The organism is Thermohalobacter berrensis, assembly GCF_003609645.1.
Lineage (GTDB): Bacteria > Bacillota > Clostridia > Tissierellales > Thermohalobacteraceae > Thermohalobacter > Thermohalobacter berrensis.
Window position 1 is genome coordinate 1 of sequence record NZ_MCIB01000005.1, and the last position, 83,093, is coordinate 83,093.

At 32.4% G+C, this 83,093-nt stretch carries 54 protein-coding genes; 45 read left to right on the forward strand and 9 right to left on the reverse strand.

Translation table 11 applies throughout. The features are described 5' to 3' along the window. Nucleotides 1-389: 389 nt before the first annotated feature. The 7 genes from spoIIR to kamA all read left to right on the forward strand — a co-directional run bounded on the left by spoIIR (nt 390) and on the right by kamA (nt 7,383). Nucleotides 390-1,058: a stage II sporulation protein R gene (spoIIR, locus tag BET03_RS04165; RefSeq protein WP_120167612.1), complete on the forward strand. Its 669-nt coding sequence runs from the start codon at nt 390-392 to the stop codon at nt 1,056-1,058. A 190-nt stretch (nt 1,059-1,248) separates the two neighbouring features. Then, nucleotides 1,249-1,971 (forward strand): spore cortex-lytic enzyme, encoded by a 723-nt coding sequence (gene sleB / locus BET03_RS04170; protein ID WP_243096855.1) that lies wholly within the window; start codon nt 1,249-1,251, stop codon nt 1,969-1,971. A gap of 17 nt (nt 1,972-1,988) precedes the next feature. Then, nucleotides 1,989-3,359, forward strand: a complete 1,371-nt coding sequence (ypeB, locus tag BET03_RS04175) for a germination protein YpeB (RefSeq protein WP_120167614.1) — start codon at nt 1,989-1,991, stop codon at nt 3,357-3,359. A 179-nt stretch (nt 3,360-3,538) separates the two neighbouring features. Next, nucleotides 3,539-4,351 carry a glutamate racemase gene (gene murI / locus BET03_RS04180; protein ID WP_120167616.1) on the forward strand — a complete coding sequence of 271 codons (813 nt, stop codon included), beginning with the start codon at nt 3,539-3,541 and terminating at the stop codon, nt 4,349-4,351. 16 nt (nt 4,352-4,367) lie between these two features. Next, a complete protein-coding gene (locus BET03_RS04185) occupies nt 4,368-4,784 on the forward strand; it encodes a YwiB family protein (protein WP_120167618.1) in 417 nt (138 codons plus the stop codon). Between the two features lie 10 nt (nt 4,785-4,794). Continuing rightward, nucleotides 4,795-5,865: a DALR anticodon-binding domain-containing protein gene (locus BET03_RS04190; protein WP_120167620.1), complete on the forward strand. Its 1,071-nt coding sequence runs from the start codon at nt 4,795-4,797 to the stop codon at nt 5,863-5,865. A gap of 291 nt (nt 5,866-6,156) precedes the next feature. After that, a complete protein-coding gene (gene kamA, locus BET03_RS04195; RefSeq protein WP_279230336.1) occupies nt 6,157-7,383 on the forward strand; it encodes a lysine 2,3-aminomutase in 1,227 nt (408 codons plus the stop codon). A gap of 114 nt (nt 7,384-7,497) precedes the next feature. On the opposite strand, the gene BET03_RS04200 is transcribed toward kamA, so the two are convergent. The 4 genes from BET03_RS04200 to tpx form a co-directional block, all read right to left on the reverse strand. Then, entirely contained in the window at nt 7,498-8,745 is a 1,248-nt protein-coding gene (locus BET03_RS04200) for a glutamate-5-semialdehyde dehydrogenase (protein ID WP_120167624.1), read from the reverse strand. Nucleotides 8,746-9,147: 402 nt separating this feature from the next. Further along, entirely contained in the window at nt 9,148-9,948 is an 801-nt protein-coding gene (gene proB, locus BET03_RS04205) for a glutamate 5-kinase (protein WP_120167626.1), read from the reverse strand. 150 nt (nt 9,949-10,098) lie between these two features. Beyond that, nucleotides 10,099-10,653 carry a DUF5610 domain-containing protein gene (locus BET03_RS04210; protein WP_120167628.1) on the reverse strand — a complete coding sequence of 185 codons (555 nt, stop codon included), beginning with the start codon at nt 10,651-10,653 and terminating at the stop codon, nt 10,099-10,101. 101 nt (nt 10,654-10,754) lie between these two features. Beyond that, nucleotides 10,755-11,267, reverse strand: coding sequence for a thiol peroxidase (tpx, locus tag BET03_RS04215; protein ID WP_120167630.1), 513 nt, complete (start codon nt 11,265-11,267; stop codon nt 10,755-10,757). Nucleotides 11,268-11,455: 188 nt separating this feature from the next. Here tpx and ppdK point away from each other — a divergent pair, with 188 nt between their 5' ends. Beyond that, nucleotides 11,456-14,092 (forward strand): pyruvate, phosphate dikinase, encoded by a 2,637-nt coding sequence (gene ppdK / locus BET03_RS04220; RefSeq protein ID WP_120167632.1) that lies wholly within the window; start codon nt 11,456-11,458, stop codon nt 14,090-14,092. 94 nt (nt 14,093-14,186) lie between these two features. On the opposite strand, the gene BET03_RS04225 is transcribed toward ppdK, so the two are convergent. From BET03_RS04225 to BET03_RS04240, 4 genes are all read right to left on the reverse strand, one after another. Then, complete coding sequence (locus tag BET03_RS04225; protein ID WP_183108714.1) at nt 14,187-14,759, reverse strand: S-layer homology domain-containing protein; 573 nt, start codon at nt 14,757-14,759, stop codon at nt 14,187-14,189. A gap of 69 nt (nt 14,760-14,828) precedes the next feature. Then, entirely contained in the window at nt 14,829-16,196 is a 1,368-nt protein-coding gene (locus BET03_RS04230) for an S-layer homology domain-containing protein (RefSeq protein WP_120167636.1), read from the reverse strand. 15 nt (nt 16,197-16,211) lie between these two features. Beyond that, nucleotides 16,212-17,129: a carboxypeptidase regulatory-like domain-containing protein gene (locus BET03_RS04235; RefSeq protein ID WP_120167638.1), complete on the reverse strand. Its 918-nt coding sequence runs from the start codon at nt 17,127-17,129 to the stop codon at nt 16,212-16,214. Further along, entirely contained in the window at nt 17,130-18,482 is a 1,353-nt protein-coding gene (locus BET03_RS04240) for a carboxypeptidase-like regulatory domain-containing protein (protein WP_183108715.1), read from the reverse strand. 317 nt (nt 18,483-18,799) lie between these two features. Between BET03_RS04240 and BET03_RS04245 the strand changes: the two genes are divergently transcribed. The 15 genes from BET03_RS04245 to BET03_RS04315 all read left to right on the forward strand — a co-directional run bounded on the left by BET03_RS04245 (nt 18,800) and on the right by BET03_RS04315 (nt 48,664). Further along, nucleotides 18,800-20,008: an efflux RND transporter periplasmic adaptor subunit gene (locus tag BET03_RS04245; RefSeq protein ID WP_120167642.1), complete on the forward strand. Its 1,209-nt coding sequence runs from the start codon at nt 18,800-18,802 to the stop codon at nt 20,006-20,008. Between the two features lie 5 nt (nt 20,009-20,013). Then, nucleotides 20,014-21,237 carry an ABC transporter permease gene (locus BET03_RS04250; RefSeq protein WP_120167644.1) on the forward strand — a complete coding sequence of 408 codons (1,224 nt, stop codon included), beginning with the start codon at nt 20,014-20,016 and terminating at the stop codon, nt 21,235-21,237. Further along, nucleotides 21,230-21,985 carry an ABC transporter ATP-binding protein gene (locus BET03_RS04255; RefSeq protein ID WP_120167646.1) on the forward strand — a complete coding sequence of 252 codons (756 nt, stop codon included), beginning with the start codon at nt 21,230-21,232 and terminating at the stop codon, nt 21,983-21,985. Before BET03_RS04250 ends, BET03_RS04255 begins: the two co-directional genes overlap by 8 nt. Nucleotides 21,986-22,239: 254 nt before the next feature. Then, entirely contained in the window at nt 22,240-23,040 is an 801-nt protein-coding gene (locus BET03_RS04260; protein WP_120167648.1) for a transposase, read from the forward strand. 141 nt (nt 23,041-23,181) lie between these two features. Then, nucleotides 23,182-29,379 carry an IPT/TIG domain-containing protein gene (locus BET03_RS04265; protein WP_120167650.1) on the forward strand — a complete coding sequence of 2,066 codons (6,198 nt, stop codon included), beginning with the start codon at nt 23,182-23,184 and terminating at the stop codon, nt 29,377-29,379. A gap of 71 nt (nt 29,380-29,450) precedes the next feature. After that, nucleotides 29,451-32,135: an S-layer homology domain-containing protein gene (locus BET03_RS04270; RefSeq protein WP_120167652.1), complete on the forward strand. Its 2,685-nt coding sequence runs from the start codon at nt 29,451-29,453 to the stop codon at nt 32,133-32,135. A gap of 587 nt (nt 32,136-32,722) precedes the next feature. Continuing rightward, nucleotides 32,723-34,213 (forward strand): S-layer homology domain-containing protein, encoded by a 1,491-nt coding sequence (locus BET03_RS04275; RefSeq protein WP_120167654.1) that lies wholly within the window; start codon nt 32,723-32,725, stop codon nt 34,211-34,213. Nucleotides 34,214-35,077: 864 nt separating this feature from the next. Continuing rightward, a complete protein-coding gene (locus tag BET03_RS04280) occupies nt 35,078-36,493 on the forward strand; it encodes a S41 family peptidase (RefSeq protein ID WP_120167656.1) in 1,416 nt (471 codons plus the stop codon). A 346-nt stretch (nt 36,494-36,839) separates the two neighbouring features. After that, the gene (locus tag BET03_RS04285) at nt 36,840-38,444 is read left to right on the forward strand and encodes a CTP synthase (protein WP_120167658.1); all 1,605 of its coding nucleotides are present in this window, start codon (nt 36,840-36,842) and stop codon (nt 38,442-38,444) included. 538 nt (nt 38,445-38,982) lie between these two features. After that, nucleotides 38,983-41,547, forward strand: coding sequence for an S-layer homology domain-containing protein (locus tag BET03_RS04290; protein WP_120167660.1), 2,565 nt, complete (start codon nt 38,983-38,985; stop codon nt 41,545-41,547). Nucleotides 41,548-41,722: 175 nt separating this feature from the next. Further along, nucleotides 41,723-42,928: a TolC family protein gene (locus BET03_RS04295; RefSeq protein ID WP_183108716.1), complete on the forward strand. Its 1,206-nt coding sequence runs from the start codon at nt 41,723-41,725 to the stop codon at nt 42,926-42,928. 633 nt (nt 42,929-43,561) lie between these two features. Then, nucleotides 43,562-43,672, forward strand: a complete 111-nt coding sequence (locus BET03_RS13785) for an ATP-binding protein (RefSeq protein WP_279230335.1) — start codon at nt 43,562-43,564, stop codon at nt 43,670-43,672. Between the two features lie 536 nt (nt 43,673-44,208). After that, on the forward strand, nt 44,209-45,786 hold the full coding sequence (locus tag BET03_RS04305) for a sodium:neurotransmitter symporter family protein (RefSeq protein WP_120167664.1): 1,578 nt from the start codon (nt 44,209-44,211) through the stop codon (nt 45,784-45,786). A 373-nt stretch (nt 45,787-46,159) separates the two neighbouring features. Further along, complete coding sequence (locus BET03_RS04310; RefSeq protein WP_120167666.1) at nt 46,160-46,861, forward strand: hypothetical protein; 702 nt, start codon at nt 46,160-46,162, stop codon at nt 46,859-46,861. Between the two features lie 390 nt (nt 46,862-47,251). Next, entirely contained in the window at nt 47,252-48,664 is a 1,413-nt protein-coding gene (locus tag BET03_RS04315; protein ID WP_120167668.1) for a copper amine oxidase N-terminal domain-containing protein, read from the forward strand. A gap of 47 nt (nt 48,665-48,711) precedes the next feature. Here BET03_RS04315 and BET03_RS04320 read toward each other — a convergent pair whose 3' ends face one another. Then, nucleotides 48,712-49,533, reverse strand: coding sequence for a polysaccharide deacetylase family protein (locus BET03_RS04320; protein ID WP_183108717.1), 822 nt, complete (start codon nt 49,531-49,533; stop codon nt 48,712-48,714). A gap of 1,097 nt (nt 49,534-50,630) precedes the next feature. Between BET03_RS04320 and iadA the strand changes: the two genes are divergently transcribed. The 22 genes from iadA (at nt 50,631) to BET03_RS04430 (ending at nt 82,575) form a co-directional block, all read left to right on the forward strand. After that, complete coding sequence (gene iadA / locus BET03_RS04325; RefSeq protein WP_120167673.1) at nt 50,631-51,806, forward strand: beta-aspartyl-peptidase; 1,176 nt, start codon at nt 50,631-50,633, stop codon at nt 51,804-51,806. Between the two features lie 68 nt (nt 51,807-51,874). Then, nucleotides 51,875-53,911 carry a sigma 54-interacting transcriptional regulator gene (locus tag BET03_RS04330; protein WP_120167675.1) on the forward strand — a complete coding sequence of 679 codons (2,037 nt, stop codon included), beginning with the start codon at nt 51,875-51,877 and terminating at the stop codon, nt 53,909-53,911. A 122-nt stretch (nt 53,912-54,033) separates the two neighbouring features. After that, a complete protein-coding gene (yfcC, locus tag BET03_RS04335) occupies nt 54,034-55,704 on the forward strand; it encodes a putative basic amino acid antiporter YfcC (RefSeq protein ID WP_120167677.1) in 1,671 nt (556 codons plus the stop codon). Between the two features lie 1,091 nt (nt 55,705-56,795). Continuing rightward, nucleotides 56,796-58,373 carry a sodium-dependent transporter gene (locus BET03_RS04340; protein WP_120167679.1) on the forward strand — a complete coding sequence of 526 codons (1,578 nt, stop codon included), beginning with the start codon at nt 56,796-56,798 and terminating at the stop codon, nt 58,371-58,373. 742 nt (nt 58,374-59,115) lie between these two features. After that, entirely contained in the window at nt 59,116-60,723 is a 1,608-nt protein-coding gene (locus BET03_RS04345) for a Na+/H+ antiporter NhaC family protein (RefSeq protein WP_120167681.1), read from the forward strand. 389 nt (nt 60,724-61,112) lie between these two features. Next, the gene (gene cls, locus BET03_RS04350) at nt 61,113-62,672 is read left to right on the forward strand and encodes a cardiolipin synthase (protein WP_120167683.1); all 1,560 of its coding nucleotides are present in this window, start codon (nt 61,113-61,115) and stop codon (nt 62,670-62,672) included. A gap of 90 nt (nt 62,673-62,762) precedes the next feature. Then, nucleotides 62,763-63,770 carry a MotA/TolQ/ExbB proton channel family protein gene (locus BET03_RS04355; protein WP_120167685.1) on the forward strand — a complete coding sequence of 336 codons (1,008 nt, stop codon included), beginning with the start codon at nt 62,763-62,765 and terminating at the stop codon, nt 63,768-63,770. Between the two features lie 15 nt (nt 63,771-63,785). Further along, a complete protein-coding gene (locus tag BET03_RS04360) occupies nt 63,786-64,724 on the forward strand; it encodes an OmpA family protein (protein WP_120167686.1) in 939 nt (312 codons plus the stop codon). A gap of 146 nt (nt 64,725-64,870) precedes the next feature. Continuing rightward, complete coding sequence (locus BET03_RS04365) at nt 64,871-66,757, forward strand: S-layer homology domain-containing protein (protein WP_120167688.1); 1,887 nt, start codon at nt 64,871-64,873, stop codon at nt 66,755-66,757. 770 nt (nt 66,758-67,527) lie between these two features. Continuing rightward, nucleotides 67,528-68,655 (forward strand): efflux RND transporter periplasmic adaptor subunit, encoded by a 1,128-nt coding sequence (locus BET03_RS04370; RefSeq protein WP_120167690.1) that lies wholly within the window; start codon nt 67,528-67,530, stop codon nt 68,653-68,655. A 2-nt stretch (nt 68,656-68,657) separates the two neighbouring features. Beyond that, a complete protein-coding gene (locus tag BET03_RS04375; RefSeq protein WP_120167692.1) occupies nt 68,658-71,774 on the forward strand; it encodes an efflux RND transporter permease subunit in 3,117 nt (1,038 codons plus the stop codon). A gap of 106 nt (nt 71,775-71,880) precedes the next feature. Beyond that, entirely contained in the window at nt 71,881-72,459 is a 579-nt protein-coding gene (locus BET03_RS04380; RefSeq protein ID WP_120167694.1) for a TetR/AcrR family transcriptional regulator, read from the forward strand. A 50-nt stretch (nt 72,460-72,509) separates the two neighbouring features. After that, a complete protein-coding gene (locus BET03_RS04385) occupies nt 72,510-73,133 on the forward strand; it encodes a cyclase family protein (RefSeq protein ID WP_120167696.1) in 624 nt (207 codons plus the stop codon). A 589-nt stretch (nt 73,134-73,722) separates the two neighbouring features. Further along, nucleotides 73,723-74,106, forward strand: a complete 384-nt coding sequence (locus BET03_RS04390) for a response regulator (RefSeq protein WP_120167698.1) — start codon at nt 73,723-73,725, stop codon at nt 74,104-74,106. 193 nt (nt 74,107-74,299) lie between these two features. Further along, nucleotides 74,300-74,956 carry a hypothetical protein gene (locus BET03_RS04395; RefSeq protein WP_120167700.1) on the forward strand — a complete coding sequence of 219 codons (657 nt, stop codon included), beginning with the start codon at nt 74,300-74,302 and terminating at the stop codon, nt 74,954-74,956. Nucleotides 74,957-75,037: 81 nt separating this feature from the next. After that, nucleotides 75,038-75,889 (forward strand): class II fructose-1,6-bisphosphate aldolase, encoded by an 852-nt coding sequence (locus BET03_RS04400; RefSeq protein ID WP_120167702.1) that lies wholly within the window; start codon nt 75,038-75,040, stop codon nt 75,887-75,889. Nucleotides 75,890-75,912: 23 nt separating this feature from the next. Beyond that, nucleotides 75,913-76,563, forward strand: coding sequence for a fructose-6-phosphate aldolase (fsa, locus tag BET03_RS04405; RefSeq protein ID WP_120167704.1), 651 nt, complete (start codon nt 75,913-75,915; stop codon nt 76,561-76,563). A gap of 182 nt (nt 76,564-76,745) precedes the next feature. After that, nucleotides 76,746-77,741 carry a class II fructose-bisphosphatase gene (gene glpX, locus BET03_RS04410; protein WP_120167714.1) on the forward strand — a complete coding sequence of 332 codons (996 nt, stop codon included), beginning with the start codon at nt 76,746-76,748 and terminating at the stop codon, nt 77,739-77,741. 732 nt (nt 77,742-78,473) lie between these two features. Beyond that, nucleotides 78,474-79,445 (forward strand): class II fructose-bisphosphatase, encoded by a 972-nt coding sequence (glpX, locus tag BET03_RS04415; RefSeq protein WP_120167706.1) that lies wholly within the window; start codon nt 78,474-78,476, stop codon nt 79,443-79,445. A 740-nt stretch (nt 79,446-80,185) separates the two neighbouring features. Continuing rightward, nucleotides 80,186-81,529: a transcription termination factor Rho gene (rho, locus tag BET03_RS04420; RefSeq protein WP_120167708.1), complete on the forward strand. Its 1,344-nt coding sequence runs from the start codon at nt 80,186-80,188 to the stop codon at nt 81,527-81,529. Nucleotides 81,530-81,637: 108 nt separating this feature from the next. After that, nucleotides 81,638-81,838 carry a 50S ribosomal protein L31 gene (gene rpmE, locus BET03_RS04425; RefSeq protein ID WP_120167716.1) on the forward strand — a complete coding sequence of 67 codons (201 nt, stop codon included), beginning with the start codon at nt 81,638-81,640 and terminating at the stop codon, nt 81,836-81,838. Nucleotides 81,839-81,996: 158 nt separating this feature from the next. Beyond that, complete coding sequence (locus tag BET03_RS04430; RefSeq protein WP_120167710.1) at nt 81,997-82,575, forward strand: thymidine kinase; 579 nt, start codon at nt 81,997-81,999, stop codon at nt 82,573-82,575. Nucleotides 82,576-83,093 lie beyond the last annotated feature (518 nt).

Below are 83,093 nucleotides of genomic sequence, written 5' to 3' on the forward strand. Positions count from 1 at the left end.
CATGTAGTTAGTAAATACAGTTGCTAGCTTTTGGTTTCTAGTTCTTAGACAAAAAATTTTAGTTTTGCTAAGAGCTGAGAGCAAAGAGCTAGGAACTGCTTTTAATAGCAAGAACTTAGTACGATTGTTTTCTAATCAATAATCTTCATAGCATTACCAAAAACCAACCACTAACCACTAATAACCAAAAACTGCTTTTTAAGTAACGGACATCTTAGGACTTACTTCCATAGCATAGTAACAGACCACAAAGCATTACTACTTAGGTCAAGTAACAATCTTTCAACTGACAATAACAATTTAACAATTTTATGTAATAATGTTTAAAAAGTACCCTTTCTGTTAATACTATAGTGTGAAGTCATAACTTACTATAAGGAGGAATTAATGTGAAAATAAAAAGGGTACTTCCTATTTTAGCACTTATATTATTTATTACTTCTGTAATTGGTTATTTTTCATTAAAAGATATATATGAAAACAGAGAAAGCTATAAAGAAAAGCTTATTCGTTTTCATGTAATTGCAAATAGTGATTCTCCTAATGATCAAGCCTTAAAGAGAAGTGTAAGGGATAGAATATTAAAAAAAATAAAGGATAAGTTTAATAAAGTATCATCTATAAATGAAAGTAGAGAAATAATACTAAATAGTCTAGATGATATAGAGTACATAGCAGAAAATGAGGTTAAAAGCTGGGGAAAGAATTACGATGTAAATGTATACTTTGGAGATTATAATTTCCCAACAAAAAGTTATGGGAATTTCACATTACCAGCAGGCAAATATGAAGCTGTCAGGGTAGTTATTGGAGAAGGCAAAGGTGAAAATTGGTGGTGTGTCATGTTTCCTCCCCTTTGTTTCATAGATGTTACCCATGGAATTACTAATCCAAAAGTAAAGAAAGAGCTTAAAGGCCTACTAACAGATGATGAATATAGGATGATAGTAAACGCAAAACAAGGAAAGGACGTACCATTAAAATTAAGATTTAAGGTTGTAGAGATAATAGAAAAAAGTAAAATGAAGCTTGCAAATATGTTTGTAAGTAAAAACTAAATATTCAAATTAAAATAAAAAAAGTTGAGGTTTTAAAACCTCAACTTTTTTGTACTTTTATCCTTATAATCCAATAAATTACAACATCTTATTAGTTGTATATTTACATAATTACTTACAGAAAATATAAAAAAGTTCCTTTTTAAAAATTAATTTGTTAAACACACATAAGAGGGGAGGACATATAAAGTTGAGAAAAATAGTCTTATTTACAAGTGTTTTTGTATTAATAGCTCTTTCTATCATGACATTTTATATAAATAATACTACTATAGATACAAGTTCAGAAAAAGTAGCTCAGATGCCTCAAGATTTAACTAGAGTTTTATACTGGGGTACAAGGGGTGAAGATGTAAAGAGAGTTCAATGGACACTACTTAAATGGGGATATTATGATGGAAGAGTAGATGGAATATATGGAGCCAGAACATATAGAGCAGTAAGAAGATTTCAAAGAAAGAACGGTTTAGCTGTAGATGGAGTTGTAGGACCGAATACAGCAGCTGCAATGGGATTAAGCTTTGGTCAAAGAAATACTACTGCAGCTAGGGGTGTAAATCGTAATGATAATGTTTACTTATTAGCAAGGGCTATATATGGAGAAGCAAGAGGGGAACCCTATATAGGTCAAGTGGCAGTAGGAGCAGTTATATTAAATAGGGTTCAAAATCCTAAATTCCCTAACTCAATTGCCAGTGTAGTCTATCAACCAGGTGCCTTTACTGCGGTAAGTGATGGGCAGATTAATCTCTCACCAGATGACACTGCTTTAAGGGCAGCAAGGGATGCATTAAATGGATGGGATCCAACTTATGGCTGTCTTTATTACTGGAATCCGGCTAAAGCTAGGAGTCCGTGGATATGGACAAGAAAAGTTGTCTTAAAAATAGGTAAACACTGGTTTGGAATATAGGCTTGGAGGTGAAAAAAATGGAAAACAATAGATGGATATTACCTATAGTACTTGCAGTTGCATTAGTTTTTGCAGGAGTTTGGGGATACAATGAGTATCAACAGAAAAATGATTATAAGGTAATGCTTAATAACGAATATCAAAGGTTATTCTATGATATGAAGGATAATATTGAAAATGTGCAGGTTTCTCTTTCAAAGGCCCTTTTATCAAAATCTAGAGAGCAGAATGTAGTTTTATTATCACAGATATGGCAACAATCTATGGAAGCACAGGAGAAACTTTCACAATTACCCATAAGACATAAGGATTTATCAAAAACACAGAAATTTTTAAACCAAGTAGGTGATTATGCCTTTGCCCTATTACAGGAACATTTAGATGGAAAGTCTTTAAGTAGTAAACAAAGGCAATCTCTGTTTCAGCTACAGGATTATACTGCATATTTATCTAAGGAATTAACTAATATCCATAATAAGCTTATGACGGGAAAACTTAATTTTAACGCTGTAAGAAGGAGAGAAGATAAGGAATTAGATAAGACAAATGAAAAAATGCTAGATGCAGACCTTACAAAATTTGAAGAAAAGATATCTAATAATTATCCTGAACTAATATATGATGGACCCTTTGCTGATCAAGTATTAAAGGTAAAACCGAGGGGTTTAGGAAAAGGAAAAGTTAATGCTAACCAAGCAAAAGAAATAGCTTCAAATTTTATTGGAAGTAAAAAAACTAGAAAAATTACATCTTTTGAAGAAGGTCAAAATATGAAAGCGGCTGATATACAGTCTTATACATTCAGTATAGCACCAGAGAATGAAGAAAAAGAAAGGGCAATATATATATCTGTAAGTAAAACAGGTGGCAAAGTTGTATGGATGGTAAATCCAAGGCCTGTAAATAATCCTAAAATCTCTGTTAAAGAGGCAGAAAAAAATGCTAAGAAATTTTTAGATGAAAAAGGATACAAAAACATGGAACCAAATTACTCTCTTAAATATGATGGAATTGCATTATTTAACTTTGCTTATAAAGAAGATGATGTAACTGTTTATGCTGATAATATAAAAGTAAAGGTTGCTTTAGATAATGGAGAAATTGTGGGTTTTGATGCTGCTGCATATCTAAAGAGTCATTATGATAGAGATATTCCAGAACCTAAAATAACAGAAGAAGAAGCAAGGGAAAAGGTAAGGGATGGATTTAATATTGAAAACATAAGGTTAGCAATGATACCTCTAGAAGGTATAAAAGAGGTCTTATGTTATGAATTTAAAGGAAAATATAAAGGAGCAGATTTTATAATTTACATTAATGCCTTAAATGGAGAAGAGGAAAAGATATTAAAAGTTATTAGAAATGAAAATGGAACACTTATGATATAAAGAAATTTACAATTAATGATTTGTAATAAACAATTAACAATTACAAAAAAATTGAGAATTGGAAGGCCAACGGGATTGGCCTTCCAATTTTTTTTATTTCCAAATTTCGCTATTGGATATTTATATTTGTTTTCATATAATATAAAATAGGATTAGTATGTAAAGAGGAGGCTAAATTAATGGATAATAGGCCTATAGGAGTATTTGATTCAGGTATAGGAGGACTTACAGTTTTAAAGGAAATAATGGAGCAATTACCAGATGAAGATATAATATATTTTGGAGACACTGCAAGAATACCATATGGAACAAGATCAAAGGAAACTGTTATAAAATATTCCTTTCAGTGTATAAAATTTTTATTAAGTAAGAATATAAAGGCTATTGTAGTAGCATGTAATACTGCAAGTGCCATAGCGTTAGATGAGGCTGTTAAAGCCTTTGATATACCTATTATAGGAGTTATAGAGCCAGGTGCAAAGGCTGCCCTTTCTTCCACAAAGAATAAAAAAATAGGTGTAATAGGAACATCAGGAACAATTAATAGTGAGGCATATCAAACAAGAATAAGAAATATGGATAAGTCTATGGAGGTAATAGGTGTTTCATGTCCCCTTTTTGTTCAGATTGTAGAAGAAGGATGGGAAGATACTGATATAGCTAAGATGACAGCAGAAAAATATCTTTTAGATTTAAAGGAGCATAATGTAGATACTCTAGTTTTAGGATGTACCCATTATCCTATATTAAGGTATACCTTAAGTAAGGTTATGGGAGACAATGTAACCTTAGTTAATCCTGCCTTTGAGACTGCAAAGGCTGTAAAGGAGATGCTAAGAGAGAAAAATCTATTAAATAATAAAAAAATAGAAGAAAAACCAACATATAGTTTTTATGTTAGTGATGATCCTGAAAAATTTAGAAGGATTGGTGGAAACTTTCTAAGAAAAGAAATAAGAAACATACAAAAAGTCGATATAGAAAACTTATAGAGAAAAGGGTGATAATATGAAGGAAGTTACTCTAAAGATAAAGGGAACACAGACTAATTCTGAAGGAGAAGAAAATACCATAGAACTGGTTACAGAAGGGAAATTTTATAAAAAAAATGATACCTATTATATTATATATGATGAGTCTGAAATATCTGGCATGGAAGGCTCTACAACTACTCTAAAGATTGAAGATGATAAAGTTCTAATGCAAAGATTTGGAACTAGCAAATCTAAGTTGGTATTTGAAAAGGGAAAAAAGCATAAATCTCAATACCATACTGCCTATGGAAATATGGATATAGAGGTTATAACAAATAGTATGGATATAAAGATATCTGATTCTGGTAAAGGAAAAATTGATTTATCATATAGAATAAATCTATCTAATCTGGTTGAGAGTTTAAATGAGTTAAAGATTAGTATAATGTAGGTGTTAAAGAATGAAGGATTTAATTGAAATTTTTAAGAAATCTATAAAAAAGCAATTAGAAACAAAGGGAATATATACAAATATAGATTTTGATATTACAGTTCCAGATAATAAGAAACATGGCAACTTAACTACTAATATAGCCTTTAAACTTGCTCCCTATGAAAAAAAGGCACCTATGGATATAGCATCTCTTCTTGTGGAGAACATTAAAAGGGATAATTTAAAAGTTTCAAAGATAGATATAGTAAAACCGGGGTTTATTAATTTCTTTTTAGAGGAAAAATGGATTATTGAAATTGGTAATATTATTCTGGAGAAAGGTGTAAATGTCTTAAGTAGACAAGGAGATAGTTATTTAATAGATGTTAAGTTAGATAATAGTGTTAACAATAATAGAAAAACTAGGGCTAAATCCTTTGCTAATATATTAAAGACAATCTTAGAAATTAAAGGGAATAGGGTTGTATTTAATAAAGAAGAGGAAAAAGATATTGAAAAGATTACAGTAACTACCCATATAAATAAAGATTATATAGACCCAGAGAAGAAAGTCATAAATATAGCTGATATGATATTAACCAAAGATGATAGTATAGTAGATAAAGACGTTGAGGAACTATTTACTAAATCAGAGATAAACCTTTGGGCCCTTTCCAAAACATATTCAACAGATGTACAGATTCCCCTAGGTTCAGCCTTTATAAATAATACTGACAATCTATTTTTCTTTATAGAATATCCATATAAAAGGGCTTTAGACGTTTTAAATATTATGGAAAGGGAAGGCTATTCAGTTGAAAAGTTTAAAACAGATGAAATGATATTTAATTTGCCACAAGGTAAAGACCTTATATTTAAAATATTAGGGTTTGAGGAAAGTGTAGATAAAGCTATTGAATTTAGAGAACCATATAAAGTATTTAATTTTATTTATGAAATGGCCTGCCTTTTTTACAATTATAATAATTTACTTCAGCTAAAAAGTTATTCAGAAAAAGAGATTATGGGTAATCTTTATATACTAAAAGTATTTAGTAAATTTTACGGTGAACTTATTAAAAGCATAATTGATGGATAAAATATTAATAATTTTGTTACGAATTTGCAAATAAATCTAATTAATGTTAACATAATATTGTACGAAGATTAACATAGTTGATTAAAAGGGAACAGAAATATTTCTGTTCCCTTTTTATATAAATTGAAACGGGAACCGGTTCGTGTTTCGTATTTGGAAAATTATTACATAACAATATTTACACATTAGGGATTAAATAAATGCATTTTAATGTATAGTTAATAGCTATATGTAAAAAATAAAAACAAAAAGTTTGGGGAGTGATTTAACATAGAAAGGTTATATAAAGATATTGAATTATGGAAAAATGTCAGTGAAGATGAATGGAATGATTGGAAATGGCAACTTAGGAATAGAATTACTGATGTTGAAGCTTTAAAAAAGATTGTAAACTTAACTGAAAGGGAAGAAAAAGAAATAAAGGAAACACTTCAAGTATTTAGAATGGGTATTACTCCTTATTATGCAAGCCTTATGGATAAAGATGAGCCTAATTGTCCTATAAGAAAACAGGCAGTTCCAACCATTATGGAAACATATGAAAAGAAGATGGATATGGAAGACCCCCTTTACGAAGAAAAGGACTCACCAGTAGAAGGACTAACCCACAGATATCCAGATAGAGTATTACTACTTATAACAGACCAATGTTCCATGTATTGTAGACACTGTACAAGAAGAAGATTTGCTGGACAAAATGATGCTTCAGTGCCAATGGAAAGAATTGAAAAGGCAATAGATTATATAAGAAATACACCAAAGGTTAGGGATGTACTTCTTTCAGGTGGAGATGCCCTTTTAATTTCAGACGAAAGGCTTGAAGCAATCATTAAGAAGTTAAAGGAAATACCTCATGTTGAAGTTATAAGAATAGGAACACGTACACCAGTTGTACTTCCTCAAAGAATTACAGAAAATCTGGTAAACATGCTTAAAAAATATCATCCAATATGGTTAAATACACATTTTAATCACCCTAAGGAATTAACTAAAGAATCCAAGAGAGCAATAAAGATGCTAGCTGATGCAGGTATACCGCTGGGCAATCAATCTGTTTTATTAAGGGGAATAAATGATTCTGTTCACATAATGAGGGACCTAGTCCATAAGTTGGTCCAAATAAGGGTTAGACCATACTATATATATCAATGTGATTTATCAGTTGGATTAGAGCATTTTAGAACACCTGTGTCAAAGGGAATAGAAATAATAGAAGGATTAAGGGGACATACATCAGGTTTTGCAGTGCCAACCTTTGTTGTTGACGCACCAGGTGGTGGAGGTAAGATACCTGTAATGCCTAACTATGTTTTATCTATGTCTCCTAATAAAGTGGTATTAAGAAACTATGAAGGAGTAATTACAACATATACGGAACCAAAAGAATATAAACCTGAACAGCACGTAGTAGATCAAAATAAAGAAAAGCTAACTGGTGTAGCAGGATTATTGCAAGGTAATAATAGATCACTAAAACCAACAAAGCTTAAAAGAAGAGAAAGAAGGGAAAACTATTAAAAAGCGAGGAAAACTCGCTTTCGCCTTTACTATATATAATAGATTAATACTATAACAAATATACTTTCTTACGCAATAAATAAAGGACAAAGGGTAAAAACTTTGTCCTTATATTTATTCTCTAATTTGGCCATCACCGTATATTACATATTTAGTTGAAGTTAATTCCTTTAATCCCATAGGTCCCCTTGCATGAAGCTTTTGTGTACTTATACCTATTTCAGCACCAAAACCAAACTCAAAACCATCTGTAAATCTTGTTGAAGCATTTACATAAACAGCTGCTGCATCTACTTCATCTAAGAATTTCTGAGCATTTGAATAATTCTCAGTTACAATAGCCTCTGAATGCTTAGTACCATATGTGTTTATATGGGAAATGGCTTCATCTACAGAATCTACAACCTTTACAGCTATAATATAATCTAGATATTCTGTAGACCAGTCATCATCAGTAGCGTTTATAACTTCAGGGATAATTTCCTTAACCCTTTCATCTCCTCGAACCTCTACATTCATTTCTTTGAATTTTTCATACATTTTTGGCAGGAACTTATCTGCTATATCTTTATGAACTAGTAAACTTTCTGCTGCATTACATACACCAGGTCTTGAAGTTTTAGCATTAAGTGTAATAGCTACAGCCTTATTAATATCTCCACTTTCATCTACATAGATATGGCAATTTCCAACACCAGTCTCTATTACTGGTACAGTACTATTTTGAATTACTGCTTGAATTAGTCCTGCACCACCCCTTGGAATAAGGAGATCAAGATATTTGTTTAACTTCATTAATTTTACTGCTGTTTCTCTATTAGTATCCTTTATAAGCTGAATAGCTTCCTTTGGAACTTCACACTCTTTTAATACATCTTGAAGAATCTCTACAAGGGCAATATTAGAATTTATGGCTTCCTTTCCACCCCTTAAAATTGATGCATTTCCTGATTTTAAACATAGACCAAAAACATCAACTGTTACATTAGGTCTTGCTTCATATATAATTCCAATAACTCCAATAGGTACTCTCTTTTTACCTATAGTAATTCCATTAGGTCTTTTCCACATAGATATTACTTCTCCAATGGGATCTTCTAATTGAGCAATCTGTTCTAAGCCTTCAGCTATAGATTTTATTCTTTTTTCGTTAAGGGTTAATCTATCTAAAAGGGCTCCTTTTATCCCATTTTCCTTAGCTTTAGCTAAATCCTCCTCATTTGCTTTTATTATTTTATCCTTATTTTCTACTAAAGCCTTTGCAGCTTTTTTTAATACTTTATTTTTATCATCAGCAGATAGTTTTGCTAAAGCATAACTTGCCTCTTTGGCATTTTGACCTATAATTTCAAGATTATCCATATTAACTCCCCCATTTCTAATTTTAAAAGTCTTGTATCGTGTTTTGTGATTACTTCTAAGAAGTCTAGCCTTTGATGTCCGTTACCCAAAACTCAGTTTTTGGTGGTTAGTGGTTGGTGGTTGGATAGCGTTGTTGAGGGATTCGTAATCCCTCAACCTAAGGGCAACCCATTAAAATGTACCTACTTTTTATTGCTCTTCATTCACTTTTATTTTCTATTACTAACTACTAACAAATTCAATTTTTAATTTCTTTTCGTCTTTTCCCCGTGCAACTTGGGGACAGGTCTTAGTTTCACTACGTTCAACGATAAATCTGTCCCCCTCTTTCACTTCAATTTTCCATTTTACATTTTTAATTTCTTTAATTGTCCATTGTCAATTGTAAATTCTCAATTGTCTTTATTGGTCTTTAGATAAAAATAAAGTTCCAACTTCTTTACCTTCTAAAATATCATAAATAATGTTAGGATTTTTTCCATTAGTTATTACTGTATTAATATTAGATCTGTAGCAAATTTTTGCAGCTAAAATTTTAGTTATCATACCACCTGTTCCAAAGGCTGTACCCGCACCACTAGCACTCTTTTCAATATCTTCTGTTATGCTGTCAACCACATGAATTATTTGAGCCGATGGGTCTTTTCTTGGATCATCAGTATATAATCCATCAATATCTGATAGTAAAATTAAAATATCTGCACCTATTAGGGTTGCAACAGTTGCAGAAAGGGTATCGTTATCTCCAAATTCAATTTCATCTGTTGCAACAGTGTCATTTTCATTAACTATTGGAATTATTCCCATATTTAAAAGGGTATTAAAAGTGTTTATTGCATTTTTCTTAGTAAGTGGATTGTCTGTAACTGCTTTAGTTATAAGGATCTGCCCAACTCTCTGATTATATTCTCCGAAAAACTTTTGGTATATTCTCATTAATATAGCTTGACCTATGGAAGCTGCTGCTTGCTTATCAGGTAAATTTTCTGGTCTTTTTGCAAGCCCAAGATTTTCTGAGCCCACTGCTATAGCACCAGATGACACTAAAACTACATCTTTCCCTTGGTTTCTAAGGGTTGATATAACCCTTGTAAGCTTATCAATCCTAAAAAAATTAAGTTTTCCATTTGGATAAGTAAGTAAAGATGTTCCTACTTTTATTACTATAGTATTAGCTTTTTTAAGATGCTGTCTATAATCCATAAACCTTCCCTTTCCTTTAAATATTAAAACTACTTAAAAAATATTAAAATTTATTAATAATTATAACTGTTTTGTATCTATAATACAAGGAAAAATAAAAAGTTGATGGATTACGAATCCATCAACAACATTTTCACATTTTCAATTGTTTTAATGTGTCTCTTCCCATTTATCTAATTTTTCCATTACAAGATCATATGTTTTATTACAGACTTCTGGTAGTCCACCTAATATTTTCTTTGCTTCATTAAATCCCTTATCAATTGCTGCTTTTAACTCTGGAATCTTATCTTTATTTCCTCCAGATAAGGCCATTGCAAAATCAACAATTCTATCACTTACAGCCTCTGGACTTAATGGTCCATCTTTTGATATTAATTTAGCCGCATCTTCCTGAGTATTTTTATTAATTATTACTTCTTTTTCAATATTTATTACGAAGTCTATACTATATCCTTGGCGCACTATTAAATTTTCAACAGCCTTTCTTAATGCTGAATATGCTCTATTACTTTCCTCTTTTAATTTTTTTATTAGCTTTTCATTATAATAGAATTTTGGATTAGAATATGTTGCTTTTTTAAAATTATCTCCTTTTTCATATCTATCTTTTTTCTCTTTAGGATTATTTTTTGATTTAGGACTTTTCATTGGTTTTTTTATTCTGCTTATCATTGGGGTATTTTGGTTAGATTGTATTCTCATAAAATCCCCTCCTATAATACATATCGTCACAAAATTCAGAAAACTTGAATTTGTTGTTTTATATAAAATTTATTATAGGAGAAATTTACATATTCACTAATCTATATAAGCTTATTAACCTCTTCTAATGCTTTATCATAATCAGGATGTTTTGTTATTTCATCTACATACTCTACATATCTTACAATATTATTTTCATCTATAACTACAACTCCCCTACTTAACAATCTTAACTCTTCAATTAAAAATCCATAGGCTATACCAAAGGATGCTTCTCTATGGTCAGATAAAGTTATAGCATTATCTATTCCCTTTGATGCACAGTATCTATCTAATGCAAAGGGTAAATCCATACTTATAGTAATAACTACAGTATCCTTAAGCTTTGAAGCCTCTTCATTAAATCTCATAGTCTGTAAATCACAGACTTTAGTGTCTATAGATGGTACAACACTTATAAGTTTTATTTTACCTTCCATATCTCCTAAACCAAAGGGTTTTAGGTCTTTAGTTAAAGCCTTAAAATCAGAGGCTTTATCCCCTACTTTTATTTCCTTTCCAACTAAGGTTAATGGGTTACCATTCATGGTTATTACACCTTTTCTCTTTTCCATATATATTCCTCCCTATTAAATATTTGCCTTTAACATGACAAAATTGTATTCATCTGGTTACTTTACAATATACCCCTTTTACAAAAGAGTAAACCAAATATTGGATTTTACTTTAAAAAGCGTAACCTAAACAATTTTGGGTAAATTTATTTATATATAATATCTACAAAGGCTAAGGGGGAGTTTGTATGGGAAAATACGTATATCAATTTGAAGAAGGAAAAAAGGAGATGAAGAACCTTTTAGGTGGTAAGGGGGCAAATCTTGCTGAGATGACAAATATAGGACTACCAGTACCTCCTGGGTTTACTATCACTACTGAAGCCTGCAAATACTTTTTTGAAAATAATGAACAAATAACTGATGAATTAGAAAAGGAGATACTTAAAAATATTGCTAAAATTGAAAAGAAGACAGGAAAGAAATTTGGAAATAGCAAAAACCCACTATTAGTTTCTGTAAGGTCTGGAGCACCTGTATCTATGCCTGGAATGATGGATACAATACTTAACCTAGGACTTAATGATGATTCTATTAAAGGTATGGCAAAACTAACAAACAATCCTAGATTGGTTTATGATAGCTATAGAAGGCTTATACAAATGTTTGGAGATGTAGTAATGAAAGTACCTAAAGAAGAGTTTGATAATATCTTAGAAAGTATAAAGAAAAGGGAAGGCTTTAAAAGCGATATTGAGTTAAATGTAGACCATCTTAAGGAGATAATTTCAGAATATAAGAGGATTTTTAAGAAATTTTCAGGTATTGATTTTCCACAGGAGCCTAAAGTTCAACTTCTTATGGCAGTTAATGCAGTATTTAAGTCATGGCAAAACCCAAGAGCAATATCCTATAGAAACATTAGTAAAATTCCACATGATTTAGGTACTGCAGTAAATATTCAGACAATGGTATTTGGCAATATGGGGGATAACTCTGCAACAGGTGTTATGTTTACTAGAAACCCTTCTACTGGTGAGAAAAAATTATATGGGGAATTTTTAATAAATGCCCAAGGGGAAGATGTAGTTGCTGGAATAAGAACACCTCAGCATATAGATGAAATGAAGAATGTCCTACCAGAAAATTATAATGACCTTAAAAAGATATCGAATACTTTAGAAAGTCATTATAAGGATATGCAGGATATAGAGTTTACTATAGAAAATGGGAAGACCTTTATACTTCAGACAAGAACAGGTAAAAGGACAGCAGAGGCAGCAGTAAATATTGCTGTAGATATGGTTAATGAAGGGCTAATTGATAAAAAAACAGCTATAATGCGAATAGACCCAAAGGCTATAGAACAGCTTTTACATCCAATATTTGATAGTAAAGAACTAGAAAAGTCTAAGGTGATTGCTAAAGGATTAGCAGCATCACCAGGGGCAGCTACAGGAAGGGTATATTTTACCTCAGTTGATGCAGTTGGAGCTGCTAAAAAAGGAGAAAGGGTAATATTAGTTAGAAAGGAAACATCCCCTGAAGATATTGATGGTATGGCAAAGGCAGAAGGATTTTTAACATCTAGAGGAGGAATGACTTCCCATGCTGCAGTTGTTGCAAGACAGATGGGAAAATGCTGTATTGCAGGCTGTGGTGATATAGAGGTTGAAGAGCATAATAATAGATTTATTGCAGGAGAAGAAATAATTAAAGAAGGGGATTATATTTCTCTAGATGGAAATACAGGAAAAGTGTATAAGGGAAAAATAAAGACTACAATACCTGGCCTTAGTGGTAACTTTAATACACTTTTAGAATGGACAGATAACTTTAGAAGGTTAGGTGTTTGGGCTAATGCAGATAAGGCAGCAGATGCTAAAAAGGCCTTAGACTTTGGGGCTGAAGGAATTGGTCTTTGTAGAACTGAGCATATGTTTTTTGATGATGAAAGGATAAACTATGTAAGAAGAATGATAATAGCTAAGGATACAAACGAAAGAATTAAAGCCCTAGACAAACTATTTACATTCCAAAAAGATGATTTTAAAAGCTTATTTGAAACTATGAAGGACAAGCCTGTTATCATAAGATTATTAGATCCACCTTTACACGAGTTTTTACCACAGGATGAAAAGGGAATAAAAGAGCTTTCTAAAGAGCTTAATGTGGATTTTAGTAAATTAAAGTATACAGTTGAAAAACTAAAAGAGTTTAATCCTATGTTAGGCCATAGGGGTTGTAGGCTAGGAATAACCTATCCTGAAATATATGAAATGCAGACTAAGGCAATTATAGCTGCAGCAGTTGAAGTTAAAAGGGGAAAAGATGTAGATGTAAAACCGGAGATAATGATACCGCTAGTTGGGATAGATAAAGAGATTAAAGAAATTAGAGATAGGGTAACAGAGATAGCAGATACTATCATATCAGAATCAGGTATTAGATTAAAATATAAAGTAGGTACTATGATAGAGGTACCTAGAGCTAGCCTAGTAGCTGATAAAATAGCAGAATATGCTGACTTTTTCTCCTTTGGAACTAATGATTTAACTCAGATGACCTTTGGCTTCTCTAGGGATGATGCAGGAAAATTCCTTACTATATATAGAGAAAATGGAATATTAGAAGAAGATCCATTTACAACTATAGATGAAAATGGTGTAGGGAAACTTGTAAAAATGGGAGTAGAACTTGGTAGAAGTGTAAAACCTGATATAGTAGTTGGAATATGTGGAGAACACGGTGGAGACCCTAAGTCTATAGAATTGTGTAATAGAATAGGATTAAATTATGTATCCTGCTCACCATATAGAGTTCCTGTAGCAAGATTAGCTGCAGCACAAGCTGCTATAATGGAAGATATTGAAATTGAAAATTAAAAATAAAAAATGGAAAAAACTGGTGAAAAACGGGGACGGTTCTGTTTTTCACAAATGTAAAAAAATTGAAACGCGAACCCGGTTCGCGTTTCAATTAATATTTTTTATTTAATTTAATTAGTAAGCTATTATCCACTAATACAAAGACATCTCCTCTTGGGATTTTGGCTTCAGCTGGGATAACCATATTATCTACAATCCCCAATTCTGTAGCTTTATCTATATAGTTTAAAGGCCATTCTTTATCTTTATCCAGTGATTTATCATATCCTAATATTCTAACTAATACTGCTAATACTTCATCATAAGAAATTTTTCTGTCAGGTTTGAAGGTTCCATCTCCATACCCGTTTAACAATCCTTCTTCTACAGCAATATTTATATATTTTGAAGCCCAATGCTCTTTAGTTACATCACTAAATATTGTATCTTTTTCATAGCTTTCTATATCATACTGTTTAGGTAAAAGTCTAACTATTAATGCTGTAAACTCAGCCCTTGTTATTAAATTTTCAAGTTTTAATGAACCATCTTCATAGCCTGTAACTATTCCTAATGCTAATAGTTTTTCAGCAGATTCCAGTTGTTGAGCATTTTCTACAGCCAAAACTGTACTAGTAAAAATAAGTAGCAAAATCAGTAGAACACTAAAAAGCTTTTTATGCAAAATTTCCACCTCCGACATTTTTAATTATATCAGAGGTGGAAAAACAATAATATTTCAATTTAATTACAATTAGATTACTTCCATAATCTTCAACATATCAATAATAATTTTACACATTTCAGCCCTTGTTACATAGTTATTAGGTCTAAAGGTATTATCTTTATAACCTTTTATTAAACCTAGGGAAGAAAGCTTGTCTACACTTTCTCTACCCCATTTAGGTATATTTTCGTAATCTGAGAAAACTTTACTGTTTTTATTTGAATCATAGTCTTTAAGTATTTTATTTAGCATGGAAGCCAATTCTAATCTTGTAATATATCTATTTGGCTTAAATGTATTGTCACTATATCCTTTTATAATCCCTTCAGCTACCAACTTATTTATATGACTCTTACACCAATGGGGAATGGAAGTTTTATCTTTAAAAGACTTAAGGTTATCTTCTTTATCTAAACTAAGGGCTAGAGAAAACACCTTAGCCACTTCACCTCTAGTTATAGGTCTATTGGGTTCAAAGTTAGTCTTATTTACACCATTTACATAACCTAAAGAAGTTATATATTGGATATAATCCTTTGCCCAGTTATCTTTAATATCTGTGTAATCTTTATAGTTTTTATTTTCCAGAATTGCAAACATATCATAGGGTTTTACCGAGCCTGTAATAAGTTCACCTTCAATTTTCCCTCCAAGGTAAATCCATTCTTCTCTATCATCATTATAGTAATAGATACCTAAGGGCTTACTTTTCATATTTTCTTTAATTTTAAATGAAAGCTTTAATTTTTCATTAATCTTATTATTGTATTCTATTTTGTATATGTTGTATGGTGTGTCTTTAGTTTCAGTAATCATACTAACTGTTAAATCTGACCTGTTCATGTCTTTAGGTAATTGTAATGTCATGTCTTTTACTTTTATAACATCATTTTTTCTCTTTGAAGAGGTGGAAAAATCTCTAATTTTAATAGAGGTATCTTTTATATTATGTTTTAGCTTTGCACCATCCCTTTTAAGTAGAAGGCTTTTTTCTATTGTTATATTCGTAAGGCCCTTTTTTATAGACTTAAAATTTACTGTGCCAATTATTGTGTCTTTATTTAAGGTATTCTCATCACCTACAAGGGTATATAGAATTTCTATTATCCCATTATCGTTATCTATAGTATTCCTTGCCTGAAAGTGTTCTTTATTAAGGAGTTGTTCTCCAATTTTAACCTCTTTGGTATTAGCATTAATATATTTAGGGTCAAACCTTAACTTAATGTGGATACCATATATATTAGATATATTTTCTGTTTCTATTTGTAGGTTAAAATTATGATTAATTTTTAAGGTAGAATTCTGTACATTAAGTTTTAATATTCCTGTATCAGAAGCATAGGCAATATTACATGTAAGTACTAATATTAATATAATCAGAATCTTTTTCATTTTTAAATCCCCTAGCTATTCAGTTAATCTTCTGTTAATAAATATTAGATCAAGTATATCTATTATACCGTCTTTATTTACGTCAAAACTATTGTTTCCAGTATTTCCATATTCATTTGCAGTAAGGACTAAGTCTTCGAGGCTTACAATACAATCATTATTAACATCACCTTCAACTGTAAGCTCTGATATTACATTTTCAGTCTGTCCATCTATAATAGTAATATCTTGACTATACTCATAGTATCCATCACATTTAATATTTAAAGTATAATTTCCTTCTACCAAGTTGTTTATATTAAAGACTCCATTAGAGTCAGCTGTGGTAGTAACAATACTCTCTCCTTTAACTACCTCTACTGTTGCATTACTAATAGGGCTATTATTACTATCGGTTATTGTTCCAGATACACCACCAGTTCCGAGAACTGTATAATTAATACTATTTGAAGTAAATGTAACTTCATTAAGGGTCATATTTAAATCTTCAGTGACTAATATACTTTCACTTCCTATTGATATAGTGCTACTTCCCTTTTTAAGGGCTTTAAAAGTTATAGTTCCAATAGTTTGACTACCAGATAAGGGGGCTATGTTTTTATCTAAACCAAAAACTAATAAAACACTGCCTTCACTATCTTTTAGACTAGTGTTAGTTATACCTTCTAAACTAGTAAAATCGGTTGTATCCTGAAGGTTTAATGTCTTCCCTTCTACCTGTAACAAAGTACTATCATAATTTATTACTATATAACCACCAACAAGGTTATCTATATTATCAACAGTAATATCAACTGTAAAAGTTTCCTGAGGCTTTAAAGATGATAGGTCACCTGATGATAATTGGACAGAAGCTTCTTGTGCATAAGTTAAAGCAGGAAAACAAAATGTTAGTGAAATTAGAATAAAAAAGTAAATAAATTTTTTAGCCATCTATTCATCCTCCCTAAATCTTAAAATAATAAGAATATCCAATAAATCAATTTTGCCATTTCTATTAAAGTCATATTTATCTCTCCAGTTAACATCTGTACTATCTAACCCAAATGCATTAGATACCTCTGATATATCTAAATTATCTACATTAGCATCATTATTAACATCAAGCAAATTAGAGTTGTATTTAAGCTCAGTATTAATGTTAATATCTTCATTATGTATATATACTTCCTTTGCTACAGTATTGTAGCCATTGTTTTGAAAGGTTAAAGTATAGTTGTTAGGGCCTAAATTATTAAAGGAGAAAAGCCCATCCCTGTCAGTATATGTACTGTCAATCCTACTCCCATCCAAAAAAAGATTTACATCAATTCCTCCATGGTTAAAGGAATTCTTTAAAGATACTTGCCCTTCTATAATGTTTCCACCAGAAAAATGGATAAAGTTTTCATCTAAAGCCCATTTATCATAGATAATGTTACCATTAAAGACTGAGCTACCATCTATAGAAGGACCATCCTCACTATTCCACCAATTATAGTTAAGGTTAAGGGTATTTTGTGTATCTCTATTGTAGATATAATAAGTTGGTGCAAGGAATTTATTGTGTGAAATGTTGAGATTTGATGTAGAAAAGTCATTAAAATCAAAAATAACCTTGTTTCCATCAAAGATGTTATCCTTTACTTCTATTTGGCTATCTGAAGCCCCTTGAATCTCTATACCACTATCATTAAAAACATTGCCATTGATATATAAATTGCTTCCATTAGAATTTCTTACTTCTATACCTTCAACGGAAAATGAAGAATTAACAAAGGATATAGAGCCATTAGCATTATATGAAAAATCTATAACAGGTCCTTTAGGATTAAAGGAACAATTAGTAACTGTTATATCTACATCTTCATTAGCTTGTGAGTTTTTTATAACAAGGGGGTCAGAGTAAGAAAAGGATACATCTTTTAGATTAAGATATGGTGAATAGCTTTCTATAATCCTTTTATCAATACTAGATTTAAAGTGGATATTTTCTATGGTAAGGGATGAATTGGACAGTACTTCTATTAAAAGGTAGGTATCATTTTTGCATCCAATAACAGGAGTTCCATCTATTCCAATAATACTTACAGATTTATCTATTTGAGCTTTTTCAAAAGCGTAAAATCCACCACTATCTCTAATATAGATAGTTCCTCCATCTGCTACAGCATTTAAGGCATCATTTAATGTTTGATAATCATCGGGTATAGTTACGTAGTTATTGGCAGAATAGCCTATGTTAAAGGTGATAACTATTAGTAAAATTGATATAAAAATAAGTAATATCCTTTTTGAACCTATCAACTTCACCTCCTTTTAACAAATATAGAAATATTATACTAAATATTGCCAATATTTTGAATACTTTCGACAAACTTTTTAACTTATGCAAACCGGGACGGTTCTCTTTTTCACCAATTATTCCCAAAACTGAAAAAGAGAACCGTCCCCGTTTTTCAGAAATGTAAAAATTAGGAATCAAACATTTCATTTTGTGAACTATATCACTAATTTTAAAACCATATAAAGGGTTTATATACAATTTTTATTTCATTTTGTTTTATTTTCCTATTTACAGGGTATCAATACTAAACAATATATTACTCTGAAAGGAGATTACTATGAAATTAAATACTAAAGTGTTAATTATAACTATAGTACTTGGCATAACAATATTTTTATCATTCCTATTTATAAATGGTTTTGCTTTTACTAAATCTGTAGAAGCATATGAAGTTACTAAAAAGGATGTTTTAAATACTATAATTACAAATGGCAAGATTGTACCAAAGAAAACTATAGACATTAAATCACCTATATCAGGACATATAAAAAATGTATTTGTCAAAGAGGGAGATTTAGTTACTAAAGAAGATACTATTATTACCTTTGATAAGAGAGAAATAACAAGGAAAGTAGAAGAAGCCAGAGTATCTAAGGAATTATTTGAAATCTCATTAGAGAAGTTGCTTGAATATAGCTATAAATCTGCATTAGAGGAGTTAAAGATAGTAGAATTAAATAAAAAAGAACAGGAAAATGAAATAGAAAGATTATCAGTACTTTTTGAAAATGGTGCTATTTCATCTAAGGAATACGAAAAATTTCTAAACCAGTATGAGCAAATTAAGGCAAAATATAACTTAGCAAAAATGAAGGTTGAAAATTTGCAAAGTAATGGAATACAAGCTAAGGAGCTTAGGGCAAAAATAAAACAGGCAAATACTATCTTAGAAAGTACTAAATTATTAAAGGCTAAATATGACATCAAAGTTCCATTTAAAGGAAATATATCTAAACTTTATTCTAAAGAAGGCCTATTTGTAACTGTTGGAGAAAGTCTCGTGACATTAGAAGATTTAAGGGAATTATATGTAGATATTCAATTGGATGAAAGGGAAATTTCATCTCTAAAAATAGGGCAAAAAGCCTTAATTTCAAGCCAAGCTTATCCTCAACAGAAAATTAATGGTGTTGTAGATTATATCTCCCCTTCAGTAGATGAAAATAGGGGAACTGTGGATGTAAAAATAAAGCTAGAAAACCCACCAAATAACTTGAAAACAGGCCTTACAGTTTCAGCAGAAATAATAACTGATAGCATAAAATCTGCTCTAGTAATCCCTAAGGACTTTATAGAAAGAGAAGATAATAGTCTCTATGTTTGGACCGTTGATAATATGGATTATGCCATTAAGAAAAAAATTAATGCTAAATTTGAAACTATTGATGCTGTAATAGTAGATAAAGGTGTTACAGAAGGTGATATTGTATTAAGACCAAATAATCTTGAAGAAGGACAAAAAGTTAAGGCATTAATAAAGGAGTGATATAGATGCCTATTGAGTTTATGCTTTCTTGGAAATTCCTTAAGTCTGGGAAGTTTCAAACAATATTAATACTGTTAGGTATAACTGTAGGTGTTTCAATATTGGTTTTTATAGGCTCTTTAATTGATGGGTTGCAAAAGGATCTAATTAATAGAACTATAGGAAACTCTCCACATATTGTAATAACATCTAAGACAGACATTCCTAGGGCACAAATTGAAGGTAATAACATATATAAAAATGTAAAATTATTAAAAGCAAATAATCAAGATAATAATATATCTTCATTTCAGGACTATAACCAATTAATTATTAAAAATCAAAATGTTAATGTTATTTCTCCTACAGTAACAGCCTCTGGATTCATTAACAAATCAAAAAGTAATAGCCCAATTACAATTAAGGGGATCAATTTAGATAAGGCAGATAAAATATACAATGTAAAGGATAGAATTATATCGGGATTACCAATTATATCAGGGAATAATATTTTAATTGGGAAATCAATAGCAAATGACTTAGAAATTAAAGTTAATGATATAGTAACTGTAACAACCCCAAATGGAAATAGAGATTTATTTACTGTTAGTGGTATTTTTGACTTAGAAAACGAATCAATAAATAAAACCTGGGCATTAATCGAAATCAATAGAGCTCAGAAGCTATTAAGATTAGATGGTGACATATCATCCATTGAAATTCAAGTAAATGAAGTCTTTTCTGCAGAAGATACCTCAAAAAGTCTTGAAAGAGTTTTAAATGAGGATTTCAATGTTGAAAGTTGGCAAGAAACTAATGCTCAAATTTTGACAGCTTTAAATAGTCAATCAAGTTCAACCTTATTAATTCAAGTTTTTGTTGTTATAGCTGTAACTTTAGGTATAGCAAGTGTTTTAGCTATTTCAGTTATACAAAAATCTAGACAAATAGGTATATTAAAGGCAATGGGGATAAAGACAAAAAGTGCCAGTTTTATATTCTTGATTCAAGGTTTTTTGTTAGGGTTTGTTGGCTCAATTATAGGAAGTGGATTTGGAATGTTATTATCAAAGCTATTTGTAACCTTTGTCAGACAAGATAACGGTGAACCACTATTCCCTATAGATATAGACTTAAAACAAATTTTAGTTGTAATATTAATATCTACATTAGCCTCAACCTTTGCAGCAATTGTACCAGCAAGGCGTTCAGCTAGGCTTAACCCCATTGAGGTGATAAGAAATGGATAATTTACTCCAATTAAAAAATATTAAAAAGGTATATGGAACTAAAATAAAAACAGAAGTACTGCATGGTTTAAATATATCATTCAAAAAAGGTGAGTTTGTATCTATAATAGGTCAGTCAGGGTCAGGTAAAAGTACACTTTTAAACATAATAGGCACATTAGATAAGCCTACAGAAGGAGAAATATTATTTAAGGAAAAAAGATTAAACCACATGAATGGAAAGGAGCTATCAACATTTAGAAATGATAATGTAGGTTTTATTTTTCAATTTCATTATTTATTACCAGAAGTAAATGTATTAGAGAATGTGTTAATGCCTGCCTGGATTTCTAAAGGTAGAACTCCATCTAAAGATGTTATAAAAAGGGCTAAAAGACTTATAGAAATTGTAGGTGTAAAGGATAGAATGTACAATAAACCAAATGAACTTTCTGGGGGACAAAGACAAAGAATTGCAATTGCAAGGGCTCTAATAAATAATCCAGCATTAGTCTTGGCAGATGAACCTACTGGAAATTTAGATAGTGATTCTACCGATAAAGTATATGAACTTTTAAGGGATATAAATAAGGAATTTAAATCAACATTTATTATAGTAACCCATGATATGCATATAGCTGCAAAAGCAGATAGGGTTATTGAAATTAAAGATGGTAATGTAATTAGAGATGTAAATAACATAGGAAAGAATGAAATTGAATCATTTAAGGATTTTACACCAACCTCATGCTTCTTATGTGAAAAATAGTATATCAATTAGGTAAAAAACCTCTAACTTTATTTGTTAGAGGTTTTTTTATTCGACAAACTTTTTAACTTATGCAAACAGGGACGGTTCTCTTTTTCACCAATTATTCCCAAAACTGAAAAAGAGAACCGTCCTCGTTTTTCACAAATGTAAAAAATAGGAATTCTTATGTTTTGTTTAGAAGAAGTAAAGGGTATAAAATAAAGGAAATTGTCTTTTGTTGTTGAATTATAAAAAGAATAGGAAGTGATTTTATGCCTAGAAGGCCTAGAAAAAGAAGCTCTACAGGTATATACCATGTAATGGAGAGGGGTAATCAAAAAAAGAATATTTTTCATGACTATGAAGATAGGCAAATGTTTATTGACATATTAAAGATAAAAAAGATAAAACTTAAATTTACCCTTTATGCCTATTGTCTAATGAATAATCACATACATTTACTTATAAACGAAAATTCTGAGGATATATCATATATAATGAAATCTATTAATGTCAGCTATGTTAAATACTACAATAAAAAATACAAAAGATGTGGACATCTTTTTCAAGGTAGATTTAAAAGTGAATGTGTGGATAATGAAAGTTATCTTTTATCTGTTTTAAGATATATTCACCAAAATCCTGTAGATGCTAGAATAGCTTTAAAGTGTATTGATTATGATTGGAGTAGTTATAAAGAATATATCTATCCTAATAAAAAATCTTATAGTCTAATAGACAGAAATTTTATATTAAAGCAGTTTTCCACAGATCCATATAAGGCTGTGGATTATTTTAGAGATTTTCACGATCAATCTTCAAATAATCCACATCTAGATATTACAGAAAATAAAAATTTATTTATACAAAGCTTAAAAGATGCAGAAGAGTTTCTAGAGAATTATTGTAATGAAAATAATGTAACCCTTAAATGGCTAAAAGAACAAGGGAAAAGGGGTAATAGACTTTTATATAATGCTATTTTATTTTTAAAAAACAATTCTTGTCTTACATATGAAGAAATATCAAAAATTGTAGGTGTAAGTATATCAACCGTTAGTAGGGTTAAGTAGAAAATGGAAAATAATGGTGAAAAAGAGAACCGTCCCGGTTTTTCAGAAATGTAATATATTGGAATTTAAGTTTTTATAGTTTTTTGTCGATTTATATTAATGGAAAAGGAATATAATTACCTCAGGTGGTGATTTACAGTTATGAAATTCTCAATAAAGAAAATAGTAAGTTATATTATAGTGTTTATGATGATATTTAATCTTTTTCCATGGCAGAATATAGACATATCACTTGCATTAGATGTTGGTGATGCTGAACTAGGGAAAATTGTTGTTGGTAGAACCTATGATGAAGAATTAAACTTTGACACAATGTATGTAGAATTACATAGGGATGATACTGATACAGGTGATATTTCGGATGTAAGTGTTTTATATAAAACTGGTGAAGGGGATTTTGAAGAGCTTTCCAACAAAGTTATAGCTATGGAATACTACGTTAAATATGAGCTAACACAAGAAGAGTTGGCAAACTATGGTGGCTCATTAATGATTAATGGTAAAGAAATTACTGCTAACTTCAGTGGTGTACCAACTGTAAACCAACTTAAAAGGACAATTAATGAAGATATAGATGAGGATGAAACTACTCTAAATACTACTGAGTACTATTTTGAAATAACAGATGGAAATAATTTATCTAATCTCTTCCAAGACGATGGTGAAGGATTTCACTATACTGTACTATTTGAAAAGTATGGTGCAGGTGTAGATATTGAAGGAGAGGACCCAAGCATAATAGTTGAACATACAAATAACACTTTTAAACTAGAAAATCCTCCAAGACCAGGAGATTATGGTTCATATAATCTAGTATTTCAGAAAACAAATGAATCAAGTGGTCAAGACCCAATAGTTGAAGTAAGACATACATATGTTAAAGCTTTTAGTTTTGTTAAAAATCTAGATATTACTAATCTAAAGATGTATCCTAATATTGGAACTAGAGGAGATACAGTAAGCTTTACAGGTAATGGTCTTCAATCAGATTATGAGGTATATTTCTTAAAGGAACTGGATGGTACAGATACATATAATGAGAACAATAAAGCACAGTTTGTAAATTTTGTTAATAATGATGATGGAACATCTACATTAATAGTAGAAGTTCCTCAAAGCCTAGAACTAACTGAGTATTTTGTAATTATAACAGATACTCAAAATGGTGAGATAATCGGTGAATACACTGTAGAAGATAAATACATTGTAATAGATAGTCAAAAGAAGGCAAGTATCCTTTCTGTAACCCCTATAAGTGGTCCAGATACTGGGCAATCTGTTGTAATAGAGGGTAAGAATATTAGTACTTTAAACTTTTATGATTTACAATTGGCAGATGGTTATAGTGACTACAGTTATACTATTGACCGTTCAGATCCAAATTACTTGGTCATAAAGTATCACGCTCCTGGGGATGAAAATAATACAGAAATATGGGAATACAAAGGTGAAAACTACTCTATTGAAAAAAGAATATGGGTTAATATAGGACAGCTTCAAGACTTTGAAGATGATCCAGAGTTTTCGGATAACCTAGATAGGCTATTTGTTAATGTTAAGCTAGATGAAGTAATTACTGAAGAAACTTTAAAGGATGTAATCGTAGGAACAGAAACTAAGTTTATCAATTCAAGTGGTGAAGATGATTATTCATTCTTTGAAGATGCAAAGCCAGTAGACGGGCAAAAATATACATTTGAACCTAGTAAGAAACAGCCTACAATAACAGAGATAGTTCCTGACAAAGTGCAAGTTGAAAATGGACAGATTAAACAGGATACCCTTTTTGCTATATATGGTGAAGATTTTACTATCTATAGAAATACTGATGAGTCAGGTAACGTGGTTATATCATATCCTATTGTAAAAATATATGATGATGCCAGCTTAGAATTGGAGATAAATCCTAATGAAGGTACGGTAAGGGATAAAAACGGTAATATTGTACTTGACAGTGATGGAGCTCCAGTACAACCAGAGATGATTATACTAGAAGGAGATAACATCTTAGATGGTTCATATGGAAATCAGATAGGGTCAAAAATTATTGTTACCATTCCACAAGGTGTTATAGTATCGGGACCTGGACCAAAGGATGTTGAGGTTATAAACCCTATAAAAAATAGTACTTCACCAGGTCTTTCATCTAGAGAAGATGATATTATTCAGTTTACTGAACCTTTAGAGAGTCCTGTTATCTCAAGTGTTGAACCAAGTGTAATTACAGTGGATGGCGGAGAAGAAATAGAAATAATAGGTAGTAACTTCCAAGAGGGTGTAAAGGTATATATAGATGGCAATGAGATACCAAATATTGAACGTCAAGGTGATGGTAAGTCTATTACATTTACAGCACCACCAAACAGGGAAGCTATTACTCAACTGCAAGTTATCAACCCCGATGGAGGTATGGCTGTACATGAATTTATATATGTAAAGACTTATACTGACCCACAAATTACTAGCATTTCCCCAGATGAAGGTATGCTAGAGACATTAGTAATGGCTAAGGGTAATAACTTCTTAAAACCAGACCCTACAGCAACCCATACCACAGAACTTGGAATGTATAGGTTAATAGGAAGTAGGATTTTAGTTGATGGTAAAGAGGTAAATGAGTATAACAAAGAAAATGGGAAAATAAAACTGCAATATTATAAACCTGAAACTGGAAATGAAATTCTAAAAATTAATAGTAATGAAACATTACAAGTAGCCGATTACTACTATAGTGTTCTTCTTCAAGAATATGATAGCATTAATGACGAATTAATAGATAATTTTTATACATTAGATATTAGGCCAAATGGAACTATCATATTATCAGATGGAGTTGATGATGAATATACCTTAATTGCAACATCAAGCGAAATTAAAGCTGTAAAAAATGGTGGAACTGAAACCTATACTTTAATAGTAGATGAAAGTAATCAGGATTATTCAGAAATTCAATTTAAGGATAGTTCAGATACTATTGTTAAGAGGTTAAGACTAAGAACTCCATATAAAATAGAAACTGATGAAAATGGAAACAGTAGAATTACAGGTAATAGAGTAAGGGTAATATCTAAAGAGGAAATTCACTTCTATTTTTACGTTGATGATTTAGCACCAGATGGATACTATGATATTACAGTAGTTAATCCAGATACTAAAAGTTTTACAGTTGAAGATGGATTTAAGTTTTATAGATCACCTGGAAGTAAACCAGAGATTCAAAGTATTGAACCAGACCAAGGTTCTGTAGATGGTGGTTACTTTATAGAGATTAAAGGAGAAAACTTTAAGGGAGACGGAGATTCAAAGATTAAGGTTTATATAGGAAGTGTTAAGGTAGATAATGAAGATATTGAGTTAAGTCCAGACAATAAAGTTATAAAGGTAAAGGTCCCAGCCTATCCTGGAGATATAAGGGAAGAGTTGGGAGTAGATAGAAAAACTGTACCAGTTGTGGTTGTAAACTATGATGGAGGTAGTGACTATTTAGAAGAAGGTTTTACCTATATTACACCAACTAGTTATCCTTACATAGAAAGGTTAAGCCAATCTGAAGGTAAGGCAGCTGGTGGTGACTATATACAAATATTTGGTAGGGACTTTAGATTTTATGAACCATATGCAGATACAAATGGAAATGCTAAATGGGATATAGGTGAAGACTTTACAGACCTAAATGGTAATGGACAATTCGATAATATAATTTCTATAGGTACAGTTGAAAATCTAAGTGAGGATGATAAGAATATACTACCTAAGGTATATTTTGGAGATACTCAAACAGAGATAATTGATTATGCAGATGGATATCTTTTAATAGAAACTCCCCCTGGAGAAGAGGGAAATGTAGATGTATATATTGTAAATAATGACCATGGTATTTCAAATACTGTACAATTCACATATAGATTTACTAATCCTCAAATTACTGATGTAGTTCCAAATGAAGGATCAATATTAGGTGGAGATATTATTAACATACATGGTGATGAGTTTGTAGAAAGTAATATAGAGGTTTTAACTGAAGATGAAAATGGAAATGACATAGTTGAACAAAAAACAATGATGCTTGTACGATTTGCAGACATAGAAGAGGATACAAACCTTGAAGATGAAACTTCAGGAACTATAATAAGTGGTAAAACTAATGTAGAATTACCAGGTGGACTTAATGTAGACTATGATGCTGTTAATGACACTCTTACAGTAGAAATTGAAGAGGGAGATAACTTATATACTAAAACCTATACAGGATATGATGATACAGAAAAATTTATTGATGTAAGTAAATTAAAGGATACTGAAGATTCTTCATATTACGATAAACATGAGTATATCCGTGTTAAAGTTGAAGATAGAAGATTAATAGTTGAAAGGGGTTACTCACCCCATGCAATAATCGAATATGAAGGGAAATTACAAGTTGAAATACCTTCATATCACAGTGTTAAAACAGTACCATTAGTAATAATTAATCCTGATGGACAGCAGGCAGAGGATGAATTTATTTATAAGAGCCCAGATAGTGAGCCATTTATTGAAGATATAACACCTAGAACTGAAGACCCTATAACTGACGATTCCGGAGAAACTTATTATGCTGTTGAGTCTGTTGTAGATGGTGGCTTGGTTTTTACAATAGAGGGTGGAGACTTTAGAAAAGGTGTTAAAGTAATGGTTGGAACACAGGAAGCAGAAATATTAAGTAAAAGCTATAATGATGATGAATTAATTGTTAGGGCTCCTGAGGGACGAGAAGAAGATATAGATAAAAAGTTTCGTATTATAGTTATAAATGAAGATGGAGGGACTATAGATTCAACAGAAGTCTCAGGATTAAGCTATCCAATATATTATATCTATAGGGCAAAACAAACTAACCCAATTATAGAATCTATAACTCCAAACGAGGGAAGTGTATCAGGTGGAGACAGAATTATTATTACTGGTGAAGACTTTAGAGCATATCCCGATGAAATAGAGGTAAGGATTGGAACTGAAAAAGCAGATATTGACTTTGATGAATCAAGATATGATAAGCTTGTAGTTATCACACCACCTAGTGACATGTTAGGACCTGTAGATGTTATGGTAAAAAATACAAAGGAGCTAGGAGAAGCAGTACTTAAAAATGGCTTTACCTATTATTCTGACCCAGAAATAGATAATATATCACCTGATGAAGTAAGCACTAAAGGTGGAGAAAGGGTAACAATAACAGGTGATATGTTTATGGAAGGACTTAGGGTATTTATTGACGATGAATTGGTTGATGTAACATTTATTGATGAAAACACTATAGAAATAATTACACCTGAAGGAGAAGTGGGAGATAAAGTAGTAAGGATAGAAAATCCAGATGGAGGTATAGCTACTGGAAACATTAAATATATACTTCCTATACCAGATAAACCAACAGGCTTTAGGGCATATCCTGGACATGAGAGATCTGTTGTACTTAAGTGGGATGAAGTACCTGAAGCTGAAAGGTATAAGATATACGGGAGAGAAAAGGGCGAAGATGACTATAAGTTTATTGCAGAAACAGATAAGTTAGAATATCATCTAAAGGATTTAAAGGAAGATACAAGATACTACTTTAGATTATGGGCAGTTAATGACTATGGTGAGTCACCTGATTATGATTATGAAGCTGTTACTACTCTAGAGGAAGACGAAGATGAAGGTGATGATAAATACGAAGAATATAAAGAAGAAATAGATGAAACAGTAATTAAATATACTATAAACGGAGCAGTAATAGATCTACCTTCAGAATATAGATATAATGAGTATAATATAAACCTATCAGACTTAGGCAATAGGAATATTAATAAGATTCAAATCAATATACCTATTAAGGCTATTGACGAAGCTAAAGGGTCAGTTAATTTTAAAGATAAAAATGTTAGACTTTATGTTTCACTATACAGTTTAAAGCTTGGTATTCTAAAGTTCCATATAAATGATAAAGAAGATGCAAATGTAATTGTAGAAATAACTAAATTAAGCAATAGAGAAAAGGATAGAATTACTAAAAACCTTACTAGAAAAGAAAAGGTAATATCAGAGGCCTATAGTATTAACTTTAGCCTTCAAGATGGAAGAGAGAGGATAAACTTAGAAACAATTGAAACAGCAACATTTGGAATTATGATAGATAAAGATGAAGTTAATGATGATAGTATTTATTTAGGAAAGTACAACCCAGAAAAAAATAGAATAGAAAAATATGATTACTCAGTTTCTTCAGACTTTGACTATGACAGAAGAGAGTTTATACATCTAGTATATGGTGAGATAGATGGAAATGGAAAATTTATAGTTATATATAATAAGTAGAAAAACGGGGAAATTTTTCCCCGTTTCACTTAGAGTAATTTAATGCCTTAGGCTAAAAGGAAGGTGTCCAGATGAAAAAAATAATATCTACAGTTCTTGCTATAACCTTAATATTTACAATAGTACCTTTAAGCTATAGTATAAGCCTTAATGATGAAAACACCTATGAAGGAATATCAACATATAAAGCACTCTATAATAACATAAACTTCCAAGATATAGATGAGCACTGGGCAAAGGACTCTATATATAGAATGAGTAGTTTTTCTATAATAAAGGGTATGGGAAATAGTAGGTTTAACCCTGGTGACTATCTTACTAGAGAAGAGGCTATAGCACTTTTAGTAAGACTTATTGGACTAGAGGATGAAGCCCAAAGGCTTGGAGAGGAATCTATAAATAACCTAGATACAGGTGGATATACAATACTTACACCTGGCGACTACTGGGCTAGGGGTTATATAGAAGCTGCCATAAACAATAACATTATTACAGATGAAGAGGTAGATAAAATAACTACATTAACAGATGAAGAGGAAAATAACACTGAGATAGAGATAGAAGAAAGAATCATAGACTATGAAATAGACCCAAACCTTACTGATGAACAGCTTACAAACATTGAAGACCAATTAAGGGAAAGGGTAGAAAATAGGTATACATGGAAGGAACCAGTAGATAGAGAACAGGTTGCAGTGTGGGTAGCAAGGGTTTTAGATTTAGAGCCTGTCTATGGACAAGCCCAGCAAAAAATATATAACCTAAATGATTGGGAAGAAATAAATACATTAAATTTACCTATAATTGAAGCACTCCTGCAACAGGGAATAATGCAAGGGGATGATAATGGATATTTTAGACCAAAATCTAGCCTAACTAGGGCAGAAATGGCAAAGTTATTAGACAATATATATGAGGATTTCCTTATAGAGAGAGGATATAGTATAAAATCAGGTATTGTAGAAAGAATAGATACTATTTTCCAGTCTGAAGAAAACACAAATTTAATTAAGAAGATAATTAGGACTAACAATGATGATAATACCCTTTCGTATCTGGTATTTCAAGACGCATCAGATGATACGAAAGATAAAGGGTTTATAGTATACAAAAACGGAAAACTAACCTTTCCAGATGATATTAAAGAGTATGATTATATAAAGTACTATATAAATCAAAATGGAGAAATAGTATTTGCAGAGGTTTTAAACAATAGATCCTTTGAGATAGAAGGCTTTATAGAAGAAATAGATGCTGATAAAAACACTATTACAATTAAAAACTATGATGATCAAATATTTAATTTTGAGATTGTTCCTGGAGCTAATGTTAGAATTAATAACCAAGGGGCAAAACTAAAGGATTTACTTTATGGGCAAGAGGTTACAATCAGAGTTAGTAATGGAAAGGTAACAGATATTGTAGGATATTTAGATACAGGAGAAGAAGGATATATACATCCTGGAGAAAGGATACATATAGGAAAGGTACTTTATGTTGATACAGAAGATAATGAAATAACTTTAATGGAAGATAATCAAGAATTAGATTTTACCATAGAACCCTTCACATCAGTATATAAAGATGGAGTTAATGTAGGTATAGGAGGAGTAAAGGAAGGAGATATAGTAAGATTAGAGTTTGATGAATACAGAGGCAACAGACCAACTAAGGTATATATATCACAACCAGATAGACAGATTAAGAATCTTTATAAGGCTACCTTAAGCTACTTTAACCCTAACAGAAATGAACTAATATTAAAGGATATAAAGTACTATGACCATACAGAATGGAAAGATAAAGGAGAGAATATGAGGCTTTCACTAGGGTATAATACTGAGATTTATGCTGATGGTATGAAGGTATCTAATAAAAACTTATCAAACCACTTAGGTAAAGAGGTATATATAGCAACTAGGGATAACTATGGTAAGGAAGAGGCAATGAAGGTTGTTATGAAAAATGGTTATGAAAGAAAATACTATAACACCCTTCAAGATATAGCCTTTGGTGATAGAAGGCTTAAAGTAGATTATAACGAGGTTTATTTTGATTATAACAGTACTATTATTGTTAAAGACGGAAAACTAGTACACCCGTATAACCTAAGGGAAGATGATGAAATATTTGTTGTATCATATGGTAAAGACAATTATACCGCTGCATTTATATCTATAGAAGATATTCAGCCTACTGAGTTAACTGTATATAGGGGTAGAATAGATGAAATAACACAATATGGATTAGAAATGGATAATTATGATATCCTTGAAGGAACTGAATGGGATTACTCATCTAAGCAAATACCTTTTAATATTAGTGAAGATACAGAAATAATCGATACAAGGGGCCAAGAGGTTAACAAGGTTACAGTTGATGAGTTTACCAACAGTAGATTCTTAAAGGACGATGATAAAAGTAATTACTATAAAGAATATGCCTATGCTATTGCCTATGATGATATGATCCTTGCATTAAATATTATAGATAATGATGATGAGGCTCAAGTATTAACAACAGGCATAGTAAAGGAAATTGACAGGACAAACTATACCTTAACTATTGAAGATGTGAAGGATTGGAGTAGCTTTAATAACAAATGGAATATAAATAGTTCAGATATTAACATAAATGTATCTGAAGCACTATTTATTAAGAATAACAAAACAGTAAGTATAAACGATATTCAGGAAAACGACAGCCTATATATACTAAGGGAAAATAGTAAAGGGTATGTTATTGTAGTGAGGTAGTACAATTAAAAGAAATTGAGAATTAGAAAATACAGTTGTCAGCTCTTAGTTCTTAGATCTTAGCAAAAAAGTTTATCGTTGTTCAGGGACGCCCACGTCCCTCAACAACGCTATCCAACCACTAACCACTAATAACCAAAAACTTTTTTTCTAGTAACGGTCCACGAAGTCTTACTTCTAAGGTTAAGTAACGGACCTCAACGTTCTAACATCCTAGGTCAAGTAACGGACCGTAAAGGATGTCTATCAGGTCAAGTAACGGACATCATAGGCTAGACATCTCTGACTAAGTAACGGACCACAAAGGCTAGACCCATGAGTAAAGTAACGGTCATCGTAGGCTAGACATCCTTGGCAAAGTAACGGACAACAGAGGCTATCTTCTTAGGTCAAAGTAACGGTCCCCGGAGGCTAGACATCTCTGACTAAGTAACGGACCTCAACGCATCACTACTGAGGTTAAGTAACGGACATCTAGGACTTATCTTCTCAAGCATAGTAACGGTCCTCAAAGCATTACTACCTAGGTCAAATAACGGATATCTTCTCTGGTCTAAGAGTAACTAAAAAACACTGGAGGTTTTGACATGCATAAGGTAATAACCCTACTTATAGCAATTACATTATTACTTCAACCATTATTTATATATGCACAGATAAATAATGCAGGGTTTGAAGGTGGAATACACAAAAACGAGATGGATAACAAAGATACTAAAAAATATAAAGAGGTAATATTCTTAACAGGAGAGCCTATATTATTAGAAGGAACTGTTGAAATGGATATAGATGATGATACCCTTGAATATGAATATGAGCTAACTAATAGTGATGGAACAGTAACCCTTGAAAGGGAGATAGAATTAGAGAGAATAATTGAAGAGGATTCTAAACAAAGACAGGTAGTTGAAGTAAACAATATAACAGACTATGATGAAGAAATTACTATAACTGATGGTGATGAAGAAACAATATATACCCTTGTTGACTATCAATTCCATAATTCCACAATAGATGATAAACAGCCAGTTATTGATTTTTACAAAGGTGACTGGCTAGGAACAAAAACATACTCAATAAATGAAAATGAAGGACAGGTTACAGTAGAAATAACAGGTAACATATATGGCTATGGTCAATATTGGGGAGCTACAGAAACCCAAAAAATACATAAAGATATAAACTATAGCTTTGATACAGATGATAGTTCTATTGAATGGTATGGTTATGCAGATATAGATGTATCCTTTAACAGAACAAAGGAGATGGAATATTTTAAAAATCTCCCTTATCAGACAAGCTTTCGAGATGGATATACCCTTACAGAACAAGAAGAAACAATAATGAAATACTCATATAACCTTCCAGTTATAAACAATGGAGAAGTAGAGGAACAAATTAGAAATCAGGGAGAAGGAGTAGAAAGGTTTGAAACCCTACCTACTAGAAAAAAACTGTATATACCTAGATATCAAGATATAAAAGGACATTGGGCAGAATGGGATATAAAGCGTTTAGCAGGTCTTAAAGTAGTAGATGGAAGTGTAAAATTCTATGGGCCAGGACTTCACACAAAGAGAATAGATTTTGCTAAATGGATAGTAAAGGCAATGAATTTAATTGAAGAAGAACAGGTTGAAAGGTCATATGTAAAACCAGAGGCTAAGCCAGAGTTTTTTAAAGATATACCAAGGGAACACCCAGACTATGACTATATAAGGGCAATAAAGGAAAAGGGTATAATGAACGGAGTCGGTGATAATAAGTTTTTACCTGAGGGAAATCTTACAAGGGCTCAAGCAATCACTATAGTAATTAGAACATTAGGACTTGAAAGATTAGCACCAAATCTTCCTTTTAATACTAGGTTTAAAGATGACCAAGATATACCACTATGGGCTAAAAAGGCAATTTATGTTGCAGACCAAATAGGCTTAGCAGAAGGGACACCAGAAGGATATATATATCCTAATGAATATATGACAAAGGCAGAGGCTGCAGCCTTTTTAAATAGATTCATAACCTACCTTCAAGAAAACCTAAAGAAGGATTATAGGGAAAACATTCTAAATTTTTAATTTTAATTAAAAATTTAGAATGGAAAATTGAAAATGTAAAATTTAAAATTAGTGAAACGGGGGACAGATCTACCGTTAAACGAAGTGAAACAGGAGACCTGTCCCCAAGCTTTTAAAAGCAATTGACAATGGACAATTTACAATTGACAATTAAAAGAAAAAAACTAAAAAAAGACCGCATAGCGTTACTTACTAGGTTAAATAACAGACCATAAAGTCTAACATCTATGATCAAGTAACGGACACCGAAGGCTAGACATCTCTGACTTAGTAACGGACATCGAAGCATAACTTCTTAGGTTTAAGTAACGGACATCAATGTTTTAACATCTTAGGCTAAGTAACAGTCCTCGAAGTTCGGCTTCTTTGGTCAAGTAACGGACAACGGAGCCTTACTTCTTAGGCATAGTAACGGACCACAGAGTCTCACTACTTAGGCTAAGTAACGGTCATCGTAGATTCTCTTCTAAGGCACAGTAACGGACATCATGGGCTTGACCTCATTGACAAAGTAACGGACCTCAACGTTCTAACATCCTAGGTCAAGTAACGGACCATAAAGCATTACTTCATAGGAATAGTAACGGACAACAGAGGCTAGACATCATCGGTCAAGTAACGGACAACAAAGCATTACTTCTTAGGCAAAGTAACGGTCCTCGTAGGCTAGACGTCTCTGGCAAAGTAACGGACACCGGAGGCTAGACATCTCTGACTTAGTAACGGACATCGAAGCATAACTTCTTAGGTCTAAGTAACGGACCTCAACGCCTTACTCCCTAGGTCAAGTAACGGTCCTCATAGGCTAGACGGCTTTGGCAAAGTAACGATTAACTTCTTCGGCATAGAAAGGAGCTGAAATTAATGAAAAATATTACTAAAAAGCTAAGTATCATGTTATTAATTACTCTTCTTATAGCATCAACACCTTTTACCACAGTATACAGTGAAGACAACACAACCGCTAATGAACCAGAATTCATAAATAAAAATTTAGATTATATTGAAACAATGATACAAATAATTAAATCTACTTATGCAGGTGAAGTAACGGAAGAGGAATTAATAGAGGGTGCTGTCAATGGTATGTTCGATACCCTTGATGAATACAGTGACTACTATACACCTGAAGAGTTCGACCAATTACAGGAAAGCACATCTGGAACATATGTAGGAATAGGAGTACATATAACACAGAGGGACGGATATTTAACTATAATAGTCCCATTTGAAGGATCACCTGGTGAGAGGGCAGGCTTAAAACCAGGAGACAAAATTGTTACAGTTGATGGACAAGATATAACAGGAATGTCAACAAAAAAGGCAGCTAGTTTAATAAAGGGTGAGGCAGGAACAAAGGTGACATTAGGTATTTTAAGGGAAGGAAATGCAGAAATACTATACATTGATGTAGTTCGAGAGGTTATAAAAGTAAATCCTATTAAATATGAAGTTTTAGAAGATAATATAGGATATATAAGAATAAGCCAATTTAATGAAAATACCCTTGAGAATATTACAAAAACATTAGAAGAATTTGATAAAGAAGACATTGAAAGATTGATAGTCGATTTAAGAAATAATCCTGGTGGATACCTAAATGAAGTAGTTGAGGTTTTAAGGTATTTTGTTCCTGAAGGGCCTATTGTTCATGTAAAGGAGCCAGGAGGGAAAATTCAAACAATAAAGTCAAACTTAAAAGGGCCAAAATATAAGATAGTTGTTTTAGTTAATGAAGGTAGTGCAAGTGCATCAGAGATATTTGCAGGTGCTATTAAAGATACAGGTGTAGGTAAAGTTGTAGGAACTGCAACATATGGTAAAGGTACTGTTCAAAGAATTTATCCTCTAGTTGATGGTGGAGCTATTAAAATGACAATAGCAGAATATTTTACTCCAAACATGAACAAGGTAAATGGTAAGGGAATTCAACCTGATGTTGTTATTGAGAACAATCCTGTAACTACTATAGATATACCAGAATTAAAGTACTTAAATAAGGAAAGGAAACTATCAATTCAAACTGTTGGATTAGATGTACTAGCAGCAGAAAAGGCATTAGATCTATTAGGCTATAACTTAGAAAAAGTTGACGGAGTTTTTGATAAAGAAACATATAATATAGTAAAGAAATTCCAAGCTGATAAAGGGCTATATTCATATGGTGTATTAGATTTTACAACACAAGATGCTTTAATCAACTCCTTATATGAATACGAACAAGCTAAAGATGTTGATGAGCAACTCCAAAAGGCAATAGAAGTTGTAAAAAGCTTATAGCTAATAGTCGATAGTCAATAGTTTTTAGATAATATTAAGGAGGTATTTTTTAGGTGCTTCCTGAAAAATACCTTACACAAAACACGATACACGAAACACGGCTTTATTTACTAATGACTAATAGCTAGTGACTAGCGACTACCAAATAATTAGCGCAGACTTTAGTCTGTGCTAATTATTTGGTAAAAATAGTATACTACTCTACAAATATTGACATACTTCTATTATTAAGATACAATACTATAGTTATGGAAAATGAAACGGCTTTTTACCACATTTAACTAACGACTAATAGCTAATGACTAGCGACTAACAACTAATGACTATTAAAAAGGAGGTATCCTAAGTGCCAACCAAATATATCTTTATTACGGGTGGTGTAGTTTCTTCACTAGGAAAAGGTATAACTGCTGCTTCCTTAGGCCGTCTACTTAAAAGTAGAGGACTTAAAGTAACTATTCAAAAATTTGACCCATATATTAATGTAGACCCAGGAACAATGAGTCCATATCAGCACGGAGAAGTGTTTGTAACAGATGATGGAGCAGAAACAGACCTTGACTTAGGTCACTATGAGAGATTCATAGATATCAACTTAAGTAAATATAGTAACGTTACAACAGGAAAAATATATTGGTCAGTAATATCTAAGGAGAGAAAAGGGGACTACTTAGGGGCAACAGTTCAGGTTATTCCACATATTACAAATGCTATAAAGGATAAAGTATTTAGAGTAGGAAAAGAAAATAACGTAGATGTAGTTATTACAGAAATCGGTGGAACAGTAGGAGATATAGAGAGTCTTCCATTTTTAGAGGCAATAAGACAGATTAAGTTTGATGCAGGTAGAGAAAATGTAATGTACATTCATGTAACTTTAATTCCATACCTAAAAAAGGCTGGAGAGCTTAAGACTAAACCAACTCAGCATAGCGTTAAAGAGCTTAGAAGTATAGGAATACAGCCTGATATGTTAGTATGTAGAGCAGAATACCCATTATCTGATGAAATTAAGGAAAAAATAGCCCTATTCTGTGATATAGATAAAAAGAATGTAGTTCAAAACCTTGATGCAGAAACATTATATGAAATTCCTCTATTATTAGAAGAGGAAGGACTTCCTCAACTAGTAATAGATCGACTAGGATTAAAATGTAAAGATCCTGAGCTTTCAGAGTGGAAGGAAATTGTTGATAAGCTTAAGAATCCAAAGGGTAAAGTAAAAATTGCTTTAGTTGGAAAATACGTAGAACTTAAAGACGCCTATATTTCAGTGGCAGAGGCCTTAAGACATGCAGGAATAGCAAATGAAGTAGATGTGGATATAGATTGGATTCATTCAGAAGAGATTGATGAAGATAACTGTGACGAATTACTTAAAGATGCAGACGGTATCCTTGTACCAGGAGGATTTGGAGATAGAGGTATAGAAGGAAAACTATGTGCTATTAGATATGCAAGGGAAAATAAAGTTCCTTACCTTGGAATATGCTTAGGTATGCAGATGGCTGTTGTAGAATTTGCAAGAAACGTTCTAGGCTTTAAAGATGCCCATAGTTCAGAGCTTAACCCAGAAACTCAATATCCTGTTATAGATATAATGCCAGAACAGAAGGATATAGAAGAAATGGGTGGAACAATGAGATTAGGATTATATCCATGTAAACTGGCTGAAGGTACAAAGGCTAGAGAGGCCTATGATGATGAATTAGTATATGAAAGACATAGACATAGATATGAGTTTAATAATGAATATAGAGAAAAATTAACAGAAAAGGGACTAGTAATAAGTGGTGTATCTCCAGATGAAAGACTAGTAGAAATTATTGAGTTAAAGGATCATCCTTGGTTTGTTGCAAGCCAATTCCATCCAGAGTTCAAGTCAAGACCTACAACAAGCCATCCATTATTTAGAGACTTCATAAAGGCAGCAAAGGAAAATAAAAATTAATAAAATTTAATTGTAAAAGAAGGAATTTTAATTTTTTTAGAGAATAATATATTATATGTGTAAAAAAGGACACTAATTAGTGTCCTTTTAATTTTCCTTGTACATAACAGGTAAGGGGTTAAACGAATATCCGTTGTTGACGGACGCCTGCGTCCATCAACCAGCGACTAACAACTAATGACTAGCGACTAACGACTAAAGACTGATGACTAATCAAATTGTAATTAACTTGTAATACAAATGTAATGGTAATTACTATTAATATCCTATATAATTAGTATTAAGAACAGCAAAATAAAACCTTTATTACAAGTTATTATTCAATGTTACAGTTATGTTACAAAACATTTTACCTCATTGACTTAAGTATTTCTGCAATGCTATAATTAGGTTTAGAATGCAGGTTTTGTCATCAAAACCTGCTTCTATAAATTCTTAGTTAGGCTGGTTTCGAAGAAGTTACAGCCTGACTACATATTTAACTTCTTCATAAAATTATAAGTAAAAATAAAATTAACAAAAAAGGAGGACATTGATAATGAGAAAGGTATTATCAGTATTACTAGTACTTTCACTAGTATTTGGAAGCTTTAGTTTCGCATTTGCTGCATCAGACATTGAAGGTCACAAGTATGAAGATGCAGTTAAGAGACTAAACGCTTTAGGACTAGTGCAAGGTGATGACAGAGGATTTGCTCCAGACGATACAATTACAAGAGCAGAATTCGCAACACTTGTAGTAAGAGCACTAGGATATGAAGAGGTAGCAGAAGTATCAAAAGGTGCTACAAACTTTACAGATGTACCAGCAACTCACTGGGCATCAGGTTATATTAACATTGCTAGCAGTATGGGGTTAATAAATGGATATGGAGATGGCCAATTTGGACCAGAGGACCAAATCACTTATGAGCAAGCTATAACACTAATGGTAAGAGCATTAGGATATAAGCAAGATGCTCTAGATAAAGGTGGATATCCAGTAGGATATATGTTAGTAGCTAAAGATTTAGATATAACTGATGGAATTGATGATGGTGTAGTAGGAGTTCCAGCTACAAGAGGTATAGTATTTAAGTTAATGGATAACTCATTAACTGTAGACATGATGGTTAAAGAAGGAACTGGTGAAGACGCTACTTGGAAAGTAGAAGAAGGAAAAACTATATTAGGTGAACTTGGAAATGAAAAAGTAACAGCAAGAGTAGTAGATTTCAATGCTGATGACAATGAAATAACTCTTGAAGGTGAAAAAGATGCTTTCATAGTTCCAGAAGGATTTGACTATGAAGCTAACTTTGGATTAGAATTAACTGTATGGGCTAATGGAGATAATGAAGTTCAATTATATGAAGTTGAAGATGAGCCATTATTTGACGCTGTAGAAATAGATGGAGAAGATGTAGAACTAGTTGCTGCAGAAGAAACTTATGAAGTTGCTGACGATGCTTTAATCTACGTTAATGGTGAAGAAAAAGATGCACCTGAAGCTGTAGATTATGCAAAAGTAGTATTAAATGATGATGATGAAGTTGTATTCTTTGACGGATATAACTGGGATGATACTATGGTAGTAGAAGATGTTGATGATGATGTAGTTTATAGCTACAATGATGATGAATTAGATCTTGAAGATTATACTTTAGTTAAAGATGGAAAAACTGTAGCAGGCGACGAATTAGAAGAAGGAGACATCTTATTCTTTAATGAAGATGCAGAATATGTTGTGGTTTACAATGAAAGTGAAGAAGGAGAACTTGAAAGAGTATATACTAACTCATTCAAGTTTGAAGGAGAAGTTTATGACAATTCAAATACAAATTATGATGTAAAATATTTAGATGGTGATGAGCTAGGTAAAGTAGATGAAGAAGTTCTTGATGCAATGAAAGATGAAGGAGAAGTTGAAATATTCTTCGATTTTGCAGGAAATGCAGTACTAGTAGTTGGTGACCAAGGCGAAGCAGATACTAGTTCATTCTATGGAGTAGTAAACTATTTTAATGATTACACTGATGATAAATATGACGAAGATTATTATGTATTAGAAGTTTTAAATGAAGAAGGCGACTTAGTAGAGTATGATTTACTAGCAGATGACTTCACAAATCTTGATAGTTATACTACTGGAGATACTTCTAACTTAATAGAGAAAGTAGTAAAAGTAACGGTAGATGAAGACGGAGATGTTACAGAAGTTGATGTATTAGCTGATGACGGAACTATTTCAGGTGATGGAATAGAAATAGATGCTGTTTATGCAGATGGATTTAGACTGAAAGATGATACTATTGTATTCTGGTCTGAAGGAGAAACTAATGTAGAAGATTATGCAGTTATGACTTGGGAAGAAGCTGCAGATGAATTTAGTAAAGTATTAGCTGCAGACGTATATGCAGAAAACGGTAGAGCAAAAGTATTATTTGTTAGTGATTCAGATGCAGATACTGAAGACACTGACTACACTGGTTTAGTAACTAATGTAAGAGAATTAAAATCTGGAGACGTTTGGGAAGTAACTATTGAGATAAATGGAGAAGAATTAGAATATCTAACTGATGAAGATGAAGTGACTTCTGTAGGTGACATTGAAGATACAATAGTAACTATTACTGTAGGAAATAAATCAGGTGAAATAAAGAATATAGATGAATCACCGAGATCAGCTTCAATAGAAATTGCTGAGTTAAGTACTGCAGATGATACTATAACAGCTACAGTGACAGATGATGTATACGAATTAGTTGATAATACAGTAATCTATGATAAAACAGATGAATTTGCTGAGCTTTCATTAAGAGACTTAGAAGAAGGAGATATTGTATCTGTATACTTCGTTAACGATGATACTGACAGATTCGTTAACTATGTAGTAAGAACTGATTTAGCTCCAGAAACTCCAGAAGATGGAGATACTGTAGACGGAAAAACTTTAGAAGCTATTTATGAAGCAACTAACACATTAAAAATAGATGGAGAATTATATGAATATGCTGGAGATGTTTCTGAACTTTCAGGTCTTGTAGATTCAGAAATTACATTTAAAACTCAAGAAGTAAACGGAAAAGTTTACGCATATGATATAGAAGAAGTAACTGAGTAAAAGTGAGAAGCGGTGTGGTTTTAACCACGCCGCTTTTTTTAGTTTAACCAACTACAAGTTTACTTTATATATTAAAAGTTTTTTACAATTAATAAAACCTTATTGACATTATATGGGGATTACTATAACATTATATTATACCGACCAGTCAGTCAACCCCCAAGGAGGTATTATTATGAAGAGAATATTTTCTTTTTTACTTATCTGTACAATGGTCTTATCACTAGTAGCTTCAGGTTATGCTATAGATAATAGCAGTGAACAGACTACTGAAACTGAAAAAGAAACAACTGTAAATCAGGAGGAAAAGTCTTTACAAGTAAGACAATTTACTTTAGAGGAAGCTATAAATCATGCTTTAGAGCATAATAGAGATTTAAGAATATCAGATATAAGTATAAAAAAAGCAGAAGTTTCATATGATGATGCTATTAGAGTTGTTAAAGATTACAATAAAAATAAAGATGAATTAGATAAATATCCTATACCAGCCGAAATGTTAGTTGATAGAAAACTTTTAGAATTAGGCGTTATTGAACGTTCATTGGAATTGAGTGTAAACTTAGCAAAGTGGAATAAACAGATAAGAGAAAATGAAATAAAGTATAATGTTCAAAAGGCGTATTATGATCTTTTACTTGCTAGAAAGGGTATGGAAATAGCTAAGGAAAGCTTAGCCCTTGCTAAAGACCAGTATAACAAAGGTAAAACTATGTATGAACTGGGTACTATATCTAGTCAACAGTTATTAGAAATGGAATTAGCGGTATCACAGGCCCAATCAGGATACGATGCTTCAAAAATGGGTTATGAGATGCAGAAAATGAATTTTAATAATACACTAGGATTACCATTAGACCAAGATGTAGAGTTAATTGATGATATTAAGTATAAAGAGTATGAAGCTATTGATTTAGAAAAATCAATAGAAGATGCGTTTAAAAATAATGCAGGGTTAAAGGTAGCTAAGGAAAACTATGAGCTTGCAAAACTAACACTAGAAGCTATAAAAGCAAGGTATCCAGAAATCACATACAAGTATAGAGAGCAGCAAATAAAAGTAGAAGAGGCTGCAAAAAATCTAGAAAATACTAAGGCTATGATTGAAATGGGAGTAAGAAGTGCTTACCTACAGCTTATTACTGCAGAGAAGCAGATAAAGACATATGAAAAGGCTGTTGAGAAGGCTGAGAGAGCCTTAGAATTGGCTCAGATAAGCTTTGAGTTAGGGCAGAGTACATCTACAGAGGTTACACAGGCTAGGATAGCTCTAATGGATGCTAAAAAGAAATTAACAGAGCAAATCCATGCATACAACATGGCATTATTAGACTTTAAATATAGTACAGGGTTAGGAAAAACGGAAATACCAACATATTAATTTATTTAATTGACAATTTATGAAAGGCCAAATTATTTGCTTTTCATAATGTTAAATTTTAAATTGTGAATGTTGAATTAAAGGAAGTTAATGGGAACGATGAACCGGGTTTAGTGTTCCTTATAAATAATTAAAGTAGTGCAGACTTTAGTCTGCGCTTTAATGTTGAGAGCTAGCAACTGATAGTTAATCCACCCGTTAATGATATCGAGGGACGCCCACGTCCCTCGATTAGTATTACCTAAAACTAAAGGCTAAGAATTTTTTTGCTAAGAACCATGAACTAATAACCAACAACTGAGAACTAAGCACTAGGAACTGTATTTCCAACCGTTGCTGATGGATTCATAATCCATCAGCTTTTTTAATATAATAAATGATAAAACTATATATCAGCTAAAAAACATTAAGCACAAAGGGCGAAAACTTGCCACAACTAAACATTAAATTATTGTTAAAAAACTAATAATAAATGGAAACGGTGAATACAACTTACAATTAACAATTTACAATGGACAATAAATCAAATGCGAAAGACTTCGCATTTGATAATGTTAATTTTTAAATTATGAATGTTGAATTAGGTTGAGGGATTACGAATCCCTCAACAACGACAAGCAGAAAGACCCAGTCATGACAGCTGCAATGATAGACAGACTTACTCATAAATCTTATATAGTAAATATGAATGGTAACTCTTATCGAATGAAAGAAACAAAAAGATGGCTTAAAAATCAGCAATAATATTTTCCTATACTAGGGGAAGTTTCAATTAAATTTTGGGGGATTTTTCACTTGACAAATACAGTAACGGTCATCGTAGGCTGACGTCCTAGATTAAGTAACGGACATCAGAGCATATCTTCACTGGTCAAGTAACGGACCTCAACGCATAACTTCTCAGGTTTAAGTAACGGACAGCAAAGGCTAGACATCATTGGCATAGTAACGGACCACAAAGCCTTACCTCTCACGCTAACCACCCAATGTAAAAAAATATAAAATAAAGTATTAAAAATCTGCATAAATATAAGAAAAGCATATTAAATATAAAACGATTTTAAATAATTTTAAAAGTTTAAAACAATGTAAAAAACAAAAAAGATGACACATTCGACTAATTTCTATTATAAAGTATAAATTATTTATATAAAGATTGTTAAAATAGTATCATATTTTCGGAAAAGTTATACTTGAAAAAAAATTCAGAAAATTATATAATATATTTAAATTAATTTTTTTTAACATTTTAACTTTCTAACAATGGAGGGAGGACTAATATGTCAAATCAAAGAGAAAATTGGGGGTCTAAGATAGGTCTTATCCTGGCTATGGCAGGTAATGCTATCGGTCTAGGTAACTTCTGGAGATTCCCGTATCAGGCTGCGTCAAATGGTGGCGGGGCTTTCATGATTCCTTACTTTGCTGCTCTTATTATGATTGGTATTCCTATTATGTTAGTTGAATGGAATCTTGGACGTTATGGTGGTAAGTATGGTCATGGTACTATAGGTCCTATGGTATACTTACAAGCTAGAGAAGGTGTCAGTCCAAGAAAAGCTGCTATCATAGGGGCGTTAGCAGGATCATTTGCTTTTGCAGTAACATTACTTGTTAACTCTTATTACAATCAAATTATAGGTTGGACTTTAGGTTACAGTTTCTTATCACTTACTGGTGGATACATGGATGAAGCTAAGTCTACTGGTGAAGTATTTGTAGGCTATATTCAAAGTCCAAAGGTATTTATATTCTGGATAATAGCATTAGCAGGTTTAGGTATTGCTGTAATGCGTGGGGTACAAAAAGGTATCGAGTCTTGGGCAAAATTAATGATGCCAGTACTATACGTATTCGGTATTATACTAGCTATAAGAGCGATAACTTTAGGAAGTCCTGTAAATCCAGATTGGTCATCATTTAAAGGATTAAACTACATCTGGAATCCAGACTTTACTAAACTAAACTGGACATCAGCATTAGCAGCTGCAGGACAAATATTCTTTACATTATCAATCGGTATGGGTATTATATGTAACTATGCTTCATACCTAAAACCAGATGATGACGTTGTAGTTTCATCATTTGCAACTATTTCATTAAACGAATTTGCTGAAATCATACTTGGTGGTACTGCAGTTATACCTATTGCATATGCATTCTTAGGACCTGAAGGTGTTGGAGCAGGTGTTGGTTTATCATTCATCGCCCTTCCAAACGTATTTAGAGCGATGCCAGCAGGTCAAATATTTGGTGCATTATGGTTCTTACTATTATTCTTTGCAGGATTTACTTCTGCAATAGCAATGTATAACTACTTAGTTGCTTTAATGGAAGAAGACTTAGGAGTTCACAGAAAGAAAGCAGCATGGGTTATATTCTTTGCATATATAATAGTTGGATTACCAGTTGCACTTGAGCCAATATTAACTAAGACTGCTGACCTAGTGTATCTAACAGAGGTAGATAACTGGGTAGGTGTATATCTACTAATAGTTCTTGGATTCATTGAAGCTGCAACAGCAGGATGGCTAATGGGAGATAGAGCATTAGAAGAGCTAAATAGAGGTGGATACTGGAAGATACCATCATGGTTCTTTAACCTATTTGTAAAAGGTATAACACCAATAAGTATAGCTATCCTATTAATATTCTCAACAAAGGATTATATTGATGCAGGATACTTTAAGTTAATTCCTTCATTTGTTGCTGAAAGTCCTCAATTAGTACCTTGGGTTCAAGGTGCAAGGGTAGTAATCTTTGCTGTACTAATTGGAGGTTTCTTACAAGCATACAAATCAATTAAAGATAAATACGGTGAAGAGCTTGAACAAGACAAGGTATTAATTCGTCAATAAGCTCCTTAAGGAGGGATAATGGTATGACAGGTGCAGCTTTAGGATTTATGATTACTGTTTGGGCTATAATATTTGTAGCTATTGGTGTTACAATAAATGCATTATTGAAAGGTGAAGCTAAGAAAAATCAAGCTGAGTAAATATATAAAAGCAAAATCTCCATCGTTTTCGATGGAGATTTTGTTAATTATAAAAAGCAAAATATGGTATAATAAATATAAAAAAGTCTTCTATCAAAACAAAAAATTTCTAAAGTCGACTTTTTTGAAACACATGACGGAAATTATACTTTATATATAATTTTGTCTGATTATAATTTCCTATATGTTATTAAATAACAAAAATAGTCTAAAAATTATATAAGGAGGATTATATGAATACTGAAGAACTAATTGAAATTTTAGATAAGCTAGATGATAAAATTAATAAGACTAAGCTAATTACACCTAAAAGGAAAGAAAAGTATTTAAAAAACATATCATCAATAAAAGAAGAATACAAGAGAATAGAGATACCTAAAGAAAAAGACTTCGAAAAGGTTTACAAATCTTTAGTAAATAAGGGAAATGAATTAACTAGAGAATTTAGAGTAAATGCAGATTCTAAAGAACTTAACGGTAAAATACAATATTACCTAAGATATTTAAAGGCTGCTAAGGGTGACTTCGTTGGAGAAACAGATTATTTAGGGAAATATTTTAGAGTTTATGTTTTTACTTCCGTTTTATTTTTGGCATTATCTCCTCAATATTATGGATTTATACTACCAGCTATATTTTTTGTACCAATATTCCTTGGTGTAAGAGGTATTAGAAACAGATCGAGAACTGGTTTCCAATTAAGTTTAGCAGTTATTCCAGTAGCAATAATGACTTCTTCTACATGGATAAGATATGGGTTATATGCCTTATCCAATTTTGAAGAAGCATTAGCCAACACAATACAGGCATCTGGTTTATCACCTACTATTGCTAGATTACTAGTAGTAGGACCACCTATTTTAGCAGTTGTTTTATTTGCTCTTGCAATATTACAGGGATATAGGGCATATAAAACTAAAGACTTATTCGTCTAATGAATTTATTAGCATCCGTATATCGGGTGCTTATTTAATTTCTAGGAACCATTTTTCCCTAATAGAAACTAGCAGCTAGTAAACTGTATTCCTGGAACGCCGAACCCGGTTTATTGTTCCGGTTAACCGTTCCACAACCGTTGCTGATGGATTCGTAATCCATCAGCTTTGTAAACTATTAGCTAGAAGCCAAAGACTAAGAACTAGGAACTAGTGACTAACAACTGCTTTTTATATTTTGGTATCAAATGACTATATATGTCGAATAAAATTTATGATATTTTAAATATAGAAAATTTATAAGAAATTTTTTAAAATACCCTACAAAAATGAGACAAGCCACGAAGGTATATTATGTAAGATTAAAAAAAGCATAGGGAGGTTAGCTTTATGAAAAAGTTTCAAAGACTGTTTTCTGTACTGTTAGTATTTACTTTAGTTATAGCTTTACCTTTAGTTGGGTTAGCTAAAAAAGGAAATAAAAAAGATGAAGAAAAAGGTGTGGAAGAAGTTATACAAAACGTATTACAATCTGTTGAAACAGATGAAGAAGTAGATGAAACTGAAGATATGGAAGAAACTGAAGAAGGACAAGCTATTGATGAAGAGGATGAAGAAGATGTAGACGAAGAAACTGATGAATTAGAAGATGAAAATGAAGAAGATGAAGATATTGAAGATGATGAAGAATTAGATAATGAAGAAGATGAGGAAGAAGGAGAACCTAAAGGAAAAGGGAAAGGATTACATAAACTATGGAAGAAAATAAAAAGGGAACTTAAATTAGAAAGAAAGCAATTAGAGGAAGAAAAAGACAAATTAGAAGAAGAAAAAGATGCTATTGAAGAGGAGAAAGATAAATTAGAAGATGAAATAGAAAGTCTTAAGGAACAATATGAGGAACTAAAGGAACAGTATGAAGAGGGAGAGCTTGAGGCTAATCCTGAATTAGTAGCACAATTAGAAGAATTGGCAGCACAAATAAAAGAAATGGAGCAGCAGAAAGAAGAGCTAAAACAACAGATGGAAAATATTAAAGAGGAAATGAAGTTAAAGGTAAGAAATAGATATTCCAAAAAAGAACTTGAAAGATTAGCAGAAATTTCAGAGATGCTAAAGGCAGAAGATGAAGAACTTACAGCTATACCTGTGGAGAATATATTAACAGAAAAGGAAGTAAAGTTTGATACTCCTCCAGTTATAAAGAGGGGAAGAACTTTAGTTCCTGTAAGGGCAATAACTGAAGGATTTGGTGCCACTGTTGAATGGAACGGTGAAGAACAAGAAGCAACTATTGTTAAAGGTGAAATAGAAATAGTTTTAAAGGTAGGAGACAATACAGCTATAGTAAATGGTGAAGAGATTGAGTTAGATGTACCTTCAAATATCTATAGCAGTAGAACTTATGTACCATTAAGATTTGTACTTGAAAGCTTTAAATTGAAAGTAGAGTATGATTCAGAAACAGGAACTATTGAAATTGAAGAGGAAGTAGAAGAAACAGAGGAAGAAAATACTGATGCAGAAGAAGATGTAAATACTGAAGAGACAACTGAAGAAGACACTGATACTGAAGAAACTACAGATACGACTACTGATGAAAATACTACAGAAGAAACTACAACTGACACTAGTGATGAGACTGTAACAGAAGAGACTACTGACACTGAGGGAACAACTGAAGACAATACTAGTACTGAAGAAACTTCAGAAGAAACAACAACTGATACTACTGATGAAACTGTAACGGAAGAGACTACTAGTGATACTGATACAGAGACAACTGACAATACAACTAACTAATTAATAAAGAAACCAGCACAGAGGGAATACCTTCTGTGCTGGTTTCTTTATTGAGGAGTAACCTTTAATCCTTCGGAATTAAAATATCTATATATCTTGTCCAATAGTTTTTGTGGTGTATCACTTCCATTCACATTTATCCTTTTTATTATTAATGAATCATTATTTACATTATTTACTCCTCCTTTAGTAGTTAAAAAAACTTTAAAACCTGCCCTTTTACCTGCATTTAACATAACTTTATTTGAGTATCCATAGGGAAAACATAAAATATTGCTATCAATACCCAATCTATTCTTAATGATCATTTTTGAAAGTTTAAAGTCAATAAATAACCTATAGTAGTATTGTTCATCTGTTTCATAAGTTCTTTTTTTAAGATATTTATTATGTAGATTATAAGTATGACTTCCTATTTCAATAACGCCAGACTCCACCATTTCTTTTGTTTCATCCCAAGTAAAATGGGGATAATTTCCTGGAGTTTCCCCTACTGTTGATACTACAATATTAATATTTCCCTTCATGTTTAATTCTTTTAAAATAGTATAAGCGTAAACAAAATTGCTTCTATATCCATCATCAAAGGTTATGATTATTGGATTAGGTGGAAGTTTATAATTACTCTCTTTAGCTTTTACTAGTTCATTGAAGGTTACTGTATTAAAACCAGCTGATTTTAAATAAATCATTTGTTTTTTGAAGTTATCAGGTGTTATTATTACAGAGCTTTTATTAGAAGGAAAATCCCTTGCTATGTGATGATAGGTCAAAACAGGGACATAAGTAGTTTCATTAGATGCTAAAACATATGTGTTTATACTAACAACAAATAAAAGAATAAATAAAGGCAAAGTTAACTTTTTCATCATATCACTCCAATATATACTAAATACCAATAATAAATTGGACAAAAAAGACAAAAATCCTTTTTTATTAACCAAAAAACAAATATAAAACCAATATCTGATAATTTCCCAGGAAATATTTTTAGTTTCGACAAGAGGTTAATTTAATTTACAATTAACAATTAATGAAAGGTCAATTTGCTTGCCTTTCATAATGTTAAATTTTAAATTATGAATGTTGAATTAGGTTGAGGGATTACGAATCCCTCAACAACGAAAAATAACAAGGACTTATTACGATTGTTTTCTAATCAATAATCTTCATAGCATTACCAAAAACCAACCACTACCCACTAATCACCAAAAACTGCATTTAAAATGCAATTGAGAATGGAAAATTGAGAATTGAGAATTAAAAGAAAAAAAAGACCACGTAGCTTTACTTTTAAGACCAAGTAACGGACCTCGAAGCCTCACTTCTTTGGCTTAAGTAACGGACCTCATAGGCTAGACGTCTTAGACAAAGTAACGGACATCGGAGCCTTACTACTAAGGTATAGTAACGGACAGCGTAGCATTACTTCTAAGGCTAAGTAACGGACATCAGAGCATTACAACCTAGGCATAGTAACGGTCCTCATAGGCTAGACGTCTTAGACAAAGTAACGGACATCGGAGCCTCACTACTAAGGTATAGTAACGGACAACAGCGGCTATCTTCATAGGTTTAAGTAACGGACGTCTTAGACTTACTTCCTAGGTCAAAGTAACGGTCGTCCTAGGCTAGACGTCTTAGACATAGTAACGGACATCCTTGCATTACTTCTCAGACAAAGTAACGGACCCCATAGCATAGCTTCCTAGGTATAGTAACGGTCCTCGTAGGACAGACTCCTTAGGTCAAGTAACGGACCACGAAGCTCTGCTACTCTGGTTAAGTAACGGTCCTCATAGCCTTACTTCTGAGGTTTAAGTAACGGACTTCCTAGCTTATCTTCACTGGTCAAGTAACGGACTCCAAAGCATAGCTTCTTAGTCATAGTAACGTGGCATAAAAAATGCATACTAGAAAAATAGAGAAAAAAAGTATATCCTATTATTACAGGAGGAGTGATAAAATGCTAAAACTAATCAAAAATGGAGAGGTATATAGTCCAGATTATTTAGGTAAAAAGGATATTTTAATTACTGGCAATAAAATAGGTTACATTGCTGATAATATTGAGGTTCCAAAGGACTTTGCACCAGTTGAAGTCATAGACGCTGAAGGCAAAATAGTTGTTCCAGGCTTTATTGATTCCCATGTTCATATTTGCGGAGGTGGAGGAGAAGGAAGCTTTAAAACAAGAACTCCAGAAATTCAACTAACTGATATAACTACAGGAGGAGTTACAACTGTTATAGGGGTATTAGGTACAGATGGAACTACAAGGACTATGACTAATCTATTAGCAAAGGCTAGAGGCTTAGAAGAAGAGGGAATTTCTACTTATGTCTTAACTGGATCGTATCAGATACCAGTAAGAACTATAACTGGTAATATTCAAGACGATATAATCCTTATTGATAAGATAATAGGGGTTGGAGAAATAGCATTATCTGACCATAGATCTTCAGAGCCAACGGTAGAAGATGTTTCAAAATTAGCAGCTCAAGCGAGAGTAGGTGGTATCCTATCAGGAAAAGCAGGGATTGTAAATATACATATGGGTGACAGTAAAAAGATGTTGGACATACTTTTTAACATAGTAGAGAACACAGAAATTCCTATTAGTCAGTTTATACCTACACACATGAACAGGAATCCATACCTTTTTGAAGAGGGAATAAAGTACGCTAAAATTGGAGGATATGTAGATTTTACTACTAGTACAACAGAAAAGTTCCTAGAAGAAGGAGAAGTTAAATGTAGTAAAGCATTAAAGAGGATGCTTCAAAATGGTGTATCAAAGGAAAACATAACCTTTACTTCAGATGGCCAGGGAAGCCTTCCTGATTTTGATGAGAATGGGAATTATATAGGACTTCAAGTTGGTAAGGTCACTTCATTATATGAAGCAGTAAGGGATGCTATAGTTGAGGAAGATATACCTGTTGAAACTGCTATAAGGGTAATTACATCAAATCCAGCTAATATTTATAAACTAAATACGAAGGGTTATATTAGAGAGAATATGGATGCAGATATTGTTCTGCTTAATAAGGATAGTTTAGAGATTGATACTGTCATTGCAATGGGGAAAGTTATGGTAGATAGAGGAGAAGTAAAAGTTAAAGGTACATTTGAAAAATAAAACATATAAAGGAAATTAAAGTTATATCTATAATTATAGATATTAAAAACTAAATTAGGGTGATAGAGATGAAAAAAAGCATTACCCTTGTAGCAGGAAGTCAGCACACCAAAAATTCATTAGTCAAGCAGCTTAGAGAATATCTTTCAGATGTAGCCAAAATAAAAAGTTATGCAATTGATGAGGGAATTGACAATAAAATAAGAGATGAGCTTGTAATAATATCCAGTTTAGCTGCCAAGGATGAGTTAATACAATTGGATAAACTAGACTTAAACTGTGAAATAATTGTTGCAAATAGAACCATAAGCTATGATCACATCGATGAAATCGTTTTACTGCCACCAGGTACAGATGTTTTATTTGTAAATGATGTAAAAAAATCTACTTATGAGGGAATTAAAGCATTAGAGAAATTAGGAATAGATTACTTAAACTATATACCATATTATCCAGGAGTAAAGGAGGTTAGGGCTGATATAGATATTGCTATTACTCCTGGGGAGGCTGATAAGGTTCCAAGCTATATAAAAAGGGTATATGACATAGGTCCAAGAATTATGGACTTTACTACCATTACTAAAATATTAAATAAGCTAGGTATATTAGATAAAAGGGCTGGCCAATTTTCCCGAAAATTTCTGAAAAAGATAATCAATATAGCTAAGAGATTGGCACAATTAAATAAAACAATTTCAGAACTTAACCAGCACTTAAACCATGTTATAGATGGATTAAACGATGGAGTTTTAGTATATGACAATCAAGGATATATAAGTGTATTTAATGAAAATCTTAAAAAGATATTTAATCTACGATTTAGTCAAGCAATAGGAAAGAATCTGAAACAGGTTATATATAATAAAAGTCTTCTAAAGTATTTAATGGATAGAAGTATAAGTGAAGAAAAAATATTTAATATACATGATACAAAGGTATTAGTAAATAAATTTCAGCTTCCAAATAGTGACTATGTAATTGCAACATTCAAAAATGTAAAGGAGACTATTGAAGTAAATGACAGAATAAAAAGAGAGCTTATTAAGAAGGGGTTTTATGCTAAATATACCTTTGATGACATAATAGGGAGTAGTAAAAAAATAAAAAAGCTAAAGGATATATCGAAAAAGCTTGCAAATACTGATTTAACTATTTTAATCGAAGGTGAGAGTGGAACTGGCAAGGAATTGTTAGCAAGTGCTATCCATAATGCCTCAAAGAGGAAAAATGGCCCCTTTTTAGCTGTTAATTTTAGTGCCTTACTTAATGAATTAGTTGAAAGTGAACTCTTTGGCTATGAGGAAGGGGCCTTTACAGGTGCAAAGAAGGGTGGTAAAGAGGGACTATTTGAACAGGCTGATGGAGGCACTATATTCTTAGATGAAATAGGTGATATTTCCCCAAAGGTCCAAGCAAAACTGTTAAGGGTTCTACAAGAAAAAGAGGTCATGAGAATAGGTGGCACTAATATTAAGCCAATAGATGTAAGGATAATTGCGGCTACTAATAAAGACTTGTCTAAATTGGTGGATAAAAAAATATTTAGGGAAGACCTATACTATAGACTAAAAATGGGCTATATAAAGGTACCTCCATTAAGGGAAAGAAAGGAAGATATCACTCAATTAATAAAGTATTTTATAAAAACTGAAACAAGGGAAGATATAAAAATAGCTGATGAAGTTATTAAAAAACTAAAAAAATACGATTGGTATGGAAATGTAAGAGAATTAAAAAATATTTTAAGTTATATGCTTGCAGTAAGGGATAATAACTACATTACACTAAAGGATATACCTGACAGGGGGTTTTTTAAAAGAAGAACAACCTCCTTTGATATTAATATAGAGTTAGATGAAGAGCAGAAATTTATCTTGAAAAAAATATATGAGTTGAATAAACAAGGAAAAGTTGTAGGAAGGGAAAAACTTGCTAAAACCACTAAAGGGACACAATATGAGATGACTAAATACCAAATGAGAGGTAGATTAGATAAGCTTGAAAGAATGGGATTAATTATAAAAAAGAAGGGCAAACATGGAACTATTTTAAGCAATAAAGGAGAACAAATCTTAATGGATTTAATGGGTAATAAAGGTGTTTAATGGTTGCCAAAATAATGCCAGTTATAATTAAAATATAGAAAGATACTGTAAATCTCCCCTTAAATAGTTGGAATGTTATTTGCATTAAATAATTAAGAAAAAAACTAAGAGGGGGAGATTTGATGGCAACAAAGTCAAAAGAGGTTAAGACCCAAAAGACGATACAGATGCCTGATACTTATGTAATAATCTTTTTTGTAGTCTTATTTGCAGCACTACTAACATATTTAGTTCCAATAGGTAGCTTTCAGGTAGATTATAAAGTGTTAGACCCAAGTGACAATCCTATTGAAGTTAACTCAGATGGTGAATTTGTTGCAGAAGGGAAAACCTTTTTATTAGACGGAGGAACAGTTTACGATTCAGAGGGTAACGAGATTTTAACAGTTGAGAAAAAGGCTGTAGATTACAAGGATGAAAGTGGGAAAGTACTTTTTAGAGTTGTTAAAGAGTATGGAGAATATGTTCCAGCTTTAGATGAGAATGGACAAAAAATTAAAAAGGGAATACCGCTATTTAAAGGTGGTGGAGGACTAGGAGTTCTAAATTATGCTTTTGAAGGATTAGTTAGTGGTAGTAAATGGGGTTCAGCAGTAGGAGTTGTGGCATTTATTTTAGTTATTGGTGGAGCTTTTGGTATAATCCTTAGAACAGGAGCGGTTGAAGCTGGTATACTAAAGATGATTCAAAAGACTAAAGGATATGAAATAGCTATAATACCAGTTTTATTTTTCTTATTTGCATTAGGTGGAGCAGTATTTGGAATGGGTGAAGAGGCTATACCTTTTGCAATGATAATAGTTCCCCTTGTGATAGCAATGGGGTATGACGCAATAACAGGAATCATGGTAACATATGTTGCTACACAGATAGGTTTTGCCACCTCATGGATGAATCCTTTTAGTGTGGCAATAGCTCAGGGTGTAGCAGGGGTTCGTGTAGGATCAGGTATGGGATATAGGATATTTATATTTATAATATTTACAGCATTAGGTATTGTATATACTATGTGGTATGCTTCAAAGATTAAAAAGGACCCAACAAGGTCAGTATCATATGAATCAGACGCATATTATAGAGAAAATATAAAGGAAAAGGAAGACATAGAAGTAGACTTTAAGCTTGGTCACACTTTAGTTCTACTTACTATTTTAGGTGGAGTTATTTGGATAATATGGGGAGTTGCAGCACATCAATGGTATATACCTGCAATAGCTTCACAGTTTTTTGTTATGGGTCTTATGGCAGGTATAATCGGCGTAGTATTTAAGCTAAACGATATGAAGGTTAATGATATAGCTTCAGCCTTTAGAGATGGAGCTAAGGATTTAATTGGAGCTGCGTTAGTTGTTGGCATGGCAAAGGGTATAGTCTTAGTTCTTGGAGGAAGCTCTGCAACAGAACAGACAGTTTTAAATACTATATTACATGCAATGGGTAATGCTATAGATGGTCTTGGTACAGCATTCTCAGCTTGGATAATGTATTTATTCCAATCAGTATTTAACTTCTTTGTTGTATCTGGTTCAGGTCAGGCAGCATTAACTATGCCACTTATGGCACCCCTTGCGGAATTAGTAGGGGTATCTAAACAGGTGGCAGTATTGGCATTCCAATTGGGAGACGGATTTACAAACCTAATAGTTCCTACTTCAGGATGTCTTATGGGAGTATTAGGTGTTGCAAGGTTAGATTGGAATAAATGGTTTAAGTTCCAAATAAGATTTCAAGGGATACTTTTTGTTTTAGCTTCAATATTTGTTGTTGTAGCAGTTATGATGGGTTATAATTAATATGGTCATGAATACATTTTCTAAAAAGGGCATGTAGGTGAATTTTCTACCTATATGCCCTTTTTTATAATACATAGGAAATTATAAACAAATAAAAATTGAAAATATAAAATGGAAAATTTGTTAGTAGGTAGTAGCATGTAGTTAGTGAAAGTAATAGTTATTAGTGGTGGTGGTTAGTGGTTAGTAAAGTACAGTTGTTAGCTCTTGGTTCCTGGTTCCTAGACAAAAAATTTTAGTTTTGCTAAGAGCTGAGAGCAAAGAGCTAGGAACTGCTTTTAATAGCAAGAACTTAGTACGATTGTTTTCTAATTAATAATCTTCATAGCATTACCAAAACCCAACCACTACTCACTAATCACCAAAAACTGCATTTGAAAAGCAATTGAGAATTGAAAATGGAAAATTGAGAATTAGAAAAGCAAAGACAAAAAACGGACCACGAAGCCTAACGTCTAAGGCTAAGTAACAGACCTCATAGTTTTACTTCTCAGGCATAGTAACGGACATCCTAGATTATCTTCTAAGGTTAAAGTAACGGTCTTCGGAGCTTTGCTTCTTTGACACAGTAACGGACGTCTTAGACTTACTTCCTAGGTTAAGTAACGGACATCCTAGACTCTCTTCTTAGGCAAAGTAACGGTCCTCATAGGCTAGACGTCTCTGGTCAAGTAACGGACATCTAAGACATATCTCCCTGGAATAGTAACGGACCACAACGCTTTACTTTTAAGACCAAGTAACGGTCCTCCTAGCCTTACTTCATAGGATTATATAACAATTTTTTAATATATTTCTTTTCATGTGGAAATAATAGATTTTGTTAATAAAATAATTATTTCTTTTTGGAATCATTTACAAAAATAAACAATTTCATGTTAACAGCATGGAAAATAAATACTTATATTGTATTATGCTTGAAAATATGGAAATGAACTTCATAAAATTCAGAAAAATTCTAATTGAAAAAAAGTTGAGAAGATTGTATAATAGTAAATGGCGTGCCACAGGCAAACGTTTTTTATCAAATTATTTGTTAACTTAACAAAATTTTTATCAATGTTTTCTATCAACTGAAGGGAGGATTCTTAATGTCAAACTCAAGAGAAAGTTGGGGATCGAAGGTTGGTCTTATTCTAGCTATGGCAGGTAATGCTATCGGTCTAGGTAACTTCTGGAGATTCCCATACCAAGCCGCGTCAAACGGTGGAGGAGCTTTCATAATTCCATACTTTATTGCACTTGTAATGATTGGTATTCCTATTATGTTTGTTGAGTGGAATCTTGGACGTTATGGTGGTAGGTATGGCCATGGTACAATAGGGCCTATGGTGTACTTACAAGCTAGAGAAGGTGTTAATCCTAAGAAAGCAGCTATTATAGGAGCTTTAGCAGGAGCTTTCGCTTTTGCAGTAACACTATTAGTTACATCATACTACAGCCAAATTATTGGATGGACTTTAGGATATGGTTTCTTATCAATAACTGGAGGTTACATGGATAACTCTGTATCAACTGCAGAAGTATTTGTAAGCTTTATTCAAAGTCCAAGTGTATTTATATTCTGGATACTAGCACTTATAGGAATAGCACTGGCTGTTATGCGTGGAATTCAAGAAGGTATAGAAACTTGGGCAAAATTAATGATGCCAGTATTATACGTATTCGGTATTGCTTTAGCAATTAGAGCATTAACTTTAGGAAGTCCAGTTAATCCAGACTGGTCATCATTTAAAGGATTAAACTACATCTGGAATCCTGACTTTAGTAAATTAAACTGGCAATCTGCAATTGCTGCTGCTGGTCAGGTATTCTTCACATTATCAATTGGTATGGGTATTATATGTAACTATGCTTCATATCTAAAACCAGATGATGATGTTGTAGTTTCAGCATTAGCAACTGTTTCACTTAATGAGTTTGCTGAAATCATCCTAGGTGGTACTGCGGTTATACCTATTGCATACGCTTTCCTAGGACCTGAAGGAATAGATGCTGGTGTAGGACTTTCATTTATAGCTTTACCAAACGTTTTCAGAGCGATGCCAGCTGGGCAATTATTTGGTGGGTTATGGTTCTTACTATTATTCTTCGCAGGATTTACTTCAGCTATAGCATTATTCAACTACCTAACTGCTCTAGTTGAAGAGGACTTAGGAATTCCAAGAAAGAAAGCATCATGGATTATATTCTTTGCATATATAGTAGTAGGAATGCCTATTGCACTTGAACCAATCTTAACAAAAACAGCAGACTTAGTATACTTAACAGAAGTAGATAACTGGGTAGGTGTATACCTATTACTAGTTCTTGGATTTGTTGAAGTAGCAGTAGCTGGATGGTTAATGGGAGATAAAGCCTTAGAAGAGCTAAATAGAGGTGGATATTGGAAAGTACCAACATGGTTCTATAAAATATTCATGAAGGCAGTAACTCCAATAACAGCTGCTATATTACTAATATTCTCAACAAAGGATTATATTGATGCAGGATACTTTAAGTTAGTACCTTCATTTGTTGCGGATAAACCACAATTAGTACCATGGGTACAAGGTGCAAGATTAGCTATATTTGCAGTATTAATAGTAGGATTTATCCAATCATACATTTCAATTAAGAAGAAATACTCAAAAGAACTTGATGAGAATAGAGTTATAATCCGTCAATAGGAGGGATAAAATGACAGGAGCAGCGTTAGGATTTATGCTTACTGTTTGGACAATGATATTTACAGCTATTGGAATTACACTTAATGCTTTACTAAAAGGTGAAGCAAGAAAAAAAGCACAACAACAATAAGACTATAAAAAAGCCCTGGTGGAAAATGTTTTCCGTCAGGGATTTTTTATTTAAACAATAAAAATTTAAAATGTTAAATTAGGTTGAGGGATTACGAATCCCTCAACAACGATAAAACTTCTAAGAATTACTAAATCACGAAACACAAAACACGATACACGAAACACGCTTTAACAAGTAACGGACAACAGAGGATATCTTCTCTGGTCTAGTAACGGACATCTAAGACATATCTCCCCGGAATAGTAACGGACTACGAAGCTTCAGCATCTTAGGTATAGTAACGGACCACAGCGCATAACTTCTTGGGCTTAAGTAACGGACATCCTGGCTTGGCTTCTCTGGTCAAGTAACGGTCCTCGTAGGCTAGACGTCCTTGGTAAAGTAACGGTGTTCCATTTATCAAAAACTAATAAATATGCATAAATAATCACTTTACAAGCATATAAAAGTTATAACAGGACTTATAAATATCAGAATTTTCAAAACTGATAAATCTTGTGGAATGTGAAAGTTCTTCAATAACGTTAAATTAAAGAAGGGAGGGAGTAAACTTAATAGATAATTGCAAAAGAACAAAAACAACATAGAAACTTAGAAGGGGGATTTTAAGTGGAAGATTTAGGAATACTTTCTGTAGTACCGCCATTGATGGCTATTATTTTAGCTTTAATTACTAGACAAGTTCTACCGGCTCTTTTTGTAAGTATATGGATAGGTGCTTCTATTCTAAGTGGGGGAAACATATTTACTGGTTTTGCTAAAACTATTGAGCACTATATAGCAGGTTCTATTGCAGACGAATGGAATGCAGGTATCATAGCATTTGATATAGGATTAGGTGGAATGATTGGTATTGTTGCAAAATCTGGGGGAGCTAAGGCGATTGCTGAATGGCTTGGTAAAAAGGCCAAAAATCCAAAGGGCGGACAATTGGCTACATGGACTATGGGACTTGCAATATTCTTTGATGACTATTCAAATACATTACTTGTAGGAAATACCATGAGACCTCTTACAGACAAGTTAAGAGTATCCCGTGAAAAGTTATCATATATATGTGACTCAACTGCAGCTCCAGTTGCAAGTATGGCCTTAATTTCAACATGGATTGCATATGAAATGGGGCTTTTAAGAGATGCCTTTACAACTATAGGACTAGATATGAATTCCTATGCTGCTTTTATAAAGTCTATACCCTATAGATTTTATAGTATAACTGCACTATTCTTCGTTCTAGCTATTGTTTTACTTGGAAGAGATTTTGGGCCAATGCTTAGAGCGGAAATTAGAGCTAGATTGACAGGTAAGGTTGTGGGAGATGGAGCAACTCCACTTGCTTCTAAGGAATTAACAGAGATGGAAATAAAAGAGGGTACTCCTTTAAGAACATATAATGCCCTTATACCTGTGTTTACTGTAATTTTCATGGTAATATTTGGTTTATACATAAATGGTTACAATGCTATAATGGGTGGTGAAAATACAGAGCTTATAGCTAGAATTAAGGCAAATCCCCTAGCATTTACATCAGTAAGGGATATTATAGGTAATGCAAATGCTGCTGTTGCAATGATGTGGGCATCCTATTCTGGAACTATAGTTGCAATGGTGTTAGTTCTAACCCAAAGGATACTTACATTTAAGGAAGCAGTTGAAGCATGGATTGATGGAGCTAAATCCTTAGTTATTGCCCTCATGGTTTTAGTTCTTGCATGGAGTATAGGAAGGTTATGTAAGGATTTAGGAACAGCTGATTATCTTGTAAGTATTTTGGAGGGAAATATATCACCTAGAATAATTCCTTTAGCCGTATTTATCTTAGGATGCTTGATAGCGTTTTCAACAGGGACATCCTGGGGAACTACTGCAATATTAATGCCTATAGCAGTACCCCTTGTTTATCATTTAAGTGGTGGAGATACGGGTAGTCTCTTATTTGCCACTATTGGTGCAGTCTTTACAGGGGCAGTATTTGGAGACCACTGTTCACCTATATCAGATACTACAATTATGAGTTCTATGGCTTCTGCTTCAGACCATATTGACCATGTTAAGACTCAAGCTCCTTATGCCATAACAACCGCAGTAATAGCTGCAGTTGTAGGATATATACCTTCAGCCTTTGGTATCCATCCCTTAATATCAATAATTGTAGGTATAGCCTGTGCCTTTACTGTAGTTAGAGTTGTAGGTAAAAAGGTTGAAGAAATAGTATAGTAAAGGCAATTGACAAATAGAATAAGTTAGTAGGTAGTAGTTAGTTGTTAGTAAAAATACAGTTATTAGTCCTTAGTTCCTAGTTCTCAGCTAAAAAAAGTTGTTAGTTTTGCTAAGAGCTGAGAGCGAAGAGCTAGGAACTGCTTTTAAAAGTAACGGACCACGAAGCCTAAACATCTTTGGTTTAAGTAACGGACTACAGAGCATATCTTTCCAGGCTAAGAAAAAGGAACAGAGAACCCGGTTCGTCGTTCCGAGAAGCGCAGACTTAGTCTGCGCTTAATTATTTTCCATAAACTACAAAATAATAAAAATGAATTAACCATTAACCAATAGGGTATCTTTTAAATAAATATATATTAACAAGTCATTAATAGTGTGGTGGGAGAATGTTTAATATTTCTAAAAGAACTTTATCATTAATAATTTCAATTTTAATAGTGGCACTAATTATATCTATACTTATATATTTAGTTAAAGTAAACCCTGTATATAAGACTATATGGGACAAAATTAAGACTTATCTTGGGATAATACTAACAATATACTCTATCTTTATTGCAACAGTTATATTTCTAGAAAATAAAAATCCCTCTAAGACTATTGCTTGGCTTTTAATCCTTATTCTTGTTCCAGTGGTAGGGTTTATATTTTATATATTTTTAGGTCATAACATTAGAAGAAAGATGAAATTTGAAAAGAAAAAATATAGTGACTTTAAACACCTTACTTATGCAGTTGATATCCAAAAAGAACTCTTAAAGGGAACAGATATCTTTAAAAATGTTGAGGAGAGTTTAGTAAAAAGCAAGTTAATAAACCTACTTCTTAAAGTCTCAAATTCTCCCTTTACGTCAAATAATAGGACTAAAATTCTTAAAAATGGAGATGAAACCTTTAAGCATATAATTGATGAAATAAAAAATGCTAAGCATCATATCCATATGGAATATTTTATTATAAAAGATGATGATATAGGGAATAAGATTAGGGAAATTCTAATTGGTAAGGCAAAGGAAGGGGTAAAGGTAAGGGTTATTTATGATGATGTTGGATGTTGGAGATTAAGCAAAAATTATATAAATTCATTAAAAGCTTCAGGGGTAGAAATATATCCATTTTATCCAGTTATCTTCCCTGTTTTAAGTAGAGAATTAAATTATAGGAACCATAGAAAGATTGTTGTAGTAGATGGCAGGGTAGGTTTTATTGGTGGACTAAATATTGGAGATGAATACTTAGGACTTAATCCTAGGCTTGGATTTTGGAGGGATACCCATATAAAAATTGAAGGAGAAGCAGTATATGGAATACAAAACACATTCCTTAAGGATTGGGAGTTTGTATCAGGCAAATATATTTCAGGGAAAAGCTATTATCCTAAGCTTCCTTATTATGGTGAACAAATAATTCAAATTACACCAAGTGGCCCTGATACTGAATGGAGATCGATTATGAAGGCATACTTTACTATGATAGCCACTGCAGAGGAAAGGGTCTGGATTGCAACCCCATATTTAGTACCAGAGGATAGTATTAATACTGCACTTATGACTGCTGCCTTAAGTGGTATAGATGTAAGAATAATAATACCTAGTAAGCCAGACCATATTTTAGTTTATTGGGCATCAAGGTCAAATATAGAAGATTTATTAAAGGCAGGAGTAAAGATATATACCTATGAAAAAGGATTTATACACAGTAAACTACTTTTAGTTGATGGAGAGGTTGCATCTGTAGGAACAGCTAATTTGGATATAAGAAGTTTAGAAATGAATTTTGAGATTAACTCTTTTATATATGATAAGGAGGTGGTTAAAGAATTAGAAAAGGACTTTATAGAGGATTTATCCCATAGTAAAGAGGTTATCCTAGAAGAACATTTAAAGAGAAATATACTTGTTAAATTTAAAGAATCTATAGGTCGACTTCTTTCACCATTACTATAAAAAGGATGAATCTTTTTATGAAATATGTTATGATATTGGTAATTATTGTATTCAACTAAAATTTTTTACAAGAAACAAGGGGGGCTTAATTTGATTAGTCTTATAGGTAAACTTAATCCATTGGCATTAACAATAATTTCAGTAATTGTAGTAATTTTTATATCTAGCTTTGTAACTACAATTATAATAAGAAAAAGATACAAAAATATTAGTAGTGATTTAAAAGAAGGTGGGAAGGATAAAGAAGGAAAATACAATCATAATATATTAAATATGATTATTAAAGATTACAAGGGATCTGCAAGGGAAAATCCAAATGAAGTAAATACACAAGCAATCATTGAAAAGCATTTTAATACAGAACTTAGGTCTTTACAGTTAGGAGAAAGGTTTGTAAAAAACTCTGTATCATTAATGATAATTTTAGGGCTTTTAGGTACATTTTATGGTCTTACCCTTTCCATTGGAGAACTAGTTCAGTTGTTAACTGAAAGTGGAAGTACAGAGGTAGTAAATAGTATAAATTCAATTGTAGGAGGGCTTATTGATTCTGTACAGGGTATGTCTGTAGCCTTTATAACATCACTATTTGGTATAGCAGCAGCTATAGTTACAACTATTATTAATATTATATTTAATATAGAAGATGAAAAAGAGGCATTAATGGTTGAAATTGAGGAATATTTAGATAATGATATAGCCTTATTTTATACTCAAAATAAGGAAAAGGAGTATTCTTTACTTAATGAGGTCTTAACGTCAAACTTTAACATGTTTTTGGACAAGCTAGATGATAATTTAAATGAAATTATGGATACTACAGGAAAAAGGCTTTTAACCTCTTCACAAGAGGCTGAAAAATCTACAAAGGCATTACAAGCAAGTATAGAAAAATTTGACGAAGCACTTAAAGACTTTAGAGAAAATACAAGGGATTTTTCTGAATTTAACTATAATCTAAGGACAAATATACAAAGAATGAATGTAAGTTTTGCAGACTTAACTGAGGATTTAAGAGACTTTTCTAGTGTTATATTAAAAGAGCAGGAAGCTAAGAAAGAGCTTGCCAGTGCAATAGAGAAATTATCTCAAAAGTAGAATAGGGGGAGCCTAATGAAAAGGAGAAGAAGCTTTAAAAAAGAAAGGGAAAATCAAAACTTTTGGCCTTCCTTTACAGATGTTATATCTACTATAGCCCTAATTTTGTTTTTTCTTATGCTCCTTGCATATATACAAAACATAATAACAGGGACTAACCTTGAATATGCTAAAAAACAGCTTGCAAACACACAAAAAGAGCTTGAAGAATCAATGGTTGAAATAAGTAGAGCAGAAGAAAGGTTAGAGCTTCTAGAGGATAGGCTTGAAAGGGTTAGGGCAGAAGTAGAAAGAGGAGAAAAAGAGCTTAAACTTTCTCAAGAGAAGATAGAGGAGCAAAAAGAAATAATTGCAGAAAGTAACAAGGAATTGGGCAGATTAAGGTCAAGATTACAAGGGATAGCCTTTCTAAGAATTGAAGTTTTAGAAAAGGTAAAGGATTCAATTGAAGAGGAATTAGGAAAAGCTTCAGATTCTAATGAAGATATAGTTTTAATAGCTGATAACGGAAATATTGTAATAAATGAAAGATTAGTATTCGATTATAATTCATATACAATAAAACCAGAGGGTAAAGAAATACTTGATGAATTAGCAAAGGCTTTTGAAAATGTATTGGAAGATGAAAATGTAAGGAGTAATATTGATGCTATTAATATTCAAGGACATACAGACCATATTGGAAGCTCCGAGTATAATAGAGATTTATCAACTAAAAGGGCAACAGCTGTAGTAAATTATCTTATGGAAAGTAATGAAAATTTAGAAGAAAAATATGGACGATACTTTTTAGCAAGTGGTTATTCTGAATTTAGACCTATAACTGAAGGTACAACTGAAGAGGAAAGGGCTAGAAACAGAAGAATAGAGATATCTATAATACTTAAGGATTCAAACATACAAAACATTATCGATAATTATCTTAAAGAGTCGATGGATGTCTTTGAACAATAGGACTTTGTACATTTTTTAGAAATTTAGCAGGATTTACAAAAAAAATGAAGAAATAAATAAAGAGGTTAAGAGTGTAAGCTTCGAATTTATTCGAAGCTTATGCTTTGTAGTAATCTTCTATGTTTAAATAAGAGGAGGGAATATAAGTGTTTAAAAGAATATCAAAGGTAGTTCTATTAGCTTTTATTGCTGTATTTATACTAGGAAATATTACAGTATATGCAAAGGATTTTGATGATGTATCTGAGGAACACTGGGCAAAGGAATATATAGAAAAGGTAAGTGAAGCTGGAATAATTACAGGTTATCCTGATGATACATTTAAACCAAATAATAATGTAACAAAAACACAGGCTTTAGTTATGACTGCAAGAGTTCTTGATATAGATGAGGATGAAAGGGAAGATATTGAGGAAAAATACGAAACTTTCTTAAATAATTTAGGGGTAGAGCCTTGGGCCAAAAAAGATATTGCAGTAGCTATTGAAAAGGGAATTGTAGCACAAGACTTTATAAAAAACTTATATGAAGAAGGAGAAAATACAAGAAATGCTTATAAGGCAGAAGTGACAGTATATCTTACAAGGGCTATGGGCCTTGAAGATGAAGCAAAAGATAGAATAGCAATCCTTCCTTTTAAAGATGCAGAGCTTATACCTGCAAGTGTTGCTCCATATATTGACGTTATGATAGAAAAGGGAATAATAAGTAAAAAGGGAGACAGCCAAGGAAGGTTTAACCCAGAAGCACCAATGACAAGGGCTATGATGGCAAAGGTTCTGTCCATAGCATATGATTATGTTGAGGGTAATATAAGTGATAGTAATGATGTAAATATAGAGGAAGAAGATATTGATGAAGAGGATATTGAAGAGATAAGTGGTACTATATCAGATATACTATTATTAAATGGAGAAACTTACATAACTATAGAGGATGAAGATGGTGAAAATACTGCATATAAGACAACTTCAAAAAGTACTTTAGAATTAGATGATGAAGAAGTAGACCCTTCAGAACTAGTAGAGGGTCTAGAAGTAGAAGCAAAAGTAACTGATGATTTTAGAATAGTATCTTTAACAGCAGAGAGTATAGAAGAAGAGTATTCAGGAAAAATAAAAAGTATAGTAGATTTAAACCCACATGTGTTAACATTAGAATATGAGGAAGATGACGAAACTGAGACAAGGTCTTTTAGAGTAGATGATGATGTTGATATAACATTAGATGGAGATGATGCTGATTTAGATGATTTAAATGATGGTGATTTAGCTGATATAGAGGTTGTAAACAATAAAATTGTTAAGATAGATGCAGAAAGTAAATATAAAGAAATAGAAGGTTATATAAGAGAAATAAAGTTTCAACCAGATCCTATTCTTGTGGTAGAGGAAGAAGATGAAGAGGATATTTATGAATACCCATTAGATGAAGATGTAGACATAGAGAGAAATGAAAAAGATGTAGAATTAACAGAATTAATGATTGGAGATAGGGTCGATATAAAAATAGAATACAACTATATAACTGATATAAAGGCAGAGGTAGTAGAAAGTGAAGATGAGGGAACTATTAGAGAAATAATAATTTCAGAGAATCCACAGCTTACAATACTAAATGAAGATAGAGAAGAAAAAACTTACTATATTTCAAATGTAGCTGACATAGAGGTAGATAATAAAGATGGAGATATTTATGATTTAAGACTTGATTATTATGTAGAATTAGAAATTGAAAGTAACTATATAACATCGATAGAGGCTGAAGTCAGAGAAAAGAATGAAAGATTTGAAGGAGAAATATCATATATAGATGATGATGCTGGGCTTATTGTACTTACAATCAAAGATTCTGTATCTGGTCAACAAACTATGCCAGTATACACAACAGGAAGTACATCTGTTGTAGATGTTGATGGAGATAATACTAGATTAAAATACCTTGATGAAGGTGATGAGGTAATAGTTACAGGTACTTCAAATAATGGTGTGTTTTACGCTAGGGTTATATTGGTAACACAAAGAGCAAATTAATTTAAACGGCAACCGGGTTCGCGTTTGAATTAATTTTAAATTATGAATGTTAAATTAAAAAAGAAAAGCTAAAAGAAATAAAAAATTGAAAATATATTTGTTAGCAGGTAGTGTGCCTTCGTTGCTGGTGGATTTAAAGTCCATCAGCTTTATTTATGTTAAGATTTAATGTTGAGGGATTACGAATCCCTCAACAACGATAAGTCTGTAAGTCTGGAACGACGAACCCGGTTCATTGTTCCTACGTCTGTGGAACGACGAACCCGGTTCATTGTTCCTACGTCTGTTCGGAATCCCTCAATTAGTGGAACGACGAACCCGGTTCATTGTTCCTATTAGGCTAAGTAACGGACATCTAAGGCTATGACTTCTTAGGCATAGTAACGGACAACAAAGCATTATTACTTAGGTCAGGTAACGGACTACAAAGGATGTCTACCTGGTCAAGTAACGGACCACTAAGGCTATGACTTCTTAGGCATAGTAACGGACAACAAAGGATGTCTACCTGGTCAAGTAACGGACCACAAAGCTTTACATCCTAGGATAAGTAACGGACATCAGAGCCTTACTTCTTAGGTTAAATAACTAACAACTATTTCATTAAATTTCTGTAAAGGTGTTGCTTTTGTAAGGAAAAAATAATAAAATATAGAATATACTGACTGACTGGTCGGTTTTGACTTGTATAAAAAATATTTAACTAGGCCATAATTGACTAAAGCATTGAAAAATAATTGATTAGTATAATCTAAAATGGAGGGAAGTTTATGAAGAAGATATTGACACTACTAATGATTATAGTTCTATTAGGAAGCTTAACCATTGGCTGTACTCCAAAAGAAAAGCAGGCAGAAGGGGCAGAAAATAACAGAAATTATATACCTGTAGAAGTTGAAACAGTTTCTAAGAAGACAATATCTCAAGCAACAACTTTCACTGGAAAAATATACGCAGACAAGGATGTAATGGTATTTCCAAAAACTCCAGGGAAAGTAGAAAGTGTAAGTGTAAGTATTGGGGATAAGGTGAATAAAGGTGATATACTTTTCACTTTAGATAAAGAAGATATCCAAAAACAGGTTGACAGTGCCAAGGTGGCATTAGATGGTGCTAAGGCTAATTATGAGCTTACAAAGGAAAAAATAGAAAATGCTAAGAAAACATTTGAAAGAACTAAGAAGCTATATCAAGAAGGAGCAGTATCAAAGGCACAATTTGAGCAAGCTAAGCTTGCTGCTTCAGATAAATCATTAGATGCTGCTAAAACTCAACTTCAGCAGGCTGAGGTTGCCTATGAACAGGCACTTGATGCATTAAATAACACTATTGTTGATTCACCTATTGATGGAATAGTTTCTACAGTAAATGTTGAAGCAGGGGAAATGGCTGCTAATTCGCAACCGGCTGTCACTATAGTTGATATGGATAGAGTTTATGTGCAAATCAATGTTACAGAGGACATCATAAATAAACTTCAAAAAGGTCAAGAAGTAGAAATACAAATTCCTTCTGTATCGAAAGAGAAATTTAGAGGAAAGATAGCTAATATAAGTCCAGTAGCTAATCAAAGAACACAACTGTATCCGATAAAGATATATATAGATAATAAAAATTATATTATTAAACCAGGAATGTTTGCACAGGTAAAGGTTAATACAGATGTAAGAGAAGGTGTTATAGCAGTAAAGAGTGAAGCTGTTGTACAAAGAGAAGGAATATCATTAGTATATGTAGTTAAAGAAAATAAAGCATATGAAAAGGAAGTTAGAACAGGTCTAGATACGGGAATGTATGTTGAAATTATTGAGGGAATAAATGAGGGAGAAAAAGTTATAGTAAAAGGGCAGAATTATGTAGATGATAAGTCACAAGTAAAGATAGTAAGAGGTGAATAGTTATGCATATATCTAAACTAGCTGTAAAAAGACCTGTTACCATCTTGATGGTAACCTTTATAATCATACTTTTGGGAGCTGTATCCCTATCTAGGCTTCCAATTGACCTATTACCTAAAATAGAGGTACCTGTTGCTATTGTATCAACCTCTTATGAAGGGGTAGGTCCAGAAGAAATAGAGAAACTTATTACAAGACCTATAGAAGAATCACTAGCTACTGTAGATAACATAAAGGGGATACAGTCTATTTCTTCTGAAGGTTCATCTGTAGTTATAGCTGAATTTGATTTTGGAACAGATATGGATTTTGCATCTTTGGATATGAGAGAAAAAGTAGATATGATAAAGGGATATCTACCAGATGATGCAAGTGACCCTATGGTTTTAAAAATTGACCCAAATTCTCAACCAATTATCCAACTATCTTTATCAAATGGAAACAACCTAGCAAGCCTTCAAGAAATAGCGGAGGATATGGTAAAACCAAGACTTGAAAGGCTTGAAGGTGTTGCTTCAGTAAGTATAACAGGTGGACTTAAAAAGGAAATTGAGATTAGTATCAATCAAGAAAAGCTAAAGGGATATGGATTAACCATTGACCGTATTGCTCAAATAATAGCAGCAGAAAACTTAAATCTTCCAGGGGGAGAGGTTAAAAAAGGAAAACAAAAACTTACTATTAGAACCCTTGGAGAGTTTCAGTCAATAGATGAAATAAAGAACCTTCCTATAACATTAAACACAGGAGGAGTTATCTACCTAAAAGATATAGCAAATATAGGTCTAAAGCATAAAGACTTAAATACTATAGCTAAAACTAATGGAAAAAGCAGTATAAACCTATTAATACAAAAACAACCGGGGACAAATACTGTAAGGGTTGCTAATAGGGTTAATAATGAAATAGAAAGACTACAGAAAGATTTTCCTAATATAGAAATTAAAAAGATTATTGATGTATCAAAATATATAAAACAATCTATTCAAAATGTTGTTAAAAATGCAGCTTTAGGTGCAATTTTAGCAATTATTATTCTATATCTGTTTTTAAGAAATATAAGAACAACTCTTATAATAGGAACAGCTATTCCTATTTCAATAATAGCAACTTTCATATTAATATATTTCAATGATATTACCCTTAATCTTATGACACTTGGTGGTTTAGCCCTAGGTGTGGGTATGCTTGTTGACAATGCAATAGTTGTGCTAGAAAATATTTATAGATTTAGGCAGGATGGTTATTCAAGAATAGAGGCAGCTGTAAAAGGTGCAAAAGAAGTAGGTATGGCAGTTACAGCATCAACTCTTACTACTGTGGCTGTTTTCTTACCAATCGTATTTACAGAGGGGATTACTTCAACTTTATTTAAGGAATTAGCTTTAACTGTAACTATGTCCTTAGGTGCATCACTTTTAGTATCATTAACATTAATACCTATGCTTTCATCTAAAATATTGAAAGTAGATAGAATGCAAGGGAAAAAACATAAAGGCTTTAAGCTTTCATCAATTTTGTATGATACTGTAGATAAGATATTAATGAAAATCCAGTCTGTCTATAAACGAATATTAAACTGGAGTTTAGGACACAGAAAATCAACAGTATTAATAGCAATACTAGTTTTTGTAATAAGCATGGCATCAATAACTAGTGTTGGGGCAGAGTTTTTCCCACCTATGGATGAAGGACAATTTACAATAAGTGTGTCTCTTCCAGAAGGAGCAGAGCTTGAACAAACTGATGGAATAGTAGAAGAAATAGAGGAAAAATTGGAGAAAATTGAAGAAGTAGATATTGTTGTTTCAAATGTAGGTTCAAGTGGAACATTTTCATTAGTTGGAAGTGAAACTAATAGGGCAATTATAACAGTTCTATTAACAGATATGGATAAAAGAAGTAGAAGTGTATGGCAAGTTGCAGATGAAGTGAGAAATTTAATCTATGATATTCCTGGAGTAGAAACTAATGTAGAGGTAACTTCTAATATGATGATGTCAGGGTCTGGTACACCTATAAACATAAAAATAAAAGGGGACGATTTAGATACTCTTAAAAAAATAAGTAATGACTTTAAAGGAATAGTTAAATCAGTAGAAGGTACAAGGGAAGTTGAAACAAGTATAACTGAAGGTGTACCAAGGGTAGAAATAAAAATAGATAGACAAATGGCTTCACAGTTTGGATTAACTGCAGCCCAAATTGCATCAGCTGTTAAAGGCACAATCTCAGGGAAGATTGCTACAAAATATAAACATGATGGTGAAGAAATAGATGTTATAATAAAGGGAGATGAAACATTAACAGAGAATATCTCAAACCTGAAACAGACATCTATCCAAACACCTTTAGGGGTAAATATACCTTTAAGCCAAGTCGCTATCCTGACAATAGAAAGGGGCCCTGTTGCAATAGATAGAGAAGACCAAGTTAGGGTTGCAAGTGTTACTAGTCAGATTTTCGGAAGGGATTTAAAAAGTATAACTGATGAAATACAACAGGAATTATCAAATTATAATATGCCTAAAGGCTACACATATGAAATGGGTGGAGAAAGGGAACAATTAAATGAAGCCTTCCAAGACTTAGCATTAGCCCTTATTCTAGCAGTTGTACTAGTATATATGATATTAGCATCACAGTTTGAATCACTACTACATCCATTTACAATTATGTTATCAGTACCCCTTGCATTTGCTGGTGGCGCAGCAGGTCTATTTATTACCAGAAGGTCATTAAGTGTACCTGCAGTAATAGGTTTTATTATATTAGCAGGTATAGTTGTAAATAATGCCATAGTTTTAATTGACTATATAAACACTAGAAGAAGAAATGGAGAAAAGAGAAAAGAAGCAATATTAAATGCAGGGCCTATAAGACTTAGGCCGATATTGATGACTACGTTAACTACAGTATTAGGTCTTCTTCCATTAGCCTTTGGAATGGGAGAAGGAGCAGAGGCACAGGCACCATTAGCAACTGCTGTAATAGGAGGACTTTTACTTTCAACACTTTTAACACTAGTATTTATTCCAGTTGTATATACAATATTTGATGATATTGCTAACTTTGTAAAAAGAAAAATATTTAAAAGAGAAATAACTGTCAATCAATAATGAACAACCGGGACGGTTCTGATTTACACAAATGTAATATATTGGAATTAAACCGTCCCTTTTCTTAAATAACTAACTGTGACTGATTAAGAGAGGAGAAACTTTGATGGTAAGTAAAGAAGAGAGAAGAATAAATATAATAGAAGCGGCAGTAAAAGTTTTTTCAAAAAAAGGATTTCATAAGGCTAGAATGGAGGATATAGCTAAAGAGGCAGGTATAGGGAAAGGAACTATATATGAGTACTTCGATAGTAAAAAGCATCTTTTTTATGAAATGATAAAACATAATGTAAATCTTTATAAGGATAATATAAAAGTTATACTTGAAAAAGAAAGTAATTTGGAAGAGAGACTATTAGGTATTTGTAGATACCATGGTAGGTTTATAAGTGAGCATATAGATATGGCCCAATCTATTATTTCTCAATCCCATTTAATAGATGATGAAATGAAATGTTGGCTGTTTAACGAAAGGATGAATATTTTCACTATCTTTTTAGATATATTTAAAGATAGCCAGAAAAAGGGAGAGTTAAGAAAAGACTTAAATATAGAAGCAGCAGTTTTAAGTTTAATTGGAACTATTAATCAATACTATTCTAAGAAAATATTTGCAGAAGGACTTTCCTATGAAGAAATAGATCCTATCCCTGTTCTAGACGTATTATTGAAAGGAATAGAGTAAAACAATTTACAATTAAATAAAATTGAAAATGAAAAATGGTGGGATTTTATATGAAAATTTATGATATATCAATGAGTATAAGTGAAAATATGCAGGTCTATAAAAATAAAGAAGAGAAAAAGCCAGTTTTTAGTGTAACTAGGGATTTTAAAACAGGCAATTCCTTTGAAACAAATATTAAGATGGATATGCATACAGGTACACACATTGATGCACCATTACACATGATAAGAGATGGAGCAACAATAGATAAAGTAAGATTAGATAAGTTTATTTCAAAATGTAAGGTGCTAGATTTTACTAATGTGGAAGATTGTATCACAAAATCTAATTTAGAAAAAAAGTGCATAGAAGAAAATGAGTTTTTGTTGCTTAAAACAAGAAACTCCTTTAAAGACTGTTTTGATTATAACTTTGTATATTTGGAAAAAGAGGCAGCTCAATATTTAAAAGAAAAGAAAGTAAAAGGTGTAGGTATTGATGCATTAGGTATAGAAAGAAATCAGAAAGGTCATCCAACCCATAAAATATTACTTAGTTCAGGTATAATTATTATAGAAGGATTAAGACTTAAAAATATTGAAGAGGGTAAATATATAATAATTGCTTTACCACTTAAATTTGTGGGAGTAGAAGCCTCTCCTGTAAGGGCAATCTTAATTAAAGATATGTAATAAATAAGGAACGGGCAACAACGCATTACTTCTTAGGACAGAGTAAAAGACCTAGAAGCCTAACATCTGTGGTAAAGTAACGGACATCTTAGCCTATCTTCCTAGGCATAGTAACGGTCATCATAGGCTTTAACTTCTAGGGTTAAGTAACGGACATCGGAGCATTACAACCTAGGCAAAGTAACGGTCCTCGTAGGCTAGACCCTTAAGCATAGTAACATCCCCTCAGCATTACTGCCTAGGTTCTATACACAATACACGTCTTTTTTATTCACTAGCAGCTAAGAGCTAGTGACTAAGGGCTGCTTTTTAAAAACAGACGTTGCTGATGGATTGGTAATCCATCAGCTTTTTTAAAATACTTTTTTCCTTACTTTTCATATATTACATAATGTATACTAACTAACATAATTTTAACCAAAATGTAATAATTTTTCATAAAACAAAGGAATAATAGTATAACATATATTCTAAATTCAAAAAACACCAAAAAAAACATATGTTCTGAAGGAATAAAGCTAGTTTTATAGAATATATTAATTAAAAAAAGTAAAAAAATTTACACGCACTATTATAGGGGGGACATTTGGTGAGGAAACAACAAATGATGTGTGTAGATGACCAAATAGGAATAAGAATGCTTATGGGGGAAATTTTTAAGGATGATTATGAAGTAATTTCGGCTAGTAGTGGAAAAGAGGCTGTAGATATAGCTAAAAAAGTTAAAGTAGATATTGCTATACTAGATATGAATCTTAATGATATAAAAGGGACAGAGGTTTTAAGACAGTTAAGAAATATAAACCAAAATATAATTGGGGTTATTATAACAGGATACAGAGATACAGAGCATATGAAAGAGATAAGAAAAACTAATCCTGAACTAATAATACATAAGCCTTTTGATATACATAAATTTAAAAGAAAAGTAAAAAAACTTATGAAAAAAAGTTTGGAGTCAAAGGCAGTTTAGTAAAAGACTAAGCAAACTAAACTAAAAGTGCAATTAATTGGGGAGTGGGGATTAAAGGAAAACTTAATTAATAATATAATCTTTAAAGAGCTGATGGCTATAGCCATCAGCTTTTTAGCTTTTTTTAATAAAAATCAAAATTAGAAGGAATTATATTTTAAGTGAAGAATTATTTAAATGAGGAGGGATTTTTGTGTTAGTTGATACTAAGATAACAATTGCAATCCCATGTGAAAGTTGCGATAATATAAAAATATATGAGATTTCATTATTTAATTTTGTCAATACTAAAAATATTGAATTTAAATGTGATTGTGGAGAGGCTAATGCTGTAATAAAGACAGAAGATTATAAAATGTTTTGGGCAAACATATCCTGTGCTGTATGCCAAGATGTTCATGTATATAAATATAAACTAAGTCAACTTATTAAGGGAAACATTGTAATAAGGTGTATAGATACTGGAATTGAAATATGTTTTATTGGGAAAAATGAAGATGTAGAAGACTTAATAGAAAAATATGAGAAAAAATCAGAAGAAATGTTAAAAGACTTAGGATTTTATGATTTTTTTAAGGATTTTGATGCAATGATGAATGCTTTAACTATATTAAGGAATATGGACAGGGAAGACAGAATATACTGTGATTGTGGTAATGATGATATTAAACTGGAGTTATTTACAGATAGTGTTGAATTTAGGTGTCCAATATGTAATAGTGTAATGATGATATCAGTGGAAAACAGAGATGATGTGGAAGCATTAATGGAAAAAGAAGAAATAGTATTACATAAAAGTTCCTTTGAGTGTATCCACTCAGTTATAAATACAGACTTAAATAAAAAATAAATAATTTATAACAAAACATTTGATAAAAATTCAAATTTTACTATAATAAGAATGTACCAAAAATATAAAGGAGGAATATAAATGCTAGTTACTGGAAAAGAGATACTTCAAGATGCTCACAAAAAAGGATATGCAGTAGGTGCTTTTAACGTAAATAACATGGAGATAGTTCAAGCTATTATCCAAGCTGCAGAGGAAACTAATTCACCAGTTATACTTCAAGCGAGCCAAGGTGGATTAAAGTATGCAGGTGTTGAGTACATAGCAGCAATGGCTAAGGTAGCTGCTGAAAAAGCTAAAGTTCCAGTGGCAATTCACTTAGATCATGGAACAGATTTTACTCAAATAGTTAAATGTATAAGAAATGGATTTACATCAGTAATGATTGATGGATCAAAACATCCTTTTGAAGAAAATATAGCTGTTACTAAAAAAGTTGTTGAAATTGCTCATGCGGCAGGAGTTTCCGTTGAGGCTGAGCTAGGTAAAATAGGTGGAACAGAAGATGACATAACTGTTGATGAAAAAGATGCTACTTTCACTGACCCTGATGAAGCTGAAAAGTTTGTTAAGGAAACAGGAGTAGACTATCTTGCTATAGCTATTGGTACAGCCCATGGACCATATAAGGGAGAACCAAAACTAGACTTTGATAGACTTAAAACTATAAAAGAAAGATTAAACATGCCTCTAGTTCTTCATGGATCATCAGGAGTGCCAGAAGAAAGTATTAAAAAGGCAGTAAGTCTAGGAATTAATAAAATAAACATAGATACAGATATTAGACTTGCATTTAATGGTGCAGTAAGAGATTTCGTTAAGAATAATCCTGATGTTTATGACCCAAGAAAGATTTTAGGTCCTGCAAGAGAGGCAATGAAAGAAGTAATCAAAGGAAAAATGACTATTTTCGGTTCAGTAGACAGAGCCTAATAGGCAAAAGGGGGAGTAAAGTAGTGAAATTTTTTATTGATACTGCAAATGTAGAGGAAATTAGAGAGGTTAATGAGTGGGGAGTAATATCAGGCGTTACAACAAACCCATCCCTCATAGCTAAGGAGGGAAGAGATTTTAAAGGGGTAATAAAAGAGATTACTGATATTGTAGATGGACCTATTAGTGCAGAAGTAATAAGCTTAGATGCCAATGGTATGGTAAAGGAAGCAGAAGAGTTAGCTCAAATTCATCCCAATATTGTAATAAAGATACCAATGACAAAGGAAGGATTAAAGGCTGTTAAAATATTAAGTAGTAAGGGTATAAAAACAAATGTTACCCTAGTTTTTTCAGCTAATCAGGCTTTATTAGCTGCTAGAGCAGGTGCTACATATGTTAGTCCTTTTGCAGGCAGAATGGATGATATAGGTAATGAAGGGATGATTATTATAGGGGATATTGTAGAGATATTTGATATTTATGGAATAGAAACAGAAGTAATAGCAGCAAGCATAAGACACCCAATGCACATAATAGAAGCAGCAAAATTAGGAGCCCATATAGCTACAGTTCCCTATAAAGTGTTTGAAAAGATGTTAAAGCATCCAATGACTGATAATGGAATAGAAAAATTCCTAAATGATTGGAAAAGTGTTGAAAATAATAAATAATGATAAAAGGGATAAGTTAAGCTTATAAGTTTAACTTATCCCTTTTTTTCTTTAATATCTTTTAAAAGACTTGAAAGAATTAACCTATAAAACTAACCACTACCCATTTACATTTAAAACATGATATACTATTTATGATAATTAACGTACAAAAAGAAACTAAGGAGGAAAATTTTATGCGTATGGACCGTAATTTAGCCTTATCACTTGTAAGGGTAACTGAGATAGCTGCATTGGCGTCAGCTAAATATATGGGTAGAGGTGACAAAATAGGAGCAGACCAAGCTGCAGTAGATGGTATGAGAAAGGCCTTCAACCTAGTGGATGTAAAGGGTAGAGTAGTAATAGGTGAAGGAGAAAAGGATAAAGCACCTATGCTTTACATTGGAGAAGAGATTGGTAATGGAGAAGAGATAGAAGTAGATATTGCAGTTGACCCTCTAGATGGTACGAGTCTTGTATCAAAAGGTTTACCAAATGCTATAGCAGTTATTGCAATGGCACCAAAGGGATGTTTACTTCATGCTCCAGATACTTACATGAAGAAAATAGCTGTAGGTCCTAAGGCAGCAGGAAAAATAGATATAGAGGCACCTATAGAAGATAACTTAAAGGCTGTTGCTAAAGCTCTTAACAAGGATATTTCCGATTTAACAGTGATTGTTCAAGATAGACCTAGACACTATGATATGATACAAGAAATTAGAAGAGTAGGTGCAAGAATAAAGCTATTTAGTGAAGGTGATGTAGCTGCTGCTATAGCTACAGGCTTTGAAGATACTGGTGTAGATATGCTTATGGGAATAGGAGGAGCTCCTGAGGGAGTAATAGCTGCTGCAGCATTAAAGTGTATGGGAGGAGAATTACAAGGTAAACTTAACCCAAGGTCAGATGAAGAAATGGAAAGATGTAAAGAGTTAGGATGGAGTAAAGAAGATTTAAATAAGGTTTTAGGTCATGAAGACTTAGTAAAGGGAGATGAGGTTTTCTTTGCAGCCACAGGTATAAGTGATGGAGACCTATTAAAGGGTGTAGTTTATTATGGTAATAACTCTGCTAAAACCCATTCAGTAGTTATGAGAGCTAAGTCAGGTACAATAAGATTTATTGATGCAATACACAAGTTAGATAAAAATGATATATTAGTTAATTTAATGAAAAAGCATGGAGACGCGTAACTGAAAAACAATTGAGAATGGAAAATTGAAAATTAGAAAAGAGGAAAAAGCCAAAAGAATAAATGCAAATGGTAAAAACTGGTGAAAAATAGGGACGGTTCTGCTTTTCACCAGTTTTTCACATTTTTGAAACGCCAACTGATCCCTGTTTCAAATGTAATTGAAAATATGATAAATACAATTGACAATTGAGAATTGATAATTAAAAGAAAATAATAGTTATTAGTGGCTGGTGGTTAGTGGTTAGGAAAATATAAAAGATACAAAATAATAAGTAATAAATTATTAAATAACAAAGACTTAGTATGATTGTTTTCTAATCAATAATCTTCATATCATTACCAAAAACCAATCACTAACTACTAATAACTAAAAACTTCTTTTCTAGTAACGGACAGCGAAGCATTACTTCTCAGACAAAGTAACGGACGTCTTAGATTTACTACTTTGGTCAAGTAACGGACAACAACGCACTACTCCTTAGGCTAAGTAACGGTCCACGTAGGCTAGACATCTTAGGCAAAGTAACGAAAACTAAGAACCAAGAACTAAGAACTAATAACTGCTTTTTAGCATATTTCTGTCCAATTAAACATATAATATTAGGAAATTGTGTACACTAAATGCTAAAATGTTAATTTATTTTCCAACTATATTATACTAATTGACAACTATATTGCATATAGAATATACTAAAAATGTAAATCTTTTTAAAAATAGGGGGACATATTTATGGATAGAGATCTTGCTATTAATCTTGTTAGAGTGACTGAAGCTGCTGCATTAGGATGTGCAAAGCTTATGGGTAGAGGAGATAAGATATCCGCAGACCAGGCAGCAGTTAACGGTATGAGAAGTATGTTTGATACCTTAGATATTGATGGAACAGTGGTTATAGGAGAAGGGGAAAAAGATGAAGCACCTATGTTATACATAGGAGAGAAGATAGGAAAAGCAAATAAAGTATCTAAAAAGGTAGATATAGCAGTAGATCCTTTAGATGGAACAACAGCTGTTGCTAAGGGTTTACCAAATGCTATATCAGTTGTTGCAATGGCTCCGGAAGGCTGTTTACTTCATGCACCTGATATGTACATGGATAAAATAGCTGTAGGTCCTAAAGCAGCAGGAAAAATAGATATAGAAGCACCTGTAGAATTAAATCTAAAAATATTATCTGAGGCTTTAAATAAAAGTATATCAGACATAACTGTTACAATGCTTGATAGACCTAGGCATGAAAAGCTTATTCAAAAAATAAGACAGGCAGGAGCAAGAATTAAACTGTTTAGTGATGGAGATGTAGCTGCAGCCATAGCTACATGTTTTGAGGATTCTGGTGTAGATATGCTTATGGGAATAGGGGGAGCCCCCGAAGGTGTAATAGCTGCTGCAGCATTAAAGTGTATGGGGGGAGAGTTTCAAGGTAAACTTGCACCAAGAAATGATGAAGAAAGAGAAAGATGTAAAAAAATGGGCATAGATGATATTAATAAGGTATTGACTATGGAAGATCTTGCTAAAGGTGATGAAATTTATTTTGCAGCAACAGGAGTTTCTGATGGAGAGCTTTTAAAAGGTGTAGTTTATTATGAAAACAATGTAGCTAAGACCCATTCTATGGTTACAAGGGCAAAGACGGGAACCATAAGATTTATAGAGGCAATTCATAAGTTAGACAAAAAGCCAGAATACGCTAAGTAATTTAAAATTTACAATATGGTAAATACAATTGAGAATTAGGATGAGTTAGTAGGTAGTAGTTAGTTGTTAGTAAAATACAGTTGTAAGCTCTGGTTCCACGTTGTTGATGGATTCGCAATCCATCAACTTAAAAACCGTAGAGCACATTTTAATGTACGATTAAGAAATTAAATTTGTAGCAAGTTGTTATGAAACACGAACCGGGTTCGCGTTTCAAATCCGGAAAATAATTACAGTATCTTTGATGTTGTTGATGGAACATCCAACCCGGTTCGCAGTTCCAAAGAAATTTTAGTTTTGCTAAGAGCAAAGAGCTAGGAACTGCTTTTAAAAGTAACGGACTTCATAGTCTTACTTCTTAGGTTCAAGTAACGGACGACAAAGCTCTACTTCTAAGGGATAGTAACGGACATCTAAGGCTATGACTCCTTAGGTCAAAGTAACGGACAACATAGGCTAGACGTCTAAGGAAGGGTAACGGACATCCTAGACTCCCTTCCTAGGTTTAAATAACATCACATCTTATGCAAAACATCTAAGCACTGCTTTTCCATCTAGGAACTGAGAACTGTTTTAACTTCTCAATATTGACTTGTCCTTAACAAAATGTTAATATAACAATATCTAATCCCTTCACTTAACCATTTTCCTGAATTTCCCAAAGTTGCATATTTTGTTTATAGAAGGCAAAAATACTATAAAAACGATTCTATGTAGTAACGTTTTTTGGAGGTGAAGTTTTGAATCGTGTCGAGCTAAGTAACAAAAAATTAGATGAATTACGGACAATTGCTAAAAGTCTTAATATAAAGGGGTATAGTAAATACAGAAAAGCAGAACTTATTGAAAAGATAATTGAAGTCTCCTCACACCAAGACAAAGGAGACAATGAAAGCAAGAAAGAAACTAAAGAGAATAATAATCATAAAAGTGAGCTTCCAGAAAGGTTGACAGAAGAGATAGAGCAGAGTGGTGAGATTGATACAGCAGAAGGAATATTAGAACTTCATACAGATGGATATGGATTTTTAAGATGTGTTAATTACTTGTCAGGGGATAAAGATATATATGTATCACCCTCACAGATTAGAAGGTTTAACTTAAGAACTGGTGATAAGGTATTTGGCATTACTAGGCCACCAAAGTCTGGAGAAAAATATAAAGCACTTCTGTATGTAAAACAGATTAATGGTAAAAATCCTGAAACTGCAACCCAAAGGCCCGACTTTGATAATCTAACTCCAATCTATCCTAATAATAGGATTACTCTTGAAACTTCCCCTCAAGAACTTTCCACTAGAATAATAGATCTAATTGCCCCTATAGGGAAAGGCCAAAGGGGAATGATAGTTGCACCACCAAAGGCTGGAAAGACTATTTTGCTTAAAAAAATTGCTAATAGCATATCTCAAAACTATCCAGAAATTGAGATTATAGTATTATTAATAGATGAAAGACCGGAAGAAGTAACAGATATGAAGAGATCTGTTAAAGGGGATATTGTATATTCAACCTTTGATGAACTTCCTAAACACCATATAAAAGTTGCAGAAATGGTTTTAGAAAGGGCTAAAAGATTAGTTGAACATGGTAAAGATGTTGTGATTCTTTTAGACAGTATAACAAGATTAGCTAGGGCGTACAATCTCACAATACCTCCAACAGGTAGAACCCTATCAGGTGGTTTAGATCCTGGAGCACTCCATAAGCCTAAAAGATTTTTTGGAGCAGCTAGAAATATAGAAGGTGGGGGAAGTCTTACAATATTGGCTACTGCTTTAATTGAAACTGGAAGTAGAATGGATGATGTAATATTTGAAGAATTTAAAGGTACAGGGAATATGGAGATACATTTAGATAGAAGACTATCCGAAAAGAGAATATTCCCAGCTATTGATATTAATAAATCAGGAACAAGAAGGGAAGAACTACTCTTAAGTCAAAAAGAATTAGAGACTATATGGAGAATAAGAAAGGCATTAAGCAACACATCTACAGCTGAAGTAACTGAATTACTTATTAATAGATTAATGGCAACGAAAACAAATAAAGAATTTATCGAAATTATGAGAAATATTGAATAATTTCATTCCTTGCAATTATATACTATAATATGCTATAATGTATTAGTTAAAAAATAGAGAAAATTTTATCTTCCATACAGAACCAATAATAGAAGAGAGGTGATTATGGTGAAAAAAGGAATTCATCCAGAATACAAAAAGGCTGTTGTGCGTTGTGCATGTGGCAATACATTTGAGACAGGTTCAATAAAAGAAGAATTAAAAGTAGAGATTTGCTCACAATGCCACCCATTCTACACTGGTAAGCAAAAATTACAAACAAAAGGTGGACGTATTGAGAAATTCAAGAAGAAATATGGTATTGATTAATACCTTTTATAAAGCTAGAAGGGGTGTTCCTTCTAGCATTTATTTTGCCTATAGCCTGTAATTTTTTAACTAAAATTAATTTTTCAGCGAGGAATTACCTCGCTCTTTGCTTTTTTGAGTGGTAATTGGTTATCTTCTATGTTAAAGGAGGATTTTCAATGTATGGTCCTAACCATCATGGATGGATTGAAGTAATCGTAGGTCCTATGTATAGCGGAAAAAGTGAGGAGTTAATAAGAAGGTTAAGAAGGGCCCAGATAGCGAAGCAAAAGATTCAAGTATTTAAACCTTCAATTGATGACAGATATAGTGTAAGTGAGGTTGTATCTCACAATGGTGAAAAAATAAAAGCAGAATGTATTAATAAAGCTGAAGATATATATAAACTGTTAAAAGAGGATACAGAAGTAATAGGGATAGATGAAGTTCAGTTTTTAGATGACCAGATTATAGATATATGCAGGGATTTAGCAGATAAAGGTTTACGTGTAGTAGTTGCAGGACTTGATATGGATTTTAGAGGTGAGCCTTTTGGTTCTACTCCTTACATAATGGCTATTGCTGAATTTGTGGATAAATTAACTGCCGTGTGTGTAATATGTGGACATCCTGCCAATAGAACCCAGAGAATTGTGGATGGAAAGCCTGCTAGATATACTGAACCTACAATATTAGTTGGTGCTCAAGAAAGATATGAGGCTAGATGTAGGCTTCATCATGAAGTTCCAAAAGTATAACCTTAAAAGTAATTAGCAGTTGAGAATTGAAAAATTAGTTAAAAGGTAGTAGTTAGTAATTAGTTCTTGAGGTCTAGAAACCAGGAACTGTATTTCTTATAGTGCTGATGGTTTTAATCCATCAGCTTTTTTATGTGCGCCGGGCATGCGTAACAACTAGGTGGTGAAAGTCCACTGTGGGGGCTGACCATGCCAACCACTAGCCGAAGGCAAGGGTGTCCATCGTGAGGTGGAATCTGAAGGAAGCTGAAGGCAAAATCCTGGTCCGAGGTACACGAATCACATTAGAGGCTGTATAAACTGGGTGAGTTTGCATAACAAAACAAAGCCCTAAATGGTCCGAAAGTTTATGCAGTAAATGTGGCGGATATATGGGAGGAAAGTAGTTACGCTTACCCCGGGAGGTCTCAAGGATAAGTCATTAAGATGTATTTCGAAATGACAACCTATATAGTGATGTATAGCTGAACCTTGAGAAGTCAGCAGAGGTCATAGTACCTGTCTAAGCCTAGGATAGT

Bases quoted from the DNA above. Each gene is read 5' to 3' on its own strand.
- BET03_RS04235 (WP_120167638.1), bottom strand. From the start codon at position 17,129: ATGGCTAAAAAATTTATTTACTTTTTTATTCTAATTTCACTAACATTT.
- BET03_RS04260 (WP_120167648.1), top strand. From the start codon at position 22,240: ATGCCTAGAAGGCCTAGAAAAAGAAGCTCTACAGGTATATACCATGTA.
- BET03_RS04340 (WP_120167679.1), top strand. From the start codon at position 56,796: ATGTCAAACTCAAGAGAAAGTTGGGGATCGAAGGTTGGTCTTATTCTA.
- BET03_RS04320 (WP_183108717.1), bottom strand. From the start codon at position 49,533: ATGAAAAAGTTAACTTTGCCTTTATTTATTCTTTTATTTGTTGTTAGT.
- BET03_RS04310 (WP_120167666.1), top strand. From the start codon at position 46,160: ATGAATACTGAAGAACTAATTGAAATTTTAGATAAGCTAGATGATAAA.
- BET03_RS04185 (WP_120167618.1), top strand. From the start codon at position 4,368: ATGAAGGAAGTTACTCTAAAGATAAAGGGAACACAGACTAATTCTGAA.
- yfcC (WP_120167677.1), top strand. From the start codon at position 54,034: ATGGCAACAAAGTCAAAAGAGGTTAAGACCCAAAAGACGATACAGATG.
- BET03_RS04200 (WP_120167624.1), bottom strand. From the start codon at position 8,745: ATGGATAATCTTGAAATTATAGGTCAAAATGCCAAAGAGGCAAGTTAT.
- tpx (WP_120167630.1), bottom strand. From the start codon at position 11,267: ATGGAAAAGAGAAAAGGTGTAATAACCATGAATGGTAACCCATTAACC.
- BET03_RS04230 (WP_120167636.1), bottom strand. From the start codon at position 16,196: ATGAAAAAGATTCTGATTATATTAATATTAGTACTTACATGTAATATT.
- BET03_RS04375 (WP_120167692.1), top strand. From the start codon at position 68,658: ATGCATATATCTAAACTAGCTGTAAAAAGACCTGTTACCATCTTGATG.
- BET03_RS04295 (WP_183108716.1), top strand. From the start codon at position 41,723: ATGAAGAGAATATTTTCTTTTTTACTTATCTGTACAATGGTCTTATCA.
- BET03_RS04270 (WP_120167652.1), top strand. From the start codon at position 29,451: ATGAAAAAAATAATATCTACAGTTCTTGCTATAACCTTAATATTTACA.
- BET03_RS04245 (WP_120167642.1), top strand. From the start codon at position 18,800: ATGAAATTAAATACTAAAGTGTTAATTATAACTATAGTACTTGGCATA.
- BET03_RS04305 (WP_120167664.1), top strand. From the start codon at position 44,209: ATGTCAAATCAAAGAGAAAATTGGGGGTCTAAGATAGGTCTTATCCTG.
- BET03_RS04190 (WP_120167620.1), top strand. From the start codon at position 4,795: ATGAAGGATTTAATTGAAATTTTTAAGAAATCTATAAAAAAGCAATTA.
- BET03_RS04380 (WP_120167694.1), top strand. From the start codon at position 71,881: ATGGTAAGTAAAGAAGAGAGAAGAATAAATATAATAGAAGCGGCAGTA.
- BET03_RS04315 (WP_120167668.1), top strand. From the start codon at position 47,252: ATGAAAAAGTTTCAAAGACTGTTTTCTGTACTGTTAGTATTTACTTTA.
- BET03_RS04210 (WP_120167628.1), bottom strand. From the start codon at position 10,653: ATGAGAATACAATCTAACCAAAATACCCCAATGATAAGCAGAATAAAA.
- BET03_RS04280 (WP_120167656.1), top strand. From the start codon at position 35,078: ATGAAAAATATTACTAAAAAGCTAAGTATCATGTTATTAATTACTCTT.
- BET03_RS04400 (WP_120167702.1), top strand. From the start codon at position 75,038: ATGCTAGTTACTGGAAAAGAGATACTTCAAGATGCTCACAAAAAAGGA.
- BET03_RS04275 (WP_120167654.1), top strand. From the start codon at position 32,723: ATGCATAAGGTAATAACCCTACTTATAGCAATTACATTATTACTTCAA.
- BET03_RS04265 (WP_120167650.1), top strand. From the start codon at position 23,182: ATGAAATTCTCAATAAAGAAAATAGTAAGTTATATTATAGTGTTTATG.
- BET03_RS04255 (WP_120167646.1), top strand. From the start codon at position 21,230: ATGGATAATTTACTCCAATTAAAAAATATTAAAAAGGTATATGGAACT.
- iadA (WP_120167673.1), top strand. From the start codon at position 50,631: ATGCTAAAACTAATCAAAAATGGAGAGGTATATAGTCCAGATTATTTA.
- ppdK (WP_120167632.1), top strand. From the start codon at position 11,456: ATGGGAAAATACGTATATCAATTTGAAGAAGGAAAAAAGGAGATGAAG.
- murI (WP_120167616.1), top strand. From the start codon at position 3,539: ATGGATAATAGGCCTATAGGAGTATTTGATTCAGGTATAGGAGGACTT.
- BET03_RS04250 (WP_120167644.1), top strand. From the start codon at position 20,014: ATGCCTATTGAGTTTATGCTTTCTTGGAAATTCCTTAAGTCTGGGAAG.
- BET03_RS04430 (WP_120167710.1), top strand. From the start codon at position 81,997: ATGTATGGTCCTAACCATCATGGATGGATTGAAGTAATCGTAGGTCCT.
- ypeB (WP_120167614.1), top strand. From the start codon at position 1,989: ATGGAAAACAATAGATGGATATTACCTATAGTACTTGCAGTTGCATTA.
- cls (WP_120167683.1), top strand. From the start codon at position 61,113: ATGTTTAATATTTCTAAAAGAACTTTATCATTAATAATTTCAATTTTA.
- proB (WP_120167626.1), bottom strand. From the start codon at position 9,948: ATGGATTATAGACAGCATCTTAAAAAAGCTAATACTATAGTAATAAAA.
- BET03_RS04360 (WP_120167686.1), top strand. From the start codon at position 63,786: ATGAAAAGGAGAAGAAGCTTTAAAAAAGAAAGGGAAAATCAAAACTTT.
- BET03_RS04385 (WP_120167696.1), top strand. From the start codon at position 72,510: ATGAAAATTTATGATATATCAATGAGTATAAGTGAAAATATGCAGGTC.
- glpX (WP_120167714.1), top strand. From the start codon at position 76,746: ATGGACCGTAATTTAGCCTTATCACTTGTAAGGGTAACTGAGATAGCT.
- glpX (WP_120167706.1), top strand. From the start codon at position 78,474: ATGGATAGAGATCTTGCTATTAATCTTGTTAGAGTGACTGAAGCTGCT.
- BET03_RS04330 (WP_120167675.1), top strand. From the start codon at position 51,875: ATGAAAAAAAGCATTACCCTTGTAGCAGGAAGTCAGCACACCAAAAAT.
- BET03_RS04290 (WP_120167660.1), top strand. From the start codon at position 38,983: ATGAGAAAGGTATTATCAGTATTACTAGTACTTTCACTAGTATTTGGA.
- BET03_RS13785 (WP_279230335.1), top strand. From the start codon at position 43,562: ATGACAGCTGCAATGATAGACAGACTTACTCATAAATCTTATATAGTA.
- BET03_RS04370 (WP_120167690.1), top strand. From the start codon at position 67,528: ATGAAGAAGATATTGACACTACTAATGATTATAGTTCTATTAGGAAGC.